The following is a 115,343-nucleotide window of genomic DNA, read 5'->3' as shown; positions in this document are numbered from 1 at the left end:
ACCACGTCGATGGCGTGGTTGCCTTCTTCTATCATGGTGCGCGCGGCTTCCACGCGCAGGGTTTCCACCGCCTTGGCCGGCGATTGCCCGGTCTCCAATCGGAACGAACGCGTGAATTGGCGGCGGCTCAGGTTGGCCGCATCGGCCAGTTCATCCACCGACAAGGCTTTGCGCAGGTTGCGCTTGGCGTAGGTCAGCGCGGTCTGGATGCGATCCGATTTTGGCTCCAGTTCCAGCAGCGCGGAAAACTGCGACTGCCCGCCGGTGCGCCGGTGATACACCACCATCTTGCGCGCCACCGCGCGCGCCAGCTCGACGCCATAATCGGCTTCCACCAAGGCCAGCGCCAGGTCGATGCACGCTGTCATGCCGGCTGAACTCCACACGTGGTCATCCTCGATAAAGATGCGGTCTTCCTCGACCCGGGTGTGTGGATGCTGGCGTTGCAGTTCGCGCGCCAGCGCCCAGTGCGTGGTAACGCGGCGCCCTTGCAGCAGGCCGGCTTCGGCCAACTGAAACGCGCCGGTGCAAATGCTGGCGGTGCGCCGCGAGGCCAGGCTGGCATCGCGCAAGAACGCCACGAAGCCCGGCGTTGACGGCATCACTTCCATGGCGCCCGCGACCATGACGGTATCGAAACCGGGCGCGTCAAAGCGCTGCGTGACCACCGGCACGCCGGCTGAACTGAGCACCGCGCCGCCGTGCTCGGACAACATTTGCGTCTCATAGTAGGGCCCGCCCGGCATGGCATTGGCGACTTCGAACACGGTCACCGCCGCCAGGTCGACGATCTGAAAGCCGGGAAATAGCAGCAAACCGATGGTTTTTTTCATGATGGCCTAAAAAGAGGTATCTATGTCACATGGGCCTTAGTTTGCGCCGCTACACTGCTCCTGTCAACTCAACGAAAGGACAGCAGCATGACTACCACCGCATTGATTACCGGCGCTTCCTCTGGCATAGGCGCCGTCTACGCCGACCGTCTGGCCCGCCGTGGCTACAACCTGATTTTGACCGGCCGCGACGGCGCCAAGCTGTCGGCGCTGGCGGCCCGATTGGAGGCTTCCACCGGACGCAAGGTGGATACCATCGCCGCCGACCTGGCGTTGACGGCCGACTTGCGCCGCGTCGAGGAGCGCCTTGCCAGCGATACCAGCATCAGCATGCTGGTCAATAACGCCGGCCTCGGCGCCGTCAAATCGCTGGTCGATTCGACGCCGGAAGAACTCGATGCGCTGATCAACGTCAACGTCACGGCGCTGACCCGCTTGACCCGCGCCGTGGCGCCGGGCCTGGTGGCGCGCGGCGGCGGCGCCATCATCAACATCTCGTCGATCGTAGCGCTGAAGCCGGAACTGCTGAATGGCGTGTACGGCGGCAGCAAAGCCTTCGTGCTGGCGCTGACCCAATCGCTGCACCATGAGCTGGGCGACAAGGGCGTGCAAGTGCAAGCCGTGCTGCCGGGCGCCACCGCCACCCAGTTCTGGGATCGCGCCGGCCACGCTGTCGAGAATTTGCCGCCATCGTGGGTAATGACGGCGGAAGATTTGGTCGATGCCGCGCTGGCAGGCTTCGATCAGCGCGAACTGGTGACGGTGCCGCCGCTGCCGGAACTGGACGACTTCAACCGCATGGAAGAAGCGCGCCACGCGATGGCGGACAAGCTGTCGAATACCAAACCGGCCGCGCGCTATTTAACCGTAGCGTAATCTAGCTTGGCATTGGTTTGAGGTAAGCTCTTGGCTGACGAAGCCAAGGGCTTTTCTTTTTTATGGAATGCGTATGCTGATTAATTGTGTGGCCTACCAGGATGGCAAGAAGCTGGCCGACATCCCCGTCGAAGATATCAGCGATTATGTTGAGAAACCGGAGACCTTCGTGTGGGTGGCGTTGCGTGACGCCCAGCCCGAAGAGCTGGCCGAGATGAAGGAAGAATTCGGCCTGCACGAGCTGGCGGTCGAAGATGCGAGCCGCGGCCACCAGCGCCCGAAGATCGAAGAGTACGGCGACTCGCTGTTCGTGGTGGTGAAGACCATCGAGTGCCGCGACGGCGAGGTGGCGGTGGGCGAGGTCGATATTTTCGTCGGCCAGAATTATGTGCTGTCCTCGCGCGACGGCCACAGCCAGCAAGGCTTCCTCGGCGTGCGCGCGCGTGCCGAGCGCGAGCCGCACATGCTGCGCCTTGGCCCGGCCTTTGTGCTGTACGCGCTGATGGACGCGGTGGTGGACCGCTACTTCCCGGTGCTCGATATGCTGGAGACGGAACTGGAAAAAATCGAGGAGATGATTTTTACGCAGGGCCAGCAGCGCGACAATATCCAGCGCCTGTACGAGTTGAAGGGCAAGGTCACGGTGGTGCGCCACGTGGTGGCGCCGCTGATGGAAGCGGTGGGGCGCTTGCACGGCGGGCGCGTGCCGTCGATGTGCCAGGAGACGCAGGAATACTTCCGCGATGTGCACGATCACCTGCACCGCATCAGCGCCTCGCTGGACGGCATCCGCGACACGATCGCGACGGCGATGCAGGTCAATCTGTCGATGGTGGCAATCGAGGAAAGCGAAGTGAATAAGCGGCTGGCCGCTTGGGCCGCGATCTTTGCGATCGTCACCGCGTTTGCCGGCTTGTGGGGCATGAATTTCAAATACATGCCGGAGCTGGACTGGAAGTTTGGCTATCCGATGGCGATTGCCGTCATGGTCGGCGTGTGCCTGTATCTGCACAGGCGCTTTAAAAAAGCAGGATGGTTGTAAAAAAAATCCCGGCCGAGGCCGGGATTTTCATAACAACTTAGAAGTTGTAGGTTGCACGCACGTAGGCGGTGCGGCCGGTTGGATCGGTGTAGCGTGGATCGTAGCCAGCCTGGAACACGGCGCTCTGGTACGACAGCGGTGGTACGCGGTCGAACATATTGCGCACGCCGGCGGTCAGGGTCAGACCCTTGAGCGCTTGCCACGAAGCGTAGCTATCCCAGGTGGTGTACGAAGCAACGCGGTGGCCTGGATGATCTTCCACGTCCTGGTCAGCATAGCCCGACTTGTAGTGACCGGTCAGGCCAGCAGCGTAGTCGCCCTTGCTCCAGCCCAGGTTCAGGGTGTTCTGCCAGCGGAAGATCACCGAGTTACCCGAGAAAGCGCCGACGTTCTGGTGCATCTCGTCGCCGATGAAGTTCTGGTACTCGTACTTGTGCACCCAGGTCGCGTTGTCGGCGAAGGTGAAGGTGCCATAGTCCTTGGTACGCAGCTTGTAGCTGGCCGACAGGTCGACACCGTTGGTGTTCAGGTCGCCCAGATTTTGGTAGCGGGTATCGATGTAGCCGCAGGTGACCGGGTTAGGGCACTGCGAACCATCGGTAGCCAGATCGCCCGACGGGTTACGGTGGTAGTACGACGCGAAGGTGGTCGGATCGGTCAGGATGTCGAAGTCCTGCAGGGTCGAGATCTGCTGGGTCAGGCGGATCGACCACCAGTCAGCGGTCACCGACAGGTTGTTGATCGGTTCCCACACGATGCCCAGGCTACCGTTCTTCGAACGTTCTGGTTGCAGGTTGACGTTACCGCCGTTCAGCACCTGGAACTGCTGTTTGCAGTTAGCCGCAGCCGACTTGCCTGGAATCGGCGTACCGCCTGGGCAGTTGACCGGATCGTTCAGGGTGTTGCCGGAGTTGGTGTACGCTTCCGACATGTTCAGCTCATACAGCGAAGGCGCGCGGAAGCCCTTCGAGTACGAACCGCGCAGCAGCAGCGAGTTCACTGGACGGTAGGTGAAGCCGAACTTCGGATTGGCGGTGTGGCCGAAGTCGCTGTACTTGTCGTAACGTACGGCGGCGGTCACATCGAGGTTCTTCAGCAGCGGCAGGTTCAGTTCCGAGAAGAAGGCCGAGACGTTGCGGGTGCCTTCGTTCAGGGTGTTTGGATCGATACCGGTCGAAGCGATCACCTTGGCAGCGTATTCGGTGTTGGCCGCGCTGCGGAATTCCTGGTGTTCGTATTGCGCGCCAACTGCCAGTGCAGCCTGGTGGCCGGTGTTCAGCCAGTCGCCGACTTCGCGGCTCATCTTGAAGTCTGCGCCCTTGGTGCGGCCGACAGCGTTCATGATGTTGCCGTTCAGGGCAGCGTTGTTCAGCAGCGCGGTGCCGGCGGCGTCTTGTGCGCCGAAGACGTTGATCACGCCGTCCAGTACGCCTTTGGTGATCATGTCGCCATCGGAGTAGCCGTACAGGTTTTCTTTCAGCTTGTTCTGGTTGTAGGTCAGGGCGGTCTGGTAGTCCCAGCCTGCCAGCGTGCCTTTCAGTTCCACCACCAGGCGTTCCTGGCGGTTGATGTTTTCGTCAGCGCGCGAGCCGTTCGGCATGTCGCGCCACTTGGCGTGCACGAAGCCCGGTTGTACGCCTGGGGTGTTGGCGCCGCCGATGTCCATGTAGTTTGGATCGAGCGTGACCGCGGCAGGGATCGAGCCATTACCTGGGAAGTAAGGATTCAGCGAACCGTCAGGACGCAGGCGGTTGATGTACAGGCCGCCGTATGGCACCGGCGCGATGCCGCTCTGGATCTTGCTTTCGGTCGACAGGTATTCCACGCCCAGTTCGTGGTTTTCGTTGAGCTTGAAGGTACCCTTGATCAGGCCGGTATTGCGCTTGCTCTTAGGGATGTAGTCAACGAAGCTGGAGGTGGTCATCAGGCACGAGCCGTCGCCGGCAGGCACCAGCTTGTCGCCGGTGGTGCAGCCAGGGCCGGCCGGGTTGGCCGAGACTTCCTGGTAGTAGTTGGCTGGGCTGGTCGAACCCGACAGGCCGCCCGGGTAGCGGGTGTTGAAGTCGCGCTGGGTGCCGCCGATGCGCTGCTGCGACTGGTGGTCGAACATGGCGAAGATGTTGAAGCCATCCTTGTCCAGATCGCCGTAGCCGAAGCCGATGTTGGCGTTCTTGGAGAAGCCGCCGTCGCCTTGCGGGCTGTCTGCGCCCACGGTGACGGTGCCGCCCGTGTAGTCTTTCTTGGTGATGAAGTTGATCACGCCACCCACCGCATCCGAGCCGTACAGCGAGGAAGCGCCGTCACGCAGCACTTCAACGCGCTCCAGCGCGGCAAACGGGATCATGTTCAGGTCAGGTGCCGAGCTGTCGAGGGCGTTGTTCGCGAGGCGGCGGCCGTTCAGCAGGATCAGGGTCTTGTTGGCGCCGATGCCGCGCAGGTCGGCGAACGAAGCGCCGCCGGTGCCGGAACCGACCACCTGGCTGGTGCCTTGCGACGACTGCGAGACGCTCAGGTTAGCCAGTACTTGCTCAACCGTGGTAATGCCTTCCTTTTTCAGGTCAGCCATTTTCACCACGGTGACTGGAACGGCGGTCTCAGCGTCGATACGCTTGATTGCCGAACCGGTAATTTCAACGCGCTGGATAGGCGCATCTTGGGCGAATGCCGGTTGTGCCAGCATCAGTGCGGCGCCGCCTGCAAACATCACGCGCAGCGAACGCGACAAAACAGTTTCCATCATCATTGATTAACTCCTTGGGGGGCGTTTCTTGTTACTTTATTATTGGAACTTACACCATGAATATTCTATTAATGAAATTATTCATGGCAGGCTCATGAGACCATCCGCACGATTCACGGTCAATTCTCGCTCTGTAACAACTTTGACATAAACAACACTTCCTGCGGTTTTTTGCCAAAATAACGAGTTTTTTACACAAAAATACAAAACTTTTGCGTACTTATGGCTGGAACATGCTAGGCAGTCGTAAAACATACAACCATGTTTACGTAGACAAATAACGATACAATTGCGATGTCTTAGCGAGCTGGAGCCGAACCATGAGCGAGGAGAAGCAGGCGGTGCCGCTGTTCGACGCGGCCGATGGGCGAACACTGGCCGAGGCCGCGCTGCGCTCGATCACGGCCTCGACCGCCCGCGCGCGCGGCGAGGAGTTCATGCGCATCCTGGTGCATGATTTGGCCCGGGCGCTCGACGTCACCTACGTGATTGCCGGCCGCTGCATCACCATGGACGACGGCGACGAGGGCATCCGCACGCTGGCCGTGTGGGGCGGGCAGGACTACCTGCCGAATATGGACTACAGCCTGCGCAACACGCCGTGCCAGGACGTCACCGAACAATGCATGTGCTTCCACGCCAGCGGCATCCAGGCCGACTACCCGCTGGACACCTTGCTGGTCGATATGGGTGCCGACAGCTACATCGGCATCCCCATGCTCGATATCGAGGGCCAGCCGCTGGGCATCCTGTCGGCCATTGACACCAAGCCGATCTCCGAAGACAAGCGTTTGCTGGCCTTGTCGCTGCTGTCGATTTTTGCCGCGCGCTGCTCGGCCGAGTTGCAGCATCAAGACCGCGAGCAGCAGCTGGAAGCCAAGGTGGTGCGCCGCACCGAGGCCTTGCTGGTGGCCCAGGCAACGCTGGTGGAGCAGGAAAAAATGGTGGCACTGGGCGCGCTGGTGGCGGGCGTGGCGCACGAGGTCAACACGCCGATCGGCGTGGCGGTAACGGCCGCGTCCACCATGGTCAGCTATGCCGAGGACATGCTCAAGTGCGTGGCCGGCGAGCGCGTCAGCCGCTCCGAGCTACAGGCCACGGCGCAGCGCCTGCGCGAAGGCGCGCAGCTGATCGAGCGCAACCTGGCGCGCGCGGCCGACCTGATCGGCAACTTCAAGCAGCTGGCGGTGGATCAGGGCAGCGAGCATGTGACGGAAGTGGCCTTGCGCGAGCATGCGCTGAGCGTGGTGTCGGCGCATGGGCCGGAGCTGCGCAAGGTCGGCATCAGCGTCGAAGTCGACATTGCCGCCGACTTGCGCACGCGGCTCGATGCCGGGCGCTGGTCGCAAGTGCTGTCGAACTTGCTGATGAACGCGGCCAAGCATGGCTATCCCAACGGCGGCCCCGGCAAGGTATCGCTGGCCGCGCGCATGGCGCTGGAGGGCGGCGCCTACTGGCTGTTGCTGGAGTTTGCCGATGACGGCGTCGGCTTGACGGCGGAAGTGCGCGAACGCCTGTTCGAGCCGTTCTTCACCACCAAGCGCGGGCAGGGCGGTTCGGGATTGGGCATGCACATCGTCTACACGATTGTGCACCAGATGGGCGGGCAGGTCGCGGTGGCGGCCACCGCGCCGGATGCCGGCTGCCGCATCAAGCTGCGGCTGCCGGTAAGGGATGCCAAGGCTTAGGCTTGGGTTGAAGCTTAGGTTTAAGCTTGTTCTGCGGCCAGCGACAGCGCGACCGCTTCCGCCACCTTGATGCCGTCGACGCCGGCCGACAAGATGCCGCCCGCGTAGCCGGCGCCTTCGCCGGCCGGGAACAGGCCCTTGGTGTTCAGGCTTTGCAGCGTATCGTCGCGGCGCTTGATGCGGATCGGCGACGAGGTGCGCGTCTCCAGCCCGGTCAGCACCGCATCGTGCTTGAAGTAGCCTTTGAGCTGCTTGTCGAACGCCGGTAAGGCTTCGCGCAAGGCAGTCACGGCAAACTCCGGCAGGATCTGCGCCAGGTCGGTCAGGGTGATGCCCGGTTTGTACGACGGCACCACGGCGCCAAAGTCGGTCGACGCCTTGCCCGCCACGAAGTCGCCCATCAACTGGCCCGGCGCATTGTAGGTGCCGCCGCCGAGGTGGAAGGCTTTCTCTTCGAGGTCGCGCTGGAACGCCACGCCGGCCAGCGGGTGGCCGGGATAATCAACTTCCGGCGAAATGCTGACCACGATCGCGCTGTTGGCGTTGCGCTCGTTGCGCGAGTACTGGCTCATGCCGTTGGTGACCACGCGGCCCGGCTCCGATGCCGCCGCCACCACCGTGCCGCCCGGGCACATGCAGAAGCTGTACACGGCGCGGCCGTTGGACGCATGGTGCACCAGCTTGTAGTCGGCCGCGCCCAGGATCGGGTGGCCGGCGTTGGGGCCGAAGCGGCAGGTATCGATCAGCGATTGCGGGTGCTCGACGCGGAAGCCGATTGAGAACGGCTTGGCTTCGATGTAGACGCCGCGGTCGTACAGCATCTGGAAGGTGTCGCGCGCGCTGTGGCCGATGGCCAGGATCACGTGGTTGGTGACGATCTTCTCGCCGCTTTCCAGCATGATGCCGCGCACCTGGCGGCCGTCGGCGCTTTCTTCGATATCGATGTCGGTGACCTTGCTCTCGAAGCGGTACTCGCCGCCCAGCGCTTCAATGGTTTCGCGCATCGATTCCACCATCTTCACCAGGCGGAAAGTGCCGATGTGCGGCTTGCTCACGTAGATGATTTCTTCCGGCGCGCCAGCCTTGACGAACTCGGTCAGCACCTTGCGGCCGTAGTGCTTTGGATCCTTGATCTGGCTGTACAGCTTGCCGTCGGAGAAGGTGCCGGCGCCGCCCTCGCCGAACTGCACGTTCGATTCCGGGTTGAGCTTGCGCTGGCGCCAGAAGCCAAAGGTGTCGACGGTGCGCTCGCGCACGATCTTGCCGCGCTCGACGATGATCGGGCGCAAGCCCATCTGCGCCAGGATCAGCGCCGCCAGCAGGCCGCACGGGCCGATGCCGATCACCACCGGGCGCTGGAAATCGGCGCGGGCGGCAATCGCGGCGCCGTCGGCCACGAACTTATAGCTGGTGTCCGGCGACGGCATGATGTGGAGGTCGTGGTGGTGCTGCTTGAGCACCGCGGTTTCGTTCTTGAGCTCGATATCGATCGAGTAGATCAGGACGATGGCGCTTTTCTTGCGCGCGTCGTAGCTGCGCTTGTAAATCGTAAAGCCGAGCAGTTCGTCGGCCTGGATGCCGAGGCGCGCAATGATGGCGGCCGGCAGGTCGGCTTCCGCGTGATCGAGCGGAAGCTTGAGTTCGTTCAGTCTCAACATGGTGGGTTTCCAGCAGGTGACAGGGCTCCGTAGCTAGCGGAGAGCGATGCGGCCATCCCCCGGGAAGCGGCCGCAGGCGCTATTTTACCCTTTGCGGCCGGTTCCGGTCTAACCGCGGCCGGCGAATATCGGCGCCAGTGGCGTTTATACCGGAAGCCGGTACGGCTTATTTAATTCAGATTTAAATAGTCGTTAAATAAAACGAGAATCTCATTTATAAAATGAAAACCGCATAAGCATATGCACCAAATTAGCCGCCGTTGCACTGAAAACGTGCGTTGCGTGAAAACAACAATGGTTCCTTTTGGAAACTTCCGTTGTAATGGTGTTTTCGGGCGGAGTCGGGCTGGCAACAGTGCTTTTGTGCCCATAATGACACACTTTCAATGCTGCACCGCACAAATATTGCGCTCTAGTCAACTCCGGCATGGCGATACAAATACAATAATTATCCTGTTTTTGCAGTATTTAATTCATTTTTACAAGGTTTTTCATGAATAAAACTGTGGTTATCTTTGGTATTGGTAGATAAATAATGAAAATTAGTGCGTTGCAGCAGAAAACTCTGCGTGAATGTACTTGCATTGCGACAGGTATTGCTTTCGTTGTTTTCATGAAACGTTTCGTCATCGCGGTTGACAGTTTTAGCAAGCCAATGGTTTCATGCAATGCGCCTGCAAATCACGATTTTGCCAGGTGTTAATAAGCGAGATTCAGCACCCTGATAATCCCCCAGGGGCCATTCGGTCCCAAGGCTAATATCAATCACAGGTTAAAAGAATCCTTCAGGCTGGCCATTAAATATGCCGGATTTTTTAAATAAAAGTCCGCGTGTGCATGGTTAGGTTTCTCTCTGCGAAGGGAGTTCAATAATGGGAGTTTTACAATGATTCAAGAGAAGATGATGTCGCGTACCTTGCGCACCGTGTTCGCCGGCTCGATGCTGGTGGGCATGACCGCAATGATGCACAACGCTATTGCACAGGAAGCCGCACCGCAAAAAATCGAATCGGTGCAGGTGACCGGTACCCGCATTACCGCTCCAGGCACGACCTCGACCAGCCCGATTTCCTCGATCACCGCCGAAGAGATCAAGTCGTCCCAGCCTGTCGCTGTTGAAGAATTCGTCAAGGCGCTGCCAGCGGCCGTGCCATCGATCGGTCCTGGCACCAACAATGGTACCGCTGGCGCCGCCACCGTCGACCTGCGCGGCCTGGGTGCCAACCGTACCCTGGTGCTGATCGACGGCCGTCGTTTTGTACCGTTCAACCTGAACGGCACCGTCGACACCAACTCCGTTCCTGTCGCCCTGCTGAACCGCGTTGACGTGCTGACCGGTGGTGCATCGGTTGCCTACGGCGCCGACGCTGTGGCCGGTGTGGTCGACTTCAAGCTGAAGCGTAACTTCAGCGGTATCGAAATCGGCACCAACTATGGTGGCACCACCGAATACCACGACGCCAAGCGCAAGCGCACCGACCTGACCATCGGCGCCAACCTCGATGACGGCCGCGGCAACGTGGTCGTGAGCCTGGGCAAAACCACGGCTGATCCAGTGACCCAGGGTTCGCGTCCTTACGGCGTGACCTCGCTGAGCTCGACCACCGGCGGCATCTCCGGTTCCGGCACCGCCATCCCTGGCGTGTTCTCGATCACCCAAGGCACCGGCGGCACCACCGCCCTGTCGGGCAACTGGCAGATCGACCCGGCCAGCGGCAAGCTGATCCAGCCTGTGGTGAACTACAACACCAACCCGCTGAACTACTACCAGACCGGTCTGGATCGTACCCAGGCTACCGCGCTGGGTAACTACAAGATCAACGACAAAGCAGATGTCTACACCAACATCTTCTACACCAACAGCAAAGTGGCGTCGACCCTGGCTGAGTCGGGCACCTTCCTGAACGTGTTCCAAGTGCCTATCGGCAACCCGTACATCCCTGACGCAGCCCGTCAGCAGATCTGCGAACGCCGCGGCATCGCTTCGGCCAACTGCGTGGTCGGCAACACCACCATCGTACCGATGACCATCGGCCGCCGCTTCGTCGAGCTGGGCCCGCGTTACAACAACTTCGACAACAAGACCCTGCAGTACACCATCGGCGTGAAGGGCGACTTCTTCCTGGACTGGACCTACGATGCTAACTGGACCCGCGGTAAAGCGGACCAACTGCAAACCCGCCAGAACTGGGGTTCGATGTCGAAAGTGCAGCAGGCACTGAACGCTGTCAGCAAAACCGCTTGCGTGAACACCGCCAACAACTGCGTACCGCTGAACGTGTTCGGCGCCGCCGGCTCGATCACCGCCGACCAGCTGGCCTTCATCAACTCGTCGGCTCTGTTGCTGCAAACCGTGCAACAGGACGTGGGTTCGTTCTCGACCCAGGGCGACCTGGGCGAGAAGTTCGTCAGCCCATGGGCCAACACCCCAATCAACGTCGCAGTGACCGCCGAACAGCGTAAAGTTGCCGCTGGCACCCAGTCCGACGCAGCGTCGCAAATCAGCGGCGAAGTGCTGGGCACCGGCGCGCCAACCCCAGACCGTTCGGGCACCTTCCGCCTGCGCGAACTGGCGATCGAATCGTCGATCCCGCTGATCAAGGACAAGCCATTCGTCCGTTCGTTGAATGCTGACGTCGGCTACCGCGAAACCCAGTTCAAATCGGGCAACAAGGACGACCAGAGCTACAACAGCTGGAAACTGGGCGCCGACTGGGAACCAGTCAAGTCGATCCGCTTCCGCGGTATGGTTCAGAAGGCAACCCGCGCACCTAACGTGAACGAACTGTTCGCGCCACAAGTGACCGGCCTGTCGAACCTGGCGGTTGACCCATGCCAGGGCACCCGCATCAACCAGGCGCAGGCGAATACCGCCGGCACCCTGTCGAACCTGTGCCGTCTGACCGGTGTGCCGCAAACCGAAATCGGTTCGCTGTCCGCACCATCGGCTGGCCAGATCAACAACCTGAGCGGCGGTAACCCTAACCTGGGCCCTGAAGTCGCGAAGACCAAAACCCTGGGCTTCGTGTGGGAACCGCTGCCTAAGCTGGCAATCTCGCTGGACTACTACCAGATCAAGATTAAAGAAGCGATTTCGAGCCTGTCGACCACCGACGTGCTGGATGGCTGCTACAACCTGAACCCAAGCTACACCCTGAACGCGTACTGCGGCATGATTGGCCGTAACCCAGCCAACGGTACCTTCAACGGTGTGGATGCAAAAGGTGTACAGACCCCGCTGTCGAACGCCGGCAACCAGAAAACCACTGGTTTCGACCTGACCGTGAACTACAAGCTGCCAGCCAAGAACATTGGCCTGGATCCGAAATTCGGCAGCTTCGACCTGGGCCTGAACTTCACCCACGTGCAGAGCTTCGACTTCCAGGGCACCTCGGTGTCGATCAACCGCGACTGCCTGGGCTACTACTCGACCGCTTGCGGCAACGTAGCTAACGCACCTGTGTTCAAGAACAAGTTCAACCAGCGCACCACCTGGAACGTTGGCGACTTCGCCCTGGGCTACAACTGGCGTTACACCAGCGCTATCGATGTCGAGCCGCTGGCTGGCACCTTCCTGCCTGCTTACTCGCACATCAAGGCGTTCAACTACGTCGACCTGTCGGGCGTGTACAACTACTCGAAGAACCTGCGTTTCAACATCAGCATCAACAACGCAGCGAACAAGAAACCGCCTATCGTGGGTAGCACCATCTCCACCACCGCGGTCAACAGCGGCAATACCTTCCCACAGACCTACGACGCAGTTGGTCGTCTGATCACCGTGGGCGCCAACCTGAAGTTCTAAGCTTCAGACGCGCATAAAAAATCCCGCCGGGCCGCAAGGCCTGGGCGGGATTTTTTTATTTGGGGCGCGCTATATCAGAGGCCGCCCCAGGCTGCACTTAATATCGACACCGCCGCCAGCGCCGCCGTTTCGGTGCGCAGGATGCGCGGGCCCATGGCCAGGGGCAGGGCGCCGTGGCGCAGCGCCAGGTCTTCTTCCTGTTCGCTGAGACCGCCTTCGGGGCCGACCACCAGCGTGACTGCCTGCGGCGCCTGGTGGCGCGCCCACTCGGCCAGCGATTGCCCGGCGCGCGGCGTCAGGATGATGCGGCGATGCAGATCTTGCTGGGTAATCCAGTTTTTATAGTCTTGCGGCGGCGCCAGCTGGGCTAGCCGGTTGCGGCCGCTTTGCTCGCTGGCCGAGACGATGATGCCGCGCCAGTGCTCGAGTTTTTTCTCGGCGCGCTCGGCCGACAGCTTGACCACGCAGCGCTGCGCCGCCAGCGGCTGGAAGCCGGACACGCCCAGTTCGATGGCTTTTTCGATAATCCAATCCATTTTCGTGCCCTCTGGCAGCGCTTGCGCCAAAGTCACGGCAAACGGCAGCTCGATCTCGCGCGCGGTGTGGACCTTGATCTCGGCGCTGGCGCTGCGGCGCGCAAGCTCCACCAGGCTGGCCGTGTACTCGCCGCCTTCGCCATTAAACAAGGTGATCAGTTCGCCCTGCGCCAGCCGCAGCACTTGGACATGGTGGGCAACCGCCTCGGGCAGGGCGACGATCTGGCCGATGGCCAGCGGCTGGGGGCAAAAGAAGCGGGGCATAACGTGGTATCCGGGGAAAGTAGAAGTGCAATTTTAAATGGTGGCTGTCATGGTCTGGTAAAATAATGGGCTCAGCCAGCGTCGTGCGCGTGAGGTGACCGCGCCCCGGCTCCCAGTTTCCATACTTTCGTGATATCAACGATGACTTCTACGCTCCCAACCACCCAAATGGCTAACGCGATCCGCGCGCTGGCAATGGACGCCGTCCAGAAGGCCAATTCCGGCCACCCAGGTATGCCGATGGGCATGGCTGAAATCGCCGTCGCCCTGTGGTCCGGCCATTACAGCCACAACCCGGCCAACCCGAAATGGGTGAACCGCGACCGCTTCCTGCTGTCGAACGGCCACGGCTCGATGCTGCACTACGCGCTGCTGCACCTGAGCGGCTACGACGTGAGCATGGACGACATCAAGGCCTTCCGCCAGATGCACTCGAAGACCCCGGGCCACCCGGAAGTCGGCTACACCCCGGGCGTGGAAACCACCACCGGCCCGCTGGGCCAGGGTATCGCCAACGCGGTCGGCATGGCGCTGGCTGAATGGCTGCTGGCAAGCGAATTCAACAAGCCGGGCCTGGACGTGGTCGATCACTACACCTACGCCTTCGTCGGCGACGGCTGCCTGATGGAAGGCATCTCGCACGAAGCCTGCGCGCTGGCCGGCACGCTGGGCCTGAAAAAACTGATCGCGCTGTACGACGATAACGGCATCTCGATCGACGGCAAGGTGGAAGGCTGGTTCACCGACGACACCCCGGCCCGTTTCGAAGCCTACGGCTGGAACGTGATCCGCGCGGTGGACGGCCACGACGTGGCTGCGGTTGCCGCCGCCATCGCTGCCGCCAAGGCCGCCGACAAGCCGACCCTGATCTGCTGCAAAACCATCATCGGCAAAGGTTCGCCTAACCTGCAAGGCGGCGACAAGGTGCACGGCGCCGCACTGGGCGACAAGGAAGTGGCTGCCGTCCGCGAGTACATCGGCTGGAGCGCCGCGCCGTTCGAAATCCCTGCCGACATCTACGCCGCATGGGACGGCAAAGCCAACGGCGCCAAGCTGGAAGCCGACTGGAACGCCAAGTTCGCGGAATACACGGCCAAGTTCCCGGCGGAAGCTGCTGAACTGACCCGCCGCATGGCTGGCGAACTGCCGGGCTCCTTCGAGGCAGCGCTGGCCGCCGGCATTGCCTCGACCGTCGAGAAGAAAGAAAACATCGCCACCCGCAAGGCTAGCCAGAACGCGATCCAGGCGCTGGCGCCAGTGCTGCCGGAATTCCTGGGCGGCTCGGCCGACCTGACCGGTTCCAACCTGACCAACTGGAAAGAAATCGTGCCAGTGCGTTCGGGCCAGCCGGGCAACCACATCAACTACGGCGTGCGCGAGTTCGGCATGTCGGCGATCATGAACGGCGTGGCCCTGCACGGCGGCTACATCCCGTTCGGCGCCACCTTCCTGACCTTCGCCGACTACAGCCGCAACGCGCTGCGCATGGCGGCACTGATGAAACAGCGTTCGCTGTTCGTGTTCACCCACGACTCGATCGGCCTGGGCGAAGACGGCCCGACCCACCAGTCGGTCGAGCACGTATCGTCGCTGCGCCTGATCCCGAATCTGGACAACTGGCGTCCATGCGACACCACCGAATCGATGGTGGCATGGGGCGCGGCAGTCAAGCGCAAGGATGGCCCGTCGACCCTGATCTTCTCGCGCCAGAATCTGCCGTACCAGGAGCGTACCGACGCGCAAATCGCCGACATCGCCCGCGGCGGCTACGTGCTGCGCGAAGCCGCCGACGCCAAAGTGACCCTGATCGCCACCGGTTCGGAAATCGAACTGGCGCAAGCTGCCGCCTCGGCGCTGGCTGCGGAAGGCATCGTCGCGCGCGTGGTGTCGATGCCGTCGACTGATGTATTTGACCGTCAAGACGCCGCTTACAAGGCCAGCGTGTTGACCAAAGGCGTGCCACGTGTGGCAATCGAAGCCGGCGTGACCGATTTCTGGTACAAATACGTCGGTCTGGAAGGCGCTGTTGTCGGCATCGATACCTTCGGTGAGTCGGCTCCGGCAGGCGTGCTGTTCAAGCACTTCGGCTTCACGGTAGAAAACGTGGTGGCGAAAGTCAAATCTGTCATTGCTTAATCTATAATTGCTTATTGCAGCACCAATATTTCTAATCAGGAGCAAAGTATGACGATCAAAGTTGCAATCAATGGCTATGGCCGTATCGGCCGTAATGTACTGCGTGCTTTCTACGAAGGCGGCAAAAAGCAAGACATCCAGATCGTGGCAATTAACGATCTGGGCGATGCCAAGGCCAACGCCCACCTGACCCGCTACGACACCGCCCACGGCAAGTTCCCAGGCACCGTGACCGTAGACGGCGACAACATGATCGTGAACGGCGACGTGATCCGCGTGTTCGCACAGCGCAACCCGGCAGAAATCCCATGGGGCGAGCTGGGCGTGGACGTGGTGCTGGAGTGCACCGGCTTCTTCACCACCAAGGAAAAAGCTTCGGCTCACCTGAAGGGCGGCGCCAAGAAAGTCATCATCTCGGCGCCGGGCGGCAAGGACGTGGACGCGACCATCGTGTACGGCGTCAACCAGCACGTGCTGAAAGCCAGCGACACCGTGATCTCGAACGCTTCGTGCACCACCAACTGCCTGGCGCCGCTGGTCAAGCCGCTCAACGACGCCATCGGCGTGGAAACCGGTCTGATGACCACCGTGCACGCTTACACCAATGACCAGGTGCTGTCGGACGTGATGCACGAAGACCTGCGCCGCGCCCGTTCGGCCACCATGAGCATGATCCCGACCAAGACCGGCGCTGCCGCCGCGGTCGGCCTGGTGCTGCCTGAGCTGAACGGCAAGCTGGACGGTTTCGCGATCCGCGTGCCGACCATCAACGTGTCGCTGGTCGACCTGTCGTTCATCGCCAAGCGCGACACCACCGTGGATGAGGTCAACGCGCTGATGAAGGCCGCTGCTGAAGGCGCGCTGAAAGAAGTGCTGACCTACCAGACCGAACCGCTGGTCTCGGTCGACTTCAACCACAACCCGGCCTCGTCGAACTTCGATTCGACCCTGACCAAGGTGTCGGGCCGCCTGGTGAAAGTCTCGTCGTGGTACGACAACGAGTGGGGCTTCTCGAACCGCATGCTGGACACCACTGTTGCACTGATGAACGCCAAGTAATCCAAAGCGTTCAGCTAATAAAAAACCCTCGCGGTGTAAGCCGCGAGGGTTTTTTTATGGCAGGGCGGCTGAGCCGCCCCATCCAGATTACATCGAAACGCGCAGACCCAGGTAGTAGCGGCGGCCGATCGGATCGTAAGCCGATGCGTCGGTCTCGGTACCGGTGGTGTTGCCGTTCAGGCCAGTGATGATCGGCAGCGGCTTCTTGTCGAAGGCGTTGTTCATGCCGAAGTACAGCTGGAAGTTCTTCTTCACGTCGTAGGTCAGCTGGAAGTCGGTCGTGGTGTACGAACCGAGTTTCGCCAGATCCTGCGGATTGTCGAAGGCCGAGGCAACGAACTGGTCGTCCAGCGCAACGCGACCGGTGTAGCTGGTCACGGTGGTGATGCCGAAGTTACCCCATTTGTAGGCCAGGTTCAGCACTGCCTTGTTGCGTGGATTTTCCAGCTCGCCTGCGCCCTCGTCTTTATCTGCATCTTTCTCTGGACGGTTCCAGAGGGTTTTCAGATAGGTGTACGAGATCTTGGCGTTCAGACGGCCTGGGCCGACTTTATCAGCCCACGACGCGGTCAAGTCGATACCTTCGGTGCCGAAGCCGCCGCTGTTTTCAGCCGAGCTGTCGACGTACTTCAGAGTACCGATGCTGTTCGAGCCTTCAGCCGCGGTACGGCGGGTGATGTAGCGGCAGTAGTAGGTGTTGCCGCCGTAGCAGTTTTGCAGGGCGAACTGACGCGGGGTGCTAATGATGGCGTCCGCGATCTTGATGTTGAAGTAGTCAGCCGTGAAGGTGAACTTGCTCAGCATTGGGATCGAGGTTGGGGTGACGACCACGCCAACGGTGCTCGAACGGCCTTTTTCTGCCGTCAGGTTAGGGTTGCCCTTGTTGTAGCCGCTGACGCCTTGACGGTCGGCTTGGTTCAGGGTGAAGGTGCCGCCGTTAGCAGCCATGTTGGCGGCTACGCCTGGTGCAGCACGGCAAGCCACGCTGATTGGGTCGGTGCCGGTCAGCTTGGTGCCTTCGCATGGGTCGCTGACCGTTGGGAAGGTTTGTGCTGGTGCCTGGTACAGTTCACCGATGTTTGGTGCACGGGTCGACACAGCGCGGGTACCGCGGAACTTGACGTCCGAAACCGGCGCCCATTCCAGACCAGCGTTCCAGCTGTTGGTGCTGCCTACGGTGGAGTAGTCGCCGTGACGGAACGAACCACGGAAGTCCAGGTTCTTGGCCAAGAACTTGTCTTTCAGCAGCGGTACGCGGGTCTCAACGAATTCTTCACGCACGATGAACGAGCCGTAGGTGGCTGGGATCGCATTGCCGGCGTTCAGGCCAGCCTGGGTCAGTGGATCCGGCACGCTGGCCGAATCTTCGCTGCGCCATTCGTAGCCTGCTGCCATGCCGATCGGGCCAGCTGGCAGGCCGAATGGCAGTTCACCGGTGATGGTGCCGCCGGCGATCTTCTGGGTCACCGAGGTTTCCAGCGAGCCCGGTGCGGTCACGTATTTCAGCGCGTCTTGCGAAATGGCGCCCAGGCCGAACACGTTGATAGGCACGCAACCGTCGCGACGAGCTTGCGCGTCGGCGCACATGACGCCGCCAGGGATGTCGGGGTTAGGCACGCCAGCCAGCGCGCTGCGCATGTTGACGATGTTGATCTGGCCGGTCGACGCTTGCGATTCCGTGGTACGGCCGTAGCTGACGAAGGCGTCGTAGCTCCAGTCGTTGGTGAATGGCAGGGTGCCCTTCAAGCCGGTGGCCAAACGCAGGGTGCCGCGGTTGACGGAGCTGTGGCGCGGTCCAAACTCGTTCAGGCGGCGGGTGAAGCGGTAGTCTTTCAAGCCATCGCCGTCGGTGTCGGTCATGCGATCCCACAGGTATTGCGGGATGATCGGGTTGCGCACCTTGACGCCGTTGACCAGCGTTTCGCCTTGCACTACGCCGCTAGGACGGAAGACGTTGGCCGAATCCAGCGCGAACGGTTCGATGTTGGTGTCGACCTTGGTGGCAGCGTAGGTGCCTTCGAAGAACGCATTGTGGTTCTCGTTCAGCTTCAGGTTGCCGTTGGTGCCGAACAAGTAGCGCTCGGTTGGCACGGCGATGGTGCGGTATTCCGAGCGGTTGAAGCCCGATGCCGGCAGGGTGGCGGAACCGTTGGTCGAGAAGGCAATCGGGTTGCCGTTCTTGTCGTAGGTGTAGCTGCCGCCGCCGGCGCCGGTTGCTGGGCCCCAGAAGAAGCGGCCTTGCGGTGCAAAGCTCGAGTAGAACGGTGCGTACGGGGTATACGCGTCTTTTGCGTCGCCGGTCACGCCAGCGCCCAGCGAGATCTGGTCGACTGCAGCGCCCAGGCCCGGACGGTCTTTCGACATCACGGCGCCTTGCTTCGAGTAACCGAAGTGACCCATGATGTTGCTGCCGCCGTCGGCCGAGGTGGTGCCGAAGGTAATCGACAGTTTTTTCTTGAAGTCGTCGTTCTTGTCGCTCTTGCCGGTCGATGCGTCGACGGTCACGCCTTCGAAGTTTTTCTTCAGGATGATGTTGACCACACCGGCCACCGCGTCCGAACCGTAGGTTGCGGAAGCGCCACCGGTCAGCAGTTCAACGCGCTCGATGAAGTCGGTAGGGATGGTGTTCAAGTCGACTGCGGTGTCGCCCGGTACGCCCGAGACGAAACGGCGGCCATTGACCAGCACCAGGGTACGCGAATCGCCCAGGTTACGCAGGTTGACGGTCGATACGCCGCCGCCCGAGGTCAGGAAGTTCGAGTTGGTACGGCTCAGCGACGGCGTACCAACGGTTGGGTTTTTCAGCAGCAGGTCTTGCAGGTTGACTGCGCCCGAGGCGGCGATGTCGGCCGAGGTCAGGATTTGCAGCGGGGTTGGCGATTCTGCGCTCGGCGACAGCAGGCGCGAACCGGTAATTTGTACTTTCTGTACGGCTTCTGCCGGGGCAGCTTCTTGTGCGAATGCAACTTGCGCGCTCATCGCCATGCCGGCTACGCAGATCATGCGCACGGAACGGGACAAAACTGTTTCCTTCATCATTGCGGAACTCCTTAGGGTGTATTGAAACAACTCTCCGTTTATTTTTTGTTAAATTTCTTGGTTTAACTGACCAACTTTACCGACTTCGTAGTCATCTTGTAAACGTAAAAAGCCGTAAAAAATCCAACATTCGCAAAAAAGCAACAGCAACACTAATGTAACAAAATGTGTCTGTTTAACTAGTGGAAATAAAGGGGTTTGTGACTCTGGCGAAAGGCTGAGGCATGCCAACAGCGCAATGGCGGCACTGTCGGCAAGAAGGGGGACAGGGAATTACTTGTAGATGCCGGAGCCGATCAGGAAATCGTCAACACGCTCGACATAGCCGGACTTCGATTCAACGGCCTTGGTCACGGGATTCGGCCATTTAAAATCGACCCAGCCCTTGCCTTTATTCTTGGCGGTATCGACCATTTCTTTAATCATGGCCTTGCCTTCATTATCTTTTAAACCGATCAGCGGCTTGCCGACCATTTTGGGATTATTGCCGTGCGCTAAAGCCACGCCATTCAGGTCATACACATAAATATACAAATCGCGGTCATGGAACGAGGTGTTGGCCGGATCGGCAATGGCGGCAAAGGTTTTCTCCTTGCCGTCCGACTTGACCATGGCCACGGCCCGCTTGACCATCGCCACCGCCTCGTCTGCCGACCCCTTGTCGGCCGCCAGCGCAGCGCCCGAGCTTGCCAGCAAGCCGAGGCCCAAGGCCACGGCGCCCAATAATGCTCTCATAGCTATCTCCTTATGTGATGGAACTGCTCCTGAAGTATTGCACCTTTTGACAAAGAAAATGTTGTTAAGTGGCAACGGCCTCGCCAAAGATGGCCAGCCACAGCGCCGAGACATTGGCCGGGTGGCTGCCGACCAGCGCCGGGTCAATGCGCGCCAGATCCTGTCCCTGCAGGCGCAACTGGTGTTGCAGCTTGCGATACTTGCGGTAGGCATCGGCCACGTTGGCGGCCAGTCCGGTGTCGATCAGGCCGAGGTCGGCGCACATGTGGAGCAGGGCGATGTTGCCGAAGTTGGCCGTCAATTGAGGATAGGCGGCAGCGTGTTGCAGGACAAGGAATTGCACGATGAACTCGATGTCGATCATGCCGCCCGGGTCTTGCTTGAGGTCGAACAGGGCGCTGTGGTTAGGCTTGGCATCGACCATGCGTTTGCGCATGGCAATCACCTCTTGCTTGAGCGGGCCGCCGGGCGGACGCTCCTTGCGCAGCACGGCTTCGCGGATTTGCTCGAAACGCTGGCCGATGGCCACGTCGCCGGCGCAGTAGCGGGCCCGGGTCAGCGCCTGGTGTTCCCACACCCATGCCGAGTTGCTCTGGTATTTCTCAAACGACGTGACGCTGGAGACCAGCATGCCGCTGGCGCCGTCCGGGCGCAGCGCGGTGTCGATGTCGAACAGGATGCCGGCCGAGGTGTGCGAGGTCATCCAGGTGATGAAGCGCTGCGCCAGCTTGGCGTACTGGGCCGGGGCGTCCTGGTCGGGATCGTCGTACAGGAAGATCACGTCGAGGTCGGACACATAGCCCAGTTCCTTGCCGCCCAGCTTGCCGTAAGCGATGACCGTGAACAGCGGCACTTCGCGGTGGCGCGTGGCCACCGTCTGCCACACCGCCTTGATGGTGGCGGCGACGATGGTGTCGGCCAGCGCCGACAGGTAGTCGGCCAGCTTTTCCACGGTCAGGTCGCCGGCCAGGTCCTGCGCCAGCAGGTGGAACAACTGGGCGTGGTGGATTTCGCGCAGGATGTCCATCTGGCGCTCGGTGTCGCCGGGGTAGGCTGCCAGTTGTTTGTCGATATCGGCGGCCAGCGCCACCGGGTCAAATATGGCATTGCGCACGCGGTCGTCCAGCAGCTCGTCGAGCAGGATCGGGTGCTGGCTCAGGAACAGCGCCGCCCAGCCGCTGGCGTGCACCATGCGGATCACGCGCGCCAGGGTATGCGGGTATTCGGTCAGCAGCGACAAATAGGCCGAGCGGCGCGCGATGGCTTCAAGGAAATCGAGCAGCCGGCCCAAGGTGGCCAATTGGTTGCCGCCGCTCGACTCCTGCGCCGCCTGCACGATCAGCGGCAGCGCCGTGTTGATCAGTCCTTGCAGGCGGTTGCGGCTGGCTTCCGGCAGCGATTGCAGGCGCGGCGCTTGCCAGGTGGCGATCAGGCGCTTGGTGGCGGCCTCCGGGTCTGCGAAACCGAGCGTGCCGAAGCGGGCCACCATGGCCTCGCGGTTGTCGGGATCGGCGCATTCGTTGCTCGATTGCAGTTCGATGTCGTTTTCGCTGCTTTCGGTCTTGTCCGAGAACATCTCGTCAAACTGGCCGGCGACAAACTGGCGGTGCGCGTCCAGCTGGGCCAGCAAGGTGGCAACGTCGGGCAAGCCCATCATCTCGGCCACGGTCTGGCGGTCGGCGTCATTGGCTGGCAGGGTGTGGGTCTGGGCGTCGTCCAGGTATTGCAAACGATGCTCCAGGTTGCGCAGGAAGGTGTAAGAAGCCAGCAGTTGATAGACGATGGCGTGGCTTAGCAGGCCTTTCTCGGCAATGATGCGCAAGGTGGTGCGGGTCGAGCGGTCGCGCAGGGCGGCGTCGCGGCCGCCGCGGATCAGCTGGAAGACTTGCGCCAGGAACTCGATCTCGCGGATGCCGCCGCGGCCCAGCTTGACGTTGTTGCTGCGATCCGGGTGCAGCCGCTCTTGCCGATTGACCTCGGCGCGGATCTGCGCGTGCATATTGCGGATGGCGTCAATCACGCCAAAGTCCAGGTAGCGGCGGAAGCAGAACGGCCGGACAATCGCATCCAGCGCGGCGATATCCTCGGCGCGTCCGGTGACAGCGCGCGCCTTTACCCAGGCGTAGCGCTCCCACTCGCGGCCCTGCACGATCAGGTAGTTTTCCACCATGCCAAGGCTGGCGGCCAGTGGGCCGGAGGCGCCGTTCGGGCGCAAGGCCATGTCGACGCGGAAGGTGTAGCCGTCCTCGGTGATCTCGGCCAGTGCCGCGATCAGTTTTTTGCCGAGGCGGACGAAGAATTCATGGTTGGACAGGCTGCGCTGCCCGGCGTCGGCTACGGTATCGCCGTCTTCCGGGTAGACGAAGATCAGGTCGATGTCGGAGGAAACATTGAGCTCGCCACCGCCTTGCTTGCCCATGGCCAGCACCATCATTTCCTGCGGCAGGCCGGAATCGCGGCCGATCGGCTGGCCGTGGACGGCCACCATCTCGGCGTGCAGCTCGGTCATGTGTTTCTGGATGGCAAAATCAGCAAAGCGGGTCATGGTTTCGACCACTTCGGCCAGGTTGGCCTTGCCCTCGAGGTCGCGCCGGATCAGGGCGCACACCAGCAAGTTGCGCAGGCGGCGCATCGAGCGCACCAGCGGCAGCGGGCTGGCAGGATTCGCTTCTGCTTCTTTTTGTAAATATTCATCCAGATTAAGCTGGGCAAGCGATAATTGCGCCAATTCATCGATCTTGGCACTGCGGTCGGGCGCGGCAGACAGCCAGCGCTGGTAGAAGCGGGAAACTGAAGGTGAACTCATAGAGGTAAGGTAGAATTGCTCTCGAAACCGAGTGTAGCGCGAGTTTGCTATTTATTTGATGCATGGCCTGATTTATTAGCGTATTGATGCAAAAACCAGAAGAGGAGACCGTGACAGGCGAAGGCCCGTTGGCCGCGCGCTGGCATCGGCTTCGTGCTGCCTATCGGATCTGCAATCTCGCCACCCACCACGTGCTGGGCTTCACCCTGAAGCTGGCGCTGCTGTTGTATTTTGCCTTCACAATCCTGTTCCTCACCCTGCGCTACGCGGTGCTGCCGAATATCGACCACTACAAGGGCGATATCGAGCGCGCCGCCAGCAGCGCGGTCGGCAATCCGGTCACCATTTCCCGCGTGTACGCCTCGTGGAATGGCTTCCGCCCCAATCTCATCCTGGGCGATGTGGTGCTGCACGACCAGCAAGGCCGTCCGGCGCTGACCTTGCCGAGCGTATCGGCGACCTTGTCGTGGTGGACGGCAGTGACCGGCACGCCACGCTTCCACGTGCTGGAGCTGAACCGTCCCAACCTTGAAATCGTACGCGAGGCCGACGGACGCCTGTTCGTGGCTGGCATTTACATCGATCTCGACAAGCCGAGCGACGGCAAGGGGCTGGAGTGGCTGCTGGTGCAGCGCGACATCGTGATCCGCGAGGGTCGCCTGCAATGGACTGACCGCCAGCGCGCCGCGCCGCCGCTGGCGCTCGACAATGTGACGGTGGTGCTGCGCAACCAATGGCTGCATCATCAACTTGCCTTGCGCGCCACGCCGCCGGCCGCGCTGGCCGCGCCGGTGGATGTGCGGGCCGACTTCACGCATCCTGCCTTTGGCGCGCGCCTGTCCAACTTCTCGATGTGGAAGGGCGAGCTCTACGCCGATATCCGCAACACCGACTTGCTCGCGTGGAAGGCGTGGCTCAACTATCCGTTTGAACTGAGCAGCGGCCATGGTTCGCTGCGCGCCTGGGTGGGCGTCGACCAGTCGCGCTTGACCGGCTTTACCGCCGACGTCGGCCTGTCCGATATCACCGCCGTGCTGGGCAAGGAATTGCCGCTGCTGGACTTGCAGCAGATGAGCGGCCGCATCGCCGCCCGCGAAGATGTCCGTCCGGCGCCGAAGCCTGGCGCGGTGACGCCGGGTTTCGGCGCGCTCGGCCACAGCATCGAACTGAACAACCTGACGCTGACCACCCGTGACGGCCTGGTGATGGCGCCGACCTCGCTGTCGGAATCCTTTGTCGCGGCGGCCGGCGCCAGGGCGGAGAAAGTCGAACTGCGCGCGCACCAGCTGGACTTGCAAACACTGGCCGGCCTCGCCGAGCGCCTGCCACTCAAAGAGCACCAGCACAAGATGCTGGCCAGCTTCGCGCCGCGCGGCCTGCTGCAGAACTTCTCGGCCGAGTGGCAGGGCGCGTTCCCGGCCTTGCAATCGTATCGCATCAAGGGCGACCTGGTGGGACTGGGCTTGAAGCCGCAGCCGCCGCGCATCGCCCAGCCGAAAACCGCCAAGACGCCGGCGATTGCCGGCCTGCCCGCGATTCCCGGTTTCGATAACCTGAGCGGTTCGATCGACGCCACCGAAAAGGGCGGCAGCTTCAACCTGAACTCGCAGCAACTGGTGCTGCAGATGCCGGACTACTTTGCCGAAGCGTCGATGCCGTTCGACCATCTGAATCTGAAGGCGCGCTGGTCGTTCGAGGCCGACAACCAGTTGCTGTTCCAGATCGACAGCATGGACTTCGAGCAGGAAGGCATGAGCGGCACGCTGCAAGGCACGCACCTGATTCCGCTGGCCGGCAAAGGCCCGGGCAAGGCCGACCTCAGCGGCACGCTGACCGGCTTCCAGCTCAACCGCATTGGTCGCTACCTGCCGATGCAGACGCCGCACGACTTGCATCACTGGCTGACTGGCGCGCTGGAAGGCGGCGTCGCCACCGATGTGACGCTGCGCCTGCGCGGCGATCTCGCGCACTTCCCATTCCACGGCGACAGCAATGCCGACAAGGCGCGCGGCGAATTCCGCGTGGCCGGCAAGCTGACCGACGGCAAACTCAACTACGAACCGGGCCACTATCTGCGTGACGGCAAAGAGCTGGGCAAGGACGGCAAGCCGCTGCCCCTGTGGCCGCAAGCCGAGCACATCAAAGGCAGCTTCGTGTTCGAGCGCGCGCGCATGGAAATCCGCGGCGACACCGCAACCACGGGCGGCGTTGCGCTGAGCAACGTCAAGGCGGTGATCCCGGATTTGATGATCCACGACTCAATGCTGGAAATTGACGGCAATGCCGCCGGCCCGATGCAGGAGTTCCTCAAGTACGTGAGCAACAGCCCGGTGCTGGAATGGATCTCGCACTTCACCGACGAGACGCAGGCTAGCGGCAACAGCAAGCTGGCGCTGAGCTTGCGCATCCCGCTGGCGCACGCCATCGACACCAAGGTCAACGGCACGCTGCAACTGGTCAACAACGACATCACCTTGATGAACGATATGCCGGTGGTGCAATCGTCGCAGGGCAAGATCGAATTCAACGAGCACGGCGTCAATCTGAACCAGCTGTCCGGCAACTTCCTCGGCGGCCCGGTATCGATTACCGGCGGCAGCCAGAAGGACAATGCCATCGTGGTCAAGCTGGGCGGGCTGATGACGGCGGATGGTTTCCGCCAGACTTACCAGTCGCCAGCGATGCAGCGCCTGGCCGAGCACTTCAGCGGCGCCACGCGCTACAGCGGCACGGTGACGGTGCGCGATCACCAGGTGGTGGTGGCGGTCGACTCCAGCTTGACCGGTCTCGGGCTGGACTTGCCGGCGCCGGTCAAGAAATCCCAGACCGACACCATGCCGCTGCGCTTCGTGCTGACCAGCGGCCTGACGCAGGATTCGGCCGGCCTGCTGCATGACGATATCCGCATTACGCTGGGCACCAGCATCGCGGCGCGCTACCAGCGGCAGAAGGCCAGCAAGCAGCACTGGAAGCTGGCGCGCGGCGGCATCGGCGTCAATACGCCGGCGCCGGAGCCGGACAGCGGCTTGGCCTTCAACATCAATCTGCGCGAACTGAATGTCGACAACTGGCTGGACTTTGGCGATGCCGTGGCCGGCAAGGGCGGTGCTTCGACCGCGAACGACAGCAGCGACTTCACCCAGTACGTGCTGCCGGACTCGGTCGCCGCGCGCGCCAGCGAACTGGTGATCGGCGACCGCAAGCTAGAAAACATTGTGGTCGGCGTTACTCATCAAAAAGGCATGTGGCAAGCCAGCATCGATTCAACGCAAGCCAATGGCCACGTAGCGTGGGCCGAGCCATCCACCGGCGCCGGCCTCGGCAAGGTGACCGCGCGCCTGTCGTCGCTGGTGATCCCGGAATCGGCATCGAGCGAAGTGCAGGAACTGTTGGACGGCAAGAGCGCCGCCGCCACCATCCCGGCGCTGGACGTGGTGGTGGATCGCTTTGAATTGTTCAACAAGCCGCTGGGCCGCCTGGAACTGCAAGCGAACAACGTACAGCTGAGCAGCGCGCGCGAATGGCGCGTCAGCAAGCTGTCGCTGGCCAACGCCGACGGCGCGCTGACCGGCAGCGGCAAGTGGGTCAGCAAGGACGGCGTGCACAACACCAATCTCGACTTCAACCTCGACATCATCGATGCCGGCAAGCTGCTCGAGCGTTTCGGTTTTGTCGACACGCTGAAAGGCGGCAAGGGCACGCTCAAAGGCGATATCGCGTGGAAGGGCTTGCCGTACTCGCTGGACTTGCCGAGCATGTCCGGCCAGATCACCATGAACGTGGAGAAGGGGCAGTTCCTCAAGCAAGACCCCGGCGCGGCCAAGCTGCTGGGCGTGCTCAGCCTGCAAGCCTTGCCGCGTCTGCTCAAACTGGATTTCCACGACGTCTTCTCGGAAGGCCTGGCGTTTGACGGCATCACCGCCAACGCCAACATCAACCGCGGCATCGTCAAGACCGACAACTTGAAAATGCACGGCGTCGCCGCCACTGTGTTGATGGACGGCAGCGCCGACATCGCCAACGAAACGGCTAACCTGCACGTGGTGGTGATTCCTGAGGTCAACCTCGGCACCGCGCCGCTGGTGTATGCATTAGCCGTCAATCCTGTGATCGGTTTGGGGAGTTTTTTAGCGCAATTGTTCCTGAGTGCACCGGTGATGAAGGCGCTGACCTATCATATGCAGGTGACTGGCCCGTGGAAAGCACCGGTGGTCACCAAGCTCGACGCTCCTAAAATAGAACCGACCGCGCCACCGAAAGGATAGCCATGCATACCGTCGCCGCCGTACAAATGATTTCCTCGCCGTCCGTGCCGGACAATATCGCCACCGCGCGCCGCCTTGTCACGCAGGCCGCGCAGGACGGCGCCCAGCTGGTGCTGCTGCCCGAGTACTGGGCCATCATGGGTTTGAACGATAGCGACAAGGTCAAAGTGGCGGAGCCGCTGGGCAGCGGGCCGATCCAGGATTTCATGTCCGGCCTGGCGCGCGAGCTGAACATCTGGCTGATCGGCGGCACCTTGCCGCTGGCCTCGGACGATCCTGAAAAAGTCATTAACACCACGCTGGTCTACAACCCGCAGGGCGAGCACGTGGGCCGCTACGACAAGATCCACCTGTTTGGCTTTACCAAGGGCACGGAGTCGTACAACGAATCGAAGACCATCGTGCCGGGCACGCACGTGGGCGCGTTCGAGGCGCCGTTCGGCAAGGTTGGTATGTCGGTGTGCTACGACTTGCGTTTCCCGGAACTGTTCCGTGCGCTGGGGCCGGTGTCCCTGATCGTGGTGCCGGCCGCCTTTACCTATACCACCGGCATGGCGCACTGGGAAATCCTGCTGCGCGCGCGGGCGATTGAAAACCAGTGCTATGTGCTGGCGGCAGCGCAGGGCGGCACCCATCCGAATGGCCGCCGTACCTGGGGCCACAGCATGCTGATCGACCCGTGGGGCGCGGTCAAGTCGGTGCTGGCCGAGGGCGAGGGCGTGGTGGCGGGCGAGATCGACCTCGGCTACATGCAAGGCGTGCGCGACAGCCTGCCGGCGCTGAAACACCGGACGATGTGATATCCACTACAATGCCGGTAACACCTAACAGAAAGCATCACCATGAAGCCATTTGAACCGAATCTGTCCACCCTTGCCGTAGCGCGCGATATCCTGCTGACGCCGTTCGGGCTGGACGAAGGCAAGCTGCTCAAAACGCTCGGCAGCATGTTCACCCACAAGGTTGACTACGCCGACTTGTATTTCCAGTTCACTAAGAACGAGGGCTGGAGCCTGGAAGAGGGCATCGTCAAGACCGGTAGTTTCTCGATCGACCAAGGCGTGGGCGTGCGCGCCGTGTCGGGCGACAAGACGGCGTTCTCGTATTCGGATGAAATCTCCGAAGCGGCGCTGATGGACGCTGCCGCTGCTACCCGCACCATCGCCCGTGCTGGCGCTGGCAAGATCAAGGTGGCCGGCGCGACCAATCACGTTGGCGGCCGCTCGCTGTACCTGCCGCATGACCCGCTGGTGTCGCTCGACGCGACCGCCAAGGTCAAGCTGCTGGAGCGCATCGAGAAAATGGCGCGCGCCAAGGATCCACGCGTGGTGCAAGTGATGGCCAGCCTGGCCGGCGAGTATGACGTGGTACTGGTGGTGCGCAGCGACGGCGTGCTGGCTGCTGATATTCGTCCGCTGGTGCGCGTCTCGCTGACCGTGATCGTGGAACAGAACGGCCGCCGCGAAATCGGCTCGTCGGGCGGCGGCGGCCGTTACGACTATGGCTACTTCAGCGATACGCTGCTGGATCAGTACGCAACCGATGCGGTCAATTCGGCGGTGGTGAATCTGGATGCGCGTCCGGCGCCGGCCGGCCCGATGACCGTGGTGCTGGGCCCTGGCTGGCCTGGCATCCTGCTGCACGAGGCGATCGGCCACGGTTTGGAGGGCGACTTCAACCGCAAGGGTTCGTCGACGTTTGCCGGCCGCATCGGCGACCGTGTGGCGGCCAAGGGTGTGACCGTGGTGGATGACGGCACGCTGGCGGATCGCCGCGGTTCGCTCAACATCGACGACGAAGGCAATCCAACCCAGTGCACCACGCTGATCGAAGACGGTATCTTGAAAGGCTATATTCAGGACACCATGAATGCGCGTCTGATGAAGATGCCGGTGACCGGCAACGCGCGCCGCGAATCGTTCGCGCACCTGCCGATGCCGCGTATGACCAACACCTATATGCTGGGTGGCGATAAAGACCCGGGCGAGATTCTGGCGTCGGTGAAGAATGGTTTGTACGCGGTGAACTTCGGCGGCGGCCAGGTCGATATCACCAACGGCAAATTCGTGTTCTCGGCCAGCGAGGCTTACATGATCGAGAATGGCAAGATCACCTACCCGGTGAAAGGCGCTACGCTGATCGGCAACGGCCCGGAAGTGCTGAACCGGGTGTCGATGATTGGTAACGACATGAAGCTGGATCCGGGTGTTGGCGTGTGCGGCAAGGAAGGCCAGAGCGTGCCGGTCGGCGTGGGCCAGCCGACACTGCGCATCGATGGTGTAACCGTCGGCGGTACCGCTTAAAAAAGCGGGGTGCTCAAGATGAGTACCCCGAGGCGCTGACTTACGCTCGTAAAGAGCAACCCTCACGAAAGGGTCTGACCCCGTACGGGGTCAGACCCTGGCCGCAGCGGTGTGCGGGTTGGGTTGGTGCCGTCAGCTTCTAAAGCGACAAGCAGCGTCAACCCCGTTAGAACTTATAGGTCGCCTTCACGTAGAAGGTGCGGCCCAGCGGATCCGTGTAGCGTGGATCGTAACCGCTCTGGAAGGTCGTACCTTGATTGGTGTACGGCGGCGCGCTGTCAAACAAGTTCTTGATACCGACAGTCAGGTCGGTATTCTTGAAGCCCGTGTAGCTGCCCGATAGCGAGTACGTCGAGTACGCGCGCACGTGGTGGTAGTACTGCTCCGCCACATCGTTCTCATCCTCGTAACCGCTCAGGTACTTGTTGGCGAAGCTCGCGCCCCATGCGCCTTTTTTCCAGTTGATGGTGGCATTGTGCTTCCAGCGGAATACCGGCGCGTTGTCGCCGTAGACGCCGACGTTCTCCACAAACTCGCCGCCAGTCTCGTTCTGGTATTTGTAGCTGTGCACCCAGGTGCCGTCGAACTGGAAGGTGAAGTGGCCCACTGAAGTGCGCGGCAGCTTCCAGCGCAGGCTGGTGTCGATGCCCGAGGTCTTCACTTCGCCCAGGTTATCGAGCACCGCGTTCACGTACTGCAAAGTCTTGCCATCAGCCGAGTACACGAAGTAGCTCTTGTACTTCTCGTAGTTGTCGAAGATGGTGGACTCGGCCACGGTGCCGATCGAATCGCGGATCTTGATGTTGAAGTAGTCCAGCGACACGCTCAGCGAATTGATCGGCTCAAACACCGCACCCAGCGCGAAGGTCTTGGATTTCTCCGGCTTCAGGTTGGCATTGCCGCCGCTGCGGATGTATTGCTGCTGGTTGCAGGCCACGTTCGGATTGGCGCCAGCCGCTGCCACGCCGCCCGGGCACAGCACCGGATCGTCATACGCATTGCTGGTGAAGGTGGAGGTGGCCGGGCCATGCAGGTCGTACAGCGTCGGCGCACGGAAGCCAGTGTTGTACGAAGTGCGGAACATCAGCTGCTTGCTGGCTTCCCAGCGCAGGCCGATCTTTGGATTGAAGCTGCCGCCGACGTCGTTGTAGTGGTCGTAGCGCGCTGCGGCCGACAGTTCCAGCGATTTGGTCAGCGGTACGCTCAGCTCCGAGTACAGCGCGGCAATGTTGCGCTGGCCGGCCTGGTCTTTTGCATCGGCATAGCCAGAGCTCGATGCCTGCGAGGCGAGGTCGGTGTTGATGTCGTAGGTGGCCTTGTCATGGCGGAATTCGGTGCCGATAGCGAAGCCGACGCTGCCAGCCGGCAGTTCATAAATCTCGCGGCTGATCTTGCCGTCCACGCCGATGCTGGTCATCTTGGCGGCCAGGTATTCGCCCAGCAGTTGGGCCGAATCAATGTAGGCCTGGCCGGCTGCCGATTGCTCGCCGAATGGATTCAGCGTGCCGTTCAGCACGCCCGCCTTGATCAGCGAGTCGTTGGTGTAGCCGCCGGCGAAAGCGCTGCTGGCTTTGCTGATACCGTAGGTCAGGCCGACGTTGTAATCCCAGCCCGCCACCAGGCCTTCCGAGGCCAGCACCAGGCGGTCGGAGATCGAGGTGTCGTAGCCTTGGCGCTTGCCTGCGGCCACGGTGCGCCAGTTGATGGTCAGGTTCTCGCCGGTGAGGCCTGCCACCGCTGGCACGCCCGCGCTGCCGCCCGGGTAGTAAGGGCTGGCCGAGGTCATGGTGATGCCGGTCAGCGGCGACGGTGCAATCGCGCTGGCATTGGTCGAGCGGCTGTGCAGGTATTCAACCGTGGCGATGTCGTCTTCGCTCAGCTTGAAGGTGGCCTTGCCGAGGAAGGATTCCTGCTGCGTCTTCGGAATGTCCTGGATGTAGGCGACGGTGTTGGTGCGGCAAGTACCGTTGGCGCTATTGGCGATCAGGCCTTTGCCGACGCAGCCGCTGGCGTAGTAGGGATTGCCGGTGATGCCGTTGTCCGAGTAGAAGTTGCCCGGCTGCGAGGTGCCGCTGCTGTTGTTGATGCCCTTGTCCGGGCGCACGCTGGTGCTGGAGAAGTCGCGGTCGGCCGCGTCCAGCGCGGTCTGCTTGTGCAGGTCGATCACGCCGAACACATTCCAGCCATCCTTGTTCAAGTCGCCATAGCCGCCCGACAGGTTGAGGCGCGACTCAGCACCGGCTCCGCTCGCTTGCGGCTGGTAGCGTTCAACGCTGACCGTGGCGCCTTGCACCGAGCGCTTGGTGATGAAGTTGATCACGCCGCCAATCGCGTCGGTGCCGTAGATGGCCGAGGCGCCGTCGCGCAGCACTTCAACGCGTTCCAGTGCCGACAGCGGGATGATGTTCAAGTCCACGGAGGAACCGTTGAACGGGTGGCTGGCCAGGCGGCGGCCGTTCAGCAACACCAGCGTCTTGTTGCTGCCCAGGCCGCGCAGGTCGGCGGTGGCGATGCCGCCGGTGCCAGAGCCTACCGATTGCGTGCTGCCGGTCGAGCTCTGGTTCATCGACAAGGTATTCATCACTTCGGCTGCGGTGGTCAGGCCTTGTTTCTCAAAGTCGGATGCCTTGATGCTGGTGATCGGCAGCGCCGTTTCGGCGGCCAGGCGCTTGATGCTGGACCCGGTCACTTCCACGCGCTGGATAGCGCCGTCGTCGGTTTGGGCGACGGCTGCGTGCATGCCAACCACGAGGCCGCCGGCGAACATTACGCGCAGAGATCGGGTAAGAGCTCTTTCTATCATCATGGGTGTGTCACTCCTGATTTTGTTTTGGGATAAGGGATGGTCATCAAAACATTCAGTAGTAGGACGAACAATGATCGAAAGATAATTGTGTGGATATCCAACAGTAGCAAACAAACGCACCTGTAAAGACGAGTTTTTGCGCAAATGCCGGAACGCCGCATTTTGCTGGCCGCCGAACGTTACATTTAGTCACAATGGCTAAGATGTAAAGACAACTACGGAGGTGTAAAGTTTTGTAGGGAGGCCTTATTGCCGAAAAAAAATCGCTTGCCAAGGGCCAAATAATGGCGCTATAGTCGACCACATGACCAAATTCTTCTTTACCGGCTGGTTTTACTTTAGCTATCCAACCCAAGGCGGTGGAGTTAGCGGCCGGTGCACGTAGAAGCAAGACGAGTCCCAGCAGAATCCAAAAAAACCGCCTCAGCCCGAGGCGGTTTTTTTTTACCCCAAACTTTTTGGAGAACAGCAATGCCCCGTACCGATGATTTACGCATCCGCGAGATGAAGGAACTGACGCCACCGTCCCACCTGATCCGCGAGTTTGCGTGCACGGAAGCGGCGGAGCAGACTGCCGCCAATGCGCGCGTGGCGCTGCACCGTATCCTGCACGGCCAGGATGACCGCCTGATGGTGGTGATCGGCCCGTGCTCCATTCACGATCCGAAAGCGGCGATGGAATACGCGCGCCGCCTGGTCGAACTGCGCAAGGAACTGGCCGGCGACCTGGAAATCGTGATGCGCGTGTATTTCGAAAAACCGCGCACCACGGTCGGCTGGAAGGGCATGATCAACGACCCGTACATGGACAACAGCTTCCGCATCAATGACGGCCTGCGCATGGCGCGCGAGCTGCTGCGCGACATCAACGAGCTGGGCCTGCCGGCCGGCACCGAGTTCCTCGACGTGATCTCGCCGCAGTACATTGCCGACCTGATTTCGTGGGGCGCGATTGGTGCGCGTACCACTGAATCGCAAGTACACCGCGAGCTGGCGTCGGGCCTGTCGTGCCCGGTCGGCTTCAAGAACGGCACCGATGGCAACGTCCGCATCGCGGTCGATGCGATCAAAGCGGCGTCGCAGCCGCACCACTTCCTGTCGGTGACCAAGGGCGGCCATTCGGCCATCGTGTCGACCAACGGTAACGAGGATTGCCACATCATCCTGCGCGGTGGCAAAACGCCGAACTACGACGCGGCCAGCGTGGACGAAGCCTGCAAGGCGATTGCCGCGCAAGGCCTGGCGGCGCGCCTGATGATCGACGCATCGCACGCCAACAGCTCGAAAAAGCCGGAGAACCAGGTGCCGGTGTGCGCCGATATTGCCGGGCAGGTGGCAGGCGGCGAGCAGCGCATCGTTGGCGTGATGGTCGAGTCGCACCTGGTGGCCGGCCGCCAGGATCTGGTGCCGGGCAAGGAGCTGACCTACGGCCAATCCGTGACCGATGGCTGCATCGATTGGGACAGCAGTGTGCAAGTGCTGCAAGGCCTGGCCGCCGCCGTGCGCCAGCGCCGCATTGCGACGCAGCAGCGCGAGGCGGCTGCCAAGTAACTGCTTAGAAGCTGTAGCTGCCGCGCAGGTACAGCGCGCGGCCTACAGGATCGGTGTAGCGTGGATCGTAGCCTTTCTGGAACAGCGTGCCCTGGTTCGAGAACGGCGGCTCTTTATCCAGCAGGTTCTTCACGCCGGCGGTCAGGGTCACGCCCTTGAAGCCGGTGTAGCTGCCCGAGACGTTCCACAGCGCGTACGACGGCACCTTGTTCAGGTACTGGTCTTCGATGTCCAGATTCTGGTCGGTGTAGCCAGATTTGAACGACTGCGCCAGCGTGGCGTTCCACACACCCAGGCGCCAGTTCAGCGCCAGATTGTGCTTCCAGCGGAACACCGGGTTGTTGGCGGCGTAGCGGCCGACGTTCTGGATGAACGGGCCATCGCGCTCGTCCTGGTACTCATACTTGTGAACGTAGGTGCCGTCCAGGGTCAGCGTGAAGTTGCCGGCGTCGGTAGCGCCCGAGCGCAGCGTCAGGCTGAGGTCGACACCGTCGGTGTTGACCTTGCCCAGATTCTCCTTCAAGTCCAGGATCGCGTACGGCGAGCCGTCGGCATTGCGCAGGAAGCGCGCCTTGTATTTCTCGTAGTCGCCGTAGATGGCTTCTTCCGGCAGCGCGTTGATCTTGTCCTTGAGCTTGATGTTCCAGTAGTCGACCGCCAGCGTGGCTTGCGGGATCGGCTCCAACACCACGCCGAACGAGAAGGTCTTGGACTTTTCCGGGCTCAGGTTGGCATTGCCGCCTTGTAGCTTGAACTGTTGCAGGTCGCAGTCGCGCAGCGGATTGGCGATCGGGTTCGAGGACAGCACGCCGCCCGGGCACAGGATCGGGTCGTTGTACGAGTTGTTGGTATCGTTCTTCGACAGCGGCGCGTTTTTCTCAAACAGCGTCGGCGCGCGGAAGCCGGTCGAGGCCGAGCCGCGCAGCAGCACTTGCTTGGTCGGCTGGTAGCGCAGGCCCAGTTTCGGATTGGTGGTGTGGCCGACGTCGCTGTAGTCGTCGTAGCGCACGGCCAGGTTGACTTCCAGATCGGTAATCAGCGGCAGGTTGACTTCACCGAACACGGCTTTCACGGTACGCGCGCCATCGGTCGATTGCGAACCCGACAGGCCCGACGACGCGGCTTGGCCGGCGATGTCGCGGTTGACGTAGAAGTCCGCTTCTTCGCGGCGCAGTTCGCCGCCGATCGCCACTGCCAGCTTGCCGCCCGCCAGATCCATCAGCTCGCGGCTGGCCTTGGCGTCGATGCCGGTATTGCGGGTCGTGCCTTTCTGCACCTGGCCGCGCAGGGCGGTAGTCGCCAGATAAGCAGCGCCGGCAGCGTCTTGTTTACCGAATGGATTCAGGATGCCGTTGAACACGCCGGCGGCGAATTTTTCGTCGTTGACGTAGCCGCCGGTGAAGTACTCGGCCGAGCGGCTTTCCGACAGGGTAAAGCCGGTCTTGTAATCCCAGCCTTTGAACAAGCCCTCGGCAGCGATGCTGAGGCGGTCAGCCGCGCCCTTGGAATTGATTTCGCGCTCGCCCGCTTCGGTCGGACGCCAGTTGACCGACAGCGGGTCGCCCGACAAACCCGGCATGGCCGGCACGCCGCCCGAATTGCCCGGGTAGTATTTGCTGCTCTTCGGCAGGATCAGGCCGGTTTGCGGCGGCGGCGCGGTGTGCGACACCACGTCGTTTTCCGAGTGCAGGTATTCGATCGAGGCCAGGTGGTCGCCGTTGATCTTGAAGGTGGCCTTGCCGAAGAAGGAGGTCTGCTTCTGCTCCGGTAGATTGTCGATCTGGCGCGTGTAATCCTGGCGGCAGGTGCCGCCGCCGCCGATCGGCAGCGAGTTCGGCGCGTCGCAGCCGCTGGCGTAGCCGGGGTTGCCGGAGACCAGCGAGGTCGGATCGAAATAGTTGCCGGGGAAGGTGGTGCCGGAGGTCAGCGCCAGGCCGCGCGACGGGATCACGCCGGTCTTGGAGAACTCGCGCTGCTGCGAGGTCAGGATGTCCAGCTTGTGGTAGTCGAACACGCCGAACACGTTGTAGCCGTCATCGTCCAGGTTGCCGAAGCCGCTCGAGATGTTGACGCGTTTTTCATCGGCGCCGTCCTTGCGCGGCAGGATCGCTTCGCCGGTGATGGTGGTGGTTTGCACCGAGCGCTTGGTGATGAAGTTGATCACGCCGCCGATGGCGTCGGTGCCGTAGATGGCCGAGGCGCCGTCGCGCAGCACTTCCACGCGATCCAGTGCCGACACCGGAATGATGTTGAGGTCAACGCTGGCGCCGTCATACGGATGGTTGGCGATGCGGCGGCCGTTCAGCAGCACCAGGGTCTTGTCGCCGCCGAGGCCGCGCAGGTCGGCGCTGGCCTGGCCGCCGGTCGGCAGGCCCGAGCTGTTACCGCCGACCACGTTGCCGGAGGTGAAGCTGGAGCTGTTGGAAGGAATGCGATCCAGCACTTCCTGTGCGGTGGTCAAGCCTTGCTTGACGAAGTCGTCGGCCTTGATCACGCTCAGCGGGTTGGCGGTTTCCGACACCAGGCGCTTGATCGAAGAGCCGGTCACTTCGACGCGCTGCATAGGCGCGTCCGATTGCGCTTGCGCCAGCGGCGCCAGCAAGCCGAGGCCGATCAGGCTGCCGGCGTACACGCGGCGCAGGGTGCGCGCCAAAACTTTTTCTTGCATCATTTTATTCAACTCCCAAGACGGTTAGATCTGTGATCTAAACATTTGCACAGAGATGATGTATATGAAACAAGGTTATTGTTTTGTAAAAATGAGACAAAAAGTCAATAAAAAAGCCCCAGGACTACCTCGGTATTGACCGAGGCGATCCTGGGGCTGGCTGCTAATGCCGGGCTGTCAGGCGATTAGAAGCGGTACTGGCCGGTGATGTAGAAGGTACGGCCCAGCGGGTCGGCGTAACGGCCGTCGTAACCAACTTGGTTGCCACCGCCCGAGTTACGGATCGAGAACGGAGGATCACGATCGAGCAGGTTGCGGATGCCAGCGGTGATGGTCAGGCCCTTCACGTAGTTGAACTTGCCTTGCCAGTCCAGCGTGGTGTACGAGCTGACCTTGCGGTCGGTCATGTCGACGTAGCCGCCGATGCTGCCGTCGGCCAGCACTTCGCGCACGGCCTGGTCGTCGGCGGTCAGTGGCTTGTCGTGGTAGCCCGTGCGGTAGTTCACGGTCAGCGAGTTGCTCAGTTTTTCCGAGCTCTTCAGGGTGAAGATCATGCGGCTCACTACGCGGAACACCACGTCATCGTAGGAGTCGAAGCGGCCGATCGATTTCTCTTTGCCGACGCCCGGGGTCTCTTGCTCAGCCTTGAGCATGAAGGTACCGGTCCAGTTGACGCTGGCCTTGCCGATCGGGGTCGCGGTGCGGTAGGTGGTATCCCAGTCCAGGCCTTGGAAGCGCGACGAGGCCAGGTTCAGCGGCTGGCGGATTGCGACCAGCACGTTGCTCTTCTGGATAGGGTCGGCGTAGACGGCGATGTACTGGTTAGCCAGTGCTGGCACGCCGAACAGCTGATCCTGCGAGTAGGTGCGGATCTGGTTCTTCAGCTTGACATCCCACCAGTCCAGGCCGAACGACAGCGAGGTGGTTGGCTCGATGCGGAAGCCCAGCGTTGCCTGCTTGGAGGTCTCGGCTTTCAGTGCCTTGTCGCCGGTGTTCGGGTTGCCGGTGTCCAGCAGGCCGTATTCCGAGGTGCCGCGGCAGTACTTGTAGCGCGGGTCGGTTGGCGCCGTGATCGGGCAAGCGAACGGATTCGAGGAACCGGCGTTCTTCAGCGGGTCGGCGATGTTGTTCAAGGTCGGAGCCTTGAAGCCGGTACCGTAGGAACCGCGCAGCAGCACCGACTGCACCGGAGTCCAGCGCGCGGCCAGCTTGTAGGTTGCCTTGGCCACGTCTTCACCGAGCTTGCCCGATGGGGCAGGCTTGCCGGCGGTGTCGTAGCTGACGTTCTTTTTCTCAACCGCGTCGTAGCTGTCGTAACGCACGGCCGAGGTGACTTCCACGCCCTTGGCCACTGGCATCAGCAACTCGGCAAACGCGCCCCAGCTCTGGCGGCTGGCGTCCAGTGCCTGCGAACCGGTGCCGCCGCCGATTTCGACGTCGGTCCAGCCAGGATTGCCTGGGCCTGGGCCCATGGCGATCTGCGACGGGGTGTCCTTGTAGGTTTGCTTGGTGAAGTCAGCGCCCAGGCCGAGTGCGGCAGCGCCGCCCGCCATCTCGAACACTTCGCGCGAGGCCTTGGCGCTGGCGACGTCGATCTTCGACTTGGTCTGGCCCAGGTCTTGGCGCAGCACGGCGTCAGCCAGCACGGCGGCAGCGCCGCTCGACGACACGAACGGGTTGTACTTACCGGTGCGCACCAGTTCTTCGAATTTGTTGCCGCTCATGTAGCCGGCCAGTGCTTTGTCGGTCTGCTTGTTCTGCGAGTGGGTGAACGATGCGCCCACGTCCCAGCCGGAGATATTGCTGTCCACGCCCACCACGAAGTGGACGGCGTCGGTGCGGTACTCGTCGGTACGGCCGCCGGCGTCGGCGCCGCGGTAGTACAGGAAGGCGTCGGTGACGTCAGCCGGGTTCACGCCCTGGCCGGCCAGCAACGGCGCGATCGAGCTGTTGTAGGCGCCGATGTAAGCGTTGTTGATGGTCTTGACGCCGGTGTCGGCATCGGTGCTGAACACGGTCAGCGGCTGTGCCGCCGGCGCGTAGCGCGCGGTGTTGGTGAACTTCGACAGCACCAGCTCGCTGTACGCGGTGGTGTCCTTGCCCAGTTTCAGGGAGCCGTTGGCGAACACGCTGTCGCGCTTCAGTTCAGGCAGCAGCTGCACGGTGGCGGCGTAGTCGAAGCGGCAAGCGCCGCCGCGCGAGAAGGTGTTCGGCTGGGTGCAACCGTTCTTGGCCAGCAGGTCGTGGTTCAGGATCAGGTCGACGTCGCCTGGGGCAACGACTTCGACGTTGGCCGGGGTCGAGTTGATCGAGGTTTGCCAGGTAGCGTATTTCTTGCCGCCGTTTTCGAAGCGGTGCACGCCCGATTTGGCGAAGTCGCGGTCGGTGGCGTTCAGCTCTTTCTGTTCATCGTGGCTGTACGATACCTGGACGTTGAAGCCGTCGGCTTCCAGGTTGCCCCAGCCCTTGCTGATCGCGAAGTTGCTGCTCTTGCCGCCTTTTTCTTGCGGCGCGTTGTAGGTCGCGTCAATGACCAGGTCGGTCTGGTTTTTCTTCAGGATGAAGTTGATCACGCCGGCAATCGCGTCCGAACCGTACAGGGTCGAGGCGCCGTCGGTCAGGATCTCAACGCGCTCGACGGCCGACAGCGGAATGCTGGCCAGGTTGACGGCGCTGCCGGTGCCGTACGGCGCCATGCGGCGGCCGTTCAACAGTACCAGCGTGTACTGGGTGCCGATGGCGTGGATCGATGCGGTTTGCACGCCGCCGCCGCCGCCGTTGACCGATGCCGACGAGGTGATGAAACCTTGCATCGATGGCAGCTGGGCGACCAGGTCAGCCACGTTTTGCACGCCGCTTTGTTCGATATCGGCGCGGGACAGGGTCTGCACTGGCAGCGAACCTTCCTTGGCGATACGTTTAATCGACGAACCGGTAATTTCAACACGGGCGACCACGTCGGCGTCTGCCTGCTGAGCCATTGCTGCTGCGTGCATACCAAAGGCCAGACCACCTGCGCAGATGATGCGCACGGAACGGGCCATTACTGTTTCAACCATCATTGTGTAGCTCCCATTGAAAACGATGAACACGCCGGTAAATTCTTGGTTCCGGCACTGCCGGCGAAGGAAGCTTGGTGTTTCCTTCATTTCTCCATCAAATCACCTGCTGGCAATTGCTGTCAATGTGCAAACTTTGGTTAAAGCATGTAAAGAGGGCAGTTGCTCGGCGCGCCAAATTCGGCCGAAAAACGCTCTAATTTGGTGCATTTGGATTTGGACTGATATGAAACATTGATTTGCTATCAAAAAAATAGCGAAAATATCGTCTCAATGTCGTGATCTTGTCACATTTTGGTGCAAGGAAACTTTATTAATCTGTGTTCACGGTGAAACACCGCGTTACATTTATGCGACAAAATCCCGGAGGCGCCAGGCGGCGCTCCGGGTGAGTAAGTTCAGGGCAGGATGCTTAGAACTTGTAAGAGCCGGTCAAATAGAAAGTACGGCCCAGCGGGTCGGCGTAGCGGCCATCGTAGCCCGACTGGTTACCGCCACCGGCGTTGCGGATGGTGAACGGTGGCGCGATGTCGGCCAGGTTCTTGATACCCGCGGTCAGCGTGAACTGCTTGCCCAGCTGCGCCTTGGTCTGCCAGTCGAAGGTGGTGTACGACGATACCTGGCGCTTGAACGGCACGTAGTCGCCGAGCGTGCCGTCGGCCAGCACTTCGCGCACCACGCTGTCGTCGGCGGTGGCGTAGACCTGGTCGGTGTAGCCCGAGTGGTAGTTGGCCGTCAGCGCATGGGTGAAGCGGCCGGTGTTCAGCGACGCGGTCAGCTTCGAGATCCAGCGGAAGGTCACGTCCGAGTACGAGTTGAAGCGGCCGATGTTCTTCTCGACGCCGCTTTCCGGCGTTTCCTGCTCGGCCTTGCTCATGTAGGTGCCGGTCCACTGCACGTTGAGCTTGCCGAACATGGTCGAGGTCTTGAACGTGTGATCCCAGTCGATGCCCTGGAAGTGCGAGCTGGCCAGGTTGAACGGGGTCAGCGCGGCCACCAGCACGTTCTGCTTCTGGATCGGATCGTAGTAGGAACGCAGCAGCGAGTCGTACACCGCCGGGTTGCCGAACACGGTGTCCTCGGACAGGGTCTGGATCTGGTTGTTCAGCTTGACGTCCCACAGGTCGAAGCCCAGCGACAGGCTGGCCGTCGGTTCGAGGCGGAAGCCCAGCGTGGCCTGCTTCGACTCTTCCGGCTTGAGCGAGCCGGCGCCGGTGGCGGCGTTGCCGCCGGTCAGCAGGCCGTACTCGGACGCGCCCTTGACGCACAGCGGATAACGCGGGTCGCTCGGCGAGGTGATCGGGCAGGCGTGGAACTGCGAGGAACCGTTGTTGACCAGCGGCTTGACGATGTTGGTCAGCGTCGGCGCCTTGAAGCCGGTGCCGTAGGAGCCGCGGATCAGCAGCGACTCGACCGGGTTCCAGCGCACCGCCACTTTATAGGTCGCCTTGCTGGCCGTCTCGCCCTGCTTGCCGGGAGCGATCAGGTCGCCGGCGGCGTTGAAGTTCTTGTTGTTGGTGACGGCGGTGAAGTCGTCGTAGCGGCCGGACAGGGTCCAGTCCATGTTTTTCAGCACCGGCAGCAGCAGCTCGCCGTACGCGCCCCAGTTGGTGCGCTTGGCGTCGATCGGCAGCGCGCCGGCGCCGCCGCCGATGATGGCGTCGGTGAAGTTCGGCTGCTGCTTGTTCTGGCCTTGCGAGTAGGCGTCCGGCGCTTCGCTGTATTTCTGCCGGGTGTAGTCGCCGCCGACGGCAAGCTGGGCGACGCCGGCCGGCATCTTGAACAGCTCGGTCGAGGCGCTGGCCTGGATGACGTCGAGCTTGGACTTGGTCTCGAGCAGCTGGTTGTGCAGCACGGCCGGCGCCAGCACCGCCTGCGAGGTGCCCGACGGCGCGAACGGATCGAACTTGCCGGAGCTGACCAGGGCGTCGAAGGCGTTCAGGCTCATGTAGCCGCCGGCGGCGGTGTCGGTCTGCTTGTTTTCCGAGTGGGTGTAGGCGGCGCGGTAGTCAAAGCCCTTGAACGAGCCGTCGACGCCGAAAGCGACGTGGCGCGCCTCGGTCTTGTACTCGTCGGCGCGGCCGCCGGCGTCGGTCAGGCGCAGGTTCATCGTGGCGCCGGTGACGGTGGCGCCGGCCGGCACGCCGGCGGCGGCCAGGTACGGCGCGATCGACTTGGCGTACAGCGCGCTGTTCAGCGGAATGCCGAGGCCCTGCGCCGGCGGCGCGTACTGCGCGGTGTTGCTGAACGACGAGCCCAGCGCTTCGATGAAGAGGTTGGTGCTTTCGTTGAGCTTGTAGTTGGCCGAGCCGAACACGCTGTCGCGCTTCAGGGCAGGGACGAGCTGCACGGTGGCTGCGTAGTCGAACAGGCAGCGCTTACCGACCTTGAACACGTTGGGGCCGTTGCACTTGCCGGTGGCCAGCAGGTTGGGGCCGAACGATACGCTGTCGGGCTCGCCGTTGTTGGTGAAGCGCACGGTGGCGTTGCCGGGAATCGAGTTGCCGCTCAGCTGGTACAGCGAGTATTGCTTGCCGTGGTCGGTGAACGCTTGCACGCCGCTTTGCGAGAACGGGCGATCCTTGGCGTAGAGCGCCGTATTCTCATCATGGGCCGCCGACAGCAGGATGTTGTAGCCGTCTTTGTCCATGTCGCCCCAGCCCTTGGAGATCGACACATTCGAGCTTTGGCCGGCGCTGCCGCGCGGCTGGCTGTAGGACGCCTCGACCACGGCGTCTTGCTGGTTTTTCTTCAGGATGAAGTTGACCACGCCGGCAATCGCGTCCGAGCCGTACAGGGTGTTGGCGCCGTCGGTCAGGATCTCGACGCGCTCGACGGCGGCCAGCGGGATGCTGGCCAGGTTGACGGTGGAGCCGGAGGTCGACGGCGCCAGGCGGCGGCCATTCAGCAGCACCAGGGTGTAGCCTTCGCCGATCGAGTGGATCGAGGCGGTTTGCAGGCCGCCGCCGCCGCCGTTGACCGACATCGACGAGGTGGTGAAGCCTTGCATCGACGGCAGGGTGGCGATCAGGTCGGCGACGCTGGTGGCACCGGACTGCTCGATTTGCAGCTTGGACAGGGTTTGCACTGGCAGCGCGCCTTCAGCGGTAATGCGCTTAATGCTCGAACCGGTAATTTCCACGCGCTGGATAGGCGCGTCCGCAGTTTGTGCCATGGCAGCTTGCATGCCCAGCGCCAGGCCACTGGCGCAGATCAGGCGTACCGACCGCGACAATACGGTTTCAACCATCATTATTTAGCTCCCAAATTTAAAACGATGAATAACGGGCGTGTTGGTATATTTTTTGTCGGCATTGCTGCTGCCGCGTGTTTTCATCAAATCATTCGGTTGGAAAGACTGTCAATGTGGAAACCCTTACGTGGAATCCTTTACTTGAAATCAACAATGCGCCAATTTCTAGCGGAGAAACGCTCTAATTTGGTGCGCTGCGGCATCAAAACGATGGAAAGATTGATTTCCTATCAAAAAGCAAGCAAAAGTACTGTGGCACTACTGTTGCAGCGCACCAATTTGGTGTTAGCCAATTTTCATTAACCTGAGTTCATCAAGTAACAAAACGTCACATTTACGCGACAAACAATGCGGCCCGGAGATGCATTGCGGCAAGTCCGGGCCGAGGCCTTATGTAAACGCTGTTAGAACTTGTACGAGCCGGTCAGGTAGAACGTGCGGCCCAGCGGGTCGGTGTAGCGGCCGTCGTAGCCTGACTGGTTGCCGCCGCCCGCGTTGCGGATGGTGAATGGCGGGGCGATGTCAGCCAGGTTCTTGATGCCGGCCATCAGCGTGAACTGCTTGCCCAGCTTGGCCTTGGTCTGCCAGTCGAAGGTGGTGTACGAGCTGACCTTGCGGCTGATCGGCACGTAGTCGCCCAGGCTGCCATCGGCCAAGACCTCGCGCACCACCGAGTCATCCTCGTTGTACACCTGGTCGGTGTAGCCCGAATGGTAGTTGGCGGTCAGCGCGTGGGTCAGCTTGCCGGTGTTCAGGGTCGCGGTCAGCTTCGAGATCCAGCGGAAGGTGACTTCGGCGTAGGAGTTGAAGCGGCCGATGTTCTTCTCCAGGCCGGTGCCCGGGGTTTCCTGCTCGGCCTTGGTCATATACGTACCAGTCCATTGCAGGCTGGCCTTGCCCAGTGCGGTATTGAGCTTGTAGGTGTGATCCCAGTCGATACCTTGGTAGTGCGAGGTGGCCAGATTGAACGGCGTCAGCGCGGCGACCAGCACGTTTTGCTTCTGGATCGGGTCGTAGTAGGTGCGCAGCAGGCTGTCGTACACGGCTGGGTTGTTGAACACCAGGTCTTCCGACAGGGTCTGGATCTGGTTGCGCAGTTTCACGTCCCAGAAGTCGAAGCCGATCGACAGGCTGGCCACCGGCTCGACGCGGATGCCCAGGGTGGCTTGTTTCGACTCTTCCGGCTTGAGCGCGCCTTCGCCGGTGGCCGCGTTGCCGCCCGACAGCAGGCCGTATTCCGACGAGCCCGGGTTGCACAGCTTGTAGCGCGGATCGCTGGCGCTGGTGATCGGGCAGGCGTGGAACTGCGACGAGCCGCCGTTGACCAGCGGCTTGACGATGCTGCTCATGCTCGGCGCCTTGAAGCCGGTACCGTAGGAGCCGCGGATCAAGACCGATTCCACCGGGTTCCAGCGCAGCGCGACTTTGTACGTGGCCTTGCTGGCCGCTTCGCCTTGCTTGCCCGGGGCGATCAGGTTGCCGTCGGTGTCGAAGTTCTTGTTATTGGTGACGGCGGTGAAGTCGTCGTAGCGGCCGGACACGGTCAAGTCCATGTTCTTCAGCACCGGCAGCAGCAGCTCGCCGTAGGCGCCCCAGTTCTTGCGGGTGGCGTCGATCGGCAACGCGCCGGCGCCGCCGCCAACGATGGCGTCGGTGAAGTCCGGCTGCTGCTTGTTCTGGCCTTGCGAGTAGGCGTCCGGCGCTTCGCTGTAGGCCTGGCGCGTGAAGTCGGCGCCCAGCGCCAACTGCGCAGGGCCGGCCGGCAGCTTGAACACTTCAGCCGAGCCGCTCGCTTGCACCATGTCGATCTTCGACTTGGTGACGCTGAACTGGTTGTGCAGCACGGCCGAAGCCAGCGCTGCCTGCGAGGTGCCCGGCGGCGCGAACGGATCGAACTTGCCGGCTGCCACCAGCGCGTCAAACGCGTTCAAGCTCATGTAGCCGCCGGCGGCGGTGTCGGTCTGCTTGTTTTCCGAGTGGGTATAGGCGGCGCGCCAGTCGATGTTTTTCCAGGTGCCGTCGAAGCCGAAGGCGGCATGCCTGGCGATGGTCTTGTACTCGTCGGCGCGGCCGCCGGCGTCCACCAGGCGCAGGTTCATGGTCACGCTGGTGACCGAGTTCGGATCGGTGATGCCGAGACGGCTCAAGTAAGGCGTGATGTACTTGGCGTACAGCGGGCTGCTCAGCGACAGGCCCAGCGGCTGCGCCGGCGCCGCGTACTGGGCGGTGTTGGAGAACGACGAGACCAGGCCTTCGGCAAAGAAGTTCAGGTTGTCGTTGATCTTGATGTTGAGCGAGCCGAAGCCGCTGTCGCGCTTCAGGGCCGGGGTGTTTTGCACGGTGGCGGCATAGTCGTACAGGCAGCGGTCGCCGACCTTGAACAGGTTGGCGCCGTTGCAGGTGCCGGTGGCGAACAGGTTGGGGCTGAAGGCGGCGCTGCTGGCGGTGCCGTCGGCCTTGGTGTACTTGACGGTGGCGGTGCCCGGGATCGAGTTCGAGCTCAGCTGGTACAGGCTGTAGGCCTTGCCGTTGTTGTAGAACGGAATCACGCCCGACTGCGAGAACTCGCTGTCCTTGGCCCACGAGGCCTTGCTCTCGTCGTGCGCGACCGACAGCAGCAAGTTGTAGCCATCCTTGTCGAGGTCGCCCCAGCCCTTGGAAATCGAGGCGGTCGAGGTGGTGCCGCCGCTGCTGCGCGGCTGGCTGTAGGAAGCTTCAATGACGGCGTCTTGCTGGTTTTTCTTCAGGATGAAGTTGACCACGCCGGCAATCGCGTCCGAGCCGTACAGGGTGTTGGCGCCGTCGGTCAAAATCTCGACGCGCTCGACGGCGGCCAGCGGAATGCTGGCCAGGTTGACGGTGGAGCCGGAGGTCGAAGGCGCCAGGCGGCGGCCGTTCAGCAGCACCAGGGTGTAGCCTTCGCCAATCGCGTGGATGGAGGCGGTTTGCAGGCCGCCACCGCCGCCGTTGACCGACATCGACGAGGTGGTGAAGCCTTGCATCGACGGCAGAGTGGCGATCAGGTCGGCCACGTTGCTGGCGCCGGACTGTTCGATCTGCAGCTTGGACAGGGTTTGTACTGGCAGCGCGCCTTCAGCGGTAATGCGCTTAATGCTCGAACCGGTAATTTCAACGCGCTGGATAGGCGCGTCCGTGCTTTGTGCCATGGCCGCTTGCATGCCCAGCGCCAGGCCGCTGGCGCAGATCAGGCGTACCGATCGCGACAATACGGTTTCAACCATCATTATTTTTAGCTCCCATTTAGAAACGATGAACCACGGGTGTGTTCTTTTCGTTTTTTTATCAGAGCATTCGGCTTGATCGATCGTCAACGCGACGGCGGCGTGCATGCGGCGCACCAGCAAGAGGCTTGTTTTGCGGGAAGCGGTTTGGACGTGATGGAAATACTGATTTGCTTGCAAAAAAGTAGTGAATCTACGGATACCTTGCACCAATTAACGCAAAGCCGGCAGGTGTAAATCCGGGTTAATGCGGCAGATGCGTTACTTCCGGGCGACACATAAAAAAGCCCGGAGGGCCTTGCGGCGCCTCCGGGCTTTTGGGGAGTACTAACAACTTAGAACTTGTACGAACCGCTCAGGTAGAAGGTACGGCCCAGCGCGCTCGAGTACGATGGGTTGTAACCGATCTGGTGCGAACCGGTGTTACGCAGCGAGAACGGCGGATCACGGTCGAACAGGTTGTTCACGCCGGCAGTGATCTCCACGTTCTTCAGCGGACGGAAGGCCGACTGCATGTCGAAGGTGGTGTAGCTCGGCACTTCCAGCGTGATGTCGTAGCAATCCTGCGTACCGGCGATCACCACCGCGCAATCTTTGGCGCTTTGATGCTTGTCGGTGTAGCCGTTGCGGTAGTTCGCGCTCAAGGTGTGGGTCCACTGGGTGTTTTCCCACGAGGTGCTGGCCTTGATGATGTTGCGGAAGCTGACCTTGTCGTTCGAACCGTACTGGTTCAGGCTGGTTTCCCACTGGTCGTCGGTACCCGGGGTGGTGTAACGCGAACGCAGCAGGTAAGTACCGGCCAGGCGGTTGGTCAGGCGGCCGTCGAACAGCTTGATCTTCTGGGTGAAGTCATAGTCGATACCGCGGTTTTCCACCTTACCGATGTTGATCGGCAGCAGCTTGATTGCCAGCACGTCGCGGCCGGTAGACGCGATGTGCTTGGTGGTGAACAGGTTGGCGTACTTGGCCGGGTTGGCGAAGATCAGGCCTTCCGATACCGAGGTCACCTGGTCGCGGATTTCCACGTTCCACAGGTCGATGGCGACGCTGGTGGTGCTGGTTGGTTCCCACACGGCGCCGATCGACCATTGCTTGGATTTCTCCGGCTTCAGGTCAGGATTGCCGCCTTGGAAGACTTCAAACTGGCCGCGGCTCGGCGTGGCGCAGTACTTGGCCAGCGGGTGGCCGGCCATGCCGTTGGCAGCAGTCAGCGGGCAGCTGTAGGAGCCGCCGGTGACGCCGAACTCTTCCAGCGGGCCAGCGATTTCCTGCATGCTGGCGGCGCGGAAGCCGGTGCCGGTGGCGGCGCGCAGCATCAGGTTCTTGGCGGCCGAGTACTTGGTCGAGACCTTGTAGGTGCCGGCGCTGGCCGAGTCGCCGATTTCGCGGCCCAGGATTTTGTCTTTCACCGCGCCGATGTTGTCGAAGCGGCCCGACACGGTGGCTTCCCACTTCTTGCTGATAGGCAGCAGCAACTCGGCGAAGGCGCCGGTGTTGGCACGCTCGTAGTGGTTGTCGTAGACCGGGCTGTCGAACAGGATCAGGGCTTTTTCAGCCACGTCTTCCTGGTCGGTCTTGAAGCTGGTGACGCGGTAGTCCGCGCCCACGCTGATCATGGCCGCGCCGCCTGCCAGTTCAAACACTGGACGCGAAGCGTGCGCGTCGGCGCCCTTCATGACCACGGTCTGGGTGTTGTACAGGCCGCTGAAGCCGGTAGCGTTCAGCTGGTCGCGCATGGCTTGCGGCATGCTGCCTTGCGGGTAAGCGAACGGGTCGAAGCTGCCGCTGTTGAGCAGCGCGTCGAACTTGTCAGCCAATGGGAAGCCGGACAGGTATTTCTGTTCCTGCTTGTTGCGCGAGTAGGTCAGGGCGCCATTGATGTCCCAGCCGTAAGCCGCGCCATCCAGGCCTGCGACCAGGTGGGTCGCCTTGGTGCCGTACTCGTAGCCGCGGTTGCCCATTTCGTACAGGCGGTACTTGACGGCCACCGAGGTCACGCCGGCCAGTTGCTCAGGCGTCAGGTACGGTTGCAGGTACTTGCTGAACAGCGGCGAGCTGGTCGACAGCGAGAAGTCGGCCGGGTACGGCGCGATGCGCGCGGTGATCTTGGCTTCGGTGTAAGCCGCGTCGAAGAAGGCCTTGAAGCCGCTGTTGCCCAGTTTCAGGCTGCCCGAGCTGAACAGCGAGTCGCGGCTCGATTCCGGGTTGATCTCGATGGTCGATGGCGAATCGTACAGGCACTGGCCGTCGTCGAGGGCCACGTTGTTGGCTGCGCACTTGTTGCCATGGGCCAGTGCATACGGGTTCAGGTTGACGGTCTGCGATTCGCCCTTGGCATCGTTGTAATCGATCGAGGCGTTGGCTGGAATGGCGCGCGTGGAGCCGTTCTGGAATTGCAGGGCCTTGCCGTTTTTCGGATCGGTGAAGTTCACCATGCCGCTCTTGGCGAAGTCGCGCTGCGACGCTTTCAGCTGCTTTTGCTCGTCGTGGCTGAGCGAGACGAACACGCTGTAGCCGTCTTCGTCGAGGTCGCCGAAGCCCTTGCTCAGGCTGAACGAGTTGCTCTTGCCGCCGGCCTTTTCAGGCGAGCTGTACTTGGCGTTGATTTCCCACGGGGCCGCACCCTTTTTCAGGATGAAGTTGACCACGCCGGCAATCGCGTCGGCGCCGTACAGGGCCGAGGCGCCGTCGGTCAGCACTTCCACGCGCTCGATGGCCGACAGCGGGATCGAGTTCAGGTCAATGGTGGTGCCGGAGTTGGCCGGCGCCACGCGGCGGCCGTTCAGCAGTACCAGGGTGTAGGAGGCGCCGATGTCGTGGATCGATGCGGTGGTGACACCGCCGCCGCCGCCGCCGACCGAGTCGGCCGCCACGGAGAAGCCCTGCATGGCCGGCAGTTGCTGGATGAAGTCGGTCACGGTGGTGACGCCCGACTTCTTGATGTCTTTCTGGCTGAACGATTGCACCGGCAGCGAGGATTCGGCGGCGATGCGCTTGATGCTGGAGCCGGTGATTTCGACGCGCTGCATCGGTTGTTCAGTTGCTTCCTGGGCGAAGGCATGGCCCAGGGTCATGGCCAGTCCGCCGGCGAACATCACGCGCAGCGAACGGGACAGGATTGTTTCTTTAATCATGTTGCAATGTGCTCTCTCAAGTGGTTCAAACTCATGAGGACGGAATCTCACCAATTCTCACGAGGGCCGTTATGAAACCACCTATAGACCACTCTTGTCAAATTTTATGCGGCTTTGTGTAAATTATTACCATGTTTGTGCCAATAATTAAAAAAAGAGCAGCGATTCCTCGCTGCTCTTCTTTTTATTTAACTAATTATATTTAGTCAAACTTGTATTGCAGGCCAACTTTGACGTAGCGGCCGGTGGCGCCGGAGGCATCCATCGGGTTGAAGCTCATGCCGCCGTAGGTCAGGGCATCCAGCGGGGCGACGCGATCAAGCACGTTGTTCATCGAGGCGAACAGCTGCAGCGACTTGCTCCAGTTGTAGCGGGTCGACAGATCCAGCGTGGTGAACGATGGCAGGCGGCACGCGCTGTTTGGTGCGGCGCTGCCGTCAGCGAAGGTCACTGCGCACTTGGCGCCTTCGTAGCGGATGTTCTTCAGGTCCGAGCGGTAGTTGACGGTGCCCGCCACGTTCCAGTTGCCCTTGTCCCACGACGTGATCAGGTTGATCTTGTCCTTGGGCGTACCGGCGCAATCGGAGGTGTCACAGTTGCCGTGCGTGCCGGCGAACTGGAAGGTCTGGCTCTTGTCGGCGCGTACCCACGAAGCGGTGTGCGACCACACCAGGTTGATGGTGGCCTTGCCGTATTCGCCCAGGCGCAGGCGCTGCTTGACGTCCAGGTCGATACCTTTGACCTCGGTGTAGCTGGAGTTCTGGTAAGGCGCCTTCGACAGCAGCAGCGTGCCGGTGTTCGGCACCGCAACGCCGTTCACCACCAGGTTGTTGTCCGCGCGGATGGCGGTCGGCAGCGATGCCGCTTCAACATACGACAGCGGGTTGATTTCGTTGCTGCGCTTGATTTTCCATGCGTCCAGCGACAGGTTGGTGTCGTTCAGCGGATCCCATACCAGGCCCAGGGTGTAGCCTTTCGACTTTTCCGGTTGCAGGTTCGGGTTGCCCAGCTTGACCGCGCCGATGGTGATGTTGCAATCGAGCGAGGTGGCGCCGCCGGCCGCAGGCTTGCCGCCTGGGCAACGCACTGGATCGACGACGGACGAGTTGCCGGTCGACTGGCTGGCCGGGTTCGATTCAGCCACGCCTGGCGCACGGAAGCCTTCGGTGTAGGTGCCGCGCAGGGCGAAGCTTTTCACCGGGGTCCACTTCGCGCCCAGTTTCGGGGTGGTCGAGTTGAACTTGGCGTAGTGGTCGTAACGCAGCGCGCCCGACAGTTCCACCGTCTTCAGCACCGGCGCCAGCAGCTCGGCGTAGATCGCCGAGACGTTGGTCTTGCCGTCCGCGGCCACGTAGGAGATGTTCGACGAACCGTCTTCCGAACCGGTCAGCGATGGGTTGTGCAGAATCTCGCGGCGGTGTTCGGCGCCGATCGCCAGGCCCAGGTTACCGCCAGGCAGGGCGAACAGTTCACGCGACGCCTTGACGTCGACGATGTTCAGTTCGGTGCTGGAATCGGAGGTCGCGTTCAAGCGCAGCGCGTCGTACAGCGATTGCGGGTTCTTCGAGGCTTGCGCGCCAATGTAGTACGGGAAGTACTTGCTCTTCGGATCGCCCAGCGCCGACTTCAGCACATTCATGTTCAGCTGGTTGGTCCATTCCAGGTACAGCTTCGAGCGCGAGTGGGTGAAGCCTGCATCCCAGTCCCAGCCGAAGTTGCTGCCCTTGGCGCCCAGCACGAAGCGGGTGAACTCGTTGTTGGCGATGTGGTTGCTCGGGCCCAGGTCGAACATCGAGTAACGGAGGCGGGTGTCCGCGCCGTAGATGTTTTGCGGATGCGATGCGGCCATCAGCAGCTCGTTCGAGTACAGGGTCACGCCGGCCGGATTGGCGGCGCTGGCAGGGAACACCACGTTCGGCGTGGCCGATACCGGCGCCAGCATGAACGAGCTGTCGCGCTTCGCGTAGCCGACTTCGGTGTAGACCTGCAGGTCGGAATTGACTTGCAGCGTGCCGCGGGTGTACAGGTTGATCGATTCAACCTGCGGCTGGATGTCGCGGAACTGGTCCTGCGACCACAGACAGCCGCCGGCGGCGTCCTGCTTGACGGTCTGCGAGAACTGCGAGCAGCCGCCCAGCGAGGTGTAGTTGCCGGTCTTCGGGTTCATCAATGCGCCGGTCGGCGTCGGCGACGAGGCGCCTGGGGTGATGTAGCCGCCCATGTACTGGGTGTTCTGCAGGTAGCCCCACGGACGGATGTCGCCGTGGCCGATCCACGCGCGATCCTTGCGGTCCGAGGCTGCCAGCGAGTCGGACTGCTTGTACTCGAGGTTGAACACCACGTTGTACTTGTTGTCGTCCAGGTTGCCCTTGCCGACGGTGACGGCCAGGTTGTTCTGGTTCATGTCGCTGTAGCGCGAGGTGCCGGTGTCGGCCTTGATGGTCACGCCTTCAAAGTCTTTGCGCAGGATGATGTTGACCACGCCGGCGATGGCGTCGGCGCCGTAGGTCGACGAGGCGCCATCCTTCAGCACTTCGATACGCTCGACGATTTGCATCGGGATGTTGGACAGGTCGGTGAAGCTCTTCTGGCCGTCATCGGCGCGCGCGAACGGCGCCATGCGGCGGCCGTTCAGCAGCACCAGAGTCGAGGTCGCGCCCAGGCCGCGCAGCGAGATCGCGGTCGAACCAGCAGCGAAGCCGCTGCCGAAACCGGTCGGCAGCGAACCGGCGCCGTCCACGGTCAGGGTCTGCAGGAACTCAGCCACGGTGGTTTTGCCGGACTTCATCAGTTCGTCGCGGGTGATCATTTGCACTGGCGAGGCGGTCTCGGCGGAAGCGCGCTTAATGCTCGAACCGGTGATTTCTACGCGCTGAATGGTGCCGGTTGGTTCGGCGTTTTGTGCGAAGGCTGGCATGGCCAGTGCTGCTGCTACCGAGCCTGAGAACATCAGGCGCACGGAGCGGGATAAAACGGTTTCCATCATCATTACAAAAACTCCAAGAAAAAAGCGTTCAGGCTGGCGGCGGAAATGGGGGAAACCGCCGACAAGTCTTATCTTTCCGAAATGTCTACAAATAAAGTATTTTCAGGAAGGGGCGCATCAGACCACCGCAAGAACTTGCTTGTCAAACAAAATTGAAATTTTTGACGCGAAAAAACAACGTTTTGTGTAAAAAAGTCACTGGTTTTTGTAAAGACATATTGCGCTGCAAAGCAAGGCGTGCTGCGGCCCAGCGCGCAAGAATGCTGCGTTGCGTCATAGAATCACCTTGACTGCACCAAAGTAGGGCGTTTTGTGGCATTCCTGCCAAGCAAAAAGTGCTGTATTGTGAAGGCCACTTTTTGCGGCTTGAGGACGGTTATGCAGTGCTTACAATTTGCCGCAGCCGCGACCTTGGTTCTGGTCGCGTCGGTGTGTTCTGCGGCAGCGCCGGTGAAGACCTTGCGCTACATCTTGCCGGCCGCCGAGGCCAGTTTCGATCCGGCGCTGGGGCGGGATTACTACACCGGCCATATCACCGAGGCGATTTTCGAAACGCTCTACACCTACGATTACCTGGCCCGTCCGGTGCAGCTGGCGCCGCAGACGGCGGCGGCCTTGCCGGAAGTGTCGGCCGACGGCAAAACCTACTTGATCCGCTTGAAGAAGGGCACGTATTTCACGCCCGATCCGGCGTTTGGCGGCAAGCCGCGCGAGCTGACCGTGGCCGATTACGTCTACTCGTGGAAGCGGCTGTTCGATCCGCGCCTGGCCTCGCCGAATGCGTGGCTGCTGGAGGGCAAGGTAGTCGGGCTGGATGCACTGGCCGCACAGGCGCAGAAAAGCGGCCGTTTCGACTACGACGCGCCGGTGGCCGGACTGGAAATCCTCGATCCATACACGCTGCGGATACATCTCACGCACACCGATTTCAATCTCGGCATGATCCTCGCCTACGAGCCGCTGTCAGCCGTTGCGCGCGAGGTGGTGCAGAAGTACGGCGACAGCAAGGGCGAGGTGGCCGGCCATCCAGTCGGTACCGGCGTCTACAAGCTCGGTGAATGGATACGCGGCAGCCGCATCGTGCTGGAAGAGAACACCGGCCATCGGCCGCAGGTGTGGGATTTCCAGCCGAGCGCCGAGGGTGACGAGCGCATCGTCCAGCAGATGAAGGGCAAGAAGATTCCGCAGATCGGCCGCATCGAGATTAGCGTACAGGTGGAAGACCAGTCGCGCTGGCTGTCCTTCATCAGCGGCGGCGCGGACGTGTTCTGGCTGGAAGGCGCATTGGCGCCGAAAGCGCTGGCAGATGGCAAGTTAAAGCCGGAGTTGGCGCAACGCGGCGTACAGCTTTCGCGCATCGTCGATCCTGAGCTCAGCTATTACTACTGGAATATGCAAGACCCGGTGGTCGGTGGCTTCAGCAAGGAGAAGGTCGCCTTGCGCCGCGCCATCGCCATGGCGCATGACGTCGATGAAGAAATCAAGCTGGTGCTGAACGGCGAGGCGCAGCGCTTGCATTTTCCGATTCCATCCGGCGTGGCGGGTCACGATCCGAACTACCAGCCGCTGCTGCGCTACGATCCGGTGCTGGCCAATCAACTGCTGGATCGCTACGGCTACAAGAAAGGCGCCGATGGCTGGCGCACCCAGCCGGACGGCAAACCGCTCGTCATCACCTACACCTCGCGCAACGAAGCCAATGGCGTCTTGATGGCCGAGCTGTGGCGCAAGACTTACAACCGGCTCGGCATCCGCATGGATAACCAGCGCATGATTTTCAGCGATATCCAGAAGGCCGAGATGCTGTGCAAGGTGCAGTCGCGCACCTATCAATGGCTGGCCGACTACCCGGACGGCGACAATTTCATGCAGCTGTTCTACGGCGGGAACATCGGCCAGAACAACAACGGCTGCTATCAGGACGCGCAGTACGACGCGTGGTTCGAAGCCAGCCACCGCATGCCGCCGGGGCCGCAGCGCGACGCGCTGTACCGCAAGATGGCGCGCCAACTGGAAGTGCAGGCAGCGGTGATGCCGGCCTTCTCGCGCTACCGGAATATGCTGGCGCAGCCGACGGTGCTGGGGTATAAAAAGCATCCCATCCTGCATCAGGAATGGAAGTACATCGACATCAAGGATTAAGAGATGCTGGCTTACATAGTGCGCCGCTTGTGGCAGATGCTGCCGACCATGCTGGGCGTGGTGGTATTGGTGTTCGTGCTGTTTAACTGGGTGGGCGGCGACCCGGCCTACATCCTCGCCGGCAAGATGGCGAATGCCGACAGTATCGCCAACATACGCCGCCAGTTGGGCGTGGATCAGCCGTTTTACGTGCAGCTGTGGATTTTCATCAGGCAGATTGCGACGTTTGATTTTGGCTTGAGCTGGGCGACCAGCGAGCCCGTATCCAACATCATCGCCACGCGGCTGGGGCCGTCGCTGACGGTGCTGATTCCGCTGACTGTGCTGGAGACTTTGATCGGCATTGCGCTGGCGCTGGTGATCGCGTTTGTACGCGGCTCGCTGACGGATCGCGCGGTGATGATTGCGTGCACGGTGGGGATGTCGGTCAGCATTCTGGTGTATATCATCGTGTTCCAGTATGGGCTGGCTTACAAGCTGGGCTTGTTCCCGGTGCAGGGCTGGGATGGGCTGCGCTATGCGGTGCTGCCGATTTTGATCGGGCTGGCGGTGTCGATAGCGCCGACCTTGCGCTTGTTCCGCAGCTTTGTGCTCGATGAAGTGGGGCAGGATTATGTACGCACGGCGCGCGCGAAAGGCGTGAGCGAACGGCGCGTGATGTGGGTGCATGTGCTGCGCAATGCGGCGATTCCGATTTTGACTTATGTGATGTCCAATCTGCCGGCGCTGTTGATCGGTGCGTTTTTGCTGGAGCGGTTCTTTGGCATTCCGGGCATTGGGCGCGAGGTGATCTTGGCGGTGGAGCGTAGCGATTTTCCGGTGATTAAAGCGATCACGGTGTACGTGGCGGCGGCGACCATGGTGTTCAATCTGTTGACGGACTTGCTGTATCAAGCCGTTGATCCTCGGGTGAAGTTGTCATGATGGTGCATGGCGCTTGGCGGCGTTTGCGAGAGGATCGTGTGGCGATGGTGTCGCTCGCCGTGGTGGTGGCGTTTCTGCTGATGGTGGTGCTGTCTGCCAGCGGCTTGATCGTCGCGGATTGGGAAGAGGAAGTCGGCGTGAATTACGCGCCGCCGAGTTTTGTTGGCGGCACGGCGGCAGTTTCTGCACCGGCCGCGCAGCAGCAACAGGCCTTGCCGGAAAATCCGTTCGATCCAATTGCTGACGATATCCGCGCACTGCGTGCAGGCAGCGTCGAGATGTATGGCGTGGTCGATCCGCTTGCTGACGATTTGGCGCAGTTGCGGGCAGCAGGTGAGGGCGCTGCGGCGGGCGCTGTGGCGCGGCGCGCGACCTTGCCGTTTGGCGGCGACAAGTGGGGCCATGACATCATCAAGAAAACCATCAAGGGCGGCGAAACGTCCATCGTGGTTGGGCTGGTGGCTGCTGTTTTGGCGGTCGGCCTTGGCACCTTGTTCGGCGCGATGTCCGGTTATTGCGGCGGCGTGGTCGACGATTTCTTCAATTGGTTTTACAGCATCTTCACGGCGATCCCTTCGGTGCTGATGATCCTCGCGGTGGCGGCGGTGTTGCAGCAGAAGGGTGTGCTGACCATCGTGCTGATTCTCGGATTGACCGGCTGGACTGGGCCGTATCGTTTGATCCGCGCCGAATACATCAAGCACAAGGCGCGCGAGTACGTGCTGGCGGCAGACGCTATCGGTGCTTCGCACTGGCGCAAAATGTTTGGCCACATCTTCCCGAATGTGAGCCATGTGGCGCTGGTGCAGATGTCGATCCTGGTGGTGGGCTTCATCAAGGCCGAGGTGATTTTGAGCTTCCTTGGTTTTGGCGTGCCGGTCGGCGTGGTGTCGTGGGGCAGCATGCTCAACGAGGCGCAGAACGAATTGATCCTCGGCCGCTGGTGGCAGCTGACCGCTGCCGCGATTGCCATGGCGCTGCTGGTGACGGCGTTCTCGCTGTTCACCGACGCGCTGCGCGACGCTCTTGATCCAAAGGTGAAAGCATGACGCTGCTCGATGTCCGCAATCTGCGGATTGATTTTCGCGTGGACCGCAAGAGTACGGCGCCCGCGGTGAAGGGCGTTAGTTTCAGTGTGCCGCGCAATGCCACGGTGGCGCTGGTGGGCGAGTCCGGTAGTGGCAAGTCGGTCAGCGCGTTGGCGGTGATGGGCTTGCTTGATCAGGCGGCGCTCATCGGCGAAGGCAGCTGTATTGAGTTTGACGGCCGCGATTTGCTGGCGCTGGACGGCAAGCAGCGGCGCGCCATGTGCGGCAAGGATATGGCGATGATTTTTCAGGAACCGATGTCTTCGCTGAATCCGGTGTTCACGGTCGGTGCGCAAATTGCCGAGGTGCTGCGGCAGCACATGAAGATGGGCAGCGCGCAGGCGCGCTGCCGCACGCTGGAGTTGCTGGAGGAGGTGGGTATTCCTGAGCCTGCCGTCAGGATCAATGCGTATCCGAGCGAGCTGTCGGGCGGCCAGCAGCAGCGCGTGATGATTGCGATGGCGATTGCCTGCGAGCCGAAGCTGCTGATTGCGGATGAGCCGACCACGGCGCTCGATGTCACCATCCAGAAGCAGATCATGGAGCTGATTGCGCGCTTGCAGAAGCGGCATGCGATGTCGGTGCTGTTCATTACGCACGACTTGGGGCTGGTGGCGGAGATTGCGGATCAGGTGGTGGTGATGCGCCACGGCGAGGTGCGCGAGGCGGGCGAGGCCAAGCAGGTGCTGACGGAACCGGCGGATGCGTACACGCGGGCGTTGCTGCATTGCCGGCCGAAGCTGGATGAGCGGCCGCACCGGCTGCCGGTCATCGCCGATTTCCTCGGCCCCACCGCCGTCGTTCCGGCGCAAGCCGGAACCCATACGCCGCGGAGTGCGACGCTCAGCATGGATTCCGGCGTTCGCCGGAATGACGGCGGCGATGGCGGCGATGGCGGCGACGGTGGGACGCCGTTGCTGGAAGTGCGTAACCTGAGCAAAGTCTTCTCGCAACGCCAAGGCTGGTTCGGCAAGCGCGAGTTCCACGCAGTGAAAGACGTCTCCTTCACCCTCGCGCGCGGCAGGACGCTCGGCGTGGTCGGCGAATCTGGCTCCGGCAAGACCACCGTCGGCCTGACCCTGCTGCGCCTGCACCAAGCCAGCGGCGGCAGCGTCCTGTTTGACGGCCGCGACCTGCTCAGCATGTCCGCGCGCGAATTCCAGGCCTACAAGCGCCGCATCCAGATCGTGTTCCAGAATCCTTACGCCTCGCTCAACCCGCGCTTCACGGTCGGCGACATCCTGCTGGAACCGATGCGCATCCACCGCATCGGCGCCGGCGACCGCGAGCGCAAAGCCATCGCCCTCAATCTGCTGGACAAAGTCGGCCTGCCGGCCACCGCCTATCAGCGCTACCCGCACGAATTCTCCGGCGGCCAGCGGCAGCGCATCGCCATCGCCCGCTGCCTGACCATGCAGCCGGAAATTCTGGTCTGCGATGAGTCGGTTTCCGCACTCGATGTCTCGGTACAAGCGCAGGTGCTCAACCTTTTGCAAGATTTACAGGACGAGCTCGGCCTGTCATACATCTTTATTTCGCACGACCTGTCGGTGGTGAAATACATGGCCGACCAAGTCATGGTGATGCAGCACGGCGCCGTCGTCGAACTGGCCGATGCCGACACGTTGTACCGTAACCCGCAGCAGGCCTACACCCGTGCCTTGCTGGCTGCTATCCCGCAAAGCGGTTAAGCGATTTTTAAGTTAAGATATCTGAATGGCGAATTTAATCCTCCTGTTACAAGAATACGGTGTCCTGATCGTGTTTGCGATCGTGCTGATCGAGCAGATCGGCATGCCGATTCCTGCCTATCCGATCCTGATCGTGGCCGGCGCCATGTCGGTTGACGGCGACACCCACTGGAGCGCCGTGCTGGCCGTCGCCATGCTGGCTTGCCTGATTAGCGACAGCTTCTGGTTCCGCGCCGGCCGCTTCTACGGCAAGCGCATCCTCAAGCTGCTGTGCAAAATTTCGCTGTCGCCCGATTACTGCGTCAGCCAGACCGAAGACAACTTCAACCGCTGGGGCCCGAAAGCCCTGATTGTCGCCAAGTTCATTCCCGGCTTCAACGTCATCGCGCCGCCGCTGGCCGGCGCCATGGGCACGCCGCGCGGTGTATTCCTTGGCTATGCCGTGCTGGGTAGCTCGCTGTGGGCCGGCACCGGAATTGCCATCGGCGCTTTCTTCCACACCAGTGTGGACCAGTTGCTCGATATCCTGAGCACCATGGGCACTACTGCGCTGGTGGTGTTGGCCGTGCTGCTAGGTCTGTTCGTGGCGTTTAAATATGTGGAGCGCAAGCGCTTCCGCCAGTCGGTGGACATCGAGCGCATCACCGTCGATGATCTGAAAAATATGCTGGAGCAGGGCAAGGAGCCGATTCTGGTGGATGCCCGCAGCGCCACCGCGCAAATGCTGGATCCGGCCGTGCCGGGCGCGCTGCTGTTCAATGGCGGCGAACCGAGCGTGGATATCATTGCGCTGGACAAGGGGCGCCATATCATCGTGTATTGCAGCTGCCCGAATGACGTCACGGCCGCCCACGTGGCCAAGGCGCTGGTTGGTCAAGGCTACCACCGGGCGCGGCCGCTGCACGGCGGGCTGGAGGCGTGGAACGCTGCGTTCCGCGCCAACGGCGATACCGTGCGCGAAGACAATACAGCCTCTGCCTGAGTAAAACGCCGCTGCTTGCGGCGTTTTTAAAAGCTAAATATGGAATCGTTTCCATTATTTTTGCTGGTAGTCATACTACGGACAAAAAATCGCGGATTACAAACTTGTGTAGCAAAACTGTACTAAAACTACAAACACCGCTTGCCTGCCGCAGGCAAAATACCTTAAGCTTAGGCCTCAACTAATTTCGACCCATCATGACAGCTCAGTCCGTACAAACGCCTCCCTCCCTGACCACTGCTTTCCCTGGTGGCCCGCGTCTGCTGGCGGACATCGGCGGCACCAACGCGCGCTTTGCGCTGGAAACCGCCCCGGGCAAGATTGAAGCGATCGAAGTGCTGGCGTGCGCCGCTTACCCGACCTTGGCCGCCGCCCTGGTTGCGTATCTGGCCTCGCCGACCGTCGCTCAGGCCGGCGTTACCGGTATTCGGAATGGCGCGATTGCAATTGCCAATCCGGTTACCGGCGACATGGTGCGCATGACCAACCACCACTGGGCATTCTCGATCGAGGCGCTGCGCCGCGAAGTCAACTTCGACACCTTGGTAGTCGTGAACGACTTCACCGCGCTGGCCAGCTCGCTGCCGCAGCTGTCGGCAGCGCAAAAACACCAGGTCGGCGGCGGCGTCGGCGTGCCGGGTACTCCGCTGGGCCTGATCGGCGCCGGCACCGGCCTCGGCGTCTCCGGCCTGATCCCCGGCAAGGATGGCTGGACTGCGCTGCTGAGCGAAGGCGGCCACGTGACCTTCTCGCCAGCCAACCCGACCGAAGTGGCGATCCTGCAATTTGCATGGAAAGAATTCGAACACGTGTCGGCCGAACGCCTGATGTCCGGCGCCGGCATCGAACTGATCTACCGCGCGCTGGCCGACCATGGCAAGCTGCCGGCGGAAAAACTGACGGCGGCGGAAATCTCGCGCCGCGCACTGACCGGCGAATGCCCGCTGTGCGACGAAGTGATCGAGGCCTTCTGCTGCATGCTGGGCACCATTGCCGGCAACATCGCCGTGACCCTGGGTGCGCAGGGCGGCATCTACATCGGCGGCGGCATCGTGCCGAAACTGGGTGAGCGCTTCGACCGTTCCGGCTTCCGTGCCCGCTTTGAAGCCAAGGGCCGTTTCAATAAATACCTGTCGGCGGTACCGACCTGGGTGATCACCGCCGAGTACCCGGCTTTCGTTGGCGTTTCGGCAATCTTGTCGGATCGTCTTGCCGCCGCGTAAGCTCAGTTACATTTCAATGACGTCGAAATGCGCGTTTTGTAGTTTTATCAGGTACAATTCGCCGTGTTGGATGAAACGTCTGGCTTCCTGCCCACGTTTCACGTAGAAAGCAACGGTCTCGGCCGTTGCTGGCATGTCCCTCTCTCCCGCCAGGTGCGCATAGGCCTTGGCGTCGGAAAAGCAGCTTCAGCGAGTAACTCCCACCAGCCTCTCTGAATGTGATTGATTTCTTTCGATTTTGCTTATGGATAATCTTGAGGCTAAAAAAGTCCTCGAAACCGCCTTGCTATGCGCTCGTGAGCCGTTATCGATCCACAGTCTGAAAAAACTGTTTGTCGAACTGGACGACCAAGACCGGCCGCGCGGCCCCGGCGTAGGCGCCGATACGATCAAGGAATTGTTGGAAGAATTGCGGCTCGACTGGGCCGGCAAGGGTGTTGAAGTGATTAGCCTGTCGACCGGCTGGCGCTTTCAAAGCCGTCCCGAGATGAAGCTGTATCTCGACCGGCTGAACCCGGAAAAGCCGCCCAAGTATTCGCGGGCAACGCTGGAAACGCTGGCCATCATCGCCTATCGCCAGCCGGTCACCCGTGGCGATATTGAAGAGATACGCGGCGTAGCCGTCAACTCGCAGACGATCAAGATGCTGGAAGATCGTGGCTGGGTGGACGCCGTCGGTTATCGCGACGTCGTCGGCCGCCCGGCTTTGCTGGGCACCACCAAGCAGTTTTTGGATGATTTGGGCTTGAATTCGCTGTCCCAGCTGCCGCCGTTGCAGCAAATCAGTGATGGTCAGAACGCCATGGAAACCCTGGAAGCGGCTCTGCAAGAGAACTTTGAAAAGGCGGCGCAAGAGAGCGCTGAGCAAGAAACCGGCCCCGCGCCAGATTTAACGGTTGACGCTGAGCACAACCAAGAAACGAATAATGAACAAACCTAATACCCCTGAGACAGTCTCCGACGCAGCTGAAGTTGTTGCCAAGCCTAAGCGCCGCACCAAAGCCCAGATCGAAGCGGATAACGCGGCGATTGCCGCAGGCGACGCGCCTGCCGCCAAGCCGAAACGCAAGACCAAGGCCGCCGAGGCTGATGTAGCCGCTGCCGACGCACCGGCGCCAGTGAAAAAGCCACGCGCCAAGAAGGCTGATGCCGCCGAGGCAGTTGCTCCAGCCGCTGAAGGCGAAGCGCCTGTTGCCAAGAAGCCGCGCGCCAGGAAAGCTGCTGCGCCTGCTGCTGAGTCTGTCGTTGCCGAAGCACCTGCCGCTGCGCCTGCGCCGGCCGCCGCTGCACCGGTGGAAGGTGGTGAGCGCGCCGAGCGCCAGCAGCGTCCACGCGGCCCGCGCCAGATGCGCGAGCAGCGCGCACTGCGTGAGGCATCGATGCCGCGTCCAGAGCCTGTGGTAGCCGCTGAAGGCGCCGCTGCGCCCGCGGAAGAGGGCACGCCGGTAGCGCGCGAGAACAAGCCGCGCCACGAGCAGCGCAATAACAATCAGCGCAATGGCAAGAACAACAAGAAGGGCAAGCAGCGCGGCGGTCAAAACGCCGGCGGCGCGAAAGGCAATGATGCCGACGCAGCCTTCTCTTACGTCACTTCTGATGCGTTCGACAGCGACGATCACAAGGGCCGCCAACCAGCCAAGCCGGTGCGCCGCGACCTGACTTCGGACGACGATGCGCCAAAACTGCACAAAGTGCTGGCCGAAGCCGGTCTCGGCTCGCGCCGCGACATGGAAGAACTGATCGTATCGGGCCGCGTGTCGGTCAACGGCGAGCCGGCCCACATCGGCCAGCGCATTCTGCCGACCGATGCGGTGCGTATCAACGGCAAGCTGATCCAGCGCCGCGTGAGCAAGAAGCCGCCGCGCGTGCTGATCTATCACAAGCCGGCCGGCGAGATCGTTTCGATGGACGACCCGGATGGCCGTCCATCGGTATTCGACCGCCTGCCGACCATGAAGGCCGGCAAATGGTTGGCTGTGGGCCGTCTCGACTTCAACACCGAAGGCCTGCTGTTGTTCACCACCTCCGGCGATCTGGCTAACCGCCTGATGCACCCGCGCTACGGCATCGACCGTGAATACGCGGTGCGCACGCTGGGCGTGCTGGAAGAGGGCATGCGCCAGAAACTGCTGGCCGGCGTTGAGCTGGAAGACGGCGTCGCGCAGTTCTCGAAAATTGCCGACGGTGGCGGCGAAGGCATCAACAAGTGGTACCGCGTAATCATCGGCGAAGGCCGTAACCGCGAGGTGCGCCGCATGTTCGAAGCGATTGGCTTGACCGTGTCGCGCCTGATCCGTACCCGCTACGGCGCCATGACCCTGCCAAGCAGCCTGAAACGCGGCCGCTGGGAAGAGATGGAAGAGAACGCAGTGCGCGGCCTGATGGCTGCCTACAGCATCGAGAAAAAAGGTGGCGACGGCGCCAAGCCGGCCGCCAAGCCGCAGCAGCAAGCGAAACCAGCCCAGAACAAAGGGCCGGAAAAGCGCGGCCGCAACGGCAACCGCGATCAGCACGCCGAGCGTGCCGACCGTCGCGACGATCGTGATTTCTACGATGACGACGAGGACGATGAAAACGAGCCTAACTTCAACCGCGCCGATCTGAGCAACGCTAACGCGCTGCCGTTCGCCAAGCCGGCCCGTAACGGCGGTGGCCGTGGCCAGGGTGGTTTCGGTGGTGGCAACGGCGGTGGCAATGGCAACCGTGGCGGCAAGGGCCGTCAAGGCGGTGGCCAGGGCCAAACGTCGAGCCGTCCGGGTGGTCGTCCGCAGGGCATTGGTGCTTACGCTGGCGGCCGTCCGCTGGGTGAGGCGCCGGGCCCGCGTCCGCAAGGCCAGGGTAACCGTGGGCAGAGCCAAGGCCAGGGGCGCGGCCAGCAGGCCAAGGGCCCGAGCCGCGGCCCACGCCAGCCGGATCCGCTGCAAACCACCTTCGGTTTTGGCGCCGCCAGCGGCGCGCCGCGCCGTGGACAGCAGTCTCGCGGCAGTGCTACCGGCCATGATATGCCACGCCGCCGTAAGGGTTAAGCGGTGTGGCGGGGTACTAAGGATGCGTAGCCGTTGACGCCTCGCCTCGCACCCTGACAAGCACCCCGAACGAAAGGGTCTGACCCCGTACGGGGTCAGACCCTGAAGCAAACGGTGTGCGGGTTGGGTTGGTGCCTTCAGGTGTCTTTTGACCTTGTTGTAAGCCTGTCATGCCGCCCGTGCGGCATTGCAGCGCAGATCATATAAGGTTATAATATCTAGCCTAGTAAAAGTTCCAAGTGCACTGAAACACCGGGAACTCTTCATCTGGCTAGGTGTTTTAAGAAGATGGGCAGATGCCCATTTTTTTTTTTGTTGAACCGTTTTAACAGGCTTGTTTTATGCCGCGCATAAACAGGTCTTGAACTGGAGAATTTTCTTGCAGCTGCCGGAATTAATTGAAAAGACCGTCGCCGGTCTGGGCTATGAGCTGGTTGATGTCGAACGGGCCGAGCGTGGACTGCTGCGCGTGTTTATCGATTTCAGCGCAGAAGATGCCGAAGAAAAAGGTCCGATTACCGTAGAAGATTGCGCCACGGTCAGCCACCAGCTGTCGCACGTGCTGACGGTCGAGAACATTCCTTACGAACGTCTCGAAATCTCGTCGCCGGGCCTGGACCGTCCGCTGCGCAAGCTGTCGGATTTTGCACGTTTTGCCGGTTGCGAAGTAGTCATTAAACTGCGCGCAGCCATGCCGGGTACGAACAACCGGAAATCGTTCACGGGCGTCCTGCTGGAGCCCGAGGGCGAAAATTTGTCGTTGGAATTTGAAAGCAATGAAGGTCCGGCGCAGTTGGATTTCACACTCGCCGATGTGGATAAGGCACGCTTGGTGCCACAGGTGGATTTTAAGGGACGCAAAGCATGAGTCGCGAAGTTTTGTTATTGGTAGACGCGCTGGCGCGTGAGAAGAACGTCGATAAAGATGTCGTTTTCGGCGCACTGGAGTTCGCGTTGGCGCAAGCCACGAAGAAACGTTATGAGGGTGAAGTAGACATCCGCGTTTCGATCGACCGCGAGTCGGGTGAGTTCGAATCCTTCCGTCGCTGGCACGTGGTGCCTGACGAAGCAGGCCTGCAATTGCCGGACCAAGAAATCCTGCACTTCGAAGCGAAAGAACAAATCGCTGACATCGAAGTGGACGACCACATCGAAGAGCCGATCGAGTCCGTGGAATTCGGCCGCCGCTTCGCGCAAGACACCAAGCAAGTGGTGCTGCAGCGCGTGCGCGATGCTGAACGCGAGCAAATCCTGGCTGACTTCCTGGAACGCGGCGATTCGCTGGTTACCGGCACCATCAAGCGCATGGAACGCGGCGACGCCATCGTTGAGTCGGGCAAGATCGAAGCCCGCCTGCCACGCGACCAGATGATCCCGAAAGAGAATCTGCGTATCGGCGACCGCGTCCGTGCTTACATCCTGCGCGTGGACCGCAATATGCGCGGCCCGCAAGTGATCCTGTCGCGCACCGCGCCAGAGTTCATCATGAAGCTGTTCGAACTGGAAGTGCCGGAAATCGAGCAAGGCATGCTGGAAATTAAATCGGCCGCCCGCGACGCCGGCGTACGCGCCAAGATCGCCGTCTACACCGCCGACAAGCGTATCGATCCTATCGGTACCTGCGTGGGTATGCGCGGTTCGCGCGTGCAAGCTGTTACCGGCGAGCTGGGCGGCGAGCGCGTGGACATCGTGCTGTGGTCGGAAGATCCGGCCCAGTTCGTGATCGGCGCACTGGCGCCGGCCAACGTGTCCTCGATCGTCGTCGACGAAGAGAAGCACGCGATGGACGTGGTGGTGGACGAAGAGAACCTGGCCATCGCCATCGGCCGCTCCGGCCAGAACGTACGCCTGGCTTCCGACCTGACCGGCTGGAAGATCAACATCATGACGGCCGAGGAATCGGCCGACAAGGCAGCCCAGGAAACCGCCGCGATCCGCGCGCTGTTCATGGAAAAACTGGACGTCGACCAGGAAGTGGCCGACATCCTGGTGGAAGAAGGCTTTGCCAGCCTGGAAGAAATCGCTTACGTGCCGATCTCCGAGATGCTGGAAATCGAATCGTTTGACGAAGATACCGTCAACGAACTGCGCACCCGCGCCCGTGACGCCCTGGTCACCGAAGCCATCGCTTCGGAAGAAGGCCTGGAAGGCATGGACGAGGCGCTGGTCGGTCTGGAAGGCATGGACCGCATCACCGCCGGCAAGCTGGGCCTGGCTGGTATCAAAACAGTAGAAGCTTTTGCTGCACTGGCATACGACGAATTCGGCGCCATCCTGGCCCTGTCGTCCGACCGCGCACGTGCACTGATTACGAGTGAATTTGAAGATGTGACCGACGATGAGATGAAGTTGGTTGACGCGAAATATGACGACCGCGCCAAAGGCTTGCAAGCCAAGGCCTGGAGTCTGGCTGAATCCGCAAAGGCTTAATTTGAGTATCTTTATCATCTCCGCGACACATAGAAAAGAGGACTGAATGGCGAGTAACAACGTAGCCCAATTTGCCACCGAACTGAAGATGCCTGCAGATTTGCTGCTGACGCAGCTGCGTTCTGCCGGCGTCGAGAAAAGTTCGGCGTCAGATCCATTGTCGAAAGAGGATAAGGATAAGCTGCTCGACCACCTGCGCCGCACCCACGGCGCTGGTGCTGAAGAGAAGAAGAAAATTACGCTGACGCGCAAGGAAACCACCGAGATCAAGCAGGCCGACGCCAATGGCAAGGCCCGCACCATCCAGGTCGCCGTCAAGAAAACGCGTACCTTCGTGCAGCGCGACGAACCGCTGACCACCACGCCTGCCGCCCCGGCAGCGCCGGTGATCGACGCGGCTGAAGTCGCTCGCCGCGAGGAAGAAGCCCGCAAACAAGCGGAACTGATCGCACGTCAGGAAGCGGAACTGCGCGAGAAGCAGGAGCGCCTGGCCAAGCTGGAAGCCGACAAGGCCGCCCAGGCCAAGGCCACCGCTGAAGCTGAAGCCGCCGCCAAGAAGGAAGCTGAAGAAGAAGCGAAGAAAGCTGCTGCCGCCAAGGCCGCTGCTGCCGCTGCGCCTGCTACTTCGGCTGCGCCTGCTGCGGACACCGCTGCTGAAGACGCGAAGAAAAAAGCTGCTGCTGAAGAAGCCAAGAAGAAGGCCGCTGCCGCTGCCAAGGAAGCCGCTGAACAAGCTGCTGCCACCGAGCGCGCACGCCAGGCCGTGGCCGACGAAGTCGCGCAGATCAAGGCCATGATGAATGCGCCACGCCGCGCCATCAAAGCGCCTGAGCCTGCGCCTGCACCGGTCAAGCCTAAGGTTGCCGAAGGCACGCTGCACAAGCCAGCTACCGCTGCCAACGCAGCCAAGGCCGGTGACAAGAAAGATGACAAGAAGCCAGCCGCCGGCGGCGCAGACAAGAAGTCGATCAAGTCGGCCAACGTCTCGTCGACCTGGCAGGATGACGCCAAGAAGCGCGGCGCGCCGGGCGGTGGCAAAGGCCGTGGCGGCAACGCCGGCGCTGGCGCAAGCACCGGCCGCGACAGCTGGCGCGGTGGCAAGGGCGGTCGTCGCCATCAGCAATCGGAAGAGCGTGAAAGCAACTTCCAGGCGCCGACCGAAGCCATCGTCAAGGACGTGCACGTTCCTGAAACCATCACTGTTGCTGAACTGGCGCACAAGATGTCCGTCAAGGCATCCGAGGTGATCAAGCAGCTCATGAAGCTGGGCCAGATGTGCACCATCAACCAGGTGCTGGACCAGGAAACCGCCATGATCGTGGTGGAAGAAATGGGCCACAAGGCGTTCGCTGCCGAGATCGACGATCCAGAAGCCATTCTGGCCGACCAGGGCGAGCACGCGCACTTCGAGTCGCTGCCGCGCGCGCCGGTGGTTACCGTCATGGGCCACGTTGACCACGGTAAAACCTCGCTGCTGGACTACATCCGCCGCGCCAAAGTGGCGTCGGGCGAAGCTGGCGGCATTACCCAGCACATCGGTGCTTACCACGTGGAGACCCCGCGCGGCATCATCACCTTCCTGGATACGCCAGGTCACGAAGCCTTTACGGCAATGCGTGCCCGCGGTGCGAAAGCAACCGACATCGTTATTCTGGTGGTGGCAGCCGACGACGGCGTGATGCCGCAGACCAAAGAAGCTATCGCTCACGCGAAAGCGGCTGGCGTACCTCTGGTGGTGGCGATCAATAAGATCGATAAACCGGGCGGCAACGTGGACCGTGTAACGCAAGAGCTGGTTGCCGAGAGCGTGGTGCCGGAAGAATACGGTGGCGAATCGCCATTCGTGCCGGTATCGGCCAAGACCGGCGAAGGTATCGACAACCTGCTGGAGCAAGTGCTGCTGCAAGCTGAAGTGCTGGAACTGAAAGCACCGGTGGACGCACCGGCACGCGGCCTGGTGGTTGAAGGCCGCCTGGACAAAGGTAAGGGCCCAGTGGCCACCATCCTGGTTCAGTCGGGTACGCTGAAGCGCGGCGACGTGGTGCTGGCAGGTTCGTCCTACGGCCGTGTTCGTGCAATGCTGGACGAAAACGGCAAGCCGATCAACGAAGCCGGTCCATCGATCCCGGTCGAGATTCAAGGCCTGACCGAAGTGCCGCAAGCCGGTGAAGAAGTCATGGTCATGGCGGACGAGCGTAAAGCCCGTGAGATCGGCCTGTTCCGTCAAGGTAAGTTCCGCGACGTGAAACTGGCGAAACAGCAAGCTGCGAAGCTGGAAAACATGTTCGACCAGATGGCCGAAGGCGAAGTGAAGAACCTGCCGCTGATCATCAAGACCGACGTGCAAGGTTCGCAGGAAGCGCTGGTGGGCTCGCTGCAGAAACTGTCGACCTCGGAAGTGCGCGTACAAGTTGTGCACGCCGCAGTCGGTGGCATCACCGAATCGGACGTCAACCTGGCAGTCGCTTCGAAAGCAGTCATCATCGGCTTTAACGCCCGTGCTGATGCACAGGCGCGCAAGTTGGCCGAGTCGAACGGCGTGGACATCCGCTACTACAACATCATCTACGACGCGATCGAAGAGGTGAAAGCAGCACTGTCCGGCATGCTGGCGCCAGAGAAACGCGAAACCGTCACGGGCCAGGTGGAAGTACGTCAGGTTATCCTGGTGTCCAAAGTCGGCGCGATTGCCGGCTGCCTGGTTACCGATGGTGTGGTCAAGCGTACCTCGTCGGTTCGCCTGCTGCGCAACAACATCGTGGTCTGGACTGGCGAGATCGACTCGCTCAAACGCTTCAAGGACGATGCGAAAGAAGTACGCGCCGGTCTGGAGTGCGGCCTGTCGCTGAAGGCTTACAACGACATCCAGGTGGGTGACTCGCTGGAAGTGTTCGAAGTGCAGGAAATCGCGCGTACCCTGTAATTCACGGGTAGCAAAGCAGTATCTGGTAAAGTGGACGGGCCTTCCCGTCCACTTGCCGTTTATGGAATCATCATGGCAAAACATAGCAAAAACATCCCACAGCGCGGCCAGCGCGTGGCCGATCAGATCCAGAAAGACCTGTCCGAACTGATCGCCTTTGAACTGAAAGATCCGCGCGTCGGCATGATCACGCTGGCTGAAGTGCAGCTGACCCCGGACTACGCCCACGCCAAAATCTACTTCACCATGCTGAAGGACGATGCGGAAAGCGTGAAGAATACGCTGGCTGGCCTGCAAGCGGCGGCTGGCTACCTGCGCAACCAGCTGGGCAAGCGCCTGCACATTCACACGCTGCCGCAGCTGCACTTCGTGCACGACACCTCGGCGGCGCGCGGCATGGCGATGTCGGCACTGATCGACCAGGCCAATAGCACCCGCTCGCTCGACGACGGCCAGGAAGAAGACGGCCAGGCGTAATGAATCAAGCTCGTACCAAGCGCGTCCGCGATCTGGTGGACGGCGTGCTGTTGCTCGACAAGCCGGTCGGCTTTTCGAGCAATGACGCACTGATCAAGGCCAAGCGCGTGCTGAACGCCAAGAAGGCCGGCCACACCGGCACCCTCGACCCGTTCGCCACCGGCTTGCTGCCGCTGTGCTTTGGCGAGGCCACCAAGTTCTCGCAGGACTTGCTGGAAGCCGACAAGACTTACGAAACCATCGTCCACCTCGGCCAGACCACCGATACCGGCGACACCGAGGGCGAAGTGGTGGATACGCGCGAAGTCAACGTCACGCTGGAGCAGATCCACGTCGTGCTGGAGAAATTCCGCGGTCCGATCGCACAAGTGCCGCCGATGTATTCGGCCCTGAAGCGCGATGGTAAGCCGCTGTACGAATACGCGCGTGCCGGCATCACGCTGGAACGCGAAGCGCGCAACGTCATCATCCACCAGTTGGAATTGATTTCGTATGAAGCGCCGTTCCTGAAGCTGTCGGTCACCTGCAGCAAGGGCACCTACATCCGCGTGCTGGGCCAGGACATCGGCGAAGCGCTCGGTTGCGGCGCGCACCTGAACGCACTGCGCCGCACCCAAGTCGGCGCGCTGACCAGCGAGCACATGATTACGCTGGACGCGCTGGTGGCGCACGAAGCGCCGCTGTCGCTGCTGTCGCCGGTCGATGCTTTGCTGTCCAGCTTCCCGGCAGTGCAGCTGAATGCCGAGCTGGCAAAGCGCTTCCTGAACGGCCAGCGCCTGCCATTGGGCAAGGAGCCAACCATCACCGTGCCGCAGGAGCAGGGCAGGGTGCGCGTGTATCTCGACGACAAATTGCTGGGCACCGCCATCCTTGGCGAATACAGCATTCTGGCGCCCGAACGTTTAATCGCATTTAGCCAGCAATAAAGCGATAGAGTTGCATCGCAACATGCTATACTAGAGGGCTTCGTGTACCTCGAAGGTACTCACTCGCAGTTTTTCCGCACATATACAACCATGTCTAATACTAAACGCGCAATTCGCAATATTGCAATCATCGCCCACGTTGACCACGGTAAAACCACCCTGGTTGACCAACTGCTGCGCCAGTCCGGCACCTTCCGCGAAAACCAAGCGGTTGATACCCGCGTGATGGACTCGAACGACCTCGAAAAAGAGCGCGGCATTACGATTCTGTCGAAGAATTGCGCAGTTGAGTACGAAGGCACCCACATCAACATCGTTGACACCCCAGGCCACGCCGACTTCGGCGGCGAAGTGGAACGTGTTCTGTCGATGGTGGACTCGGTTCTGCTGCTGGTGGATGCCCAAGAAGGGCCGATGCCACAGACCCGTTTCGTGACCCGTAAAGCACTGGCCCTGGGCCTGAAGCCTATCGTGGTGGTGAACAAGATCGACCGTCCAGGCGCACGCGCTGACTGGGCCATCAACCAGACCTTCGAACTGTTCGACAAACTGGGCGCAACCGACGAGCAGCTGGACTTCCCTATCGTGTACGCATCGGGCCTGAACGGCTACGCTGGCATGGACGAGTCCGTGCGCGGCGGCGACATGAAGCCACTGTTCGACGCGATCCTGAAATACGTGCCAGTCCGTGACGACAATCCAGACGGCCCGCTGCAAATGCAAATCACCTCGCTGGACTACTCGTCCTACGTGGGTAAAATTGGTATCGGCCGCGTGTCGCGTGGTCGCGTGCGCGCTGGCCAGGACGTCGTGTTCCTGAACGGCCCTGGCGACACCCCGACCAAAGGCCGCATCAACCAGGTGCTGAACTTCAAGGGCCTGGAGCGCGTGCTGGTGGACGAAGCGGTTGCCGGCGACATTATCCTGATCAACGGTATCGAAGAAATCGGTATCGGCTCGACCGTGTGCGCACCGGACACCCCGGAAGCGCTGCCGATGCTGACCGTCGACGAACCAACCCTGACCATGAACTTCATGGTCAACACCTCGCCGCTGGCTGGCCGCGAAGGCAAGTTCGTGACCTCGCGCCAACTGCGCGACCGTCTGGACAAGGAACTGAAATCGAACGTGGCGCTGCGCGTGCTGCCAACCGACGACGACACCATCTTTGAAGTGTCGGGCCGTGGTGAGCTGCACCTGACCATTCTGATCGAAAACATGCGTCGCGAAGGCTTCGAGCTGGCCGTGTCGCGTCCACGCGTGGTGTTCAAGATGGTTGATGGCGTGCGTGAAGAGCCGTACGAAATGCTGTCGGTTGACGTGGAAGAAGCCAACCAGGGCGGCGTCATGGAAGAACTGGGCCGTCGTCGTGGCGACCTGCAAAACATGGAATCGGACGGCAAAGGCCGTGTGCGTCTGGAATACCGTATTCCAGCCCGTGGCCTGATCGGCTTCCAGGGCGAGTTCATGACCCTGACCCGTGGTACCGGCCTGATGTCGCACGTGTTTGACGCCTACGCTCCAGTCGATACCTCGAAAGGCGAACTGGCCGGCCGTCGTAACGGCGTGCTGATCTCGCAAGACGACGGCGCCGCTGTTGCTTACGCCCTGTGGAAACTGCAAGACCGCGGCCGTATGTTCGTCGAGCACAACACCCCGGTGTACGAAGGCATGATCATCGGTATCCACTCGCGCGACAACGACCTGGTAGTGAACCCGATCAAGGGCAAGCAGCTGACCAACGTGCGTGCTTCGGGCACCGACGAGGCAGTGCGCCTGGTCCCACCAATCAACATGTCGCTGGAATACGCGGTTGAGTTCATCGAAGACGACGAACTGGTGGAAATCACCCCGAAATCGATCCGTCTGCGCAAGCGCTTCCTGAAAGAGCACGAGCGTAAAAAAGCTTCCCGCGAAGGCGCATAAGCGCTAAACCCGCAATACGATCCGCTGCGGGGTCTGACCCCGTACGGGGTCAGACCCCTCTTACGGTGGAGGGGTAGAAAGCCGCCTGTCAGGCGGCTTTTTCATTTGCGTTTTCATTGGGTCTGGGGTACTTTTGTGCGTGGCAACATAAACGCATCGGAGGATCACGTGAATTGGTTCAGTAATCCCTTCAACCTTGCCCAGCAGGCAACCGACTACTGGATCGACGCTGCCCAGCGCTCGATCTTGTTCATGGACGTGCTGCGTGAACGCGGCGACGAGCGCAACCACCGCGCCGAACAGACCGCGCCCCACGTCCTGACTTTCCAGTTTGAAGTGGTGATGGATGGCCGTCACCTCGAACGTCCCGTCAACTACGGCTTGCTGCACATCTTGCAGCCGGACGGCATCCAGCCTGATCCGACCAAGCGCCCCTTCATCGTATTCGACCCGCGCGCCGGCCATGGCCCCGGCATCGGCGGCATGAAGCATGACAGCGAAATCGGCGTGGTGCTGAAGGCCGGCCATCCGTGTTATTTCGTCGGCTTCCTGCCGCATCCTGTGCCGGGCCAGACGATCGAAGACGTGTGCCGCGCCGAAGCCCAGTTCATCGCCAAGGTAGCCGAGCTGCATCCTGAAGCAGACGGCAAGCCTGCGCTGATCGGCAACTGCCAGGCCGGCTGGCAAATCATGATGACCAGCGCTTTGAATCCCGACCTGGTCGGGCCGCTGGTGCTGGCCGGCGCGCCGCTGTCGTACTGGGCTGGCGTGCGCGGCAAGAATCCTTTGCGCTATCTCGGCGGCATTCTCGGCGGCACGTGGATGACGGCGCTTGCCGGTGATCTCGGCAACGGCATTTTCGACGGTGCGCAACTGGTGGCCAACTTTGAGAAGATGAACCCGTCCAACACCTTCTGGAGCAAGAACTACAACGTCTACTCCAAGATCGATACCGAGGCGCCGCGCTTCCTGGAGTTTGAAAAATGGTGGGGCAACCCGGTGCTGTTGAATGCGGGTGAGATGCAGTACATCGCCGACTCGCTATTCGTTGGCAACCGCCTCAGCGATGCGGCGCTGCTCGACAGTGCAGGACATCGGATCGATCTGCGCAACGTGAAGTCGCCGATCGTGGTGTTCTGCTCGTGGGGCGATGACATTACGCCGCCGCAGCAGGCGCTGGGCTGGGTGCTGGATCTGTACGAGGACGACGCGGCGCTGGTGGCCGGCGGCCAGACCATCATCTATTCCATGCACCAGAGCATAGGCCATTTGGGGATCTTTGTGTCGGCCTCGGTGGCCAACAAGGAGCACGAAGAATTCACGGCGGCCATGGACATGATCGACATCATGCCGCCCGGCTTGTACGAGGCGGTGTTCCTCGATAAAGACGAGGAAATGCTGCAAGCCGAGATCGCTTCCGGCGACCTCGCGGCCGGCGATTACGTGATGCGTTTCGAGCGCCGCAATCTCGATGCGCTGCGCGCACTGGGTGGCAACGACGTTGAGGACGAGCGCCGCTTCGCCACCGTGGCGCGGGTGTCGGAAATCAACAAGGGCTTGTACCAAACCTTTGCCAGCCCGCTGGTGAAGAGCATGGTGACCGAGGCCAGTGCCGAGCGCCTGCGCGAAGCCCATCCGCTGCGCATGCGCTACACCGCGTTCTCCAGCAAGAATCCGCTGCTGAATCAAATCCCGGCGCTGGCCGAGAAGGTGCGCGCGGAACGCCGGCCGGTGGGCAAGGACAACGTGTTCCTGCAAATGCAGGAGGCGTGGTCGAAGCAGATCGTCGAGGCGCTGGATCGCTACCGGGATGCACGTGACCAGGCCACCGAAAATATCTTCCTCAGCGTGTACGGTTCGCCGGTGCTGCAAGCGCTGGTGGGCTTGAGCACGGACGGCGGCAAGCCGCGCCGCATCGGCCGCGACATTGCGCGCGAGGCAGCCATCAACGCCAACCGCGCCGCGCTGGCGCTGCGCACGAAGGAGGGGGGGGTGACCGAGGGCATTATTCGCGGCCTGCTGTACATCTTCCGCAGCCCGGAGATGAGCGCGGCCGACGAGCGTGCCTTTGCAGCGATCCGCCAGCTGCGCTTGCGCACTTCGGACAACAAGGTTATGAACGTGACCACGCTGAAGAAAATCCTGCGCGAGCAGTACTTGATGCTGCAAGTGAACGAGGAGGCGGCGCTGAACGACTTGCCGCTGCTGTTGCCGGAAGCGCCGGAGGCGCGGCAGGAAGCGCTGGGCATCGTGCGCCAGGTGGCCGGCGCGACCGGCACGCTGACCGGCGAGGCTGCCACGCGGCTGGATCGGATTGCGGCCATCTTCGGGCCGCAAGCGCCGACCTTGGCGGTGGTGCGCAAGAAGAAGGGCGCGCCGTCGGCCGCTTAGCGTTGGCTTAGAGTTTCTTCTGCATGAACACGCTGAACGGATCGTCCGGGTAATCCCCGTACGGCCCGCAGCGTTCAAAGCCGTGACGCGCGTACAGGGCCAGCGCTTCCGGGTTCTCCGGGCCGGTCTCCAGCACCAGCTGCGGGCAGCCTGCGGTGCGTGCCGTTTCCTCCAGTAATCCCATCAACTGACCCGCCATGCCGGCGCCGCGCGCGGCCGGACGCAAATACATGCGCTTGATCTCGCCATACTCCGGCGTCAACACCACCGCGCCGCAGCCGACCGCCGCACCTTCCGCATCGCGCGCCACGGCAAACTGGATATTCGGTTGCAGCAGCGTCTTGACGTCCAGCGCGTACACGGACTCGGCCGGGTAGAGTGCCAGCAGGTAAGTATCGAGTTCTGCGATCAGCGCGTGCACTTCCGGCTGGTCGGGCATTTCAAAGGCGATGGGCATGATGGCTTATTTTCTGGATGAAAAATCCAGTATAATGGATTTCATGGACATCAATCAACTCATATCCCGCCGTGTACTGAGCTTGCGCAATGCGCGCGGCCTGTCGCTGGCGGCACTGGCCGAGCGCAGCGGCGTCAGCCGTTCCAATATTTCCCTGATCGAGCGCGGCGAGAGCAGCGCCACCGCTGCCGTGCTGGACAAGCTGGCCAGCGCACTGGGCGTCACGCTGGCCTCGCTGTTTGAAGCGGAGGATGCGGCGCCGTCGCCACTGAACACGCGCGCGCAGCAAGCGGTGTGGACGGATCCGGCTTCCGGCTACACGCGCCGCCAGCTGTCGCCGGCAGTGCGTTCGCCGATGCAGCTGGTGGAAGTGGTGTTCCCGCCGGGCCGGCGCGTCTCCTACGCGCAGTCGCCGCACAGCGCCGACATCTACCAGCAAGTCTGGCTGATCGAGGGCGAGATTATCGTCACCGCCGGCGAGCAGCAGTGGCGCCTGCAAGCGGGCGACTGCGTCGCCTTCCGCGAAGGCCAGCCGATCGCCTATGAAAATCCCGGCGCCACGCCGGCCCGCTACCTGGTCGGACTGGTGACCCTGCCTTTTGCGCTATAATGTCGACCCTTCTGCGATTCCATTAGCGTAGCCATCATGACCAACTCCAATTTGCCGACCGCCGACCAAGCTGCTGTAGTGCCGAGCCGCCGCCTGTCTGTCGCGCCGATGATGGATTGGACGGATCGCCATTGCCGTGTGTTCCACCGCGAAATCACCAAGCACACCTGGCTGTACACGGAGATGGTCACGACCGGCGCGCTGGTCTACGGCGACGTCGAGCGCCACCTGCGCTTCAACGAGGAAGAGCACCCGGTCGCCCTGCAACTGGGCGGCAGCGATCCGGCCGACCTCGCCACCAGCGCCAAGCTGGGCGAGAAGTGGGGCTATGACGAGGTCAATCTGAACTGCGGCTGCCCGTCCGAGCGCGTGCAAAAGGGCGCGTTTGGCGCTTGCCTGATGGCCGAACCACAACTGGTGGCCGACTGCGTCAAGGCCATGCGCGACGCGGTGTCGATCGACGTCACGGTCAAGCACCGCATCGGCATCGACAACGAGCAAAGCTACGATTTCGTGCGTGACTTCGTTGGCAAAGTGGCCGAGGCCGGCTGCACGACCTTCATCGTGCACGCCCGTAACGCCATCCTCAAGGGCTTGTCGCCCAAGGAAAACCGCGAGATCCCGCCGCTCAAGTACGAGTACGCCTACCAGCTCAAGCGCGACTTCCCTGACTTCGAAATCATCATCAACGGCGGCATCAAGACCGAAGCCGAGATTGACCAGCACCTGCAGCACCTTGACGGTGTGATGCTGGGCCGTGAGGCATACCACAATCCCTTCCTGATGGCCAACTTTGATCAGCGCTACTATGGTGATAGCAGCACGCCCAAGACCCGCCAGCAGGTTTTGGAGGCCATGGTGCCCTACATTCAAGCCCAACTGGCCCATTACGGCCCGCTCGGCCTCAAGCTCAATTCCATCACCCGCCACATGCTGGGCATCATGACCGGCTTGCCCGGCGCCCGCGCTTTCCGCCAAGTTCTGTCCGATTCCAAGCAGCTCGCCCGCGGCGACGCCCAGCTGCTGCTGGAAGCCGCCGCACAGCTGCGTATTACTGCTTAGAAAAATCGCTTTTGGCAAACTTTCAACGGGTGTGGTTAAATTTCCACGCAGAAAGTTCGTTTGCGCATTTTTCAGGCAGTATTTGCTTGCTGTGAGGCAAAATTTGCATCTATAATTCCTGAATATACACACATATCCACCGTCTCTCGTGGTGTATTGCGGTCCAAAAAACTACATGCAAGCTGCTGGTGGAGCTGCAAATTTTGCATTCGCAGTCATTGTTTGCTACTGTCATAGCTTATTACTTAGCAGCAAGGGTTTTGTTTGGATGGCATGCCCATAAGACGCGTCATCCAGGGCAACTTCATCAACAGTGTCACTAAAGAAGAAGACGAAATGAATTTAGCAAAAATGAAAGTCGGTACTCGCCTGGGTCTTGGTTTCGCCCTGGTGCTGGTATTCCTGGTGGCTGTGACCGCCGTCGGCATCCTGCGCATGGCGCAAATTCAGGATCGCCTGGATCACGTGATTAGTGTGAACAACGTCGTGTCCCGCCTGGTGCTGGATATGCGTAACAACGTAGCTGAGCGCGTCAACTCGCTGCGCGTGCTGACCATGATCGCCGATCCGGCCGACATGGAAGCCGACATGAACCGCATCAAGGAACTGTCGGGCAAGTACACCGAATTCCAGAACAAGCTGACCGCGCAATTTGCGAAAGAAGCCAGCGCCGAAGAAAAAGCGCTGCTGGCGACCGTGAAAGAAAGCGAAGCGCTGGCCATGCCGGCCATCGCCAAGGCCTCGGAACTGTGGCTGGCAAGCAAGCCTGAAGAAGCGACCCGCGTGCTGGTGAAAGAAATCCGTCCAGCCCAGAAAAAATGGATGACCGCGCTGGATCAGCTGGGCGCGCTGGAAGACAAGATGAATGCGCAGATGCAGGTAGATGCCGCTAACGGCTTCTCCAGCGCCCGTACCTTCATGATCATCATGGGCCTGCTGGCTGTGGCGATCTCGGTAGCGGCTGCTTACGTGATTACCCGCGGCCTGCTGAAACAGCTGGGCGGCGAGCCTGACTACACCGCTTCGATCGCCGGCAGCATCGCCAACGGCGACCTGTCGATCTCGATCGACACCTCGGGCGCCGACAAGGACAGCCTGGTATCGGAAATGCGCGAAATGCGCGACAGCCTGCGCGACATCGTCAGCCAGGTGCGTACCGGCACCGAAACCATCGGCACCGCTTCGCGTGAAATCGCTGCTGGTAACGTCGACCTGTCGTCGCGTACCGAAATGCAAGCGTCGTCGCTGGAGAAAACCGCATCTGCCATGGACGAACTGACCTCGACCGTTAAGCAAAACGCCGACAACGCCCGTGAAGCGAACCAGCTGGCATCGGCTGCTTCCGACGTGGCGATCCGCGGCGGCCAGGTGGTGTCGGAAGTGGTTGACACCATGAGCTCGATCGACGCATCGGCCAAGAAAATTGTGGACATCATCGGCGTGATCGATGGCATCGCCTTCCAGACCAACATCCTGGCGCTGAACGCTGCGGTTGAAGCAGCCCGTGCCGGTGAGCAAGGCCGCGGCTTCGCGGTGGTGGCGTCGGAAGTGCGTAACCTGGCCCAGCGTTCGGCTGGTGCCGCCAAAGAAATCAAGATGCTGATCGATGATTCGGTCGAAAAAGTCGGCGCCGGCACCAAGCTGGTTGGCCAGGCCGGTGTGACCATGGACGAAGTGGTGTCCTCGGTACGCCGCGTGACCGACATCATGAGTGAAATCGCCAACGCCAGCCAGGAACAGAGCGCTGGTATTGCCCAGGTCAACCAGTCCATCATCGAGATGGACAGCATGACCCAACAGAATGCCGCGCTGGTGGAACAAGCCGCTGCCGCAGCACAAAGCTTGCAAGATCAGGCCGGCGAGTTGTCGCGCGTGGTCAGTATCTTCAAGCTGGTGGAAGGTGAAGAGCGCGCGGTGGTAGCAGCGCCAGCACTGGCCGCCAAAGCAGCCGTGGTCAAGCCGATCGCAGCCGCTCGCGCTCCTGTCAAGAAACTGGCCGCCAAGCCAGCGCCTGCACCAGCAGCCAAACCGAAGAAAGTCGCCGCAGCAACCGCCGGCAGCGACGAGTGGGAAGAGTTCTAAGTCATCTAAAAATTTGCCGCAGTCTGCCGTCCGCCCTTGTGGACACATGGCCCGCTGTGGAGTTCGTTTAACCAGTTGTTAATAACAATTTATTGGGAAATCGCATCATGAACAAATCTGTATTCGCCGCCGTCATCCTGTCCGTTGCTTCGACCGCCTTTGCCGGTGAAGTGCCTGCCTCGCTGAGCGACAAAAACTGCAAAGCAGAATATCCAAAAGCCTCGCTGATGAACGAAGAGCAGGGCGACGTGACCATGGCCTTCCTGGTCGGCACCGACGGCAGCGTGGTTGAGTCGAAAGTGGAAAAATCGAGCGGCTTCAAAAACCTGGACAAGGCAGCCCTGAAAGCCCTGAGCGCATGCAAATTCAAACCTGGTACCAAGGACGGCGCCGTCGCCCAAACCTGGACCAAAGTCGACTATAGCTGGAAGCTGTAATTAGTCTCAAACAGGCCATGCGGTCGCATGGCCTGCACGCTGGATTAATATTTACACTTGGGGAAATCAGATGTCTACAAATAAGCGTTGGTTGAGTGTGATCGCAGCAGTGCTCGTGTCGAGCGCCCCGGCAGTGTTTGCCGCCGAAGTGCCAGCCAGTTTCGATGCGAAGAACTGCAAGGCTGAATATCCAAAAGCCTCGCTGATGAACGAAGAGCAGGGCACCGTATCGATGTCCTTCCTCGTGAAGCCGGACGGTACCGTGGCTGATTCGAAAGTCGAGAAAAGCAGCGGCTTCAAGAATCTGGACAAGGCCGCCATCAAGGCGCTGAGCGCTTGCAAGTTCAAGCCGGGCACCAAGGACGGCGCGCCAGCTGAAACCTGGACGAAAGTCGACTACGCCTGGAAACTGGATTAATCCGGTTTGCCCCATCAAAAAAGGAGCCCGCGCGGCTCCTTTTTTTTCGCTTGTTTAGCGAGTGTAATAAACTGTAATGGCAGGCGAACGGTGTCGTGCTTCCTTATATAGTACGATTTGGATTGAGGAGAACCGCCATGAAAACTATTGTTGTTGCCGTCGCCGCGTTGGCGGCGCTGACCGGCTGCGCGACGCAGCGTCCCGCTTACTACGCCAACACTGCCCGCGTGCAGGATCCGTATCAGTGGCACACGGTTGCCGTGCTGCCGGCCGGTTCGCAGGTGCAATCGGGAACATGGACTGAGGAACTGCCGGCCCAGCCGTCGCGCGTCGCTTACAGCACCCAGCCTGCTTACACGACCACGTACGTCAGCCAGCCGGTTTACTATGCGCCAGCACCGGTGTACTACGCGCCAGCGCCGGCGTATTACTACCCGCCGGTGTCGATCGGATTGGATTTCTCGTTTGGCCGCTGGTGCTGCGGCAGCCGCTGGGGCGGTCGCGGACACTACCGCCACCGTTAACGCAGGGTGTAGATGGAAGCCTTGCTTAGCACGGTTTCCGAGCACAGTTCATAAGTGGAAGCGCCGGCCAGCGTAATCAGCAAGGCGCCTAGTGCGATATGTAGATAGCGTGCCATGATGGGCCCCGGATTTAAGTGGAGTTGTAATAACTCCAGCTTAGTCCGGGGCCTTGTTTTTTGCATCAGCCAAACGTCCGATGCGATGTAGGACAAAGCGCCGTCTCTATCTTTTCGTCAATATTATTTGGTTTTCCAGAGCGTGATCGGGCCAGCTGGCGCGGTGTCCATCGCGTTGGAGTGAGCCAGCCATTGTTCAAGGCGTTCTGGCTGCTTGAGGTGGATGCCCATGCCATCGATGATGCCGATTTGTTCCAGCATGTTGGCGCTGAGCTTGGCCTTGGAGACGGTCGGGGCGCCGGCCACCATGCGGTCGTAGGCCTTGCGCGCCTTGTTTTCCCACTTGTGCAGGCTGGTTTCGTCGAAGCGGTTGCTTTCGAAGTACACGGTCAGCGTGCCATCCGGGTTGCCGAAGCCGACGATGCCGGCGCCGAGGCGGATATTGGCATTGTTGCCTGCGTCAAACGATGGGGAGGGGACGAACACGGCAGCTTTGCCGTCGGTGTCGGGGCGACCTACGGGCGTATCTTTGCCATAGGTGCTGACTTCGCTAATCGATTTTTCTTGAGACATAGACTTATACGGATTCAGGGGATAAGCAGGAGAGATGCAGGTTTGCATAGGCATGCAAACGACCGTTCTATTGTAGCGTTAACCTAGTTCTCGCGGGCAATAACCAGCGTCAAAAAGTTGTAACGGTGGGCATGGGTGTGAGCATTAAGTTATGATGGCTTGAATGATAGTCAGGAGGAGGATTGCATGGCATTGCACCAAGGACTGAGTGTTTTCATTATTGACGATAACGAGATGACGCGCGGCCTGCTGCGCGTAATTATCCAGGGCGATAAGTACGATGTGGTTGGTGATGCCGGCACAGCGGAATCTGCGCGTCTAAGGCTGCGTTCGTTAAAAGCCGACATCATCTGCCTCGACGTGGTGATGCCCGATGGCGACGGCCTGACCTTGCTCAACTGGATACGCGAAAAGCAGCCGAACGCTGCCGTGTTGATGGTGACTGCCAGCACTGAGCGCAGCACGGTGGAGCAGTCGCTGCGCAGCGGCGCCAAGGGCTACATCGTCAAACCCTTCAATCCCGGCACGGTGATGGACACGCTGGATAAAATCGCCGCCCAAATCAAGGCGCAGCGCGCCGCCAAGGCTTAGGCGAAGCGGGCGAAAGCGTAGCCAGCGCTGAGCAGCAGGCCACCAAATCCGATCATGCGCCACGTTTGCTGGTTGATGGCGGCAGCGAGTTCCGCCTTGGTGGCGAAAATTCTGTACATCTCTTCCATGTGGGCCTTGAAGGCTTGATCAATCTGATTTTTGATCATCAGTTCAAGCTGTGATGGCATGGCGTCTACCTTGGCGCTCAAGGAACTGACCTTGTCTGTCAGGACGCCAACTTGGTTTGTCAGGACGCTAACTTGGTCTGTCAGAACATCAACCCTGCCCGCCAGGCCGTCAACCTTGCCGTTTAGGTGTGCTAGCTCCTCCTTGGTGACGTAATTCGACTCGATGACCTTCACGGTGAGCACGAGGTCATTGAGTGCGGCGTCGTTGGAGTCGGTGCTGGTAGCCATAATGTGATCCTCCGGCTGATCCGATTGATTGTCAAGCAAGCTCGTGGGGCGCATGGCGGCCTCCTCTTGGGACATGAGTTGAGCGTAACTCTGCAATCAGCACGTCATGAGACCCACATCAAATGAACAAGCCTGAAACGCGAAAAGCCCAGTCAGAGACTGGGCTTTTCACTTAATTCTTGGGGTGGCTGATGGGGCTCGAACCCACGACAACAGGAATCACAATCCTGGACTCTACCAACTGAGCTACAGCCACCGCTGTTTTGTTATTCAACTAGTGCTGAACAACGAGCCAGAATTATACAAGCCGATTTCGATTCCTGCAAATTTAATTGCAGCATTTTTTCAGGAATCTGCCGCATGGCTTAAACATCAACCTTTTCCACCGCCTGCTGTAGCCCCAGCAGATCGGCAAAGGCTTGCGCCAGCGCTTCGGCTGCGCCGGTGGTATAAGCGCGCAGCGTGCCCGCACCGTCGGCGCGCAACAGGCCGCCAGCTTCCAGCAAGCGCCCCAGCTGGCGCGCTACTGCATCACCAGTATCGATCAGCGTAACGTCATTGCGGGCATGCTCAGTCAGCACGCGCTCAATGCCATCGCGGACGAAAGGGTAGTGGGTGCAGCCGAGCACCAGCGTATCGGCGCCTTGTTCCAGCAGCGGTGCGACGTAGCGCTCCAGCATCTCGGCAATCGCCGGCGCGTGCAGGTCGCCTTTTTCGATTTCATTAACGAGACCAACTGCCGGTTGCAACAGGAACTCAGCCTGCGTGGCAGCGCTGATCTGCTCGCGCAGTTGCAGGAACTTGTCGCCTTTGAGCGTGCGCGCGGTCGCCAGCACGCCGACCTTTCCATTGCGGGTGGCTGCCGCAGCCGGCTTGAGACCGGGCTCCACGCCTACCACCGGCAAATCAGGATACTTGGCGCGCACGGCCTTGATGGCCGCCACGGTAGCGGTATTGCAGGCCACCACCAGCGCCTTGGCGCCTTGCGCCAACAGGAAGTCCGTCACAGCTAAGGCGCGCTCGACCACGTACTGCTCGGTCTTGTCGCCATACGGCGCGTGGCCGGAATCGGCAAAGTACATCAGATCTTCATGCGGCTGCTGCACGCGGATGTGGCGCAGCACCGAGAGCCCGCCCACACCGGAATCAAACACGCCGATCGGGCAACCGGGAGAGCGGGCGCGCGTCATCAGGCGACGACGACCGGAACGTTCAACTGCTCGATGCGCGTTTTCCATTCCGCAGGGCCGGTGTTGTGCACCGAGGTACCGGCCGAGTCCACCGCCACGGTTACAGGCATATCGACCACGTCGAACTCGTAGATCGCTTCCATGCCCATATCGGCAAAGCCCAGCACGCGCGATTGCTTGATGGCTTTCGACACCAGGTAAGCGGAACCGCCGACGGCCATCAGGTACGCCGACTGGTGCTTCTTGATCGATTCGATCGCAGCAGGGCCGCGCTCGGCTTTACCGATCATCGCGATCAGGCCGGTTTTCTCCAGCATCATATCGGTGAACTTGTCCATGCGGGTCGCGGTGGTCGGGCCTGCTGGGCCAACCACTTCGTCGCGCACTGGATCAACTGGGCCGACGTAGTAGATCACGCGGTTCTTGAAGTCCACTGGCAGTTCTTCGCCCTTGGCCAGCATGTCCTGGATGCGCTTGTGCGCGGCATCGCGGCCGGTCAGCATTTTGCCGTTCAGCAGCAGGGTCTGGCCCGGCTTCCACGAAGCGACTTCTTCCTTGGTCAGGGTGTCCAGGTTCACGCGTTTCGATTTCTCGGTGTCCGGCGCCCACGACACGTCAGGCCAGGTCGACAGCGGTGGCGGCGTCATGTAAGCAGGGCCGGAGCCGTCCAGCACGAAGTGGCCGTGGCGGGTTGCTGCGCAGTTCGGGATCATTGCGACTGGCTTCGATGCAGCGTGGGTTGGGTGCATCATGATCTTCACGTCCAGCACCGTGGTCAAGCCACCCAGGCCTTGTGCGCCGATGCCCAGTGCGTTGATCTTGTCGCACAGCTCGATACGCAGTTCTTCCAGCTTATTCTGCGGGCCGCGCTGCTTCAGCTCGAACATATCGATGTCTTCCATCAGCACTTCTTTTGCCATCAGCATGGCTTTCTCGGCGGTGCCGCCGATACCGATGCCCAGCATGCCTGGCGGGCACCAGCCGGCGCCCATGGTTGGCACGGTTTTCAGTACCCAGTCGACCAGCGAATCGGATGGATTCATCATGATCATCTTGGACTTGTTTTCCGAGCCGCCGCCTTTGGCAGCAACCTTGACGTCGACGGTATCGCCTTCGACCAGTTCCATGTGCACCACGGCCGGCGTGTTGTCCTTGGTGTTCTTGCGGTCGAAGTGCGGGTCGGCGACGATCGACGCGCGCAGCTTGTTGTCGTCGTAGTTGTAGGCGCGGCGCACGCCTTCGTTGACGGCGTCGGTGACGGTGCCGGTGAAGCCTTCAAAGCGCACACCCATGCCGATCTTCAGGAAGACGTTGACGATGCCGGTGTCCTGGCAGATCGGACGCTTGCCCTCGGCGCACATGCGCGAGTTGGTCAGGATCTGCGCGATGGCGTCCTTGGCGGCCGGGCTTTGCTCGTGCTCGTAAGCGCGGGCCAGGTGCGCGATGTAGTCAGCAGGGTGGTAGTAGCTGATGTACTGGAGCGCGGCGGCAACGGATTCAATCAGGTCTTCTTGCTTTATGATGGTCATGATGTTCTCGCGTGGGTTAGTGTTTGGATTCGTTGTGAGTCATCGTGGTGATGCGGTCGGTGTAGGCGATTGCCAGGGCCGACAACAGGAACACCACGTGGATTACGGTTTGGGCCGCAATCACTTCGGTCTTGTAGGACGCCGCGTTAATAAACGTTTTCAGCAAATGGATGGACGAGATGCCGATGATCGCCATCGCCAGCTTGGTCTTCAGCACGGAGGCGTTCACGTGCGACAGCCACTCCGGCTGGTCTGGGTGGGATTCGAGATTCATGCGCGACACGAAAGTTTCGTAGCCGCCGATGATGACCATCACCAGCAGATTGGAAATCATCACCACATCGATCAGGCCAAGCACGACCAGCATGATAGTGGTTTCATTCAGCTTCTCTGGCAGCGCTGCGCCTGGCACGGCGACAGCTTGGAAGATGTGCTGAAGCGCGGCTTCATTGCCGAGCGCGGCGCCGATCAAATCCTTCAGCTCGACCCAGAAATGGAATACATAAACGCACTGCGCCAGGATCAGGCCGAGGTACAGCGGCAGCTGCAACCAGCGGGACATAAAGATAAAAGCGGGCAGAGGGCGCAGCTTCTTATTAGGCTCGGTCATTGGGGCAAAACTCCTGAAAATGAGGCAGACTATGAAGACTGCCGACATTTTACACGTGCTGCCGGGCGACCGCATCGGTAGGCTGCAATGAAAAATTGGTAAAATTGTCCGCCATGCCATCCTCCGCCGGGGACGTGCATGGCTGTAAGGGCACAGTAAGCGATCACGTTTATGTTGATAGCAAACGATTACTACATTGGAGACACCATGAGCAGCACGACAACCCAAGGTCCACAAGAATCCCGCATCTTCAACCCATCGGCGGCATTTGCCGGTCAAGCCACCGTATCGGGCATGGATGCATACAACGCGCTGTGCGCAGAGGCGGCGGCCGACTACGAAGGCTTCTGGTCGCGCCTGGCGAAAGAACACCTCGAATGGCAAACGCCATTCACCCGCACCCTGAACGAAGACAACGCGCCGTTCTACAAATGGTTCGAAGACGGCAAGCTGAACGTCTCGTACAACTGCCTCGACCGCAATCTGCAAAACGGCAACGCCGACAAGACCGCGATCATCTTCGAAGCGGACGACGGCAAATCGACCCACGTCAGCTACAAAGAACTGCACGAAAAAGTCTGCAAATTCGCCAACGGCTTGAAAGCGCGCGGCATCAAAAAAGGTGACCGCGTGATCATCTACATGTCGATGTCGGTGGAAGGCGTGGCGGCGATGCAGGCTTGCGCGCGTATCGGCGCGACCCACTCGGTGGTGTTTGGCGGCTTCTCGGCCAAATCGCTGCAAGAGCGCATCATCGACGCCGGCGCGGTGGCCGTGATCACCGCCGACGAACAACTGCGCGGCGGCAAACAGCTGCCACTGAAAGCCATCGTTGACGAAGCGCTGGCACTGGGCGGCTGCGACACCATCAAAGACGTGATCGTCTACAAGCGCACTGGCGGCGCGATCGCCTTCAAAGAAGGCCGCGACCTGTGGCTGCACGACCTGGTCGAAGGCCAGTCGGCGGTATGCGAGCCGGAGTGGGTGGATGCCGAGCATCCACTGTTCATCCTGTACACCTCGGGCTCGACCGGTACGCCAAAAGGCGTTCAGCACTCGAGCGGCGGCTACCTGTTGTGGGCGGCGCTGACCATGAAATGGTCGTTCGACATCAAGCCTTCCGATGTGTACTGGTGCACGGCCGACATCGGCTGGGTAACTGGCCACAGCTACATCGCCTACGGCCCGACCGCAGTGGGCGCGACGCAGGTAGTGTTTGAAGGCATCCCGACCTTCCCGAATGCGGGCCGGTTCTGGGAAACCATCGCCAAGCACAAAGTCAACATCTTCTACACTGCGCCGACGGCGATTCGTTCGCTGATCAAAGCGTCGGACGTGGATCCGAAAGTGCATCCGAAAAACTACGACCTGTCGTCGCTGCGCTTGCTGGGTACGGTGGGCGAGCCGATCAATCCTGAAGCGTGGATGTGGTACTACACGCAGGTGGGCAAAGAGCAGTGCCCGATTGTCGATACCTTCTGGCAGACCGAGACCGGCGGCCACATGATCACCCCGCTGCCGGGCGCAACGCCGATGGTGCCGGGCTCGTGCACGTTGCCGCTGCCGGGCATCATGGCCGCGATTGTTGATGAGTCTGGTCATGACGTGCCGAACGGGCAGGGCGGCATCTTGGTGGTGAAGCGTCCATGGCCGTCGATGATCCGCACCATCTGGAACAACCCGGATCGCTTCAAGACCTCGTACTTCCCGGAAGAGCTGGGCGGCCGCATGTACCTGGCTGGCGATGGCGCGATTCGCAACAAGGATACCGGCTACTTCACGATTACCGGCCGTATCGATGACGTGTTGAACGTGTCGGGCCACCGCATGGGTACGATGGAAATCGAATCGGCGCTGGTGGCGAATCCGCTGGTGGCGGAGGCGGCGGTGGTCGGCAAGCCGGACGACACGACCGGTGAATCGATTTGCGCATTCGTGGTGCTGAAGCAGGCGCGTCCTACTGGCGATGATGCCAAGAAGATTGCGCTGGAGCTGCGTAATTGGGTGGCCAAGGAGATTGGTCCGATTGCGAAGCCGAAAGAGATTCGCTTTGGCGATAATCTGCCGAAAACGCGGTCGGGCAAAATCATGCGTCGTCTGCTGCGCGTGTTGGCCAAGGGCGAAGTGATTACGCAGGACGTGTCGACGCTGGAGAATCCTGCGATCCTTGAGCAATTGAAAGAGGCGTCCTGATAAATTTTGTACTCTTGGGAATCTTTGCTATAATTCGGCGCTTCCCGAGATTTGGGAAATGCAGGAGAGGTGGATGAGTGGTTGAAGTCGCACGCCTGGAAAGCGTGTATAGGTTAATAGCCTATCGGGGGTTCGAATCCCCCTCTCTCCGCCAGGACACAAAAAGCAAAAAGCCACCCTCGGGTGGCTTTTTTGTTTTTTGTGTCCTGGCGGAGAGAAGCAGAGCCCCTGCGGGCTCTGCGCGGGGGATTCGAAGGCATCGCCCCTACCGGGGCGAGCCGCTCCGAATCGTCCGATTGCCACCGCTACGCGGTGGCGCGCCGAAGGCGCCGCGCGTAGCGCCAGCAAAAATTCCCACAAGCACTATTTTCCCATCGCAATTTGTCCATCTTCAATCGTCGGCCCCTGCGCGGAGCGATGTCGCAGTGCACGGTGCAAAATTCAAAAAATGCTGTCTTGAGTTAGATCAAACACTCTGTCCGAGTGTCCAAATGACAGAGTTGACACCGTCGTCGCCGACACCGTCGTCGCCGTCGTCGGATGCCGTCGTCGCGGCCGCGAACAAATTAATGCTGCTTACCTTGGACGATGACAGTAAGCGCAGGAGTGAGGGTAGCAAGGATGTGAACGCCTGAGCAGATAGGTTGGCAGATTGACAGCTAGCCAATTAAGCGGCAATATACTGTATAAAAACACAGTTGCAATGTCAATCTGAAATATTTTCTTGACGACAACCAAATATGCAGAGTATATGTTATGAACTGACTATTACTTACTTCGTAACATGCCTAAGCAAATGACTCTTGCTGATGTCGCTCCTCGTGAACAAGACGGACGAGATTCCTTTGCTCGATACAGAGCTCAGGTTAGGGCGGCCGCAGTGGCTGCGTTGGCAATCTTAGAGTCTAAGGACGTAGACCGAGTCTATTGCGATTTACATGATGACTACGTTGTCCGGAGTTCTGAGAAAGGTGCGGTCCGCTACCGTTTTGTCCAGGTTAAGACCAAGGGGAAGCAACACGAAAATTGGACGATTGGAGAGCTGCTTGGGATAGATGGCAGACTCAAAGATGTATCGAAATGCTCTGCGGCGAAAATACGTGAGAGCTTTGTTGGGAAATTGTTGCTCCATACTGTGATATTTGGAGATACATGTGAATCGGTTACCTTTCAGACCAATAATCACCTCGATGGGAAAGCAGAGGATTTTCGAGTCGACGTCGAAGATTTGACTTTTTCCGATAAGCACTCGCAACTCCTCATAAATAAGTTCAATGAGTGCTTTCAAGAAAAAATATCAAAAAGCTTAACCCCTGATGAGATTAAAAATTTACTCTCAAGATTATGTTTTGATACGGATGTTTCACATATAAAACTAAAAAATGTGGAATTTGATAGCACTGTAAGAAAGAAAATTCATGAGTACAGTGAAGTAGAGTTATCTTATTCAGAGTTAAATCAAATTCTTCTTAAATTGTTAGATTTAATTGCTTCAAAATCTAGTGGGGTCATTGATAAATGGGATGCCGCCAACATAGATGATAGCTCTTCCGTTGATATTGAAGATTTATTGGATATTATGGCTATTTCTCGACCGGCTTATCTGTTGCTGCGTGCGGGGAATGATGAGAAGGCTGTAAAGTCAGCATCCCTGATTCAGCGGATACTTGGCGAAGCTGCGAAGGATTCTGATACAGTTGAATATTGCTCTCGTTGTAAAATTAAGTGGGATGAATGGTGCAGAAAAACTCTAAAATCTGCCCTCGATCTAGCTGAGGTCATCGATGAGATAAACCAACTATTGGACACAAGCCTTGATTGGAAACGACAAGTAAAGCTATCGAAAATAAAGGCCCCTCTTCAAATATTGCTAAAAAAATTACATGACGGCGGAACTTTTGCTGATTTGGACTTGGACGCGTTATTGGGAGCTTTCTTTTCCGAATATATAAAGAGGACGACATGAATTTCGATTCATTTTTTGCACAGTATTCGGATCACGAGCTCGAGGGCGCTGTTCCACAAAAAGGTGGAGCAAAAGGAGAGCTTACTAATGATGCTTTATTTCAACTACCGCTAATTGCTCTGATAATACTAGTTCTTGCTAAAGATAGGCGTAAGCCAAAAGTTCAGGAAATCGGTCAGTTTGTTGGGGAAACGATCGAGCTTACCATGTCCGGCTTCAAGGGATCATCCCACCAACTAGGTTGGTCTGCGGGAATGCGGATTCGCACAGTCAATGCTCTTCGTTTTCTCGACGCTGCGGGCCTGGTTAATGTCCTCAATGATCACGGCAGGGTATCAATAAGTGAACTAGGTAAGAAAGTTTTGCTGCGTGCAACGGAGGCACAAGCAGATGATTTGGCTTATAACCTAGCTCAGATTGCTCGTGCATATAGAAATATTTGTGTCGCCCGCCAACTTGATCTTCAAATATCATGAAATTGCTTACTCTTCAGATTGCCCCCAGAGGTATAGGTGGATTGAGATCCGAACTACTTAAGTTCGGAGATCACATAACGCAGCTGTTCGGACCAAATGGTTCGGGAAAAACGCCGACTGTCCAAAGTATTGCATTTTGCCTTGGGTATAATAGTGTATTTAGGGACGATATCTATAGCCGTTGCGAGTACGCCGAGCTGACTTTTTCTGTCGGTGATGAATTATTTAAAAGCTCTCGTGCATTTTCTCGAGATTTTGATCTGACGTTTGAGTCGAATGGCAGAATTCAGCATTTTTATAGCGAGAGAGAATTCTCTGACCATTTATTCCAGCTTCTTGACTTGGATGCTGATCGACGGTTGGTTGGGATGCAGGGAGAGGTTATCTCTCCTTACATTAGTACAATTTTACCTTTATATTACCTTGATCAAGATAACGGATATAACAGTTTTTATTCGCCCCCTGCTACCTTTATTAAGGATCAGCATTCAGAAATGATGCGAATTGCTTGGAAATTGGCAGCAAAGCACTCTTTCGACCAGAAAAAAGACTCTATTGCACTTCGCCGCGAAGTTGACGAACTTGATAAATTAGTCGGTGAGCGAAAGAAACAATTTGAGGATGCGAAAATTCAACTTGATGTTGACGGTGTGGTAGAGGAAGAGCTGCGTGCTGAGCTTGATAGCTTAACTCTACAGCTGGATGGTTTTAAATCAACAAACCAAAGCCAATCTGAATCTGTTGAGGCTATGGGGCAGGTCGTTAGGGCCAAACGTAGAGAAGTATACAGTATTGATATTGAGTTACAAGAGATTGAAAGGCGCCTGCTTGGACAGAGAAATATTATTGGTGAAATTAATAGCGAAATCAATACATTAACATTGAACGAGGATGCTCGTCGTATATTCATGTCGTTTGATGAGATATGCGGATCTGATAACTGTGGAATGTTCTTGAAGAGCTCAAATGCCTTTGGGAAGAATTTATTATATTTGCGTGACCAGATCAAAGATCTTGACCGCAATTCGTCAGCTGAAGAAACGCGAAAAAATCGATACTTAGAAAAACGTAGTAGGCTGCTTGCGGAAATTTCCGATATTGAGCAAAGTCAAGTCGTTACTTCTTTGAAGACTGAGACAGATGCGTTGGTTGATGCAATTTCGGCTGTTAAGACTCGCATGCTTGAAATACAGTTAAAGTTAGGTGACTTAAAAAAAATCAGTGTTCTAAAAACGAGATATCTCGAAACTCATGATCGTAGAGAGAGGGCGCTTTCAACTTTACATGAGCTTGGAAGGGAGAGCGGCTTCTCTCCAGAGTTAATTCGAGTCCGCTCTACTTTTAAAGTTGCTCTCATCCGGTGGCTCGATATTTTGGGAACGTCGAATGTTAACTATGATATTTCATTTAAACAGGATTTTGTTCCGATTTTTGGCAATGAAGTTGTTGGGCAATTAAAGGGAAGCACCAAACTTCGCACTGTATTGGCTTACCATGCTGCTTTTATTGAGCAAATGTCTATTTCTGACGGGACATTAAACATTTTCATATTGGACACCCCAAAACAGCATGATATTCATAATGATGATTTGAATCGTTATTTCTTAGAGCTGAAAAAACTCTGCTCTACCCGCAATGTGCAAGTCGTTTTCTCTTCAACTGAATATCATTATGAAGGCGACTCGGATGACGCGGAGTGGAATCCGAGATTTGAAGGGAAGCTTCATCCAATGTTTTATGGTGGAACTGACGCGCTCCCCCTAACGGAGCCGGTGCCTTGATTCCGGTCAGCTGTCGTGGTACGGGTCGGGGTAGACGCTAGCCTGAGAGGCATATCCCCGAAGTAGAATATGGCTTACTTTCCGTGATATAAATCCGCCTCTTCGCCAGGACACAAAAAGCAAAAAGCCACCCTCGGGTGGCTTTTTTGTTTTTGTGCCTTGGCGGAGAGAAGCAGAGCCCATCTGGGCTTGTTCCGCAGGCGCGGGGCAATGCACCGCGAATTCCCTGCTTTACCCCTGCAGGCTCTGCGGGGGGGATTCGAAGGCATCGCCCCTACCGGGGCGAGCCGCTCCGAATCGTCCGATTGCCACCGCTAAGCGGTGGCGCGCCGAAGACGCCGCGCGTAGCGCCATAAAAAATTTTCCGTTGCCGGCGTCTCGAGGCGGTGGGCTAGGAGGTGGGGATCTACGCGAGTGAGATGTTCAGGGATTTTCCAAGCGCTTTAGCAGCTTGTTCAACGAATTCGATCTTAGACGAATGGCCCAGATCAAAAAGGCGGTCGATTTGTGGGGTATGTACATCAAGCATGCGCGCCAGATCGGCCTTGCGTAATTTCTGTGCAAACATCTCATTCCATACCAACACTTTAGCTGTCTCCAATGCTGGAAGCGCAACAACTGCATCACCGGCATCGGCCGCGGATGGAAGTGGCACGGGGCGTCGTTCGTCAAAGTAAATCGACAGCGTAGTTTCAAGCGCATCGACAGCTTGAGTCAGAGCATCCTCTTTGTCATCGCCGACAGAGTTCGCTTCTGGGAAATCGGGAAAGCTGACCAGAAAAGTGCCATTTGAATCTGGTGTAAGCGTAACGGGATAAAGCAACATAGTGATCCTCTGCTTTAGTTTTTATTTTTCTATTGGATGAGGGTAACAGGATTTTTTCTTACTTCAATCCAAGATCTTTCTTAATCTTCTCCACCAGTCCCGTCCCTATTTCTTTCGCTCCGTGGTTCGGGAAGACTGTTGATTTACCATTAAGAGAGACCCTGTGGTGGCTTCCTTTGCCCGGAGTAAATTCTGCACCCTGTTTGAGCAACCACCGTCTCGGAACTCGCTATATTTCATAAACCTCCCGATGTCTTGGAGATTGGCTAAACAATACAACAAATATGTTGTGAATTCAATCGGATTTCAAACATATTTGTTGCTTTTTGTTGGGCGGTTTAAGCTGCGCGCATTGTGTTGGCGAGCAGTCTAGAGCCACATCACCTCTCGTTCATGCCACGGTATTCAGCATCTGGCAGTCTTTAGAATCAGCCATGGGGGCTGTTTGCGTCTGGAGCTAGATCAATCTATGTAAAGACACGTCTTTCTACTGGAATGTCATTTTATTATTGGCTGGAAGTAGTAGAATCACCTGTTAATTCCAACTGACTAGTGAGAGCCTTCCCTTGATTGACAGCCTACCGGTACGCGTGTTGCGCGCAGCCTTGCATCGGCATACGGAGATGCTGGAGGACGGCGATCAGGATTTACAGGGCTGGCGTAACCGCTTGCTCGACGGCCTCTGCGCAGTGGCTTTCTGGCTCGGGGTGCTGGCGATCCTGCCGAGCATGTGGGGCGCAGTGCGCCAGGGACATTGGCTCCTGGTCGTTACCGACATCATCGCGCTGGCCGGCACCGGCTTCCTCAACTACCGGCGCGACATTTCGTATCAGCGACGCGCGCTTGGGATACTCGGCATCGCCTACGTGATCGCGGTAGTGCTGCTGTTCTCGCTCGGCCCTCTCTCTCAAATTTACCTGCTCGCCGTGCCAGTACTGTGCACGGTGCTGATCGGCAGCGTGCCTGCCATGCTGGCGCTGCTGTGGTGTAGCGCGACCTTGTTCCTCGCCGGCTGCGTGGGCGGCATCGAGCCGGGCATGGCGGTGGTGGTAGTCAGCCCCATCACGCACTGGGCCATCCTGAGCGTGAACTTCCTGCTGGTCTCCACGGTGCTGACGCTGTCCTGCACCTACCTGCTGCACGGCCTCGACGGCGCACTCGCGCGCCAACGCGCCACCCACGCGCGCAGCCACGAAAACGAACTCCGCTATCGCCAAACGCTGGAAGCGCAAATCGTCACCCTGCACGCGCGCGAAGCCGACCTGCGCGCATCGCAAGCGCGCCAAGCCGAGTCGCTGGCAGCACAGCGCGCCGCCGAAGTATCGAACCAGCTCAAGAGCGATTTCCTCGCCATGATCAGCCACGAAGTCCGCACGCCACTTGGCGGCGTGATCGGCATGCTGCGCTCGGCACTGAAAGATAACGGCCTGGACGCCATCACCCGCAACAAGCTGCGCCTCAGCCTCAGCAATGCCGAGGTGCTGCTGCAAATCATCAACGACATCCTCGACTTCTCCCGGCTGGAAGCGGGCAAGATGCCGCTGGAAGTATTGGACTTCGACCTCGTCACGCTGATGCACGAGGTGACCGGCCTGCTGGCCAACCGCGCCGAAGCCAAGCACATTGCGCTGATTGCCGACATCGATCCAACCCTGCCGTCATGGTGGCGCGGCGATCCAACGCGCTTGCGCCAAGTGGTGCTCAACTTGGTCGGCAATGGCATCAAATTCACCGAACGCGGCGAGGTGCGCGTGAGCGTGGCTCAGCACGACACGCAAGGCCTGATGCTCACCGTGCGCGACACCGGTATCGGCATTGAGGCAGACGCACTCGGCCGCCTGTTCCAGAAATTCGAACAAGCCAGCACCGCCACCGCCCGCAAGTACGGCGGCGCCGGCTTGGGCCTCGCTATTTGCAAGAACATCGTCTCCGCGATGGGCGGACAGATCGAGGTGAGCAGCCACGTCGGTATCGGCAGCGTATTCCGCGTCTACCTGCCGCTGGAACGCGGCGCGCCGGTGGCCGTTCGGCCAGCAGAAGCAGGCCACCCGCACGCCGCCAGCCTGGCTGTGCTGTGCGCGGAAGATGGCCACACCAACCAAATCATCTTGCGTGAACTGCTGGGCAATATGGGCCACAGCATCACCATCGTCGAAGATGGCTTGGCCGCGCTGGAGCAATTGGCTGCGCGCGATTTCGACCTGGTCATCATGGACGGCCGCATGCCGCGCATGGATGGCGTGACCGCCGTGCAGCAACTGCGTGCCGGACTGAACGGCGTGCGCGATGCCGCCGTACCGGTGATCGCGCTCACCGCCAACGCCAGCACAGAAGACCGGCAGCGCTTCATGGCGGCCGGCGCCAGCGGCTTCCTCGCCAAGCCTATCGATGAGATGGCCTTGCACGGCGAGATTGCGCGCCAGCTGGACGCCTTGCTGGCGCAGGGCCGTGCCTTGGTCGGCGAACAGCGCACCACGCCAGCAGGCGTACCGGCGCTAGCGGAGTTGGACGCCATGTTCGGCGTAGATGAATTGCCGGCGCCAGGAGTGCAACGTTCAAACGAAGGCGACAAGCTGTACCAAGCCTTGTGGTCGGCATTCCAGAGCGAAGGCCCGCGCTTGCTGACAGTAGCGCGGCAAGGCCTCAAAGACGGCAACGCCAGTGCCATCGCCCTGGCCGCACACAGCCTGATGGGTGCCGCCGCTTTCCTCGGCGCCGACGCCTTGCACACCTGCTGCGCCCAGATCGAAAAGCTGGCCGATGCCGGTCAACTCGCGGCCATCGCGCCGCATTTAGACACGCTTAATCAAGCACTAAATCACGCATTGGCGGAAATGGCACGCCCCTAGCTCAGCAGCTTGACTTGGTGACTTGCGTATCCTAAGTTGGATTCACCCCCGTTGCATAAAGGGGGAGTAAAAATCTGACTAGGGGAGCTGCAAATGAAAAGTCTAAATAAACTGTCAGCAATAATAGTTGCCTGTGCACTAGCTGGTACGGCGTCCGCCGCACTGAACACAGGCAGTGAAAACATCAGCGGCAGCCGCACCACGCCGGCCTACGGCGACGCCGACCTGAAAGACAACGCCGGCAACGCCGGTCCATTCGGCCCCTACAGTTGGGACTACAGCTACACGCGCAGCTTCGACGGCACCAAGCTGGTCAAGGATATTCAAATCGATTTCTCGTTCGATGCAGGCTTGAACTACAGCGACGCGCAAAAAACCGCTTACATTAACGCCGTCACTACTGGCGTGGAGGGCATGTGGAACAACAAGTACGCCATCAAGGATACGGCCACGGGAAAACTCATCCCGATCCTGGTGGACATCACCACCGACGGGCCGTTTAACCAGAAGGTCCAAGTCCACTCCGGCACCGGCCGGGCCGATATGACCAACTGGTACACCGGCGATGGCGCCAGCGTCAACGCGCACGAGGTCGGCCACATGATGGGCCTGTACGATGAATACATCGGCGGCGCGGTCGACAAGTATCCTAATCCAACCTTGTCCGACGATGGCGTGATGGGCCTTGGCGCGCTGAACGCCAATCCAGTGATGTACTCGCGTTACTACCAGCAGTATTATGACTATATGAAGCAACTCAATCCCGACGGCATCTTCATCTTGACCTCGGTGCCGGAACCATCGCAATGGATCTTGATGGTAGCGGGCATGGTCTTGATAGGCGTGTATGCGAACAAGCGAAAAGCGTGAACTTGCCCTCCTGCTGATGCTGGCGCTGGCGGCGCCTGTGCACGCCGCCACGCCGCAAGCAGCAGCCAGCGCCAAGGAGGGAAGGGCGAAAGTGGATCAAGTCACCGCCATCATACTGCGCGACGTGCACCCGCTGCACGGCGGTCAGATTCTCTATTTGTCGGCGGACGGCAGCGGCTATTGCCAGCTAGTGACGCATCCAGCCGGCGGCCCCAGCCTGCACGAAAAGCGCTACCGCCTCGCGGTGCCGGCGGACACCGTGGCCGCGCTGTGGCGGCAACTGTCGGCTGAGCAGTTGGCGGCGATTCCATCCAGTACGCAATCGGGTGTGCCGGATGCCGCCAAGCCGCGCATCTCGGCGCGGCTGGCCTCGGGCAAAACCATCAACATCACACGCTGGCTGCACGACCAGCAAGCCGACTTCGACGCGGTCTACCAAGCCCTGCTGGCCGTCGCCAAGCAAGCTCCCGCCACCGACCGTCTGCTGGCAGACGGTAAATTCGATCCCAACTGGATACCGCAAGGATTTGATCTGCGCTGACAACGCTCACTTTGAGCTTCCACAAAATAAAAATAAATGGAAGCTCTATACTCAGTAAGTTAGGCATATGTGTAAACTGAGGAGGGCGTCATGTCTAAATTATCTGAAAAAAGCAAGGTGCGCGCGGCGAAGCTGGGACAGATTATCGCCATGAATCGGGCAAAAGAGCTTCCTTTGCGTTCGATAAAGTTACCTGCGGTTGGGAATGATTCATTTACTCTAGAGGAAGCGCGGGCGGCTGTGCAAGCTGTCATGCTTCGTTCGCGGAAAGAATGAACGTATGCAAAAGGAGCGAGAGGATGTCTTCATCAACTGCCCCTTCGATACCGAGTTTGCCGGACTCAACGAGGCCATCGTGTTTGCTATCTATGACTGCGGCTTTCGGCCGCGCAGTGCGCTTGAATCTGAAAACGGCGGCGAGTCCCGCTTCGAGAAAATCAAATTACTGATTCGGCAGTGTAAGTTTGGGGTGCATGACATCTCGCGAACGCAATTGGATGGCATCAATCAGCTCCCGCGTTTCAACATGCCTTTAGAACTTGGCGTCTTTATTGGTGCAATGTCCTATGGCGACAAGAAAGTTCGGGACAAAAGCTTATTGATATTGGATAGCGAGCCCTACCGCTATCAAAAATTTCTGTCGGACATTGCTGGGCAAGACATCAGGGCACACAACAATTGCGAGCGTACAGCAATCAGATATGTGCGGGACTGGTTACATAGTGAGCGTCAGGGGCGAGGGTTATTGCCGGGCGGAGCTTTCATTGCGGATCGGTATGTCCGATTTAAGCGTGAGTTACCGATGCTGAGTGCAGAAGTGCGCTGCCGAGTGGAGGAGCTTAGTTACGTTGACTACAACAATCTAGCCTTTGCCTGGATAGAGTCGCACCCATCAGATAACTCTTCTGAAGCGAAGTAAGATTGCGCAATCATTTTAATGCGATAGTGTGCTATCTTTGCACTCCCGTTATTTGATGATTGCGCAAACATGGTTGGTTCTAAAATCCGGGGGCTACGCTGGTGGATGATTAGCTTGATCATGCTGGGCGCGGTCATCAATTACCTCACGCGTAGTACGCTGGCGGTGGCGGCGCCCACGTTGCTGGCTGATCTGCATATCTCCACCAAGGAATACTCGTACATCACGGCCGCCTTCCAGGGCACGATCATGTTGCAGCCGCTGTGCGGCTACGTGCTCGATGTGATCGGCTTGAAATTCGGCTTCGCCATGTTTGCGACGGCGTGGTCGATCATTTGCATGGCGCACGGCTTGGCCACCAACTGGCAGACGCTGGCCGTGCTGCGCGGCCTGCTGGGATTGGCCGAAGGCTCGGCCAATCCGGCCGGCATGAAAGCCGTGTCGGAATGGTTCCCGGCCAAGGAGCGCGGACTGGCGGGCGGCATCTTCAATATCGGCGCATCGTTTGGTTCCATGCTGGCGCCGCCGCTGGTGGTGTGGGCGATCCTGCATTACCACTGGCAGTCGGCGTTTGTGATTACCGGCGCGCTGGGCTTGATCTGGGTGTGCGCGTGGCTGCTGCTGTACGACGCGCCGGCGCGCCATCGCCGCTTGTCGGCCGAGGAGGCGCAGCATATCGCCGCCGGCAAGGAGCAGCACCTCGAAGGCGACGGCGCCAAGCCGTCCATTCTCAGCATTCTCAAGATGCGCAACTTCTGGGGCATTGCATTGCCACGCTTTCTGGCCGATCCCGCATGGGGCACGCTGGCGTTCTGGGTGCCGCTGTATCTGACCACGGTGCGTCATTTCGATCTGGCGCAGATTGCGATGTTCGCGTGGCTGCCGTTTCTCGCCGCCGACCTTGGCTGCATGTTCGGGCCGCTGGTGGTGCTGGCCTTGCAGAAGCGCGGCGTGCGCCTGATTAATGCGCGGCGTGGCGCGTTCACGCTTGGTGCGTGCATGATGATGGGCGTCGCTTTTGTCGGCTACGTCGATAGCCCGTACGCGGCGATTGCCTTGCTCAGCCTGGCAGGCTTTGCGCACCAGACCTTGTCGGTCACGGTGATTACCATGTCGTCCGACTTATTCCGCCGTAACGAGGTGGCGACGGTGGCCGGCATGTGCGGCACCTTTGGCAACCTCGGCCTGCTGATCTTCTCCTTGCTGATCGGCGGGCTGATGGCGAGCGTGGGCTATACGCCATTCTTTATCAGCCTTGCCGTGCTGGATCTGGTGGCGGCGGCATTGCTTTGGGCCTTGGTGCGAGAGAAAACTGCATGATTCAAAATCCTATCCTGACCGGCTTCAATCCCGATCCGTCCATCGTGCGCGTGGGCGATGATTACTACATTGCGACTTCGACTTTCGAGTGGTATCCGGGCGTGCAGATTCACCACTCGCGCGATCTCGTCAACTGGCGCTTGCTGACGCGTCCGCTTACGCGCGCCAGCCAGCTCAATATGCTGGGCGCGCCCGATTCTTGCGGCGTATGGGCACCGTGCCTGACTTATGCGGACGGCTTGTTCTGGCTGATCTATACCGACGTGAAGCGCTACGGACGCACCTCTACCGGCGGCGCGACGGGCAGTGCTTCCTTGCGCGACTTCCACAATTACCTCGTGACCAGTCCGACGATAGAAGGGCCGTGGTCGGATCCTGTGTATCTCAACAGCAGCGGTTTCGATCCGTCGCTGTTCCATGACGACGATGGCCGCAAGTATGTGCTGAACCAGTTGTGGGATCACCGTCCCGGCAGCAATCGCTTTGCCGGCATTGTGATGCAGGAATACGCAGATGGTCGTCTTGTAGGCAAGCGCGAAAACATCTTCCAGGGCACGGCGCATGGCTTGACCGAGGCGCCGCACCTGTACAAGCGCAACGGCTACTACTACCTGCTCACCGCCGAGGGCGGCACCGGTTGGAATCACGGCGTGACCATGGCGCGCTCGCGCAATCTCAACGGGCCGTACGAACTGCATCCAGACCAAACGATCCTGAGCGCGCGCCATCGACCCGATGCAGCCTTGCAGCGCGCCGGCCACGCGGACTTGGTGGAGACGCAGGATGGCCAGACCTACATGGTCTACCTGTGCGGAAGGCCGCTGCGCAATCGCGGCACCTGCACGCTGGGCCGCGAGACCGCGATCCAGCCTATGGTGTGGGGCGAGGATGGCTGGCTACGCACGCTGGATGGGCAAGGCACGCCGGAAATGCAAGCGCGCGCACCGGGCTTGCCGGAATACCGCTTCGATACCGAGCCAGTGCGCGCAGAATTCGATACGCCGCAATTGCCGCCAGCCTTCCAATGGCTACGCACGCCGTGGCCCGAAGAGTTGTTCAGCCTGACCGCGCGTCCTGGCCATCTGCGGCTGTTTGGACGTGAAACGCTGGGCAGCCAATTCAAGCAAGCGCTGGTGGCGCGCCGCCAGCAGTCGCACTGCTACAGCGCATCGACAGTGGTGGAGTTCGAACCGGAGCACTACCAGCAGCAGGCCGGGCTGGTGTGCTACTACGGCGCGGCCAAGTTCCACTACCTGTACATCACGCACGACGAACAAGCCGGCAAGCATCTGCGCGTGATGACCAGCCTGCCCAACCACGTGCAGACCGACACTTTCACCGCGCCGATCGCGCTGCCGTCGGGCGTGCCGGTGCAACTGCGGGTGGAAGTAGACGAAGAACGCCTGTATTTCGCGTATCGCGTGGACGGCGGCGAGTGGCAATGGCTGCCGCAGCAATTCGATGCCAGCATCTTATCGGACGAAGCCAACGCACCGGGCCAGCCCAACTTCACGGGCGCCTTTGTCGGCATGGCCTGCCAGGACATGTCTGGCGCCGGCCTGCACGCGGACTTTGACTACTTTGAATACCGCGAGCGGCCGTACTGCATCAACCCAAGAAGCGGCGACGCAGGATAAGCGCAGACAAGCCGGCCAGCAGCATGGCGACGGTGGCAGGCTCCGGCACTGGCGGTGCGGCCGGGCCGGCGTAGGTGCGGAAGGCGTAGTCGTATTGGGGGAAGGCGGCGTAGTCATTGGCGTAGGCCATGCCAAATTTGTAGACGTCGTCCGAGCCGTTGAGGATGAAATACGGAATATCGCTCGTGAAGACGAGGAAGTAGGTTTTGCCGGCGGTGGCTTGCACCGGCGTCCAGAAGGTGTCCACCCAGGTGCTACCCAGGCCGCGTGCTACGCCTTCCGCCAGCTTGACTCCGCCTTGCGAGGGCAGCGCGTCCCACAGCGATATCGTGATGGGGCCGGCTTCCTCGGTCTGCCGCAGCATGGCGCCAGCGCCGGTGATGCTGGCCGCCGCGGTCTGGAACGATTGCGCCAGCCCGGTCTGATACAGGCCGGCGATGGGTAAAGACGCCTCCGGCTGATTTTGGTCGATGCGGCTTTGTGCCATGGCCAGCGGCAGGCTGAGTGTCAAGCAAAGGCCGAGCAAGCAGGAACGGGTGAACGAGTGCATGGGATTCTCCTTTGGGCTTGAGAGGATCTTATGAGTGTTCAGGCCGTCACTTTGTGCGCGTACGCACGGCCAGCGTTAAAGGCTGGCTTTCAATATCATTGTTTAAGTTGGTGAATTTCATAATTGCAACCCGCGCTTCGTGCCAGCACAATGGAGCGCATAAAAAATAAGCGAGACAACCCCATGAATATCCGCCTTGCCGCCGTTCTGGCTGTACTGTCCTCGTCCGCGATCGCGGCGCCCCAGGAGTTGGATGTGTATGCCGGCCAGCCGCTCGAGGCCGGCCGCATCAGCATTTCCGACGCCGACACCAGCAAGACGCTGGACGGCGACGCGGTGGAAATCCCCAAGACACCGGACGGTGTGGTCGCCGTTAGCAAGTCGGCCAAGGCGAAGAAGGATGACGCGCTGACCCTCAATTTCAACAAGGCCTGGTACGCCAGCCTGCGGGTGCAGGGCGGCAAGCCAGTTGATCTGCGTCCGTACCTGGACAAGGGCGTGCTGGCGCTGGATCTCAATGTGCAAGAGATGTCGGCTGGCGGCTTGTCGTTCCGCGTCAAGTGCGGCGAGCAGTGCGAGCGCAGCGTGCCTTACGTACTTCCGGCGCGCGCGGCGGCCGGCAAGGGCTGGCAGCATCTGGTGGTGGCAGCGAGCTGCTTCTACCGCGAAGGCGACGACTTCAGCAAGATCACCCAGCCGTTCGAATTGAACGGCACCGGCGCGGGCAAGGTTGCCGTCGCCAACGTCAAGTATCAGCTCAGCGGCAAGCCCAACGTCAGCTGCCCGGATTACAAAACCGTCTCCGTCACGCCGGACAAGCTCAACGAGTCGTGGTCGATCAGCTGGTGGACGGAGCGCCACGAGAAGAAGCTAGTGGAAGCCAGGCAGCTCGGCAAGAGCGCGCAAGTGGTGTTCATCGGCGACTCCATCACCGAAGGCTGGGAAAAGGACGGCGCGCCGATCTGGAATCGCTACTACAAGCCGCTGAACGGCCTCGCGCTCGGCTTTGGCGGCGACCGCACCGAGAACGTGCTGTGGCGCTTGCAGCACGGCGAGGTGGACAGCATCGATCCGAAAGTCGCGGTGCTGATGTTCGGCACCAATAACACCGGCCATCGCCAGGAAGATCCGAAGACCACCGCCATCGGCATCAAGCGCAATATCGACGAGCTGCAAAAGCGCCTGCCGAATACCCGGATCCTGCTGCTGGCGATCTTCCCGCGCGGTGAAAAGCCGGATGACCAGCTGCGCCAGATCAACGAGAAGATCAACACCATCATCGCCGGCTTTGCCGACAACCAGAAGGTGTTCTTCGCCAATATCAACCAAGCCTTCCTGCAAGCGGACGGCACGCTGTCGCGCGACATCATGCCGGACTTGCTGCACCCGAACGAGAAGGGCTACGCGATCTGGGCCAAGGCCATGGCGCCGGAGTTGGCGAAGCTGCTGCCGGCCGCCGGGCAGTACGCGTGGGACAACGTCGCCATCGGCGGCAGCGGCTTTGTCTCCGGCATCATCACCAGCAAGACCGAGAAGGACTTGGTCTACGCCCGCACCGACGTCGGCGGCGCGTATCGCTGGGACGTAAAAAAAAACGCTGGATTCCGCTGATGGATTGGGTGTCCGATAAGGACACCGGCCTGCTCGGCATTGAATCATTGGCGATCGACCCATCGTCGCCCAACAAGCTGTATCTCTCCGCTGGCGTCGCCTACCTCAATGGCGGCGCCAGTGCGATCCTCAAGTCGGACGACTACGGCCAGACTTTCAAGCGCATCGACGTTACCAGCCAGTTCAAAATCCACGGCAACGGCATGGGACGCGGCAATGGCGAAAAGCTGCAAGTCGATCCGCGTAACGGCAAGATCCTGTACGTCGGCACCCGCGCCAACGGCCTGTTCAAGAGCACCGATGAAGGCCTGACGTGGCATCGTCTGGACGGCCTGGACGTTACCACCACCAACAACAAGAACGGCATCAGCTTCGTGCTGCTGGACGGCGGCAAAATCTTCGTCGGCGTTTCGCGCTACGGCGACAATATGTATGTTTCGTCCGACGGCGGCCAGACCTTCAGCCTGATGCCGGGCGGCCCAGGCAAGCTGATGCCCGGCCGCGCCGTGGCCGCGAACGGCAAGCTGGTGGTCACCTTCGCGCAGGGCGCTGGGCCGCATGCCGACAAGGCCAAGGGCGAAGGGCTGGAAGAAGGCGGCGTATGGCAGTACGACATCGCCAGCGGCCGCTGGACCGACATTTCGCCGCCGCTGAACCGCGCCTACTCCGGCATTACCGTTGATCCGGGCAACCCGCAGCGCATGATCGTCTCCACCATCTCGCACTACCAAATGCGCGGCGGCATCGGCGACCAGTTCTACGAAACCCTGGACGGCGGCAAAAGCTGGAACAGCATCGTTGCCAACGGCGTGCAGATCGACAGCAACGGCGTGAGCTGGATCGCCGGCAGTTTCATCCACTGGACCGCCAGTATCGAGTTCGATCCCTTCGACACCAGGCGGCTGATGGTCGTCTCCGGCAATGGCGTGTTCGTCTCGACCGATATCCATGCGGCCAAGCCGGTGTGGAAGTTTGAAGACCGGGGACTGGAAGAATCCGTGCCGCTGAATTTGGTCAGCATTCCCGGCGGCCCGCTGATTTCCGCGATTGGCGATTACGACGGCTTCCGCCACACCGACGTTACGCAGTACTCGCCTATCCATACGCCGACCATGGGCACCACTTGGGGACTGGATTACGCGGCGCTGAATCCCAAGGTGGTGGCACGCGCCGGCACCGCCATGTACATCTCGCACGATATGGGCGTAACGTGGGCCAAAACCGCCAGCATGAACGGCGTGAAGGGCCAACTGGCGCTAAGCGCGGATGGCAAGGTGATCGTGCACTGCCCGGAAAACTCTACCACCTGCTACCGCTCCATCGACGAAGGCAAGGCCTGGAACGAAGTGACAGGCCTGAACACCCAGCGCGGGCGCGCCGTGGCAGATCCAATCAACCCGCTTAAGTTCTACGCACTGGCCGACGACCGCCTGCTGCTCAGTACCGACGCCGGCGCCAGCTTCGCACCGACGGCGGCCGTGCTGCCATCGCCGCGCGGCTCGAAAGCCGTGCGCGCTGTGCCGGGCCGCGAAGGCGATGTCTGGGTAGCGCTGTACGACGGTGGTTTGGTGCGTAGCAGCGATTCCGGCGCCAGTTTCACTGGCGTGGCCGGTGTCAGCTACGCGGCCGCCGTCGGCTTCGGCAAGGCCGCGCCGGGCGCCAGCTACCCAACCGTCTACATCTGGGGCGAGGTCGGCGGCGTACGCGGGGTGTACCGTTCGACCGACAGCGGCGCCTCTTGGCTGCGCATCAACGACGACCAGCACCAGTATGGCGGCCCCGGCGACGCCCAGTTTGTCGTCGGCGACATGAACACCTTCGGCGTGGTTTACATGAGCACCGCAGGCCGTGGCATCGTGTTCGGCAAGCCGAAAACGTAATTTCTCTAAAGAATTTAGTCGATTTCGTTATGGATCAAGCGAAATTTTTCATATCTGCATCATCCAGACGGCGGTTACTATCAAGAAGGGTACATACGTCTCGGAGCGGGGTAGTCGAAATGCAGATGAAGTCACACCGGATTGCACTGCTGTTTAATGCAAATAAAATTTTTGACCGCGAGGTAATCGCCGGCGTTGCCGCCTATCTCAGCTCCACGCGCGCGGCGTGGGATTTGTTCCTGGAAGAGGACTTCCGCCTGCGCCTGCCCGGCATCGAGCGCTGGCAGGGTGACGGCATCATCGCCGACTTTGACGACCCGGCCGTGGCCGAAGCCCTGACGCGCAGCCGCATTCCGGTGGTGGCGGTGGGCGGCTCGTATGAAAATCAAACCGCCTATCCCGACGACGTGCCTTACGTCGCCACCGATAACTTCAAGCTGATTAAGATGGCGCGCGATCACCTGATCGAGGCCGGCCTGCGCCACTTCGCCATGTTCTCGCTGCCGGAAGCGCAGGAAAACCGCTGGGCGCAGGAGCGCGAGCACGCCTTCCGCACGCTGATGGGGCAGGACAAGATGGAGCCGCACATCTACCGCGGCCTGGGCACCAGCGCGCCGTCGTGGGACGAGGCGGTGGAGCAGCAGATCCAGTGGCTGCATAGTTTGCCCAAGCCGGTCGGCATCATCGCCGTCACCGATGCGCGCGCGCGCCAGCTGATGCAGGCTTGTATCATGGCCGGCATCGCGGTGCCGGAGCAGGTGGCCTTGATCGGCATCGACAACGATCCGCTGGCGCGCATGCTGACCCGCATTCCCTTAAGCTCCGTGATCCAGGGCGCGCAAGAGATGGGCCGCACCGCCGCCCACTTGCTGGACCAGATGCTGCACGGCGTGCGCATGAGCGGCACGCGCGTGCTGGTGCCCCCGGTCGGCATCAACGTGCTGGCATCGACCCAGCACGAAGCGCCCAAGCATCCGCACGTCATGCGCGCGCGCCACTTCATCCGCCAGTACGCCTGCCAAGGCATCAAGACGCACCAGGTGGCGGAGTACGTGGGCATTTCGCGTTCGTCGCTGGAGTCCTACTTCCGGCAGGAGCTCAATTGCAGCGTGCATGATGTGATCCTGCGCTTCAAGCTCGATGCGGCGACGTCGATGCTGGCGCGTGGTGAGCGCAGCATCGCGGAAGTGGCGCTGTGCTGCGGCTTCACCTCGGTGCAGTATATGCACGCGGTGTTCAAGCGCGAACTCGGATGCACGCCGCGCACCTACCAAGACCGCGCCATGCTGGGCATCGTCGATGACGGCTCGGCGCTGCCGCCGCCGGAACTGGCGGCGTAAATTATGACTGCTGTTGGTGATTTTCGTAATTGCGGCTAATGTTTAAGCGGGTCAGAATTCTTCAGCTACCTTGGAGACCTGACCTTGAACAAACCAATCAATACGCCGCGCGAGCAGGCGATCTATCCTAGTCTCGCCGGCAAGCGCGTCGTCATTACCGGCGGCGGTAGCGGCATCGGCGCCGGCATCGTGGAAGCCTTTGCGCTGCAAGGTGCGCAGGTCACCTTCCTCGACATCGCAGAAAAAGATTCGCGCGCGCTGCAAGAGCGCTTGTCGCCGCTGGCCGCGCCGCCGGTGTTCGTGCACTGCGATCTGACCAATCTCGAAAAAGTGGCCACCGTGTTTGAGGCCATCGGTACGGTCGATATCCTGATCAACAACGCCGCCAATGACGACCGTCACGCCATCAAGGACGTTACGCCGGCGTACTGGGAAAACCGCATGGCGGTAAACTTGCGCCACCTGTACTTCTGCGCCCAGGCCGTGATTCCAGGCATGCAGGCGGCGGGTGGCGGCGTGATTTTGAATTGCGGCTCCATCTCCTGGCACCTTGCGCTGCCTGACCTCACGCTCTACATGACAGCGAAAGCCGCGATCGAAGGCATGACGCGCGGCATGGCGCGCGACCTCGGCCCCGACAACATCCGCGTCAACTCCATCATCCCCGGCGGCGTGCGCACGCCGCGCCAGGAAGCGCTGTGGCACACGCCGGAAGAAGAAGCCCGCATCCTTGCCGGCCAATGCCTGCCGCAGCGCGTGGAAATCGGCGACGTGGCAGCGCTGGCGCTGTTCCTCGCTTCCGACAGTGCGGCGCGTTGTTCCGGCCGCGAGTACTATGTGGATGCCGGCTGGTACGGCGCCTGATGTACCATAGCGGGGCAGTAAAATTAAACCGGAGACTTAAACAATGAAGAAATTACTGAGCACGGCCGCTATCGCCGTGATGATGGCTTTCGCCGGCGGTAACGCTATGGCGGACGCCAAGAACCCCAAGATCGGCTTTTCGATTGACGACCTGCGCCTCGAACGTTGGGCGCGCGACCGCGACTACTTCGTCGCTGCCGCCGAGCAGCAAGGCGCCAAGGTGTTCGTGCAATCGGCCGACGCCAGCGAGCAGCGCCAGATCGCGCAAATCGAGAACCTGATTTCGCGCGGCGTCGACGTGCTGGTGATCGTGCCGTACAACGCCACGGTACTGACCAATGCCGTGCGCGAGGCGAAGAAGGCCAAGATCAAAGTGGTTTCTTACGACCGCCTGATCATGAACGCCGATATCGACGCCTACATCTCGTTCGATAACAATATGGTCGGCCAGTTGCAAGCACAAGGCGTGCTGGCAGCCAAGCCAAAGGGTAACTTCTACCTGCTGGGCGGCGCACCGACCGACAGCAACGCCAAGATGCTGCGCGAAGGCCAGCTGAAAGTGCTGCAACCGCTGATCGACAAGGGCGACGTCAAGGTGGTGGGCAAGCAGTGGGTCAAGGACTGGAGCCCGGCCGAGGCGATGTCCATCGTTGAAAACGCGCTGACCGCCAACGGCAACAAGATCGACGCCGTGGTGGCATCGAACGACGCTACCGCCGGCGGCGCGATCCAGGCGCTGGCATCGCAAAAACTGGACGGCAAGGTCGCCGTGTCGGGCCAGGACTCCGATCTGGCCGCAGTGAAGCGCGTGATCGCAGGCACCCAAACGCTGACCGTCTACAAGCCGCTGAAACTGATCGCATCGGAAGCGGCCAAGCTGTCGGTGCAGCTGGTGCGTAACGAGAAGCCAGGCTTCAACGCCAAGTACAACAACGGCTTCAAGGAAGTGGACTCGGTGTTCCTGAAACCGATCGCGCTGACCAAGGCCAATGTGGACTTGGTGGTGAAGGACGGCTTCTACACGCAGGCGCAGCTCGGCGTGAAGTAAGCGCTGCATCGCCGATGACCGGGGCCCGCATCAGCGGGCCCTTTTCATTTGTAGGATTGGCGCGACGATTGCTGATTATCGTTCGCGCGCTTGGTGAATTTCGCAATTGCGGGTTGTCTGCCCAGACAGCACAATGATTCATCATCGCGCACATTGGCACCCGGCCAGTGGATCGACGCGATAAAAAAATTACAGCGAACGAGACGACATCAATGAAGACCAGATTACCGCGCTTTTCAGCGCCGGCGGGATAACTCGCACCCGCGTTCAGAGAACACCCCACAGACGACGAGAAATACCAATAACGAATAGCCAAAGAGCTATGAAAAATTCGTATAACTTTGGAGATCGCAGATGAAACACTTAAAGAAAACGGCCATCGCAATGGGCTTGGCCCAGATGACGATGATGCTGAGCGGCGCCGCCGTGGCACAGACGGCCGACACCCCTAAAACCGAGGGCGAGCCAGTCGCCGTGATCGTGACCGGCCAGCGTGCAGCGCTGCAGTCGGCACAGAAAATCAAACAGAACTCCGACGAAATCGTCGACTCCATCGTCGCCGAAGACATGGGCAAGCTGCCGGATCGTTCGGTGACCGAGGTGCTGCAACGCGTGGTTGGCGTCACCATCGACCGCACCATGGCCAAGGGCGACCCGGAACACTTTTCGGTCGAAGGTTCGAGCGTATCGATCCGTGGCCTGAGCTACGTGCGCTCGGAATTAAACGGCCGCGACTCGTTCTCCGCCAACGGCGGCCGTGCGCTGAACTTTGAAGACGTGCCGCCTGAGCTGGTGTCCGGCGTGGACATCTACAAGAATCCATCGGCAGAGCAGATCGAAGGCGCCGTCGGCGGCTTGGTTAATCTGCGTACCGCGATGCCGTTCGATTACAAGGGCTTCAAGGCGTCCATCTCGGCTGACCGCACCTGGTCGGAACTGAAGAAGGGCAAGACCTCGCCATCGGCTTCAGGTTTGGTCTCGAACCGCTGGAAAACGCCGATTGGTGAAATCGGCGCCTTGCTGGACTTGGCCTACTCGGAAAGCGGCACCCGCACCGACGCCTTCCAGGTCGAGCCTTACTATCCGCTCAAGGACGCCAAGGGCAATACCGTCTTCGTGCCGAAGGGCGCGCAGTGGCGCACGCTGGAATTCAACCGCAAGCGCGAAGGTGCTTACGGCGCGCTGCAATGGAAGAAGGACGACTGGTCGAGCAGCCTGACCTACTTCAAATCGAAGTACGAGATGCAGTGGGACGAACAAGCGATCTTCGCGCAGTCCAGCCCATACAACATCAAGGTGTCGCCTGACGCCACCTTTGGCGCCAACGGCCAGCTGCTGACCGGCACCCTGACCGATCCGGCCGACGGCGGCATCAACTTCGGCGACGACACCCGTACCTCGAACCGTAAATCCGATACCACCGACCTGTCGTGGAACCTGCGCTGGCGCAAAGACAACTGGACTGTCACCACTGACCTCCAGCACATCAAGGCCACCACTCATAGCATCGACTCCACCGTGGCTACCGGCGTGACCATGCCGAGCGAAACGCTGGACCTGCGCGGCAACGTGCCGAAGATTTTGTTCACCGACGCTGACCGCGCTTACCTGGCCGACCCTAAGAATTACTACTGGGCGTTCACCATGGAGCACCTTGACCAGAGCAAGGCCACGGAAACCGCGTGGAAGACCGACGTTAAGTACGACTTCGATCACCCAGTGCTGCGCGACGTCCGCTTTGGCGTGCGTTTGACCGACCGCGATGCGGTCACGCAGAACTCCAACCCGAATTACAACTGGGCCGCTATCACCCAGCCGTGGCAAGTGGGCTGGGATATCAGCAAGCTGGCATCGCTGGGCGATCCGCGCTTCAGTGGTAATACCAGCCTGCACTCGTTCAATAACTTCTTCAACGGAGGCGTGTCGGTGCCGTCGGTGGTGTTCCCGAACGTCTCGCTGGCACAAGGCTTCCCAGGTAGCTACGCACAACTGCATACCTACCACGACATCCTGTGCAAGGAGCAGAATCCAACCGGTACCTGTGCACCATGGCAGCAAGCGACCTTCGGCGCCGACAACTACGCTGGCACCAACGATCAATCGGAAAAGACCAAGGCGCTGTATGGCCAGATGCGCTTCGGCTGGGATAACTTGAAATACCCGATCGACGGTAATGTCGGCCTGCGTTATGTGAAGACCGATTCGACCGCGCGCGGCTACACCGTCTTCAGCTCGACTGTGCCGAGCGGCACCTTGGCGGGCGTGCCGGTCCCGGTCATCAAGCCGTTCGCCGAAGGCAAGGATTATGAGAACAACTACCATAACTTCCTGCCTAGCCTGAACTTGCGCTTGAAGGCTACCGATACCTTGCAGTTCCGCTTCGCGGTTGCGTCGGCGCTGTCGCGTCCTGACTTCACGCAGCTGCAAGGCTACACCACGCTGACGCAAACGGCGGACAGCAGCACCAATCCCGCCACCGGCATCACCACCGTCAACAGCGTAAGCCTGACCGGTAACGGCGACGGCAATCCGATGCTGCGTCCAACCACCTCCAAGCAGGTCGACCTGACGGCGGAGTGGTACTTCGCTCCTACCGGTTCGTTCACCGTCGCGGTATTCAACAAGCGCCTGAAGGACATCATCGTCAAGCAGGTGTACACCAAGCAGCTGCCGGATACTGCGGGCAAGCTGCATGACTTCACCGTCACTGGCCCGATCAACGGCGCGCGCGGCCATGCACGCGGTGTGGAGCTGGCCTTCCAGCAGTACTTCGACAAGCTGCCGGGCGCGCTGTCTGGCCTCGGCGTGCAAGCCAACTTCACCTTCGTGGACAGCGAGCGTAAGCTGTACACGCCGGTCTATTCGAAGTACTGCACCGGCGGCGACAATGCAGCTAACCTGAATCTGAACCTGAATGGCTGCGACACCAACGGCACTACCTTCGGCAATCTGCCGCTGGAAAACCTGTCGCGCCAATCGTATAACCTGGCGCTGTTGTACGATAAAGGCCCGGTCTCGGCGCGCTTGGCGTACAACTGGCGTTCGAAGGCACTTCAAGGCGTGAACGTCAACGGCACCAAGGGCGGCGACGCTACCGACACCAATCCGGCCAGCCCAACCTACGGCCAGACCAATGTCGCATGGGCGCTGCCTACCTGGTCGGATGCTTATGGCCAGCTGGACGCCTCGGTGTTCTACAAATTCACCGACAAGCTGCAACTGGGCCTGGAAGCGCAGAACCTGACCGATGCAACTTATAAGCAGCTCATGCAGCAAAATATCGGTATGATGGGCCGTGCATGGTTCAAGACCGGTCGCCGCGTAGTGGCTAAACTGAGTTACGACTTCTAATTGAGAGAAAGGCTTTAAGTAGATGAAGCAAACCGCCCGCCAGCTTGTTACCTCCCTCAGTTTTTTGATGGCCGCAACTGGCGCGGCGGCCGCCCCGGATATACCGAAGATCGTAGAGAAGGATGGCCGTTTCGCCTTGATGGTGGACGGCGCGCCTTTCGTGATCCTCGGTGGCCAGGCGCAGAACTCCAGTAACTATCCGCTGGCCTTGAACAAGGTCTTCGCGGCGATTAAAGACATGAACGCCAACACGCTCGAAATCCCGGTGGCCTGGGAACAGATCGAGCAGGTGGAAGGCAAATTCGATTTCAGCTACGTCGATACGCTGGTGGCTGAAGCGCGCAAGAATAAAGTGAAACTGGTGCTGCTGTGGTTCGGCACCTGGAAAAACACTGGCGCCAACTACGCGCCGGAATGGGTCAAGTTCAACAACGCGCGCTTCCCGCGCATGCTGGACAAAGAGGGCAAGAGCATTTACTGCCTGTCGCCGCAAGGCGAGGAAACCCTCAAGGCCGACAAGAAGGCCTTCGTGGCGTTGATGGGCCACATCAAGAAAATCGATGAAGCGCAGCGCACCGTCATCATGGTGCAGGTCGAGAATGAAGTCGGCACCTACGGCTTTGCGCGCGACTACGCACCCAAGGCGGAAGCGCTGTTCAATCAGCCGGTGCCTGCTGCCGTGCTGGCGCGTAAAAAATCCCCGGTGGCGCTGGCTGCCAGCGGCACGTGGAAGCAGGTCTACGGCGACTACGCCGACGAATACTTCCACGCTTACTCCATCGCCAGCTACATCGAAGAAATCGCCAAGGCCGGCCGCGCCGTCTACAACCTGCCGATGTACGTGAATAACTCGCAGCGCGACTCGCTGGAAAATCCAATCAAGCCATGGAAGGGCAACTTCGCCAGCGGCGGCCCGACCTACGACGTGATCGATATCTACCGCGCCGCCGCGCCGCATATCGATTTCGCCGGCCCGGATATCTACGGCCCGGATTCGAAGAAGTTCACCGCCTCGCTCAACCACTTCCAGCGCAAGGACAATCCGCTGATGGTGCCGGAGATGAGCAACGCGCCCGAGTACGTGCGCTACACCTATCAAGTGCTGGGCCGCGGCGCCATCGGCTTCGCGCCGTTCGGCATCGACTACGCGGACTACAGCAATTTCCCGCTCGGTCACAAGGCCATCGACAAGACCATGGTGGAACCGTTCGGCAAGATCTACGCAGCTTTCCGTCCGATGGAACGCCAGTGGGCCAAGTGGGCGTTTGAAGGCCGCACTTACGGTATCGCGGAAGGCGACGACCGCCAGCCGCAAACCGTGGACATGAAAGGCTGGAAGGCGACTATCTCGTTCCGCGAGTGGCAGTTTGGCGAGCGCGAATACTTCAAGAACGTCAAGGATCTGCCGGCCGGCACCGAGTCGCCGAACGGCGGCGTGTCGATTGCGCAGATCGGCGATAATGAATTCATCATCATCGGCCAGCGTGCGCGCGTGAAGATCGATCATGCCGAAGGCAAGCCGTCCATGTGGGCGCGCGTGGAGGAGGGCCGTTATGACCCTGCAGGCAAATGGATCATGGAGCGCAACTGGAATGGCGATCAAACCGACTATGGCCTCAACCTTACCGGCAATCCGGTGGTGTTGAAGGTTAAACTCGGCACGTATTAAATATAAAAACGGAGACACGATGCGTATCAATACTTTCGTCCCCACGGCCGCCGCGTTGGCCGTGATGATGGCCGGCCACGCCATGGCCGGCACGTTTGAAAAGACCGCCACCGGCGTGGTGGTCAAGCCTGACAGCGGCGCAGCCAAGGAAGTGCGGCTTGAGGTCATGGCCGATAACATCATCCACGTGGTGAAGCTTGATCAAGCAGGTAAGGCGCTGACGCCATCGCTGATGACGGTGGCCGCTCCTGTTAGCGGTAACTTCAGTGTCAGCGCGTCGGGCAAGGATAAGGTCACGCTGAAGGCCAGGCAGATTTCGGTGGCGGTGTCGCTGGCGACTGGCCAAGTACAGTTCTTTAACGCTGCTGGAAAAGCCTTCTTGACGCAGCAGGCGGAGAGCATGTCGCCGACATCGGTTGATGGTAAGCCTTTCCTCGCAGTGAAGCAGGGCTTCAACCACGGCACCAAGGACGCCTTCTACGGCTTGGGCCAGCATCAAAACAATCAAATGAATTTGAACGGCGAGGACGTGCTGCTCATGCAGCACAATATGGCGATCGCCGTGCCGTTCGTGGTCTCGGATAAAAACTACGGCGTCCTGTGGGATAACAATTCCATCTCGCGCTTTGGCGACGCCAAGCCGTATGCGTGGCTGAGCCGCGACCTGCAATTGACCGATGCGGACGGTAAGGCCGGTGGGCTGACTGCGCGCTACTACGTGGGCGACAAGCTGGTGTTCACGCGCCAGGAAAAGGATATCGCTTACCAGTACCTGAAGGACGTGGCGGAGAACTGGCCGAAGGAGGCTGGCGATCCGAAAGCGCCTAACCTGAAAGTGGTGTGGGAAGGTTCGATGTCCTCGGCCAAAGCGGGCGTGCACAAGATGCAGCTGTACTCGTCGGACTACGCGAAGCTGAGCATCGACGGCAAGCAAATCATGGACGTGTGGCGTCAGGGCTGGAATCCTTGGTATCACAACTTTGAAGTGAAGTTCGAGGCCAACAAGCCGGTCAAGTTGCACCTGGAATGGAAGCCGAGCGGCGGCATGGTGGCGATCACGCACAACGATCCGCTGCCGGAAGCAGAACGTCATTCGCTGACCTTCTCGTCGGAAGTCGCGCAGGGCATCAACTACTACGTGATCAACGGCGAGAACATCGACAAGGTCATCGCCGGCTATCACCACCTGACCGGTAAAGCGCCGATGATGCCGAAGTGGGCTTACGGCTTCTGGCAATCGCGCCAGCGCTACGAGACGCAGGAGCAGTTGCTGGGCGTGCTGCGCGAGTATCGCAAGCAGGGCTGGCCGGTCGATAACATGGTGCAGGACTGGTTCTACTGGCCGGAAAACGGCTGGGGCTCGCACGACTTCGACAAGGCGCGCTTCCCGAACGCGAAGGCGATGGTGGATGAAGTCCACAAATCCAATGCGCGCATCATGATTTCGATCTGGGGCAAGTTCTACGCCAACACCGACAACTACAAGGAACTGGCGGCCAAGGGCCACATGTGGACCAAGAACGTGGAGGATGGCGCACTGGATTGGGTAGGACCGGGCTACAAGAACAGCCACTACGATCCGTATGCGCCGGAAGCGCGCGACATCTACTATCGCCAGATGAAACCTAAGCTGGTGGATCTTGGCTTTGATGCGTGGTGGATGGATAACACCGAGCCGGACGTGCTGTCCAACACGCGGCCGAGCGACTTTAAAAAGCTCATCGGCCCGACCATTTATGGCGGCGGCGAGATCACCTTCAATCCGTATAGCCTCGTGCATACTGAGGGCTTCTACACGCACTTGAAGAAGGATCAGCCGGAGAAGCGACAGTTCATCTTGTCGCGTTCCGGTTTTGCGGGCATTCAGCGTAATGCTACCGCCGTGTGGAGCGGCGATACGGCCAGCCGCTGGAATAATCTGTACGACCAGATTTCGGCGGGCGTGAGCATCTCGATGTCCGGCATCGCCAACTGGACGCACGATATCGGCGGCTATGCGCAAGAAACGCGCTTCCAGGTCGGCGATGTCGGCTCGGCACAGGAGAACCGCAGCACCGGTGCGAAGCAGGGCGACCCGGAAGATATGAAAGAGTGGCGCGAGTTGAATCTGCGCTGGTTCCAGTTCGGCGCGTTTTCGCCGCTGTTCCGCTCCCACGGTGAAGTGGTGAAGCGCGAGATTCACGAGATTTCGCCGGCAGGTTCGCCGATGCGCGAATCGATGGTCTGGTACGACCAGCTGCGCTATCGCCTGATGCCTTATATTTACTCGGCTGCCGCCGACATCCATTACGAGTCCGGCGCCATCATGCGCGGCCTGGTGATGGACTTCCCGAACGATGACGCGGTGAAGAACATCAAGGATCAATACCTGTTCGGCCACAGCATGCTGGTGGCGCCGGTGTAT

General features: G+C 60.3%; 76 protein-coding genes and 2 tRNA genes (2 of these 78 running past the window's edge). 53 read left to right on the top strand and 25 right to left on the bottom strand.

The features are described from left to right. A protein-coding gene (locus GTP45_RS02340) for a GlxA family transcriptional regulator (protein WP_161012259.1) crosses the window boundary here: on the bottom strand, positions 1–833 show its 5' portion. It extends 112 nt beyond the left edge of the window; 833 of the gene's 945 nt are visible here — the first part of the coding sequence; it begins with the start codon at positions 831–833; the stop codon falls past the left edge of the window. 87 nt (positions 834–920) lie between these two features. Between GTP45_RS02340 and GTP45_RS02335 the strand changes: the two genes are divergently transcribed. Both GTP45_RS02335 and corA read left to right on the top strand, forming a co-directional pair. Further along, the gene (locus GTP45_RS02335; protein WP_161012258.1) at positions 921–1,709 is read left to right on the top strand and encodes an SDR family NAD(P)-dependent oxidoreductase; all 789 of its coding nucleotides are present in this window, start codon (positions 921–923) and stop codon (positions 1,707–1,709) included. A 73-nt stretch (positions 1,710–1,782) separates the two neighbouring features. Further along, positions 1,783–2,751: a magnesium/cobalt transporter CorA gene (corA, locus tag GTP45_RS02330; protein WP_161012257.1), complete on the top strand. Its 969-nt coding sequence runs from the start codon at positions 1,783–1,785 to the stop codon at positions 2,749–2,751. 37 nt (positions 2,752–2,788) lie between these two features. Here corA and GTP45_RS02325 read toward each other — a convergent pair whose 3' ends face one another. Continuing rightward, on the bottom strand, positions 2,789–5,494 hold the full coding sequence (locus tag GTP45_RS02325) for a TonB-dependent receptor (protein ID WP_161012256.1): 2,706 nt from the start codon (positions 5,492–5,494) through the stop codon (positions 2,789–2,791). A 317-nt stretch (positions 5,495–5,811) separates the two neighbouring features. Here GTP45_RS02325 and GTP45_RS02320 point away from each other — a divergent pair, with 317 nt between their 5' ends. After that, positions 5,812–7,179 (top strand): sensor histidine kinase, encoded by a 1,368-nt coding sequence (locus GTP45_RS02320; RefSeq protein ID WP_161012255.1) that lies wholly within the window; start codon positions 5,812–5,814, stop codon positions 7,177–7,179. A 20-nt stretch (positions 7,180–7,199) separates the two neighbouring features. Here the strand turns inward: GTP45_RS02320 and GTP45_RS02315 are convergent, their stop codons facing one another. Beyond that, complete coding sequence (locus GTP45_RS02315) at positions 7,200–8,837, bottom strand: NAD(P)/FAD-dependent oxidoreductase (RefSeq protein WP_161012254.1); 1,638 nt, start codon at positions 8,835–8,837, stop codon at positions 7,200–7,202. A gap of 886 nt (positions 8,838–9,723) precedes the next feature. On the opposite strand from GTP45_RS02315, the gene GTP45_RS02310 reads away from it, so the two are divergent. Further along, entirely contained in the window at positions 9,724–12,642 is a 2,919-nt protein-coding gene (locus GTP45_RS02310; protein WP_161012253.1) for a TonB-dependent receptor domain-containing protein, read from the top strand. Between the two features lie 74 nt (positions 12,643–12,716). Here GTP45_RS02310 and GTP45_RS02305 read toward each other — a convergent pair whose 3' ends face one another. Further along, complete coding sequence (locus GTP45_RS02305; RefSeq protein ID WP_161012252.1) at positions 12,717–13,442, bottom strand: 16S rRNA (uracil(1498)-N(3))-methyltransferase; 726 nt, start codon at positions 13,440–13,442, stop codon at positions 12,717–12,719. 141 nt (positions 13,443–13,583) lie between these two features. Between GTP45_RS02305 and tkt the strand changes: the two genes are divergently transcribed. Continuing rightward, complete coding sequence (gene tkt / locus GTP45_RS02300; RefSeq protein ID WP_161012251.1) at positions 13,584–15,578, top strand: transketolase; 1,995 nt, start codon at positions 13,584–13,586, stop codon at positions 15,576–15,578. Between the two features lie 48 nt (positions 15,579–15,626). Next, positions 15,627–16,637 (top strand): type I glyceraldehyde-3-phosphate dehydrogenase, encoded by a 1,011-nt coding sequence (gene gap, locus GTP45_RS02295; RefSeq protein WP_161012250.1) that lies wholly within the window; start codon positions 15,627–15,629, stop codon positions 16,635–16,637. Between the two features lie 87 nt (positions 16,638–16,724). On the opposite strand, the gene GTP45_RS02290 is transcribed toward gap, so the two are convergent. The 3 genes from GTP45_RS02290 to glnE form a co-directional block, all read right to left on the bottom strand. Further along, on the bottom strand, positions 16,725–19,676 hold the full coding sequence (locus GTP45_RS02290) for a TonB-dependent receptor domain-containing protein (protein ID WP_161012249.1): 2,952 nt from the start codon (positions 19,674–19,676) through the stop codon (positions 16,725–16,727). 273 nt (positions 19,677–19,949) lie between these two features. Further along, entirely contained in the window at positions 19,950–20,411 is a 462-nt protein-coding gene (locus GTP45_RS02285) for a cache domain-containing protein (RefSeq protein WP_161012248.1), read from the bottom strand. A gap of 64 nt (positions 20,412–20,475) precedes the next feature. Further along, complete coding sequence (gene glnE, locus GTP45_RS02280; protein ID WP_161012247.1) at positions 20,476–23,217, bottom strand: bifunctional [glutamate--ammonia ligase]-adenylyl-L-tyrosine phosphorylase/[glutamate--ammonia-ligase] adenylyltransferase; 2,742 nt, start codon at positions 23,215–23,217, stop codon at positions 20,476–20,478. Positions 23,218–23,303: 86 nt separating this feature from the next. Between glnE and GTP45_RS02275 the strand changes: the two genes are divergently transcribed. Genes GTP45_RS02275 through tldD form a run of 3 tightly spaced genes read left to right on the top strand, consistent with a single transcriptional unit; the run spans position 23,304 to position 29,785 of the window. After that, positions 23,304–27,482: a YhdP family protein gene (locus tag GTP45_RS02275; protein WP_161012246.1), complete on the top strand. Its 4,179-nt coding sequence runs from the start codon at positions 23,304–23,306 to the stop codon at positions 27,480–27,482. A 2-nt stretch (positions 27,483–27,484) separates the two neighbouring features. Beyond that, complete coding sequence (locus GTP45_RS02270; protein ID WP_161012245.1) at positions 27,485–28,282, top strand: carbon-nitrogen hydrolase family protein; 798 nt, start codon at positions 27,485–27,487, stop codon at positions 28,280–28,282. Between the two features lie 42 nt (positions 28,283–28,324). Then, positions 28,325–29,785, top strand: a complete 1,461-nt coding sequence (gene tldD / locus GTP45_RS02265; RefSeq protein ID WP_092278627.1) for a metalloprotease TldD — start codon at positions 28,325–28,327, stop codon at positions 29,783–29,785. Between the two features lie 166 nt (positions 29,786–29,951). Here tldD and GTP45_RS02260 read toward each other — a convergent pair whose 3' ends face one another. Next, a complete protein-coding gene (locus GTP45_RS02260) occupies positions 29,952–32,591 on the bottom strand; it encodes a TonB-dependent receptor (protein WP_161012244.1) in 2,640 nt (879 codons plus the stop codon). Positions 32,592–33,062: 471 nt separating this feature from the next. On the opposite strand from GTP45_RS02260, the gene aroG reads away from it, so the two are divergent. Further along, a complete protein-coding gene (aroG, locus tag GTP45_RS02255; RefSeq protein WP_161012243.1) occupies positions 33,063–34,142 on the top strand; it encodes a 3-deoxy-7-phosphoheptulonate synthase AroG in 1,080 nt (359 codons plus the stop codon). 4 nt (positions 34,143–34,146) lie between these two features. On the opposite strand, the gene GTP45_RS02250 is transcribed toward aroG, so the two are convergent. The 4 genes from GTP45_RS02250 to GTP45_RS02235 all read right to left on the bottom strand — a co-directional run bounded on the left by GTP45_RS02250 (position 34,147) and on the right by GTP45_RS02235 (position 46,367). Next, on the bottom strand, positions 34,147–36,813 hold the full coding sequence (locus GTP45_RS02250; RefSeq protein ID WP_371874403.1) for a TonB-dependent receptor: 2,667 nt from the start codon (positions 36,811–36,813) through the stop codon (positions 34,147–34,149). Between the two features lie 182 nt (positions 36,814–36,995). Next, positions 36,996–39,854 carry a TonB-dependent receptor domain-containing protein gene (locus tag GTP45_RS02245; protein WP_229258304.1) on the bottom strand — a complete coding sequence of 953 codons (2,859 nt, stop codon included), beginning with the start codon at positions 39,852–39,854 and terminating at the stop codon, positions 36,996–36,998. A gap of 427 nt (positions 39,855–40,281) precedes the next feature. Beyond that, positions 40,282–43,122 (bottom strand): TonB-dependent receptor domain-containing protein, encoded by a 2,841-nt coding sequence (locus GTP45_RS02240; RefSeq protein ID WP_161012241.1) that lies wholly within the window; start codon positions 43,120–43,122, stop codon positions 40,282–40,284. 404 nt (positions 43,123–43,526) lie between these two features. Continuing rightward, positions 43,527–46,367 carry a TonB-dependent receptor domain-containing protein gene (locus GTP45_RS02235; protein WP_161012240.1) on the bottom strand — a complete coding sequence of 947 codons (2,841 nt, stop codon included), beginning with the start codon at positions 46,365–46,367 and terminating at the stop codon, positions 43,527–43,529. 72 nt (positions 46,368–46,439) lie between these two features. Between GTP45_RS02235 and GTP45_RS02230 the strand changes: the two genes are divergently transcribed. Continuing rightward, positions 46,440–46,601 carry a hypothetical protein gene (locus GTP45_RS02230; protein WP_161012239.1) on the top strand — a complete coding sequence of 54 codons (162 nt, stop codon included), beginning with the start codon at positions 46,440–46,442 and terminating at the stop codon, positions 46,599–46,601. A 98-nt stretch (positions 46,602–46,699) separates the two neighbouring features. On the opposite strand, the gene GTP45_RS02225 is transcribed toward GTP45_RS02230, so the two are convergent. From GTP45_RS02225 to GTP45_RS28945, 3 genes are all read right to left on the bottom strand, one after another. Next, complete coding sequence (locus GTP45_RS02225) at positions 46,700–49,498, bottom strand: TonB-dependent receptor (protein ID WP_161012238.1); 2,799 nt, start codon at positions 49,496–49,498, stop codon at positions 46,700–46,702. A gap of 202 nt (positions 49,499–49,700) precedes the next feature. Beyond that, positions 49,701–52,487, bottom strand: a complete 2,787-nt coding sequence (locus tag GTP45_RS02220) for a TonB-dependent receptor (protein WP_229258303.1) — start codon at positions 52,485–52,487, stop codon at positions 49,701–49,703. 139 nt (positions 52,488–52,626) lie between these two features. Continuing rightward, complete coding sequence (locus tag GTP45_RS28945) at positions 52,627–52,761, bottom strand: hypothetical protein (RefSeq protein WP_267876183.1); 135 nt, start codon at positions 52,759–52,761, stop codon at positions 52,627–52,629. Between the two features lie 101 nt (positions 52,762–52,862). Between GTP45_RS28945 and GTP45_RS02215 the strand changes: the two genes are divergently transcribed. The 15 genes from GTP45_RS02215 (at position 52,863) to GTP45_RS02145 (ending at position 74,633) form a co-directional block, all read left to right on the top strand. Then, positions 52,863–54,626 carry an ABC transporter substrate-binding protein gene (locus GTP45_RS02215; RefSeq protein WP_161012237.1) on the top strand — a complete coding sequence of 588 codons (1,764 nt, stop codon included), beginning with the start codon at positions 52,863–52,865 and terminating at the stop codon, positions 54,624–54,626. A gap of 3 nt (positions 54,627–54,629) precedes the next feature. Then, entirely contained in the window at positions 54,630–55,550 is a 921-nt protein-coding gene (locus tag GTP45_RS02210) for an ABC transporter permease (protein WP_161012236.1), read from the top strand. Next, a complete protein-coding gene (locus GTP45_RS02205; protein WP_161012693.1) occupies positions 55,550–56,599 on the top strand; it encodes an ABC transporter permease in 1,050 nt (349 codons plus the stop codon). The genes GTP45_RS02210 and GTP45_RS02205 overlap by 1 nt, the downstream gene beginning before the upstream one ends. Beyond that, positions 56,596–58,329, top strand: a complete 1,734-nt coding sequence (locus tag GTP45_RS02200) for an ABC transporter ATP-binding protein (RefSeq protein ID WP_161012235.1) — start codon at positions 56,596–56,598, stop codon at positions 58,327–58,329. Before GTP45_RS02205 ends, GTP45_RS02200 begins: the two co-directional genes overlap by 4 nt. A gap of 25 nt (positions 58,330–58,354) precedes the next feature. Beyond that, positions 58,355–59,311 carry a VTT domain-containing protein gene (locus GTP45_RS02195; protein WP_161012234.1) on the top strand — a complete coding sequence of 319 codons (957 nt, stop codon included), beginning with the start codon at positions 58,355–58,357 and terminating at the stop codon, positions 59,309–59,311. 197 nt (positions 59,312–59,508) lie between these two features. After that, positions 59,509–60,534: a glucokinase gene (locus GTP45_RS02190; RefSeq protein ID WP_161012233.1), complete on the top strand. Its 1,026-nt coding sequence runs from the start codon at positions 59,509–59,511 to the stop codon at positions 60,532–60,534. Between the two features lie 244 nt (positions 60,535–60,778). Further along, positions 60,779–61,474 (top strand): SMC-Scp complex subunit ScpB, encoded by a 696-nt coding sequence (gene scpB, locus GTP45_RS02185; protein WP_161012232.1) that lies wholly within the window; start codon positions 60,779–60,781, stop codon positions 61,472–61,474. Further along, positions 61,461–63,560 (top strand): pseudouridine synthase, encoded by a 2,100-nt coding sequence (locus GTP45_RS02180; RefSeq protein WP_161012231.1) that lies wholly within the window; start codon positions 61,461–61,463, stop codon positions 63,558–63,560. The genes scpB and GTP45_RS02180 overlap by 14 nt, the downstream gene beginning before the upstream one ends. A 379-nt stretch (positions 63,561–63,939) precedes the next feature. Beyond that, on the top strand, positions 63,940–64,428 hold the full coding sequence (gene rimP / locus GTP45_RS02175; RefSeq protein WP_161012230.1) for a ribosome maturation factor RimP: 489 nt from the start codon (positions 63,940–63,942) through the stop codon (positions 64,426–64,428). Then, positions 64,425–65,990, top strand: coding sequence for a transcription termination factor NusA (gene nusA / locus GTP45_RS02170; protein WP_161012229.1), 1,566 nt, complete (start codon positions 64,425–64,427; stop codon positions 65,988–65,990). Before rimP ends, nusA begins: the two co-directional genes overlap by 4 nt. Before the next feature lie 46 nt (positions 65,991–66,036). Further along, a complete protein-coding gene (gene infB, locus GTP45_RS02165) occupies positions 66,037–68,913 on the top strand; it encodes a translation initiation factor IF-2 (protein ID WP_161012228.1) in 2,877 nt (958 codons plus the stop codon). A 72-nt stretch (positions 68,914–68,985) separates the two neighbouring features. Continuing rightward, a complete protein-coding gene (gene rbfA, locus GTP45_RS02160; RefSeq protein ID WP_161012227.1) occupies positions 68,986–69,390 on the top strand; it encodes a 30S ribosome-binding factor RbfA in 405 nt (134 codons plus the stop codon). Continuing rightward, positions 69,390–70,316, top strand: a complete 927-nt coding sequence (truB, locus tag GTP45_RS02155) for a tRNA pseudouridine(55) synthase TruB (protein ID WP_161012226.1) — start codon at positions 69,390–69,392, stop codon at positions 70,314–70,316. Before rbfA ends, truB begins: the two co-directional genes overlap by 1 nt. 90 nt (positions 70,317–70,406) lie before the next feature. After that, positions 70,407–72,242 carry a translational GTPase TypA gene (typA, locus tag GTP45_RS02150; RefSeq protein WP_161012225.1) on the top strand — a complete coding sequence of 612 codons (1,836 nt, stop codon included), beginning with the start codon at positions 70,407–70,409 and terminating at the stop codon, positions 72,240–72,242. 168 nt (positions 72,243–72,410) lie between these two features. After that, positions 72,411–74,633: a DUF3141 domain-containing protein gene (locus GTP45_RS02145; RefSeq protein ID WP_161012224.1), complete on the top strand. Its 2,223-nt coding sequence runs from the start codon at positions 72,411–72,413 to the stop codon at positions 74,631–74,633. Positions 74,634–74,640: 7 nt separating this feature from the next. Here GTP45_RS02145 and GTP45_RS02140 read toward each other — a convergent pair whose 3' ends face one another. Next, positions 74,641–75,090, bottom strand: a complete 450-nt coding sequence (locus tag GTP45_RS02140; RefSeq protein WP_161012223.1) for a GNAT family N-acetyltransferase — start codon at positions 75,088–75,090, stop codon at positions 74,641–74,643. Between the two features lie 43 nt (positions 75,091–75,133). Between GTP45_RS02140 and GTP45_RS02135 the strand changes: the two genes are divergently transcribed. The 6 genes from GTP45_RS02135 (at position 75,134) to GTP45_RS02110 (ending at position 80,223) form a co-directional block, all read left to right on the top strand. Next, entirely contained in the window at positions 75,134–75,700 is a 567-nt protein-coding gene (locus GTP45_RS02135; RefSeq protein ID WP_161012692.1) for a helix-turn-helix domain-containing protein, read from the top strand. A gap of 36 nt (positions 75,701–75,736) precedes the next feature. Further along, positions 75,737–76,762 (top strand): tRNA dihydrouridine(20/20a) synthase DusA, encoded by a 1,026-nt coding sequence (gene dusA / locus GTP45_RS02130; RefSeq protein ID WP_161012222.1) that lies wholly within the window; start codon positions 75,737–75,739, stop codon positions 76,760–76,762. A 336-nt stretch (positions 76,763–77,098) separates the two neighbouring features. After that, positions 77,099–78,844, top strand: coding sequence for a methyl-accepting chemotaxis protein (locus GTP45_RS02125; RefSeq protein ID WP_229258302.1), 1,746 nt, complete (start codon positions 77,099–77,101; stop codon positions 78,842–78,844). Positions 78,845–78,951: 107 nt separating this feature from the next. After that, positions 78,952–79,281 (top strand): energy transducer TonB, encoded by a 330-nt coding sequence (locus GTP45_RS02120; RefSeq protein WP_161012221.1) that lies wholly within the window; start codon positions 78,952–78,954, stop codon positions 79,279–79,281. A gap of 70 nt (positions 79,282–79,351) precedes the next feature. Next, positions 79,352–79,699 (top strand): energy transducer TonB, encoded by a 348-nt coding sequence (locus GTP45_RS02115; RefSeq protein ID WP_161012220.1) that lies wholly within the window; start codon positions 79,352–79,354, stop codon positions 79,697–79,699. A gap of 137 nt (positions 79,700–79,836) precedes the next feature. Further along, a complete protein-coding gene (locus GTP45_RS02110) occupies positions 79,837–80,223 on the top strand; it encodes a hypothetical protein (RefSeq protein ID WP_161012219.1) in 387 nt (128 codons plus the stop codon). Between the two features lie 239 nt (positions 80,224–80,462). On the opposite strand, the gene GTP45_RS02105 is transcribed toward GTP45_RS02110, so the two are convergent. Beyond that, positions 80,463–80,912 carry a hypothetical protein gene (locus GTP45_RS02105; protein WP_161012218.1) on the bottom strand — a complete coding sequence of 150 codons (450 nt, stop codon included), beginning with the start codon at positions 80,910–80,912 and terminating at the stop codon, positions 80,463–80,465. 186 nt (positions 80,913–81,098) lie between these two features. Between GTP45_RS02105 and GTP45_RS02100 the strand changes: the two genes are divergently transcribed. Beyond that, a complete protein-coding gene (locus GTP45_RS02100) occupies positions 81,099–81,503 on the top strand; it encodes a response regulator (RefSeq protein WP_161012217.1) in 405 nt (134 codons plus the stop codon). On the opposite strand, the gene GTP45_RS02095 is transcribed toward GTP45_RS02100, so the two are convergent. The 5 genes from GTP45_RS02095 to GTP45_RS02075 all read right to left on the bottom strand — a co-directional run bounded on the left by GTP45_RS02095 (position 81,500) and on the right by GTP45_RS02075 (position 85,248). Then, entirely contained in the window at positions 81,500–81,973 is a 474-nt protein-coding gene (locus GTP45_RS02095) for a hypothetical protein (RefSeq protein WP_161012216.1), read from the bottom strand. The genes GTP45_RS02100 and GTP45_RS02095 overlap by 4 nt on opposite strands. A 126-nt stretch (positions 81,974–82,099) precedes the next feature. After that, positions 82,100–82,175 (bottom strand) — tRNA-His (locus GTP45_RS02090). A gap of 109 nt (positions 82,176–82,284) precedes the next feature. Next, entirely contained in the window at positions 82,285–83,109 is an 825-nt protein-coding gene (murI, locus tag GTP45_RS02085) for a glutamate racemase (protein WP_161012215.1), read from the bottom strand. Next, positions 83,109–84,638 carry a fumarate hydratase gene (locus tag GTP45_RS02080; protein WP_161012214.1) on the bottom strand — a complete coding sequence of 510 codons (1,530 nt, stop codon included), beginning with the start codon at positions 84,636–84,638 and terminating at the stop codon, positions 83,109–83,111. Before GTP45_RS02080 ends, murI begins: the two co-directional genes overlap by 1 nt. 16 nt (positions 84,639–84,654) lie before the next feature. Next, on the bottom strand, positions 84,655–85,248 hold the full coding sequence (locus GTP45_RS02075; protein ID WP_161012213.1) for a TIGR00645 family protein: 594 nt from the start codon (positions 85,246–85,248) through the stop codon (positions 84,655–84,657). Positions 85,249–85,455: 207 nt separating this feature from the next. Here GTP45_RS02075 and acs point away from each other — a divergent pair, with 207 nt between their 5' ends. The 5 genes from acs to GTP45_RS02050 all read left to right on the top strand — a co-directional run bounded on the left by acs (position 85,456) and on the right by GTP45_RS02050 (position 91,664). Next, positions 85,456–87,441, top strand: a complete 1,986-nt coding sequence (acs, locus tag GTP45_RS02070) for an acetate--CoA ligase (protein WP_161012212.1) — start codon at positions 85,456–85,458, stop codon at positions 87,439–87,441. Between the two features lie 63 nt (positions 87,442–87,504). Continuing rightward, positions 87,505–87,595 (top strand) — tRNA-Ser (locus GTP45_RS02065). 642 nt (positions 87,596–88,237) lie between these two features. Next, complete coding sequence (locus GTP45_RS02060; RefSeq protein WP_161012211.1) at positions 88,238–89,407, top strand: dsDNA nuclease domain-containing protein; 1,170 nt, start codon at positions 88,238–88,240, stop codon at positions 89,405–89,407. Further along, positions 89,404–89,883: a hypothetical protein gene (locus tag GTP45_RS02055; RefSeq protein ID WP_161012210.1), complete on the top strand. Its 480-nt coding sequence runs from the start codon at positions 89,404–89,406 to the stop codon at positions 89,881–89,883. Before GTP45_RS02060 ends, GTP45_RS02055 begins: the two co-directional genes overlap by 4 nt. Then, positions 89,880–91,664, top strand: a complete 1,785-nt coding sequence (locus tag GTP45_RS02050) for a hypothetical protein (protein WP_161012209.1) — start codon at positions 89,880–89,882, stop codon at positions 91,662–91,664. Before GTP45_RS02055 ends, GTP45_RS02050 begins: the two co-directional genes overlap by 4 nt. Before the next feature lie 406 nt (positions 91,665–92,070). Here the strand turns inward: GTP45_RS02050 and GTP45_RS02045 are convergent, their stop codons facing one another. Then, positions 92,071–92,490, bottom strand: a complete 420-nt coding sequence (locus tag GTP45_RS02045) for a type II toxin-antitoxin system HicB family antitoxin (RefSeq protein WP_161012208.1) — start codon at positions 92,488–92,490, stop codon at positions 92,071–92,073. A gap of 58 nt (positions 92,491–92,548) precedes the next feature. Continuing rightward, complete coding sequence (locus tag GTP45_RS02040) at positions 92,549–92,701, bottom strand: type II toxin-antitoxin system HicA family toxin (RefSeq protein ID WP_308494577.1); 153 nt, start codon at positions 92,699–92,701, stop codon at positions 92,549–92,551. A 355-nt stretch (positions 92,702–93,056) separates the two neighbouring features. Between GTP45_RS02040 and GTP45_RS02035 the strand changes: the two genes are divergently transcribed. The 7 genes from GTP45_RS02035 (at position 93,057) to GTP45_RS02005 (ending at position 100,626) form a co-directional block, all read left to right on the top strand. After that, positions 93,057–95,339 carry an ATP-binding protein gene (locus tag GTP45_RS02035; protein WP_161012207.1) on the top strand — a complete coding sequence of 761 codons (2,283 nt, stop codon included), beginning with the start codon at positions 93,057–93,059 and terminating at the stop codon, positions 95,337–95,339. Between the two features lie 93 nt (positions 95,340–95,432). Beyond that, on the top strand, positions 95,433–96,209 hold the full coding sequence (locus tag GTP45_RS02030; RefSeq protein WP_161012206.1) for a PEP-CTERM sorting domain-containing protein: 777 nt from the start codon (positions 95,433–95,435) through the stop codon (positions 96,207–96,209). Continuing rightward, complete coding sequence (locus GTP45_RS02025) at positions 96,187–96,750, top strand: hypothetical protein (RefSeq protein WP_161012205.1); 564 nt, start codon at positions 96,187–96,189, stop codon at positions 96,748–96,750. Before GTP45_RS02030 ends, GTP45_RS02025 begins: the two co-directional genes overlap by 23 nt. Positions 96,751–96,840: 90 nt before the next feature. After that, on the top strand, positions 96,841–97,026 hold the full coding sequence (locus tag GTP45_RS02020) for a hypothetical protein (RefSeq protein ID WP_161012204.1): 186 nt from the start codon (positions 96,841–96,843) through the stop codon (positions 97,024–97,026). A 4-nt stretch (positions 97,027–97,030) separates the two neighbouring features. Next, positions 97,031–97,669, top strand: coding sequence for a hypothetical protein (locus GTP45_RS02015; RefSeq protein ID WP_174821627.1), 639 nt, complete (start codon positions 97,031–97,033; stop codon positions 97,667–97,669). 105 nt (positions 97,670–97,774) lie between these two features. After that, positions 97,775–98,989, top strand: a complete 1,215-nt coding sequence (locus GTP45_RS02010; RefSeq protein ID WP_229258301.1) for an MFS transporter — start codon at positions 97,775–97,777, stop codon at positions 98,987–98,989. After that, positions 98,986–100,626 (top strand): glycoside hydrolase family 43 protein, encoded by a 1,641-nt coding sequence (locus GTP45_RS02005; RefSeq protein ID WP_161012202.1) that lies wholly within the window; start codon positions 98,986–98,988, stop codon positions 100,624–100,626. The genes GTP45_RS02010 and GTP45_RS02005 overlap by 4 nt, the downstream gene beginning before the upstream one ends. On the opposite strand, the gene GTP45_RS02000 is transcribed toward GTP45_RS02005, so the two are convergent. Beyond that, on the bottom strand, positions 100,598–101,176 hold the full coding sequence (locus GTP45_RS02000; RefSeq protein ID WP_161012201.1) for a PEP-CTERM sorting domain-containing protein: 579 nt from the start codon (positions 101,174–101,176) through the stop codon (positions 100,598–100,600). The genes GTP45_RS02005 and GTP45_RS02000 overlap by 29 nt on opposite strands. Before the next feature lie 183 nt (positions 101,177–101,359). Here GTP45_RS02000 and GTP45_RS28480 point away from each other — a divergent pair, with 183 nt between their 5' ends. The 8 genes from GTP45_RS28480 to GTP45_RS01965 form a co-directional block, all read left to right on the top strand. Continuing rightward, on the top strand, positions 101,360–102,787 hold the full coding sequence (locus GTP45_RS28480; protein WP_229258300.1) for a GDSL-type esterase/lipase family protein: 1,428 nt from the start codon (positions 101,360–101,362) through the stop codon (positions 102,785–102,787). Then, positions 102,787–104,667: a WD40/YVTN/BNR-like repeat-containing protein gene (locus tag GTP45_RS28475; RefSeq protein ID WP_229258299.1), complete on the top strand. Its 1,881-nt coding sequence runs from the start codon at positions 102,787–102,789 to the stop codon at positions 104,665–104,667. Before GTP45_RS28480 ends, GTP45_RS28475 begins: the two co-directional genes overlap by 1 nt. Before the next feature lie 125 nt (positions 104,668–104,792). Continuing rightward, complete coding sequence (locus GTP45_RS01990; protein WP_161012690.1) at positions 104,793–106,007, top strand: XylR family transcriptional regulator; 1,215 nt, start codon at positions 104,793–104,795, stop codon at positions 106,005–106,007. Positions 106,008–106,091: 84 nt separating this feature from the next. Next, positions 106,092–106,871, top strand: coding sequence for a D-xylose 1-dehydrogenase (gene xylB, locus GTP45_RS01985; RefSeq protein WP_166454506.1), 780 nt, complete (start codon positions 106,092–106,094; stop codon positions 106,869–106,871). A gap of 79 nt (positions 106,872–106,950) precedes the next feature. Next, positions 106,951–107,919: a D-xylose ABC transporter substrate-binding protein gene (xylF, locus tag GTP45_RS01980; protein WP_371874410.1), complete on the top strand. Its 969-nt coding sequence runs from the start codon at positions 106,951–106,953 to the stop codon at positions 107,917–107,919. 354 nt (positions 107,920–108,273) lie between these two features. Next, positions 108,274–111,270: a TonB-dependent receptor gene (locus GTP45_RS01975; RefSeq protein WP_161012199.1), complete on the top strand. Its 2,997-nt coding sequence runs from the start codon at positions 108,274–108,276 to the stop codon at positions 111,268–111,270. A gap of 22 nt (positions 111,271–111,292) precedes the next feature. Then, a complete protein-coding gene (locus GTP45_RS01970; protein WP_161012198.1) occupies positions 111,293–112,939 on the top strand; it encodes a GH35 family beta-galactosidase in 1,647 nt (548 codons plus the stop codon). A 19-nt stretch (positions 112,940–112,958) separates the two neighbouring features. Further along, positions 112,959–115,343 carry the 5' portion of a glycoside hydrolase family 31 protein gene (locus tag GTP45_RS01965; RefSeq protein WP_161012197.1) on the top strand. 489 nt of this gene lie beyond the right edge of the window, so 2,385 of the gene's 2,874 nt are visible here — the first part of the coding sequence; it begins with the start codon at positions 112,959–112,961; the stop codon falls past the right edge of the window.

It is taken from the genome of Duganella rivi, assembly GCF_009857435.1.
In the GTDB taxonomy this organism is placed as follows: Bacteria; Pseudomonadota; Gammaproteobacteria; order Burkholderiales; family Burkholderiaceae_D; genus Rugamonas; species Rugamonas rivi.
This window is presented reverse-complemented; position numbering and strand designations above follow the sequence as displayed.

What these genes read in the sequence shown, in the direction of transcription:
- GTP45_RS02050 (WP_161012209.1), top strand. Translation starts at nt 89,880, where the DNA reads ATGAAATTGCTTACTCTTCAGATTGCCCCCAGAGGTATAGGTGGATTG.
- GTP45_RS02235 (WP_161012240.1), bottom strand. Translation starts at nt 46,367, where the DNA reads ATGATGGTTGAAACCGTATTGTCGCGATCGGTACGCCTGATCTGCGCC.
- GTP45_RS02015 (WP_174821627.1), top strand. Translation starts at nt 97,031, where the DNA reads ATGCAAAAGGAGCGAGAGGATGTCTTCATCAACTGCCCCTTCGATACC.
- nusA (WP_161012229.1), top strand. Translation starts at nt 64,425, where the DNA reads ATGAGTCGCGAAGTTTTGTTATTGGTAGACGCGCTGGCGCGTGAGAAG.
- GTP45_RS02290 (WP_161012249.1), bottom strand. Translation starts at nt 19,676, where the DNA reads ATGATGAAGGAAACAGTTTTGTCCCGTTCCGTGCGCATGATCTGCGTA.
- GTP45_RS02075 (WP_161012213.1), bottom strand. Translation starts at nt 85,248, where the DNA reads ATGACCGAGCCTAATAAGAAGCTGCGCCCTCTGCCCGCTTTTATCTTT.
- GTP45_RS02000 (WP_161012201.1), bottom strand. Translation starts at nt 101,176, where the DNA reads ATGCACTCGTTCACCCGTTCCTGCTTGCTCGGCCTTTGCTTGACACTC.
- GTP45_RS02120 (WP_161012221.1), top strand. Translation starts at nt 78,952, where the DNA reads ATGAACAAATCTGTATTCGCCGCCGTCATCCTGTCCGTTGCTTCGACC.
- GTP45_RS02140 (WP_161012223.1), bottom strand. Translation starts at nt 75,090, where the DNA reads ATGCCCATCGCCTTTGAAATGCCCGACCAGCCGGAAGTGCACGCGCTG.
- GTP45_RS01975 (WP_161012199.1), top strand. Translation starts at nt 108,274, where the DNA reads ATGAAACACTTAAAGAAAACGGCCATCGCAATGGGCTTGGCCCAGATG.
- GTP45_RS02285 (WP_161012248.1), bottom strand. Translation starts at nt 20,411, where the DNA reads ATGAGAGCATTATTGGGCGCCGTGGCCTTGGGCCTCGGCTTGCTGGCA.
- GTP45_RS02190 (WP_161012233.1), top strand. Translation starts at nt 59,509, where the DNA reads ATGACAGCTCAGTCCGTACAAACGCCTCCCTCCCTGACCACTGCTTTC.
- GTP45_RS02210 (WP_161012236.1), top strand. Translation starts at nt 54,630, where the DNA reads ATGCTGGCTTACATAGTGCGCCGCTTGTGGCAGATGCTGCCGACCATG.
- GTP45_RS02270 (WP_161012245.1), top strand. Translation starts at nt 27,485, where the DNA reads ATGCATACCGTCGCCGCCGTACAAATGATTTCCTCGCCGTCCGTGCCG.
- GTP45_RS02105 (WP_161012218.1), bottom strand. Translation starts at nt 80,912, where the DNA reads ATGTCTCAAGAAAAATCGATTAGCGAAGTCAGCACCTATGGCAAAGAT.
- GTP45_RS02010 (WP_229258301.1), top strand. Translation starts at nt 97,775, where the DNA reads ATGATTAGCTTGATCATGCTGGGCGCGGTCATCAATTACCTCACGCGT.
- xylF (WP_371874410.1), top strand. Translation starts at nt 106,951, where the DNA reads ATGATGGCTTTCGCCGGCGGTAACGCTATGGCGGACGCCAAGAACCCC.
- GTP45_RS01990 (WP_161012690.1), top strand. Translation starts at nt 104,793, where the DNA reads ATGAAGTCACACCGGATTGCACTGCTGTTTAATGCAAATAAAATTTTT.
- GTP45_RS02055 (WP_161012210.1), top strand. Translation starts at nt 89,404, where the DNA reads ATGAATTTCGATTCATTTTTTGCACAGTATTCGGATCACGAGCTCGAG.
- GTP45_RS02110 (WP_161012219.1), top strand. Translation starts at nt 79,837, where the DNA reads ATGAAAACTATTGTTGTTGCCGTCGCCGCGTTGGCGGCGCTGACCGGC.
- GTP45_RS02305 (WP_161012252.1), bottom strand. Translation starts at nt 13,442, where the DNA reads ATGCCCCGCTTCTTTTGCCCCCAGCCGCTGGCCATCGGCCAGATCGTC.
- rbfA (WP_161012227.1), top strand. Translation starts at nt 68,986, where the DNA reads ATGGCAAAACATAGCAAAAACATCCCACAGCGCGGCCAGCGCGTGGCC.
- tkt (WP_161012251.1), top strand. Translation starts at nt 13,584, where the DNA reads ATGACTTCTACGCTCCCAACCACCCAAATGGCTAACGCGATCCGCGCG.
- GTP45_RS02020 (WP_161012204.1), top strand. Translation starts at nt 96,841, where the DNA reads ATGTCTAAATTATCTGAAAAAAGCAAGGTGCGCGCGGCGAAGCTGGGA.
- GTP45_RS02095 (WP_161012216.1), bottom strand. Translation starts at nt 81,973, where the DNA reads ATGCGCCCCACGAGCTTGCTTGACAATCAATCGGATCAGCCGGAGGAT.
- tldD (WP_092278627.1), top strand. Translation starts at nt 28,325, where the DNA reads ATGAAGCCATTTGAACCGAATCTGTCCACCCTTGCCGTAGCGCGCGAT.
- GTP45_RS02060 (WP_161012211.1), top strand. Translation starts at nt 88,238, where the DNA reads ATGACTCTTGCTGATGTCGCTCCTCGTGAACAAGACGGACGAGATTCC.
- GTP45_RS02315 (WP_161012254.1), bottom strand. Translation starts at nt 8,837, where the DNA reads ATGTTGAGACTGAACGAACTCAAGCTTCCGCTCGATCACGCGGAAGCC.
- infB (WP_161012228.1), top strand. Translation starts at nt 66,037, where the DNA reads ATGGCGAGTAACAACGTAGCCCAATTTGCCACCGAACTGAAGATGCCT.
- GTP45_RS02320 (WP_161012255.1), top strand. Translation starts at nt 5,812, where the DNA reads ATGAGCGAGGAGAAGCAGGCGGTGCCGCTGTTCGACGCGGCCGATGGG.
- GTP45_RS02335 (WP_161012258.1), top strand. Translation starts at nt 921, where the DNA reads ATGACTACCACCGCATTGATTACCGGCGCTTCCTCTGGCATAGGCGCC.
- GTP45_RS02115 (WP_161012220.1), top strand. Translation starts at nt 79,352, where the DNA reads ATGTCTACAAATAAGCGTTGGTTGAGTGTGATCGCAGCAGTGCTCGTG.
- typA (WP_161012225.1), top strand. Translation starts at nt 70,407, where the DNA reads ATGTCTAATACTAAACGCGCAATTCGCAATATTGCAATCATCGCCCAC.
- GTP45_RS28475 (WP_229258299.1), top strand. Translation starts at nt 102,787, where the DNA reads ATGGATTGGGTGTCCGATAAGGACACCGGCCTGCTCGGCATTGAATCA.
- GTP45_RS02240 (WP_161012241.1), bottom strand. Translation starts at nt 43,122, where the DNA reads ATGATGGTTGAAACCGTATTGTCGCGGTCGGTACGCCTGATCTGCGCC.
- GTP45_RS02215 (WP_161012237.1), top strand. Translation starts at nt 52,863, where the DNA reads ATGCAGTGCTTACAATTTGCCGCAGCCGCGACCTTGGTTCTGGTCGCG.
- GTP45_RS02180 (WP_161012231.1), top strand. Translation starts at nt 61,461, where the DNA reads ATGAACAAACCTAATACCCCTGAGACAGTCTCCGACGCAGCTGAAGTT.
- GTP45_RS02260 (WP_161012244.1), bottom strand. Translation starts at nt 32,591, where the DNA reads ATGATGATAGAAAGAGCTCTTACCCGATCTCTGCGCGTAATGTTCGCC.
- GTP45_RS02045 (WP_161012208.1), bottom strand. Translation starts at nt 92,490, where the DNA reads ATGTTGCTTTATCCCGTTACGCTTACACCAGATTCAAATGGCACTTTT.
- corA (WP_161012257.1), top strand. Translation starts at nt 1,783, where the DNA reads ATGCTGATTAATTGTGTGGCCTACCAGGATGGCAAGAAGCTGGCCGAC.
- GTP45_RS02220 (WP_229258303.1), bottom strand. Translation starts at nt 52,487, where the DNA reads ATGATGATGGAAACCGTTTTATCCCGCTCCGTGCGCCTGATGTTCTCA.
- dusA (WP_161012222.1), top strand. Translation starts at nt 75,737, where the DNA reads ATGACCAACTCCAATTTGCCGACCGCCGACCAAGCTGCTGTAGTGCCG.
- GTP45_RS02005 (WP_161012202.1), top strand. Translation starts at nt 98,986, where the DNA reads ATGATTCAAAATCCTATCCTGACCGGCTTCAATCCCGATCCGTCCATC.
- GTP45_RS28480 (WP_229258300.1), top strand. Translation starts at nt 101,360, where the DNA reads ATGAATATCCGCCTTGCCGCCGTTCTGGCTGTACTGTCCTCGTCCGCG.
- GTP45_RS02025 (WP_161012205.1), top strand. Translation starts at nt 96,187, where the DNA reads ATGCGAACAAGCGAAAAGCGTGAACTTGCCCTCCTGCTGATGCTGGCG.
- GTP45_RS02245 (WP_229258304.1), bottom strand. Translation starts at nt 39,854, where the DNA reads ATGGCCCGTTCCGTGCGCATCATCTGCGCAGGTGGTCTGGCCTTTGGT.
- GTP45_RS02250 (WP_371874403.1), bottom strand. Translation starts at nt 36,813, where the DNA reads ATGATGCAAGAAAAAGTTTTGGCGCGCACCCTGCGCCGCGTGTACGCC.
- GTP45_RS02200 (WP_161012235.1), top strand. Translation starts at nt 56,596, where the DNA reads ATGACGCTGCTCGATGTCCGCAATCTGCGGATTGATTTTCGCGTGGAC.
- GTP45_RS02205 (WP_161012693.1), top strand. Translation starts at nt 55,550, where the DNA reads ATGGTGCATGGCGCTTGGCGGCGTTTGCGAGAGGATCGTGTGGCGATG.
- murI (WP_161012215.1), bottom strand. Translation starts at nt 83,109, where the DNA reads ATGACGCGCGCCCGCTCTCCCGGTTGCCCGATCGGCGTGTTTGATTCC.
- acs (WP_161012212.1), top strand. Translation starts at nt 85,456, where the DNA reads ATGAGCAGCACGACAACCCAAGGTCCACAAGAATCCCGCATCTTCAAC.
- aroG (WP_161012243.1), top strand. Translation starts at nt 33,063, where the DNA reads ATGCCCCGTACCGATGATTTACGCATCCGCGAGATGAAGGAACTGACG.
- GTP45_RS02225 (WP_161012238.1), bottom strand. Translation starts at nt 49,498, where the DNA reads ATGATTAAAGAAACAATCCTGTCCCGTTCGCTGCGCGTGATGTTCGCC.
- GTP45_RS02135 (WP_161012692.1), top strand. Translation starts at nt 75,134, where the DNA reads ATGGACATCAATCAACTCATATCCCGCCGTGTACTGAGCTTGCGCAAT.
- GTP45_RS02195 (WP_161012234.1), top strand. Translation starts at nt 58,355, where the DNA reads ATGGCGAATTTAATCCTCCTGTTACAAGAATACGGTGTCCTGATCGTG.
- GTP45_RS02100 (WP_161012217.1), top strand. Translation starts at nt 81,099, where the DNA reads ATGGCATTGCACCAAGGACTGAGTGTTTTCATTATTGACGATAACGAG.
- GTP45_RS02325 (WP_161012256.1), bottom strand. Translation starts at nt 5,494, where the DNA reads ATGATGATGGAAACTGTTTTGTCGCGTTCGCTGCGCGTGATGTTTGCA.
- GTP45_RS01970 (WP_161012198.1), top strand. Translation starts at nt 111,293, where the DNA reads ATGAAGCAAACCGCCCGCCAGCTTGTTACCTCCCTCAGTTTTTTGATG.
- gap (WP_161012250.1), top strand. Translation starts at nt 15,627, where the DNA reads ATGACGATCAAAGTTGCAATCAATGGCTATGGCCGTATCGGCCGTAAT.
- GTP45_RS02310 (WP_161012253.1), top strand. Translation starts at nt 9,724, where the DNA reads ATGATTCAAGAGAAGATGATGTCGCGTACCTTGCGCACCGTGTTCGCC.
- GTP45_RS02125 (WP_229258302.1), top strand. Translation starts at nt 77,099, where the DNA reads ATGAATTTAGCAAAAATGAAAGTCGGTACTCGCCTGGGTCTTGGTTTC.
- GTP45_RS02275 (WP_161012246.1), top strand. Translation starts at nt 23,304, where the DNA reads ATGCAAAAACCAGAAGAGGAGACCGTGACAGGCGAAGGCCCGTTGGCC.
- GTP45_RS28945 (WP_267876183.1), bottom strand. Translation starts at nt 52,761, where the DNA reads ATGACGCAACGCAGCATTCTTGCGCGCTGGGCCGCAGCACGCCTTGCT.
- GTP45_RS02030 (WP_161012206.1), top strand. Translation starts at nt 95,433, where the DNA reads ATGAAAAGTCTAAATAAACTGTCAGCAATAATAGTTGCCTGTGCACTA.
- GTP45_RS02080 (WP_161012214.1), bottom strand. Translation starts at nt 84,638, where the DNA reads ATGACCATCATAAAGCAAGAAGACCTGATTGAATCCGTTGCCGCCGCG.
- glnE (WP_161012247.1), bottom strand. Translation starts at nt 23,217, where the DNA reads ATGAGTTCACCTTCAGTTTCCCGCTTCTACCAGCGCTGGCTGTCTGCC.
- scpB (WP_161012232.1), top strand. Translation starts at nt 60,779, where the DNA reads ATGGATAATCTTGAGGCTAAAAAAGTCCTCGAAACCGCCTTGCTATGC.
- truB (WP_161012226.1), top strand. Translation starts at nt 69,390, where the DNA reads ATGAATCAAGCTCGTACCAAGCGCGTCCGCGATCTGGTGGACGGCGTG.